The sequence below is a fragment of the Pseudoduganella sp. genome (assembly GCF_041914865.1).
In the GTDB taxonomy this organism is placed as follows: domain Bacteria; phylum Pseudomonadota; class Gammaproteobacteria; order Burkholderiales; family Burkholderiaceae_D; genus Rugamonas.
This window is the reverse complement of sequence record NZ_JAYSCO010000019.1, coordinates 1-85,881: the sequence shown is the minus strand read 5'-3', so window position 1 is coordinate 85,881 and position 85,881 is coordinate 1. Positions and strand designations below refer to the sequence as shown.

Sequence of the window (85,881 nt, the reverse complement as noted above, 5' to 3'; positions counted from 1 at the left end):
AAGCCTCACCAAACCTCAGGGAGGCAGCCATGGCACAGGGACCGATGGACCACGACCGCATCAGCAGCGTGCAAAAAGCGCTGGACGAGCACAAGGAGCTCACCCGCGAGCAATTTCGCGAAATCCTGCGCCGCATGGATGCCGAGCGGGCACGGCAGGATGAAATAGCGGCCGAACAACGGGCGCAAATCGCCGCCATCCTCGAGCGGTGGGATAAAAACGCCGCAGAGCAACGCGCCGCAATTGCTGCTGAGCAAGTGCGGTCCGACCTGCTGCACGCCGAGGCCCGCACCCGCCACGATGCCCTGGTTGCCCGCAACGAGCGCAAATTCGACCGCCTCACCATCCTGATCCTGACCTCCTGGCTATCCACCCTGGCAACCGAGCTCTACCTCCATTTGCGCTGAGAACACGCCCCATGCTGCACCGCAACAACCAGCGGTCACATTCTTGTTGCCAAATATTCTTCAGTTTTGCACCACATTTTTAGAGTTGACGGCAGCCGCCGGCATGCCGATACTCTAGGTCGCCTGCCGGCCCAGCCCGGCGGGCCACCACTTCAACCCATACAAGACACATGAAAAAATCACTCCTCGCGCTCGCCGTCCTGAGCACCACCTCCGCCGCCTTCGCAGACGAAGGCATGTGGATGCCGCAACAGCTGCCACAAGTAGCCAAGCAACTGAAAGCCGCCGGCCTGAAGCTGGATCCAGCTTCCCTGACCCAGCTGACCTCCTTCCCGATGAACGCTATCGTCAGCCTGGGCGGCTGCTCCGCGTCCTTCGTGTCGCCGCAAGGCCTGGTCGTGACCAACCACCACTGCGTCTACAACAGCATCGCCGTCAACTCCACCAAGGAGCGCGACCTGCTGGCCAACGGCTTCGTGGCGCACACCCTGGCCGAGGAACTGCCAGCCGCACCGGGCAGCCGCGTGTTCGTGACCAAGGAAGTGCTGAACGTCACCGACAAGATCATCACCGCTGACGTGGCCAAGCTGCAGGGCAAAGCGCGCGTGGACGCGATCGAGAAAAACCAGAAGGCCCTGGTCGCCGAGTGCGAAAAAGATGAAGGCCACCGCTGCACCGTGTCGTCGTTCTACGGCGGCCTGGAGTTCTACCAGATCAAACAGCTGGAAATCCGCGACGTGCGCCTGGTGCACGCCCCGGCTGACGGCGTCGGCAAATTCGGCGGCGACACCGACAACTGGATGTGGCCACGCCACACCGGCGACTACGGTTTCTACCGCGCCTACGTGAGCAAGGACGGCAAAGCCGCCGACTACCACAAGGACAACGTTCCGTACGAATCCAAGTCCTACCTGAAGCTGGCCAAGGAAGGCGTGAAGGAAGGCGACTTCGTGATGGTGCTGGGCTACCCTGGCCGCACCAACCGCCACCGCCTGCCGTCCGAAGTATCGAACACCTTCGGCTTCGAATACCCAGCCTTCATCCAGAACTCGAACGAGACCCTGGCCATCATCGACCGCGAAACCAAGGGCGACCGCGACGCGGCCCTGAAGGTAGCCGGCCAGGTCGCCAGCATCAACAACTACTACAAGAACCGCAAGGGCATGCTGAACAGCTACGAAGGCAGCGACATGCTGGACCGCAAGTCCAAAGAGCATGCCGCCCTGAAAGCATGGGTCAACAGCGATGCCAAGCGCAAGGCCGCCTTCGGCGCCGACCTGGAAGCCGTGGAAAAGCTGATCGCCCAGCGCGACGCCGAGAACAAGCGCGACTTCCACCTGGACCGCTCCTCGCCGACCCTGCTGAACGTGGCGCGCATCATGTACCGCCTGGCCAATGAAAACCAGAAGCCGAACGCCGAACGCAAAGCCGGCTACCAGGAACGCGACGCCAAGCGCATCAAGCAGTCGATCGACGGCGTGAACAAGACCTACGTGGCCAAGGTCAACAAAGCCATCGTGCTGAACAACCTGAAGCACTACGCCGCGCAGCCGGCCGCCGAGCACAACGCCGTGTTCGACAGCGTGCTGGGCATCAAGCCAGGTTCCAGCGAAGCCGAACTGTCCGCCGCACTGGACAAGCTGTACGCCGGCTCCCAGCTGGAAGACGCCAAGTTCCGCGCCGAGTGGCTGGGCAAATCGGTGGCCGAGTTCAAGGCCAGCGAAGACAGCTTCATCAAGGCCGCCGTCGCCCTGTACGACGACGCCATGAAGCGTGAAGCTGAAAACGAAGAACTGGCCGGCAAGATCCAGCAAGCCTACTCGAGCTACATGAAAGCCAAGATCGCCTTCATGAACTCGAAAGGCCAGGCCGTGTACCCTGACGCCAACGGCACCCTGCGCGTCACCTTCGGCAAGGTCGCCGGCCGCGCCGAAGGCGCCGACGGCACCACCGGCTGGACCGCCTTCACCACCCTGGCCGGCGTGAAAGCCAAAGCCACCGGCGAAGGTGAATTCAAGGCCCCGCAAGCGCAGCTGGACGCGATCAACGGCAAACAATATGGCAAGTATTACGATGCCAAGCTGAAGTCGGTACCGGTGAACTTCCTGGCGACCCTGGACATCACCGGCGGCAACTCCGGTTCCGCCGCGCTGAACTCGAAAGCCGAGCTGGTAGGCCTGGCCTTCGACGGCACGCTGGACTCCATCATTTCCGACTGGGACTTCAACAAAGCCAAGACCCGCGACATCCAGGTCGACCTGCGCTACATGCTGTGGAACATGAAGTACATCGACAAGGCGCATAACCTGATGAAGGAAATGGGCGCCGAGTAATCTCTACAGCCCAGCTCGTGCCCCAGCGGGCACGAGCGTCCGCATCACACGGCAGAGCCCGTGTCCCAGCGTGGGACACGGGCTCTGTTGTTTTCAGCTGTGCGTGAGCTTGAGGCCGGCGATGCCGGCGATGATGAGGGCGATCAGCAGCAGGCGCAGCGGGGTGGCGCTTTCGCCATAAACCACGATGCCGACCAGGGCGGCGCCAGCGGCGCCGATGCCGGTGAAGATGGCGAAGGCGGTGCCGACCGGCAGCTGGCGCAACGCCAGGGTCAACAGGACGATGGCGCCGTTGGCAAAGACCAGGCCGGCCAGGCTGGGCCAGAAGCGGGTCCACCCTTCCGCGTGCTTGAGGGCGACCGCCATGGCGATGTCGACCAGCGCCGCCGCCAGCAGCAAGAGCCAGGCGGCGATCATGGCTTGGCGGCGGCCAGGCCGCGCTGCACGGCGGGCCGCGCTGCGATGCGGGCCAGCCAGTCGGCGACGGCCGGGTAGTCGTTCAGCGTGACACCCAGTTCATGGTGCGAGCGGATCCAGGGGAAGCTGGCGATGTCGGCGATCGTGTATTCGTCGCCGGCCAGGTAGGGCTTGTCGCGCAGGCGTGCTTCGAATACGCCCAGCAGGCGCAGCGTTTCGCGGTGGTAGCGCTCGAGGGCGACCACGCTTTGCGTGTCGCAGGCGTGGCGGAAGTACCAGAGCTGGCCGAGCATCGGGCCGATGCTGCCGACCTGCAGGAACAGCCACTGCAGCGCGACACTGCGCGCTTCGCCGCTGGCCGGCAGCAGCTTGCCGGCTTTGTCGGCCAGGTGGATCAGGATGGCGCCGGATTCGAAAATCGGCGTGGCGTCGTCCACCAGCAGGGGGATCTTGTGGTTGGGGCTCATTTCGCTGAACGGGGCCTGGTGCTGCTCGCCGGCGGACAGGTTCACATGGTGCAGCGTATGCGGCAGGCCCAGTTCTTCCAGGGCGATGGTGATCTTTTGGCCGTTGGGGGTGTCGGCGGTGTAGAGGGTCAGCATGTCGTTCTCCTTTGGTGGGTGGATGCCGGCCAGTGTATGCCGTGCAAAAACGCATTAAAATTCCCAAAAACAGCGGAACGGTTACGCAAATATGCAGAAGCTCGACTGGGAAGACTTGCGCTATTTCGCCGCCGTGGCGCGCGGCGGCTCCATCTCGGCGGCGGCGCGCGAGCTGGGGGTGAACCACTCGACGGTGCTGCGCCGGCTCGATAGCCTGGAGCAGTCGCTCGGGGTGCGCCTGTTCGAGCGCCTGCAGTCCGGCTATGTGATGACCGGCGCCGGCGAAACCCTGCGCGGCCGCCTGGGCCCGATCGAGGCGGATATCGGCAGCGCCCAGCGCGAAGTCGGCGGCCTGGATGAGGAGCTGCGCGGCCCGATCCGCCTGACCACCACCGACACGCTGGCGCACGGCCTGCTCATGCCCTACCTGGAACGCTTCCAGGAGCAGCATCCTGCGGTGCAGCTGCAGCTGGTGGTCAACAACAGCTTCCTCAACCTGACCCAGCGCGAGGCCGACATGGCGCTGCGCCCGTCCAACACGCCGCCGGCCAACCTGGTCGGGCGCAAGGTGGGCGCGGTGGCGACGGCGCTCTACGCCTCGCGCGCCTACCTGCGCCGCGCCGACCGTGCCGGCATCGCGCGCGATGACTGGGCGGCGCACCGCTGGGTGGCGCCGGATGAAAGCCTGGCCCACCTGGCGGCGGCGCAGTGGCTGGCCGAGCGCGTGCCGCCGGCGCAGGTGGCGGTGCGCGCCGACAGCCTGTTGACCATGGTCGATGCGGCGCGCCATGGCATGGGCGTGGCGCCGCTGCTTTGCCTGCTGGCCGAGCGCGAACGCACGCTGGAGCAGCTGGCGCCGCCCGACCCGCGCTTCCACACCCAGCTCTGGGTGTTGAGCCACCGCGACTTGCGCAACGTGGCGCGCATCAAGGCGCTCAGCCAGTTCCTGTTCGATGCGCTGCGCCAGGACGCGCATATTTTCCCCGCTTGATGTACATTGTCCGTTTTACAAGGAGCCTCACATGACCAAGAAAATCGCCCTCATCGTCGGCAGCCTGCGCAAGGATTCGCTGAACCGTAAATTCGCCAACGCGCTGGTGGAAGTGGCGCCGGCCGAACTGCAGTTCGAGTTCGTCGACATTGGCGACCTGCCGCTCTACAACCAGGATCTGGACGACGCCGGCACCCCGCCTGCCGCCTGGACCGCCTTCCGCGACAAGCTGCGCAATGTGGACGGCATCGCCATTGCCACGCCGGAGTACAACCGCTCCATGCCGGGCGCGCTGAAGAACGCGATCGACGTCGGCTCGCGCCCTTGGGGCAAGAGCATCTGGGCCGCCAAGCCGGTCGGCGTGATTTCGGCCTCGGTCGGCGCGGTGGGCGGCTTTGCCGGCAACCACAATGTGCGCCAGACCATGGTGACCCTGAACGCGCCCGTCATGCCTGGCCCGGAGGTCTACATCGGCAACGGCAGCGCCCTGATCGGCGAAGACGGCAAGGTCAATAACGAGAAGACCAGGGAAGTGCTGGCCGGCTGGGCGCAGGCATTCGCCAAGTGGGTGGAGGCTAATGGCCACAAGGGCTAAGTGGTAAAATCGCTGACCTCCCCCCACATGCAGAAACCTGAGATCCAGACCATGCAAGAAATGCTCACGCCTTACGAAAAAGGCAACAAAAACCAGACTACCCTCTGGACCGAGTGCATCGCCTTCTACGAAGAACTGGCACGCCGCTTCCCGAATATCCTGAAATTTGAACAGGCAGCCGTATCGGACGGCGGCATCCCCCTGCATGTGGGCGTGGTCAGCGCCGACGGCGTTTTCGACCGTGAACAGATCAAGCGCGAAGGCCGCACGGTCTTCTTCAACAACAACGGCATCCACCCCGGCGAGCCGGAAGGCATCGACGCCTGCATGGCCATGGTGCGCGACTTCTGCTTCCAGCCGGAGCTGCTGGCCAGCCTGGGCAAGACCGTGCTGCTGTTCGTCCCGGTGTACAACGTGGACGGCTGCCTGAACCGCCAGAACACTTCGCGCGCCAACCAGGACGGCCCGGAGATGTTCGGCTTCCGCGGCAACAGCCGCCACCTGGACCTGAACCGCGACTTCGTCAAATGCGACACGCTGAACGCGCAGTTCTTCAACCAGCTGATCACCGCCTGGGACCCGGACGTGATGGTGGATACCCACACCTCCAACGGCGCCGACTACAGCTACACCATGACCCTGATCCACACCCAGTGCGACAAGCTGGGTGGCGAGCTGGGCGCCTTCCTGCGCGACACCATGCTGCCGCAGATTTACACCGACATGGAAGCCGCCGGCTGGCCGACCTGCCCGTACGTGAACCCGGTGGTGGAAACCCCGGACGACGGCATCGCCGACTTCCTGGAAACCGCGCGCTTCTCGACCGGTTTCACCGCCCTGCACAACATCATCGGCTTCATGCCGGAGACGCACATGCTCAAGCCGTACGCCGACCGCTACGACTCCATGCGCGCGCTGGTGGACACCGTGCGTAACTTCACCGTCAAGCACGGCGAGCAAATCAAGGCCCTGCGCGCCGCCGCCAAGGCGACCCAGCGCAAGCAGAAGGAATGGGCCGTCACCTGGCGCATGGATGAAGAGAATCCAGGCACCTTCCATTTCAAAGGCTACGAGGCGCAGCGCAGCCCGTCCAGGCTGGGCGACTACATCCGCCTGTCCTACGACCGCAGCAAGCCGTGGGCGCGCGACATCAAGTGGTATAACAGCTTCCCGGCCGACACCGTGATCAAGGCGCCGAAAGCCTACGTCATCCCTCAAGCCTGGCGCGAAGTGATTGAGCGCCTGCAATGGAACGGCGTGCAGATGACCCGCATCGAGGCGCCGACCACGGTGCAGGCGCAGTACTACCACATCGCCAACGTGGTCTCGCGCCCGACCGCCTACGAAGGCCACATGTTCCACGACGAAGTGGAAGTCGAGCAGCGCGCAGGCTCGTTCGAGCTGGCCGCCGGCGACTGGTACGTCTCGCTGGACCAGGACAACGCGCGCTACGCCGTTGAAACCCTGGAGCCGCAGGCCCACGACTCCTTCTTCCGCTGGGGCTTCTTCAACTCCGTGCTGGAGCGCAAGGAGAACATCTCCGACTACGTGTTCGAGGACCTGGCGGCCGACATCCTGGCCACCGAGCCGGAAACCAAAGCCCTGTTCGAAAAATGGAAAGCCGCCAACCCGGCGCTGGTGAAGGACAAGGACGCAGTGCTGCACTTCATCTTCCACAACTGCCAGCGACAGCGCGAGCCTGAATGGCGCCGCTACCCTGTCCTGTCGATTGTGTAAGACGGGGATCATGCACTACGCACTAGACCCCCGCACCTTCTTCTACAGCCATTACTTCCACCTGGGCCTGCGCTTCGGCGCCGGCCTGGTTGGCATTGTTGCGCTGTTCATGTGGCTGGCCAATACGCATGTGGCCATGTCCATCGGCATCGGCGCGCTGTGCACCGCGCTGATGGACATGCCAAGCCCGCTGCGCCACAAGTTCAACGAGATGATGGCGTCGGTGCTGCTGTGCAGCGCCGTGACGCTGCTGATCAGCCTGTGCGGGCCGTATTACTGGCTGCTGATGGTGATGCTGGTCGCGGTCAGCTTCTTCGCCAGCATGATGGTCGTGTATGGCAAGAAGTCGATGCCGCTGCAGCTGGCGACGCTGTTCATCATGACCATGTCGACCGAGCACGTGCTGACGCCGGCCGAATCGTTCCGCCACGCCGGCCTGTTCATGCTGGGCGCCCTGGCCTACCTGGCCTACGCCATGGGCGTGGCCTGGCTGCTGCGCCACCGTATCAAGCAGCAGGTGTTGGCGGAGGCGCTGTTCGAGCTGGCGGCTTACATCGACATCAAGGCCGACTTCTACGACACGCGCTACAACCTCACCGAACAGTTCAACAAGCTGGTGCGGCACCAGGCTTTGCTGGCCGACCGCCAGCAGGCGTCGCGCGACCTGATCCTGCGCGCGCACAACAACCGCAAGGACGCGGTGGTGGTGCAGGTCCACGTCTGCATGCTGGACCTGTATGAACAGATCCTGGCCACGCACACCGACTACGCGGCGCTGCGCACCCACCTGCTCGACTCGCCCGCCCTGCGCACCCTGCACGACCTGGCCTACAAGGCCGCGCGCGACATCGAATCGGTGGCCTACGCCGTCACACGCAACCGCCCGTCGTTCCCGGAAGTCGACTACACGCCGGAGCTGATGGCGCTCGAGCAGCAGATCGCCGGCCTGCAGGACGACCTGGATGCCGGCAAGCCGCGCCGTGAAGCCGTCACCGTGCTGCGCGCCCAGCGCAACAAGATCATGGCCATCATCCGCATGATCGGCGAGCTGCACGTGTCGAGCCAGAAGGTGTACGAAGACACCCACTTCTGGCGCGATATGGACATGCAGCCTTTCCTGTCGCAGCAGAAGTACGAGCTGCAGCTGATGCTGTCGCACTTCCGCATGGATTCGCCGATCTTCCGCTTTGCGCTGCGCGTGTCGATGGCGATCGCCGCCGGCCTGGCGATCGGCGCCATGCTGCCGTACAAGGCGCACAGCTACTGGATCGTGCTGACCATCGTCATCATCCTGAAGCCCTCGTTCAGCATGACCAAGCAGCGCCGTTCGGACCGCATCGTCGGCACCGTGATCGGCTGCGTCATCACGGCGCTGGTGCTGAAGTTCATGAACCATCCGGCCGCCATCGTCGGCGTGCTGGTGCTGGCATCCATCGCCACGCCGACCTTCATCTACCTGCGCTACCGCTACGCGGCGATCGCCGTGTCGGTGATGATCCTGCTGTGGATGTACCTGGTGGCGCCGAGCAGCACGCTGATCTCCGAGCGCCTGATCGACACCTTCGTCGGCGCCGCCATCGCGACCGCCTTCAGCTTCGTGCTGGCGAACTGGGAGTACCAGTCCTTGCCGCGCCTGATCAAGCAGGTGCTGGACGTGAACCTGAGCTATATGGAGGCCAGCTTCGACCTCCTGCAGGGCAAGTACCGCAACGACTTCATCTACCGCATCCAGCGCAAGCGCCTGATGGATGCGCTGGCGGCGCTGAGCGCGGCGCTGGTGCGCATGCTGGACGAGCCGGAGAGCAAGCAGCGCGCAGCCGAGGACATCAACCTGTTCATCGTGCAGAACTACCTGCTGGTGGCGCACGTGGCGGCCCTGCGCGCCATCCTGCGCCGCCATGCGCGCGATATCCCGAGCGAGGCGGTGAACGCCATGCTGGCCACCAGCCACGCGTCGGTCTGCCGCACGCTGTCGGTGGCCCTGTCGCGCCACACCGGCGCCACACCGCCCGCCGCCCCGCTGCGGCGCGAGGCGGGTGCCGAACCCGTCGTCAACTGGTCCGGCTGGCCGCTGGTGCAGCGCCGTATCCGCCTGCTGCAGGCCGACGCGGACAAGATCATCGGCCACAGCGAAGCCATTGTCCGTAACGTGGCGCAGGGGACTTGAAGGTGTCGCACTGCCAGAGCTGCGGCGCCTGCTGCGCCAGTTTCCGGGTCTCGTTCTACTGGGGCGAGGAGGTGCCGGCGCACCTCACCGTCCCCATCACGCCGCACCGCGCCGCCATGCGCGGCACGGAGGCAAAACCGGTGCGCTGCATCGCATTGTCCGGCGAGGTAGGCAAGGAGGTCGGCTGCACGATCTACGCGCAGCGCTCCTCCACCTGCCGCGAGTTCACCGAATACACCCCCGAATGCAACAAAGCCCGCGCCATGCACGGGCTGCCGCCGATCTAGTCAGCGGTAAGCAGCAAGGAACGCAAAGCGTCCGCCTGGTACTGCGCCAGATACTGGCCGCCGTAGACGCTAAGGTGGTTGATGTCAGCGTACAGGATCTTGTCGCCATCTATCGCCTGGCACTTCGTGCCATCGCACAGCGCCCTGAACGGATCGAAAGCGGGCACGCCTTTCGATTCCAGAAACGGCAGCATGCGCTCGCGATAGGCCCCGTCGTTCTCCATTGCCAGCGTTTGCGGGAGATCGCACATGCGCTTCTTGCTCAGCGAAATAGGACGCCCCAGGCAAGCGCGAGGCTTGCTGCCGGTCGGCGGCGACAGCAACACTACGACGCGCTTGCCCATGGCCTGGTAGCGGGCCACCGTCGCTTCAAAGGCCTGGAAGAATTCATCGGCGGTCGCGCTCATGCCCATTTCGCGGCGGTCGACATATGCCGGCCAGTGCCCGGCCAGGACGACTGTGGCAAGCTCCGGGGTGTTTTCCGCCAGCGCCAGCACCTTGTTGGTAAAAGCCCTGCATTCGGCATTGCCGTAGCCCGCCAACGCGGGACAACCACCACGCCCCGCCTGCACGAAGCGTGGCGCCCCCGGCACGGCTTTGAGCATCTCGGTGTAAGCGTTCGAGAAGCTGTCGCCGGCCAGCAGCATTTGCGGCGCAGCGCCGTTGGCGTTACCGGCATTGCACCAGTCGTTGTCGCCGGAACTGCCCAGCACCGCAGCGCAATCCTGTTTGTATGGATGGTCAAAGCGATTGATGCCGTGGCGATGGTCCGCACGCAGCAAGGCTTCGCGGCCGACCTCCAGCGGCCGCAGGCCAAGGCCGACCAGCACCAGGAGCATGCCGCACAGGGCAGGCACCATGTAGCGGCGGGAAGGACCGAAGCGCACTGGCCGCTCCACCAGGCACCAGGTCAGCCAGGCCAGAACGAAGCTGAGCACGACGGCGGCGTTGCGCTGTGTGACAGGCTGTTCGTCGATGATCAGGGAGAACGCCAGCAATGGCCAGTGCCACAGGTACAAAGGATAGCTGATCGCGCCGATAAACCGCATCGGCCTGTTCCCCAGCAGCCAGCGGTTCAAGTACGTTTGCGGGCCGGCGGCAATCAGCATAACGGTTGCAGCGACCGGCACAAGGGCGCGCCAGCCAGGATAAGCGGACGCCGGGTCCAGCAGCGCGAAACACGCCACCAGCAAGAGCAGGCCGGCGCTGGTCATCGCATTGCCGGCCACCTGGCCGAGGCTGCGCTGCGGGTCGGCGCGATACAGGTAGGCCAGCAGCGCGCCGGCGAGGAGTTCCCAGAAGCGCGTCAGCGGCAGATAGAAGGTGGCGACGGGCTTATCCTGGATCATTGCCATATTCAGGCCGAACGACGCCAGGGCTACCGCCAGCAGCAGCGCCAGCATGTTCAGACGCAATCGCCAGGCGGCCCAGAACAGTAGCGGGAAAACGAGGTAAAACTGTTCCTCGACGCCAAGCGACCAAAGGTGCATCAGCGGTTTGAGGTTATTGGCGGTGTCAAAGTAGCCGGCCTCGCCCCATAAGGCAAAGTTCTGCAGGTACGCCGCGCTGAAAGCGGTGTGCTTCGCAAGTTGCTGGAACTCGTCGCTCAGAAGGGCGTAGCTGCCGAACAAATAGCAGCTCGCCAGCACAAGGATCAGCGCCGGCGACAGGCGCTTGATGCGGCGCGCGAAGAACTCCCTGAAACTGAAACGGCCCTGCTCCAGGCTCCTGAAGATTACCGTCGAAATCAGGTAGCCGGAGATCACGAAGAACACATCGACGCCAGCAAAGCCACCTGTCAGTTTGCCTGGGAACGCGTGGTAGAAGACAACCGCGAGGATGGCAAGTGCGCGCATGCCATCGATATCGGGTCGGTAACCCGGGTGGAAATTGACCGTACGGTTCATTGCAGCGACAGGATCGTATAAAAAGCCGGCAATTCTACTATGCTCGACTGGAGCAAATGCCATGGCGCGCTGCGCCTGTCCGCGGCCCTAGTTTGGGGCGATGTGCAGCCGCCCGCCTTTCAGGTCGAACACGACGCGGTAGCTGCGGAAGAACGGCGCGCCAAGGATGCCGTCGAAGGGCGCCTCGGCCAGGTCAACGCGCTCGGCGTCCTGGGACTGCAGCGCCCTCCCGCCGGCATCCGCCAGCTTGGGCAGGCGCGGACGCGGACAGTCCTTTGCGCATTCGAACTTGGCGCTATCGACCAGGTTTACCTGCGCGCCGGTATCGAGCACGAACTTCTTCGGCTTGCCGGCCACCTGCAGCGTCACAAAGGGCCCTTCGTTGCCATAGCCCAGGGGCAGCGCGCGCCATTTCTTCCAGTCCGCGCTGGCGTTCTGGCCGGCAGCGTAGATCGACATCGTGCGGCGCTTGTAGTCGAACAGCAGCGGACGTCCCGCGAACATATCAAGCCCGACCACGCCGCCTTGCAGCGCTTCCGCAAGCTTTGCATCATTGCTTTCGCCGCCCCAGTGGGTGTCGACCCGGCCGTCAACGGCGGCAAAGCGCGTCTTGCCGATGACGACGTCTTGCGCAACCAGCTTCGACACTTCATGCACCTGGCCTTGCAAGTCCGAAAAGCGCTCCTTCTCATCGAGCACTTTGACAGACGCGGAACGCTCGATCGTGGACTGCGGCACAGAGATGCCGATCATGCCGCCGGAATCGAACATCATGCGTTCTGGCGGCGCGGCGCCTACCGTGACCTGGATGAATGGAATGCCGCTGACGAATTCAAGGGGGATCGTATCCATCTGCATTCACTCGACAGAAAGCTGGTAAATCACGTTGCGGGACGGGTTGTGCTCGGGCCGCCATGGCGGGTTGATCACCTCGATATTGGCGACACCAAATTTGGCAAAGTCCGGGATTGAGTAAGTCCAGCCCTCTGCCCCCTTGGGCGCAGCTTTGCGGTGCTCATCGGATTGGCCAAGCGTCGTAATCCTTTGCTGGACGCCGATCATTGCGAAGTACTTCTCTTCCAACTCAAGCTGCGGTGCAATCATTTTTTTGATGGCAGCCAATGCATTCTCCCGCGTGATTTTTTCGCCATCCTTCCGGGCATCGGAAAGCGCGGCCAGCGTGGCGTCATCAAACTTGAAGCTCATGCTGCTCATGCCGCCGTGGTATCCGATGTGGGCGAAGTTGCTGACAATTTTACGGCGCCCGGCGGTGAAGACGTAGTTGGCGCAGGACGAATAGCAGCCTTCCAGCACTTTCACATCGAGCTTGTTTTCGTGGACCCACGTGCCGAGCTCCATGCCGACCACCGTGTTGCCGCCGGGGCTGCGTATCGCCAGCGTGGTGGGCTTTGTCTGCTGGCTGCTGTACAAGGCGAACAGCCTGGCATTGGCTTCGGCCGATAGCGAGCCGACGTAATTGAGTTCGCCGTCTGCGAGGTAGACATGGGTTTCCTCGTCGCTGGCGCGGGCTTGCAGCGGGTACAGTACGGCGGCCAGCATGGCCGGCAGGAGGTATCGACAAATCATCCTGTTACCCGCCGATCCGGGTAACCGCTGCTGGCGGCGGGATCTCTGGCAGCGCGCGCTGCTTGCCATTGACATAAAGCGTACGGTGGGTGCCGTCAACGATGTACCTGATTTCGCATACTTTGGGCACGGTGGCGACAGGTGTGCCATTGATGCGCACAGCGCCATGCGCGAACTCCAGCATGTCGCCATGAACACCTAAGGTAGCGGCAGCGCCGCGTATCGTACCAATGACCTTTCCATCAACGTGCTGGACGGCAGCGTAGTTCTGCGGTGCCTCGCCGGCAACGGCGGGGGCGGCGAAAAGTGCAGCTATGAGTGCAAAGGAGTGGGGAATTTTCATGGCCGGGAGCATAGCACTCCCGGCCCGGTCCAAATTGCGCTAAATGTCACGCGAAGCAGACGCGGTTACGGCCGGACTCCTTGGCGCGGTACAGCAGCGCGTCGGCCTTCTGCAGCATGGTTTCGGCGCTGCCGGCGGCGATGTCGGCATACACGCCCATGCTCATGGTGACCTTCAGGTCCGGGTGGACTTCGTGCCACGGGTAGTTCTGGATCAGGGCGCGCAGCTTGTCGCACAGGGCGGCGGCCTGCGGGCCTGGCGTTTCCGGGAAGGCCATCACGAACTCTTCGCCGCCGTAGCGCGCCACCAGGTCGGACAGGCGCATGTGCTTGCGCAGGATGGTGCCGACGTGGCGCAGCACGACGTCGCCGGTGGCGTGCGAGTAGGTGTCGTTGATTTTCTTGAAGTGGTCGATATCGCAGATCACCAGCGCCAGCGGTCGTTTATGGCGCACGGCCTGGTTGAACAGGGTGTTGGCCTGTTCGTCGAAGTGGCGCCGGTTGTACAGCTGCGTGAGCGCGTCGCGGATGCTGAGTTCACGCAGTTGCTCCGCCTGCTGCAGGATGGTGGCGTGCGAGGCGTTCAGCTCTTCGTGGCTTTGCGCCAGCTGTTCGCTCATCTCGTTGAAGGCGCTGGCCAGGGCGGCGACTTCGTCCTTGCCTTTCACCGGCACTTGCTGGCGTAACTCGCCCTGGTGCATGCCTTTCACGGCGGCCGTCAGGCTGCTCAGGCTGCGCGACAGGCCGCGGCTTAGCAGCACGCCGAGAATGGTCGCCAGGCTTGCGGCGGCGCCGATGCCCCACCACAGGGAGTTGTAGAGGGCGTCGATGTATTTCTGCTCCTGCGGCGATGGAGTGGGGGCGCCGTCGCTATAGACGTAGGCGACCGTCTTGTCCTTGACGAGGATCGGGCGGGAGGTGGCGCGGGCGGATTCCGGCAGCGTCTCACCGACGCGGAATTGGCCTCCGCCCAGCAGCACCTTGTACTCGGCGTCGGCCAGCACGAAGCGGAATGGCGGCGGGCCGTCGCGGCGTGGCGGACGCTCGCCGCGTGGGAGGCGCTCAGGATCGCGCTCAGGGCCGCGTTCCAGGCTGCCGTCCGGGCGCGCTATCGCTTCGCCGGCAAGCGGGCCGCCTCCGGCTTGCGGACGGTCGGCGCGCTCGGCCAGCGGCTGGCCATCGCGTTCACGCGGCGGACGCTGTTCGCGGTCTTCCGGACGCGGGCCGCCATAGCCGTAGCCATCGCGCTGGGCGCCTTGCGCACGGTCGTGGCCTTCGCCGCGTGGACCGCGCTGCTCGTGGGCATGCGGTGGCGGACCGTAGCCGTCGCGTGGCCCGCCATAGCCGTCGCGCGGGCCGCCTTGTGGGCGCTCACGGCCTTCCGGCGGCGGGCCGCCATAGCCATCGCCGCGCGGACCGCGCTGTTCGCGCCCCTCAGGAGGCGGGCCATAGCCGTCGCGCGGGCCGCGCTGCTCGCGTCCCTCCGGAGGCGGGCCATAGCCGTCGTGCGGGCCGCCCTGGGGGCGCTCACGGCTTTCCGGCGGCGGACCGCCGTAACGATCGCCGCGCGGGCCGCGCTGGTCGCGGCCTGCCGGTGGTGGGCCGCCGTAGCCATCGCCGCGCGGCCCTTGCTGGTCGCGGCCTTCCGGTGGCGGGCCGCCGTAGCCATCGCCGCGCGGGCCTTGCTGGCCGCGGCCTTCCGCCGGGCCGCCATAGGCGTCGCGCGGCGGCCGGTAGCCGTCCGGTGAGAGTGCGCCCGTGGGCGTCCCCGGCGCCGGCCGGGAGGTTGAAGGATCGGCTGGGCCAGCGCTCCCAGGCGCCGGCGCGGCAGGGCCCGGGCGGCGCACCGCCGGCAGGGTTGGATCGGGCGGCGCATCGCGGTAGTCCGGTTTGGGCAGGCCGCCATCGGGCGCCACGGTTCCGCTGCTGCGGCGCACGGCGGGGATGGTCGGGTCGGCCGGCGGGCCATCGCCTGCCGCCGGCGGCGCAGCCGGGCTCACCTCCTGCGCACGAGTGGCATTGCGCGCCTGGTCATTGATGGGCGGCGGCATGCGCTCCAGCATCTCGCTGGGCAGTTCAGCCCCCTGCGTACGCGCGCCTTCCTGGCGCCGTACAAAGCGGTCGAACGACTCCGTCTTGATCGCCGTCGCCCAGTCGCCGTATTCGGCCAGGTAGGCCGTCATGTAGGTATGGAAGTGCTCCGCCGCCTGCTGCTTGCGCAGCGAGTCAACCTTGTACCTGACGCTGACGTACGCCACCCCGCCCACCAGGGCAACGGCCCCCAGCCCTGTCGCCAGCAGGGCCGCCATCAACTTAAGCCTCAAACGCATGCTGCTTACTCGCCCAGGTAACGTCCAAACCATTCAATCGTGCGCTTGCGCAGGTCGCGCTGGTGATCCGGCTTGCGGATGCTGTGCCCCTCGCCTTCATAAATCACGAGCGAAGTGGGCACGCCCATGGCCTTCAGGCCGTGCCAGAACTCCATCGACTGCGCAGGCGGGCACTCCACATCGCGCTCGCCGACGTAGATCAGCGTCGGCGTGCGCGCCACCTTGATCGATTCAATGGGCGACAGCTGGCGGTAGATCGCCGGGTCGTCATATGCCGAAGCGCCGAAGAACGGGATCATCCACTGGTCGATGCCGTTCTGGCCGTAATAGGAAATCCAGTTCGCAATGCCGGCGCCGGCGACGGCAGCCTTGAAGCGCTGCGAATGCGTCACGCCCCACATGGTCATGAAGCCGCCGTAGGAGTGGCCCATCAGCCCCATGCGGCTGGTGTCGACCTTCGCCGCTGCGGCCACGGCATCGATGCCGGCCAGGATGTCGCGCAAGTCGCCGCCACCGAAATCGCGCCGGTTGGCGCGCGCGAAGGCCTGCCCCTGGCCGAAGCTGCCGCGCGGATTCGGCATGAACACGTAGTAGCCCTTCTCCACCAGCTCGCGCACCAGGGGGTTGCCCTGTTCGCCCGGCGCGATATAGCGCGGCGATGCGGCAGCGGCGGGGCCTCCGTGTACCTGCACGATCATCGGGTACTTCCTGCCGGCCGCCTTGTCGCGCGGGCCGAGCAGCCAGCCCTGCACATTGAAGCCCTCGTTCTGCCAGCTGATATTCTGCACCGCGACCTGCGGCTGCAGGTGGGCGTTGTCGTCGGTGATGGCGCGCATGGCAGCGATCGGTCCCGCCACGATGGCGGCAGCGTGCTCGAAGTCTTCCTGCGCCGCCGCGGCTTTGCTGCCATCCGCGCTGAAGCTCATGCGGCCGTCGGCGGCGCTGGTCGATGCGGCGACTGCGCGCAGCGTCACGTGGCGGCCATTGGCCGGATCGACCGACAGCACACTCGACTTGTCGCCCACCAGCGCATTGGCCAGCAAATTCCTGCCGCGCCAGGCGAGGGTGTTGAACGTGCCCTTGAAGCCGGGCGTCATATTGGCCGGCTCGCCGCCCGCCAGCGGCACCGTGTAGATGTCGCCGCCGACCGAGCCGAAATCGCTCATCAGGCCGCCGATGAATGCCACCGTGCGGCCGTCGGGCGAAACACGCGGCGTATTCAGCTGCGTGCCAGGATGCGCCACGATGCGCAGCGCGCCGCTGCCGGCGTCGATGTACGACAGCTTGGCCACCCACCAGTTGTTGTCGCCGTTGCCCTTGGCGCTGGTGGCGATAAAGCCTTTGCCGTCCGGCGTCCAGTCGTACTCGTAGATGAAGGTGTCGTCCGGCGACAGCAGGCGCAGCGCGCCGCCGTCCGCCGGCACGGTGGCGATACGCTGCGCATCTTCCTCCACGCCGATCTCGCCCACCTGGCGCGCGCCGGCGGCCGTGGCGCCGGTTTCCTTGCGCGCGTTGGGGGTGGCCAGCAGCGCCAGCGTGCGCCCGTCCGGCGACCAGCGCGCGCTGCTGGCGACGCCCTGCACCGTGGCCAGCACGCGGGTCTTGCCGCCCACCGCCGCCTGCGCCACCTGCAGCGCGGCGGAACCGGCGCGGCTGTCGCTGGCGACAAAGGCCAGCGCCTTGCCATCCGGCGACCAGGCCGGCTTGTCATAACTGCATGTGCCGCACGGGTCGAATTCGGCGACGATGGCGCCGCTGGCCGCGTCGCGCACCACGACGGTGGGGTGCGGACGCTTGCCATTGCCAGGATCGATGGATTCCAGCGACACGACGCGGTCGCCGGCGGGGGAGATGGCTACCGCGCGGTAGTCACGGATGGCCGTGCCCGAGGACCCGGCCTGGGCAACCGCCCCAGAGAAAATGGCCGAAGCCAGGAAAACTGATTGGGCGATTGCTTTGGCCTGCATTATTTACACCTTGTTAAGCCGGGAATTTCGGATACCGTAGATGAAGTAGGTTATCACTGCAACGCCCATCCAGATAGTGAAAATCATCTTGGTGGCATGCGAAAGGCTGAACATCAGGTAGGCGCAGGCCAGGATGCTCAGGCCCGGCACGACATAGGGACCAAACGGCACGCGGAAGCCGCCCTTGGTGACCGTGCCCGCCGCGCGCTCTTTGGCGCGCAGCACCGGCACCGCGACCGAGACCACGATGAAGGCGGTCAGGGTGCCCATCGACACCATATCCCACAGGAAGGTGGAATCCACCAGGCCCGCCACCACGCCCACCACCAGGCTGACGATGATGGTGTTGGCCACCGGCGCGTGCGATTTCGGGTTCACGCTCTGGAAGGCTTTCGGCACCAGGCCGTCCTTGGCGATGGCATACAGGATGCGGGTCTGGCCGTAGATCGTCACCAGGGTCACCGAGAACACGGAAATCACCGCACCCGCCGACAGCACCAGCGCAGGCCAGGCCTTGCCGGTCACGTTCTGCAGGATCACCGACAGGCCGGCCGCCTGGTGCTCAAACATATGCGCCGGCTGCGCGCCCATCGCCGCAATCGCCACCAGCATGTAGAACAGGGTGACGATGATCAGGGCGGCGATGATGCCGATCGGGACGTTGCGCTTCGGGTTGCGCACTTCCTCGCCGGCGGTGGCAATCGTATCCAGGCCGATAAAGGAGAAGAACACCGTGCCCGCCGCCGCGGCAATGCCGGCCGCGCCGGGCACCCACTCGCCGGCGGTCGGCTTGGTGAACGGGGTGAAGTTGTTGGCGTCGAAACCGGTGAAGGCAATGACGGCGAAGAAGATCAGGATCGCCAGCTTGATCAGCACCATGATGGCGTTGGCGGTGGCCGATTCCTTGGCGCCGCGGATCAGCAGGAAGCAGCACAGCACCACCAGGATCACCGGCGGCAGGTTGAAGTGGCCGAGATTCCACACCGTGCCGTTGGCGGTGGACACGATCATCGGCGAGCGCAGATGCTCGGGAATCTGCCAGCCGAAGGCGTTGACCAGGAAATTGTTCAAATAATCAGACCAGCCGATCGCCGTGGCGCTGGCCGCCAGCCCGTATTCAAGCAGCAGGCAGAAGGCGACGATGAAGGCCATGAACTCGCCCAGCGTGCGGTAGGCGAAGGAATAGGCGGAACCGGCGGCCGGCACCTTGAACGACAGTTCGGCGTAGCACAGCGCGGTCAGGCCGGCGGTCAGCGCCGCCAGCAGGAAGGACAGCACCACGGAGGGGCCGGCCTTGGGCACCGCTTCCACCATGGTGAAGAAAATGCCGGTGCCGATCGTGGCGCCAACGCCGATCATGGTCAGCGAAAACAGGCCGATGGAGCGGCTCAAGCCCTCCCCGTGCAGGCTCGTGCCGCCATCGGTTTCGACAGGGGCCGGCTTGGTACGGGTCAGCTTCTGGACCAGCGATTGATTCACAGGCATATCCTTCAGGACAAAAAAACCCCACGATTATAAGACCTCGCAGTTTTTGAACCTAAAGGATTTTGATGCAGGAAAGGCAACCGTGGCGGGCGCCCCACGGCGCCGCGCCCACGGCCCGCGTTCAGCGCTGTCCCAGGCGGGTGGCGCCGAAAAGGTTTTTCAGTTCGCGCGGCTGCGAACGCCAGTATTGCGGCGGTGCAGCAACCTGCGCCCCCAGCGCCGCCGCCGCATGCCACGGCCAGCGCGGGTTGTACAGCATGGCGCGCGCCAGTCCCACCATATCGGCCTGGCCGTTGGCCACAATGGCCTCGGCGTGCAGCGGCTCGGTGATCAGGCCCACGCCGATGGTCGGCAGGCCCGTGTCGGCTTTGATGCGCTGGGCGAAGTGGACCTGGTAGCCGGGGCCAAGGGGAATCTGCTGCAGGGGCGAGAGGCCGCCGCTGGAGACGTGGATGAAATCGGCGCCGCGCTGCTTGAGCGCCTGCGCCAGGACCAGGGTCTGTTCGATGTCCCAGCCGCCTTCCACCCAGTCGCTGGCGGAGACGCGCATGCCGAGCGCCATCCCGCTCGGCACGGCGGCGCGCACCGCGTCATACACCTCGAGCGGGAAGCGCATGCGGTTCTCCAGCGAGCCGCCGTAATGGTCGCTGCGCTGGTTGGCCAGCGGCGACAGGAACTGGTGCAGCAGGTAGCCGTGCGCGCCGTGCAGTTCGATCGCCTCCATGCCCAGCGCGTGCGCGCGCAGGGCGGCGTTGGCGAAATCGGCCTTGATGCGCTCCATGCCAGCCTGGTCCAGCGCCAGCGGCGCCGGGTCGCCCGCCGCATGCGGCAGTGCCGACGGGGCGACGGTCTGCCAGCCGCCCTGCGCGGGCGCCAGCGCCTGGCCGCCTTCGAACGGCGGCGCGCTGGATGCCTTGCGGCCGGCATGTGCCAGCTGCACCGCCAGTTTGATCGGCGCGTAGCGGCGGATGGCCTGCACGATGGGCGCCAGCGCCTGCTGGTGTTCGGCCGACCACAGGCCCAGGTCGGCCGGCGATATGCGCCCTTCCGGCGAGACCGCGGTCGCTTCCAGGATCAGCAGGCCGGCGCCGGACAGCGCCAGGTGGCCGTAGTGGATCATGTGCCAGTCGGTGGCCAGGCCGCCGGTGGCGGAGTACTGGCACATGGGGGCGATGGCGATGCGGTTAGCCAGCTGCAGCGGCCCCAGTGCGAAAGGAGAGAATAAGTGGCTCATGTTACATGTGCTTACTATTGATACAGCCTGTGTCTAGCTTGGCGCCGCCGCCATTGATACTCTGCCATCCATGCAAAACCGCCACTGAGAAGGAGCCAAGCCATGTACAAAAAGATCCCTACCGTTTCGTCCCGTTTCCATCCCATGGCGGCGACTGCAGCGATCTCACTGGGCTTGGCCCTGCTGGTCGTGGCGGCTACCTATGCGGTGCGCGCCGGCCTGGCTGGCTGATTAACCCTCGTGAGGACCCAGGTAGTCGATCTTGCCGATCTTGACTCCCTGGTTCCGCAGGATGTCGTGCAAGGTCACGACATGGAAGTAGAAGTTGGGCAGCGCGAAAGTCAGCAGATAGCTCTCGCCGGTGAACGTCGGCTTGAAGCTGCCGAAACTTAGTGCCACCTCGCGCGTTTCGCTGCCGGCGAAATACTCCTCCCCTACCCCTTCGATATAGCCGATCGTATCGGCGATGCGCTGCTGCAGCTGCTCGAAGCTGGCTTCGTTGTCGGGAAACTTCGGCGCGGCGATGCCGGTCAGCCGTTCAATCGAGAGTTTGCTGGTGTCGCTGGCGCGCTGCACCTGGGCGGTCAGCGGCAGCATGTCGTCGGCCAGGCGGGCCGAGAGCAGCACGTCCATGGGCTTGCCGCCCGCCTCCGCATGGGCTTGCGCCTTGCGCAGCGCTTCGGACATGACCTTCAGGCCGCGCACGAAGACCGGCGCGGAAACTTTATACATGGACAGGGACATGCGCTACTCCTTTCCGGTGGCGATCCGGCCAGTGTAGCGCAAGTCCTTACTTCACGCGCGTGACCATCATGCCGGCGCGCAGGCCGATGCGGACGTCGGGGTTGGGGAAAACCACCAGCTCTTCCTCGTGCTGGACGGTGTAGACGGTGTCGCCGTCGCGCGCGATCTCATCGCCCTTCTTCAGGGCGGTGAAATTCTGCGTCTCCTTGCCGAAGGCCATCTTGAAGTTGTCGCTCAGCTTGATGATGTTCTGCGCCACCTTGTAGACGTGCGAGGCCTGGGCGGCGGGCGCCGGTGCGGCGCCACGCAGCAGGCGGTCCAGCGCCACGCGCGCTGCTGCGAACTGCGACAGGTCGTTCTGGCCCAGGGTGCCGATGCGGCCCAGCTCCACCGTGGTGCCGGCGGCGGCGTGGTGCTCGGCGCTGTAGTAGCTATAGGTGCCGGCCGAGGAGGGGTTCATGATGATGGCGCCGATCCCGGCTTCACCCAGCCAGGCGACCAGCTGTTCCTTCGCAGCGTCGGCGATCAGGTCGGGGACGATGGCGAAGGTCGGGTACACGCTCGGGCGGATGGCGGTGTGCAGGTCGAGGTGCCAGCGCTCCTTGCCGGCGCTGGCGAAGAAGGCGCTGGTGGCGGCGATCATCTCGTCGGCGCGCGCGGCTTCGGCGGTGCCGGCCAGGGTGCCGCGCTCGGCGCGGAACATGCGGTTCAGGTCGGCGTCGATGAAGCGCTTGGCCTGGCGGATGGCGCCGATATTGCCGACGCAGAGCATCAGGTCGACTTGCAGTGCTTGCGGCGTTTGGGCCAGCTCGTCGAGCAGGTAGGCGACCAGCTCGATCGGGCCGGTCTCGTCGCCGTGCACGCCGACCGATACCAGGACGGCGGGGCGTTGTTCGTTTTCACGGCGGATGGTGAGGATGCCGTCGGCCGGCTGGCCGACCGCGAAGCCGGCCGCGCCGAAACTGCGCGCGACGGCGCTGAAGTCGGCTTCGGCCAGGGCTTTTACTGCGGGGGGGATTGCTGTCATTCGTTCTCTTTGCTTCGTTGAACCCGGTAAATCTGGGTCAGACCCAAGGGTCAGACCCTTGGGTCTGACCCTGCCTTACCGGGGTTAGGCGGCGAGGCCGACGGCATTGACCGCCTCCGACAACGCCCACACATCCAGCATCGCCTGCTCCAGGTCGGCCGACGCCGCATAGCCCGACAGGCCGAGGGTGCAGGTCACCACCTCCACCGCCTCCACCGCATCATGGCCGTTGGTCGCACGCGCCAGCACCTGCGCCAGCAGCTTCTGCTGCGTACGGCGCAAAGCCGACTGCGCATAGCTGCGCAGCTGTTCCTGCGACTTGGAAGTAGCCGGCAGCTTCAGCCCGCGTTCCAGCGTATCGATACCAGCCTGCGAACGCAGCGCCATGCCGACCGCCAGGAAGCCCGGCAGGTCCATGCCCGCGGGACGCTTGACCGACAGCGCCGCGAACACGAACGCCGCCACGCCTTCCAGCGCATCGACCGCATTCCACGCCTGCGCAAACGACTCGCGCAGGCCGCTGTGGGTCGCCGCCTCCGACTGCACATCGGCCGCCATCTTGCGCACGGTAGCCGGATCGGCGAACAGCTTGGTCAGCTCGGCGATGCCGGCGCCACGCAGCTGCTCCTTCGGCACGCCCAGCACGCCTTCGATCACCGCCTTCAGCATGGAACGGGTGCGCGCATCCACGCGCATCGCCACATTGCGCGGCACCACCAGGGCGTCCGCATCGAGCGTGTCGAAGATCGGCGCCAGGTCCAGCGCCGACCAGGCCTGGCCCCAGGCCAGGATCACATCCTGCTCGCTGCAGTTGTGCGCCGCGGCCAGCTCGCGGATCATCAGCGGGCCGCAGCGGTTCACCACCTCGTTCGCCAGCACGGTCGCCAGGATGGCGTTGGCCAGCGGATGGTTCAGCGGCGGACGGGTCGCCACCAGCTGCTCAGGGAAGTAAGGACGCAGCACCTTCTCCGCCCAGCTTTCGTCCGTCAGCGGCAGGGCCGACAGCAGGCGCTTGTAGCGGTTCTTCACGTTGGCGATGACCACCGCCAGTTCCGGCGTGGTCAGGCCGCGGCCGTCGGCCTTGCGGCGCGCCAGTTCGGCCACGCTTGGCAGGTGCTCCAGCTCGCGCGACAGCGCGCCCTCTTCTTCCAGGTCGGCGATCAGGTCGGCGTAGCCGTCCAGCACCACCGCCTCGGACTGGGCCTGCTGCTCGCGCACCAGCAAACGGGTTTGCTGGATATTGTCGCGCAGGACCAGGCGTTCCACCTCCATGGTCATGTCGTTCAGCAGCTGGTTGCGGTCTGCCTCGGAGGTCTGGCCGGCGTTGACTTCCACGTCCAGCCACATCTTGCAGTTCACTTCGTGGTCGGAGCAATCCACGCCGGCCGAATTGTCGATCGCATCGGTGAAGATGCGGCCGCCGGCCAGGGCGAATTCGATACGGCCGGCCTGGGTCGCGCCCAGGTTGCCGCCTTCCGCCACCACCTTGCAGCGCAGTTCACTGCCGTTGACGCGGATATTGTCGTTGGCGCGGTCCTTCACCTGGGCGTGGGTCTCAGCCGAAGACTTGATGTAGGTGCCGATGCCGCCGTTGTAGAACAGGTCCACCGGCGCCAGCAGGATGCGGTGCATCAGCTCTTCCGGCGCCAGCGCGGTTTCCTCGATGTCCAGCGCAGCACGGATCTCAGGCGACAGCTCGATGCTGCGCGCGGTGCGCGGGAACACGCCGCCGCCCTGCGAGATCAGGTCCTTGTTGTAGTCGTCCCACGAGGAGCGCGGCAGCGCGAACATGCGCTGGCGTTCGGCGAAGGATTTTGCGGTGTCCGGATTCGGGTCCAGGAAGATGTGGCGGTGGTCGAACGCCGCCAGCAGCTTGATCTGGTTCGACAGCAGCACGCCGTTGCCGAACACGTCGCCCGACATGTCGCCCACGCCCACCACGGTGAACGGGGTGGTGTTCATGTCGTGGCCCATCTCGTAGAAGTGGCGCTTGACCGCTTCGAACGCGCCCTTGGCGGTGATGCCCATCTTCTTGTGGTCATAGCCGTTCGAGCCGCCCGAGGCGAACGCGTCGCCCAGCCAGAAACCGCGCTTGACCGCGATGCTGTTGGCGATGTCGGAGAAGGTCGCGGTGCCCTTGTCGGCAGCCACCACCAGGTACGGGTCGTCGTTGTCGTAGCGCACGGTGTCTTCCGGCGCCACGATCTTGCCCAGCACGCGGTTGTCGGTCACTTCCAGCAGGCTGGAGATGAACAGGCGGTAGCATGCTTCGCCTTCCGCCGCCACCACTTCACGCGCGGCGCCTTTCGGCATCTGCTTGCAGATAAAGCCGCCCTTCGCGCCCGCTGGCACGATCACGGCGTTCTTCACCATCTGCGCCTTCACCAGGCCCAGCACCTCGGTGCGGTAGTCTTCCATACGGTCGGACCAGCGCAGGCCACCACGGGCCACCGGGCCGCCGCGCAGGTGCACGCCCTCGAAGCGGCGCGAGAACACGTAGATCTCGCGGAACGGACGCGGCTCCGGCACCAGGTGCAGGTGGCTGGTGTCGAACTTGAAGATGATCTTGTCGCCCTGGCCCGCATTCTGGAAGTAGTTGGTGCGCAGGGTCACCAGCATCAGGTCGATCATCGCAGCGAAGATCACTTCGGTGTCGGCGTGGTTGATCGAGGTCAGGCGGCCTTTGATGGCCAGCAGTTTTTCCTTGGCGGCGTTGCGCGTCGCTTCCGGCAGTTTCGGGTCGAAGCGCTCTTTCCAGGCATCGACCAGTTCCTTCACCAGCGCCGGATGGCGGCGCAGGGTTTCCGCCATGTAGCGCACGGTGAACTGGCTGCCGCCCTGGCGCCAGTAGCTCATGTAGGCGCGCACCAGCTGCACTTCGCGCAGGCTCAGGCCGCCTTCCACCACCAGGCCGTTCAGGCGGCCGTCTTCCGCCTCGTTGTTGAACAGGGCGTTGAACAGTTCTTCGGCCACCGCCACCACGCCCGGACGCGCCAGTTCGGTCGCGCTCTGCGCATCGACCGCCAGGCTGGTCACGTAGTGCTTCTTGCCGTCGCTGGTGCGGATGGTATGCGCCGATTCGCGCTCGATCGCCACACCGGCGTTGTGCAGCGCCGGCAGGATGGACGACAGCGCCGGCACGCGGTCCACCGAGTACAGGCGGATGGTGGTGGCGGCGTTGCCGTCGGACGGCAGCTCGACGCGCACGGCCACGCGCTCACTGTCGCCATTGCGCAGGATCTTGTCCAGGTCGTGGAAGGCCACGCTTGGCGGGGTGGCCGCCACGTAGTCGACCGGCAGCGTGGAGCACAGCTTGCGCAGGCTGTTGCGCAGCGGCTCTTCGCTGACCTGGTCGGCCAGTTCGGAGAAGCTGTCATGCCAGCCATCCAGCACCGTCAGCAGCGGGCGCTGGATATCGCTTTCCAGGTCGAGCGGATAGCGCGCGGCGTGGGCGATCAGGTACAGGCGCGCCAGCGGGCCGTCCGACACCAGGGTCTGCGAGCTGACGTGGGTGGCGCCCGAGCTGTCCTGCAGGGCGCGCGCCAGGGCGTGCGCCACGGAGGCGGAATAGCGTTCGCGCGGCAGGTAGACCAGCACGTTCAGGTGGCGCGCATACACGTCGCGGCGCGCGAACACCTTGGCGCGCGGCTGCTTGTACAGCGACACCACGGCGCCGCACACTTCGGCCAGCCATTCCGGCTCCGCTTCCAGCGCCTCGGTGCGCGGCAGCGACTCCAGGATCTCGATGAATTTCTCGGCGCGGAAGCCGGTTTCGCGCACGCCGGCAATCTTCAGCACTTGCGCGATGCGGCCGCGCGCGAACGGCAGGCGGGCCAGCGGGGTCAGGGTGGCGGCGCGGGTGAACAGGCCGACGAAGCAATGCTCGCCCAGGATGGCGCCCTTGCTGTCGGTGTGGCGCACGCCGATGAAGTCCAGCGACTGGTCGCGGTGCAGCGTGCCGGCCACGTCGGCCTTGACGATGGACAGGGTGTGGGCGCGCTTGGACAGGGTATCGAAGTCGCCCGGGATATTGGCCAGGCAGGTGCCGTAGACCGGGTGCGCGGTGTCCTGCAGCACGCCGATGCGGCTTGGGATGTCGCGCTCCAGCTCGCGCGCGCCCGGCTTCACCTGGTAGTAGGCGTAGCCGTGCACCTCGAAGCCCTCGTCGCGCGCCCACTGCAGGAAGGCGGCCACTTCCTGGCCTTCTTCGCCCAGGGCGGCGGCTTCGCTGGCCACGGCGCCCAGGCGCTCTTTCATGGCTGGCAGGTCGCGCTTCACCACGGCGGCGTCGCGCGCCACCATCTCGATGCGTTCGGTCAGCTCTTTCAGGTCGGCCTCGTCCAGCTGTTCGGACAGCAGGCACAGGACCATGGATTCGAGCTTGTCGCCTTTCTGGCCGACCGCTTCCACGCTGCCGTCGGCGGCGCGGCGCACCGGCAGCACGGCGTTCAGCACGCCGTTCGAGCCGACGCGCAGCTTGCGCAGGGCGATTACGATGGAGTCGACCAGGTATGGCATGTCGTCGTTGACGATCAGCAGCGCGGTGGCGTGGCCGCCGCGCGCTTCCTGGTATTGCAGCCTGGCGATCTGGCAGCCGTGCGCGGTGCGCTTGGACAGCTGGGTGAAACCTTCCACAAGGACTGGCGCGAGGCTGCCGGGAGAGAGGTCGGCCAGGTCTTCATCGTCCAGGGAGCCGAGCCAGGCTTCGATCAGTTGCGCGATCGGGCCGTTGGCCTTCACCAGTTCCAGCGTCTGCTTGCGCAGCTCTTGTGGCATTTGTTTCATCTGCTTCTCCAATACGTTGTGGGTATTCGCTTTTCTTACCCCGGTAAACCTCGGTCTGACCCAAGGGTCAGACCCCTGGCCTGCGACAGCCGCGTGCCAGGGTCCGACCCTTGGGTCGTACCCTGGTTTATCGGGTCTTACAGATCGTACAGGCCGGGTAGGCCCAGGATCTGTTCCAGCTCTTTCAAAGCCGCATGCACTTCGACCGCCAGTTGCGGATCTGCCAAGTCTTTCGGCTCCAGATGGTCGCGGTAGTGCTTTTCCACCCACGCGACCAGGGTATGGTACAGCGTTTCGGTCATCACAACACCCTGGTGCATGGCCGCCGCCTCTTCATCGGTCAGCGCCACGCGCAGGCGCAGGCAGGCCGGGCCGCCGCCGTTGCGCATCGACTGGCGCAGGTCGAAGTGGATCAGTTCATTGACCGGGCCGCCGGACGCCACCAGCTTCTCCAGGAAGGCCGCCACGGAAGCAATCTCCTGGCACTCGTGCGGGGTCACCAGCGCCATCTTGCCATCCGGCTTGGACAGCAGCTGGGTATTGAACAGGTAGGACGACACCGCATCGGCCACCGACACTTCGGCGGTCGGCACGCGGATCGCCACCAGCTCGGCGCCCACGCCGTGCATCGCCGCACGGATCGAGGCCAGCGCGGCCTGCTCGTCGGCGAACGCCTGCTCATGGTAGAACAGCACATTGCCGTTGCCCACCGCGATCACGTCGTTGTGGAACACGCCCTGGTCGATCACGTCCGGGTTCTGCTGCACGAACACGCAGCGCGCCGGGTCCAGGCCGTGCAGGCGGGCCACCGCCTGCGATGCTTCCAGCGTATGGCGCGCCGGGAATTTCTTCGGCGCCGGCGCGCTCGGGTCGAATTCCACGCGGCCGTAGACGAACAGCTCCACCGCCGGATTGCCGTGCTGGTCGCACAGGCGGGTATGGTTGGCCGCGCCCTCGTCGCCGAAGGCCGGGGTGCCCGGCAGCGCATCATGCACGGCGAAGAAGCGCGGGTCCTTGAAGATGGCGCGCAACGCGCGCGCCGACTGCACGTGCTCGAAGGCGCGGTGCAGCTTGTTGTTCAGGTTGGCGGCGGTGAAGTGCACGCGGCCATCGGCGGTATCGGCCGACGGGCTGACGGTGGCCGCGTTGGCGGTCCACATCGGCGAGGCCGAATAGGCGCAGGCCAGGACCACCGGCGAATCGGCGTACGCCTTCGCGATCACGTCCGCATCCGAGCCGCTGTAGCCCAGGCTGCGCAGCAGGCGGAAATTCGGGCGGTCCTGCGGCGGCAGCAGCGCCTGCGCGAAGCCGCGCCTGGCCAGCTCGCGCATCTTGGCCAGGCCCTGCAGGGCGGCCTGCTTCGGGTTGGAAGCGCTCTTGACGTTGTTGAAGGAAGCGACATTGCCGAACGACAGGCCGGCGTAGTTGTGCGACGGGCCTACCAGGCCGTCGAAGTTGTATTCGCGTGCTGGGCGCATGGTCATCCTCAGAAGTTCATGCCAGGCGACAGCTTGGCCGGCATTTCAAGGGCGCTGTTCTCGATCGAAGCGACCGGGTAGGCGCAGTAGTCCGCCGCATAGTATGCGCTAGGACGGTGGTTGCCGGACTTGCCGACGCCGCCGAACGGGGCCGAGCTGGCCGCGCCGGTGGTCGGGCGGTTCCAGTTGACGATGCCGGCGCGGGCGCGCAGCTGGAACTTCTGCCACAGCGACTCGTCGGTCGAAATCAGGCCGGCGGCCAGGCCGTAGCCGGTGTTGTTGGCGGCCTTGATGGCGGCGTCGAAATCGTCCACGCGGATGACCTGGGCCAGTGGGCCGAACCACTCTTCGTCCGGGATGCCCTTGGCGTCGGTGGTATCCACAATGCCGGCCGAAACGAAGCCGGTGCCCGGCTCCAGCTGGCGCATTTCCAGCAGCAGTTTGCCGCCCTTGGCCACCATATCGGCCTGCGCCTGCACCAGGCGCTCGGCCACGGCGGCGGAAACCACAGGGCCCATGAACGGCGCCGGTTCGGCCGCCGGGGCGCCGATGCCCAGCCTGGAAGCGACTTCCACGAGGCGCTTGACGAAGGCGTCACCCTGCTCGCCCTTCTGCACGATCACGCGGCGCGCGCAGGTGCAGCGCTGGCCGGCCGAGATGAAGGAGGAGGAGATCGCCATGAACACGGCGGCGTCGATGTCGGTCGGGTTCCACACGATCAGCGGATTGTTGCCGCCCATTTCCAGCGCCAGCAGCTTGCCCGGCTGGCCGCCGAACTGCTTGTGCAGCGCCGCGCCGGTCTGGCTCGAGCCGGTGAACAGCACGCCGTCGATTTCCTCGTTCTGGCCCAGAGCGATGCCGGTTTCGCGGCCGCCGTTGACCAGGTTGATCACGCCGGCCGGCACGCCCGCCTTCTCCCACAGCGCCACGGTCTTGATGGCGGTGCGCGGCGCGTACTCGCTCGGCTTGAACACCACGGTATTACCGGCGATCAGCGCCGGCACGATATGGCCGTTCGGCAGATGGCCGGGGAAGTTGTAAGGGCCGAACACGCCGAACACGCCGTGCGGACGGTGGCGCAGCACCGCTTCGCCGTCGGCCACTTTGGACGACACCACGCCGGTACGCGCGCCGTAGGCGGTGATCGAGATATCCACCTTGTTGGCCATGGTGGTCACTTCGGTGCGCGCTTCCCACAGCGGCTTGCCCACTTCCTCGGAGATGGTCTGCGCCAGGTCTTCCGCGTTTTCCTTCAGCAGGTCGCGGAATCTGGTGACGATGGCGATGCGCTCTTCCAGCGGACGGAAGGCCCAGGCTTCAAAAGCGGCGCGCGCGGCTTGCGCGGCTTGCGCCACGTCGCTCGCGGTCGATTCCTGCGACGCGTAGGTCTGCTTGCCGGTGGCCGGGTTGGTGGTCACGATGGTCTCGCCGTGGCCAGCCTTCCATTGGCCGTTGATGAAATTGCTCAGTGCTTGTTCAGACATTCTGGTTCTTCCTCACGTTGAGAGACAGGGTGCGCACGGTTTCGCCGGAGTGGCAATGCAGCAGCGCTTGTTCTTCGGACGACAGGTCGATGCTGCCGTCCGCTGGATTGGCGTCGGTCAGGATCATGCGGAAATCCTTCATGACCGTGTTCGACACCAGGTAAGGTTCGCTGGTATGCAGCGCGCAGGCATGGGCGGTGTCGGTATCGCGCTCCACCACGGCCAGCTCGCTGTCGCGCATGGCGCGCAGCTCGGACACGCGTGCCTGCAGCACCGGGCCGGCGTCGAAGATGTCGACGTAGCCTTCGTAATGCATGCCTTCCTGCTCCAGCAGGCGGCGCGCCGGCACAGTGGCCTGGTGCACCTTGCCGATCGCATCGCGCGCATCCTGCGGCAGATAGTCGACGTACAGCGGCTGGCGCGGCATCAGCTCGGCGATGAAGGACTTCTTGCCCAGTGCGGTCAGGTCGTCCACGTGGTGGAAGTCCATCTTGAAGAAGTAGCGGCCCAGGCCCTCGTAGAACGGCGAGCTGCCGTCCTCCGCCTGGTAGCCGCGCATCTCGGCGATGATCTTCTGCTCGAACAGGTGCGGGAACTGGGCGATGAACAGGAAGCGCGACTTCGACAGCAGCTTGCCGTTGTTGCCCTGGCGGTAGTCCGGGTGCAGGAACAGCGAGCATAGCTCGGAGCAGCCGGTCAGGTCGTTCGACAGGTACAGCGTGTCCATGCGGGTGAACACGTTCAGCTCGCGGCTCGAATGCACCAGCGTGCCGATGCGGTAGTTGTAGAAAGGCTCGGTCAGGCCGACGGCGCTCTTGATGGCGCACACGCCGGCCAGGCGGCCGGTGGCGGTGTCCTCCATCACGAACATATAGTCGCGTTGTTCCGGCGGGATGGTTTCGTTGAAGGACGCGACGGCGACGGCGACGCGGTCGCCCATCATCTTCATGTCCGGTTTCAGCGTGGTCATGCCGGTGCCCACCTGGCTCGCCAGGTTGAACAATCCGTCCAGGTCACTCGCTTTGATGGCGCGTACAACTAGCATAGGTATTCTCGTTCTTAAATGCGGACGCAGGTCACGGTGTCGCCTTCGGACACGCGCAGGACTTCCTGCACTTCCTTCGGCAGGCAGACGGTTTCGCTGTTCTCCAGCGGCGCGCAGTGGATGGTCACGGCGCGGAAGCGCTGGTCGGGGCCGGTGGACACGGCGTAGGTCGCCACCGCATCGCTGGCCGGCGTGCCGCTGGCAGGCGCCACGCGGCGCGGCATGGACGACGTGAAGGTGCGCAGCGAATGCTTGTGCGCCTGCAGGATCGGGCCGCCGTCGAAGATGTCGATGTATTCGTCGGCTTCAAAGCCTTCGGCGGTCAGCAGGTTGAAGGCCAGTTCGCCGCTCGGGTGGATCTGGCCCATCACGGCCTGCGCATCGCCCGGCAGCAGCGGCACGTACACCGGATAGTGCGGCATCAGCTCGACGATCAGGGTGCGGTTGCGGGCGCCGCCGATCACGCGCTCGGCGTCCAGGAAGTCCATCTTGAAGAACTTGCGGCCCAGCGCATCCCAGAACGGCGAACCGCCCTGTTCATCGGTCAGGCCGGCCAGCGGCACGAAGAAGCGGTCGCCGAAACGGTGCGGCGCCTGCACCGCGTACAGCAGGCGCGAACGCGACAGCAAGGCCGCTTCCGGACGCTGCGCCACGCTGGCGTCGACGTAGAAGCCGGACAGTTGCGAATAGGCGGTCAGTTCGGAGCACAGCGTCAGCGCATGCACGCTGTGGCTGATGTTCAGGTCGCGCGAGACCTGCTGGATCACGTCGTTGCGGAAGGAGAAGTAGGTGCCGTTCGAGCCGGCCGAGGCGTGGATGGCGGCGGTGCCGACGATCTTTTTATCGGCCAGCGACTCCATCACGAACATATACGACTCTTCGCTCGGGATGTCGACGTGGGCGGAGAAGGATGCGATCGATCCTTCGACCGCCTGCTCGATCTTCTCGCGCGTTTTCGGCAGGGTATGGACACCCGGCATGCTGACGGCAGCCAGTGACTCGAGGGCGGCGATGTCGGCGGTTTCTACCGGACGGACTACATACATGGGGGGCTCCTCTTTTATTCTTCTCTTGAAACGAAGCGCCCGGCGATGGCACCGGGCGTCTTTCCTAAACCCGGAAAGGCGGGGTCAGACCCAAGGGTCAGACCCCAGTCTGCGGCCGCCGCGGGCAAGGGTCCGGCCCTTGGGCCGTACCCTGGTTTATCGGGTTTAAGCCTTGGTCAGGTCAGCAACAGCCAGACGGATGATGCGGTCCGCCTCATCGATCTGCGCATCGGACACGATCAGCGCAGGCGCCAGGCGCACCACATCCATGCCGGCGATCAGGATCATCAGGCCATGCGCCTCAGCCGCGCGCTGGATATCCTTGGAACGGCCCTTGAACGGCTCCGCCACCACCAGGCCCAGCAGCAGGCCGGCGCCGCGCACGGCGGAGAACACCTGCGGGAAATCGCGCACCAGGCCTTCCAGCTTGCCGATCAGCTTCTCGGACGCCTCTTTCACGCGCGCCAGGAAAGCCGGCTGGTTGATGGTTTCCAGCACGGTCAGCGCCACGGTGGCGGCCAGCGGGTTGCCGCCGTAGGTGGTGCCGTGGGTGCCCACTGCCAGGTGCTTGGCCAGTTCGTCGGTGGTCAGCATGGCGCCGATCGGATAGCCGTTGCCCAGCGCCTTGGCCGAGGTCAGGATGTCCGGGGTCACGCCGTAGCCCTGGTAAGCGAACAGGGAACCGGTACGGCCCATGCCGCACTGCACTTCGTCGAAGATCAGCAGCGCGCCGACCTTGTCGCACAGCTCGCGCAGGGTCTTCAGGTATTCAGGGTTACCCGGCATCACGCCGCCCTCGCCCTGCACCGGCTCCACGATCACCGCGCACACGTCATCGCCGATGGCCGCCTTGGCCGCCTCGATATCGTTGTATGGGATGTGGTCGATCGACGGTGGCAGCGGCTCGAAGCCCTCGGTGTACTTGGCCTGGCCGCCGACGGACACGGTGAACAGGGTACGGCCGTGGAAGGAGTTCAGGCAGGACACGATGCGCGGCTTCTTGTCGCCGTACTTGGCGTGCGCCACTTTACGCGCCAGCTTCAGGGCCGCTTCATTGGCTTCCGCGCCGGAGTTGCAGAAGAAGGCGCGGTCGGCGAAGGTCGCTTCGGTCAGCGCGGTGGCCAGGCGCAGCACTGGCTCGTTGGTGTAGCCATTGCCCAGGTGCCACAGGGTGTTGGCCTGCTTGGTCAGCGCCTCCACCAGCACCGGGTTGCAATGGCCCAGGGAAGCCACGGCGATACCGGAAGTGAAATCCAGGTAATGCTTGCCGTTCTGGTCCCACAGGTCCAGGCCCGAAGCGCGCACCGGCACCATTTGCGCAGGTGCGTAAGTTGGGACGATGACTTCGTCAAAGGTAGCGCGGGTTACAGGGCGGGTGGTAACAGAAGAGTCAAGCTTGGCGTTCATGGCGAATCCCCATCAATAGTAAGGTGTACTGCATTGTAAAAGCGGGGATGCTAAAACTCTTTTGAATCTGCGACAAGGATTTTCAAAATTGCTTAAAAAATGGGGACGTACCCTATTTTTCGCTTTGCGAAAAAATGGGGTACGTCCCCATTTTTTAAGCAACTTAGCCCTGCAGTTTGCGCTGGCGCTCTTCGCGCGGGGTGTTGCCGAACAGGGTGCCGAAGGCGGTGGAGAAGTGCGAGCCGGAGGAAAAGCCGCACATCAGGCCAACTTGCACAATGGAATGGTTTGTTTCTAAAAGCAATTGGCGGGCGCGCTGCAGGCGCAGCTCGAGGTAGTAGCGCGAGGGCAGCGAGCCCAGGTACTGCTTGAACAGGCGCTCCAACTGGCGGCGCGACAGGCCGACCAGGCCGGCGATGTCGTCGGTCGAGAGCGGCTCTTCGATGTTGGCTTCCATCAGCGTCACCGCTTCCGACAGCTTGGGCTGCAGCACGCCGAAACGGGCCTGCAGGGCCACGCGCTGCCGCTCGTCCTGCGAACGCACGCGGTCGATGCACAGGGCTTCCTTGATTTCGGCCTGGACATTGGCGCCGAACAGGGCGTCCACCAGGGTCAGCGCGAAGTCGAGCGAGGCGGCGCCGCCGCAGCAGCTGAGCAGGCGGCCGTCCAGCTCGAACAGGTGCGGGGTCAGGATGGCGCGCTCGGTAATGTCCTCGGTTTCGGCGTACAGGGCCCAGGGCAGCGCAATGCGGGTATTGCCAGCCGCGCCGGCCTGCGCCAGCCACAGCACGCCAGCGCCCACCCCGCCCCAGTAATCGGCTTCGCGGCAGCGCTCCAGCACGGCGCGCAGCTCGGCATCGGGCAGACGGGGCGTGCCTTCGTCCGCCACCAGCAGCGCCAGCTGCCAGCCGCCGGCGGCGCTGGCGACCTGGGCCGGGGCCAGCACGTCGAGCTGGAAGGCGCCGTCCAGGATGCGCTGGGCCAGCCGCAAGGGCTGCACCAGGCCGGACCAGGCCAGGTTGTCCGGTTCGCCCGCATGCACCAGCAGCATGCGCAGCGGCTGCTCCTGGGCCAGGCGACTAAGTTGAGCAAATGACATCTTTTATTCGGGGACCAGCGCCGACGCCGGGCGCTCTGGGGTGTTCCATTGACTGACTATCATACCGGAGATCAACAATGCCGCGCCCAGCAACTGCAGCGGCCCCATCGTCTCGCCCAGCCAGAAGTAGCCAAATATGGCGGCAGCGGCCGGCTCGAAGGCGTAAATCACGGCCGCTTCATTGGCCGTGGCATGGCTCTGGCCCCAGGTTTGCAGGGAAATGATGGCGGCGGTGGCGATCAGGCCCAGGTAGAGCAGGTTCCATTTGAAGGCCACCAGCTCCATCCAGATATAGCTGTAGTAATCGGCCGCGTCGTGCGGCACGTCGATCACGCCGCGCGGCACTTCGCGCAGCAGGATCCACAGGCCGGCAAAGATCGCCACGGTCCAGATCTGCGCCACGGTCAGCGTCATCAGGCGCTCCACCTTGCGCGAAAACTGCTCCATCACCTTGATATAGAGGCCGAACAGGAAGGCCGCCGCCAGCGCCAGCGAATCGCCGCGGCTCCAGGCGAAGCTGCCCTCCCAGCACAGGGCGAACAGGCCAGCCACCGCCAGCAGCAGGGCCAGCACGATACGCTTGTCCGGCCACTTGCCCATGGCAATGCCCAGCAGCGGCACCACCAGCACATTCAGCCCGCAGATGAAGGCGTTGCGGTTGGACGACGTCAGGCTCAGGCCCTCCACCTGGGCCAGGTAGCAGAAGAATAGCAGCACGCCGGCCAGGAAGCCGTAATGCAGGTCGCGCAAGCGCGCCCGCAACAGGAAGGGCGACAGCAGCACGCCGGCGATCGCAAAGCGTGACACCACGATCCAGTTGGCCGACAGGCTGTCGGTCATGTCCTTCATGGCCGGGAAGGTGGTGCCCCACACCAGGGTCACCACCAGCAGGGCCAGGATACCGCGCGCGTGTTGGGGCATGGCGAAAACTGCATATTGTTATAAGTTTGCATATGGTAACCGATGCAATGCAGCGCAGGCGGGCGCTATAATCCTGTGTCATGGGCGAACGGTATTTGAAAAGCATCCGGCTGCTGGCCGAATGCATGCAGGGTTTTGAACGATGGTCAGGCGAACATGTACGCCAGCTTGGCCTCACCCACGCGCAATTCGATATCATCGCCACATTGGGCAACACCGCCGGCATGAGCTACAAGGAGCTGGGCGAGCGCACCCTGATCACCAAAGGCACCCTGACCGGCGTTATCGAACGCCTGGAGCAGAAGGGCCTGGTGGAGAAGGAACGCAACGCCGGCGACAAGCGCTCCTATTTCGTCCGCCTGACCCCGGCGGGCGAAGAGCTGTTTGCCAAGGTGTTCCCGGTCATCGTCGCCAAAGGAGTACACCTGTTCTCCGGGTACAGCGACGCCGATTTTGACGCCCTGGAACGCACCCTGGCCGGGCTGAAGGCCACGATCAGTGCTGGTTCACCACTATAAAGAACGACAAGAATGTTAAAGACTACCCTGCTGGAAGGCGTAACGCCGGCCAAGTTCGACAAGCAAATCACCGGCAACCTGCTGCTGGAAAACACCACGGCCGACGCTGTGCGCAAGGAAAAACTGCTGATTGGCATCCGCAATGAAGACGGTGAAATCTACCGCCTGATCGGCGCCACCAAGCACAACAGCTTCACCAATGCGGTGGAGGAACTCGAAGACCTGGAACTGGTCGACGAACTGGGAGATGTCGAGGGCACCGTGGAAGGGTGCGACGCCATCTTCAGCGAAGGCTGAACCCGGCGCATAGCGTAATTCAATCGCGTCCGGCGCGGCCTGCGGAAAAATTCATCAAATTTATTGCCCCGGGATAGTTCCCTGGGGCAATTTTCTGCTTATAATTTTTCGCATGGACAGACTGGACGCCTTTAAAGCAATTGCCGCCCAAGCGGGCCGCGGTGAGCTTGCCTTCCCCACCAATCTCGATGCGTCGATGAAGCTGCAGCGCGCGCTCAACGACGACAATTGCCACATCGACCTGGCCGCCAAGCTGGTGCAGGCCGACCCGCTGCTGGCGGCGCGCACGGTGGCCATTGCCAACTCGGTGGCCTACAACCGCTCCGGCATGGAGATTTCCAGCGTGAAGACGGCGGTGCAGCGCCTTGGCGTGCGCACCTTGCAGTCGCTGGTGGCCTCCGTCATCGTGCGCCAGCTGAGCAGCAAGATCCGCAATCCCCTGCTCAAGGCCAAATCCAACCAGTTGTGGGAACACACGGCCCATGTGGCGGCGCTGGCGCAGGTGATTGCGCGGCGCGTCTCCCATGTCGACCCCGACACGGCCATGTTCGCCGGCATCGTGCACGAAGTAGGCGGCTTCTACATGCTGTCGCAGGCCGAAGCCTATCCCGAAGTGATGGAAGGCGACCCGGAAGACTGGGCCACCTACGGCGAGGTGCAGATCGGCCGCGGCGTGCTGCAAAAGCTGATGATTCCCGAGAATGTGATGAAGTCGGTGGAAGCCATGTGGGAAGGCCTGCGCGCCCTGCCGCCGGAGAACCTGGGCGATACCCTGCTGCTGGCCAACGACCTGTCGCCGATCGCCTCCCCGCTGCACGCCCGGCCCGGCGCCACCTCCCTGTCCGCCGCCAGCACGATCGACTTCGCGATTGGCGACGGCACCCTGGCCTCCATCATGGAAGAGTCCGCCGAAGAAGTGAAATCCCTCACCGCCGCCCTGCTGCATTAGGAAAAAATGGGGAAGGAAAAAATGGGGACGTACCCTATTTTTCGCTGCGCGAAAAATGGGGTACGTCCCCATTTTTTCCGTCCCCATTTTTTCTAGAGCCAGGATGCAATGGCGCGGCCGATGGCGTGGGGGTGGTCTTCCTGCAGGTTGTGGGTGCCTTCGCCCAGTTCCACCAGCCGGCAGTTGGCAAAGCGGGCGGCGTAGCGTTCGGCTACCGGGCGCGGGGTCAGCACGCCGTCCGGGCTGAACAGGATCAGCTTGGGGTATTGCGCGGTGGCCATGATCTCTTCGTTGCGTTCCAGCAGCCCGTACACCTCGGCCGGTTCGCCCGCGATCGGCATCATGCGCGGGAAGGCCAGCATCGGCTTGCGTGACTCCGGTGTCGGGAATGGCGCGCGGTAGGCGTCCATCTCCTCCTGGCGCAGCGCGCGCAGCGAGCCTTTCGGCAGCATCTGTTCAATGAAGAAATTCTGCTGCAGCACATACTCCTCACCGCTGCCCGGCGCGCGCATCAGCTTGAAGCGCTCGCGCGCCTGCTCCAGCGGGTGGAAATCCTCCCAGGTCGGGCTGGGGCGCACGAACTCCATCAGCGCCACGCCGCGTACTTTGGATGGGTAGCGCGCGGCCAGGTGGATGGCCAGCGCGCCGCCCCAGTCCTGGCCCACCAGGATGAATTCTTCCACTTCCATCTTTTGCAGGAAGGCTTCGAGGTAGGCGGCGTGTTCGAGGAAGCTGTAGGCAATGTCGGGCTTGCCCGAGGCGCCAAAGCCGATCAGGTCGGGCGCCAGGCAATACGCCTTGCCGGCCACGTGCGGCATGATGTCGCGCCAGATGAAGGAATGCGTCGGATTGCCGTGCAAGAAGATCACGGCACGCGCACTGCGTTCGCCAAGTTCGCGGTAAGCAATGCTTGAATCCAGTACCGATACGGATTGCATCGTGTCCCTTTCAAAAAAAATGCCCACTCCGGGGAGTGGGCCAAGTCCAAAACTAGGGATGTCCTGAAAGAGACGGTTCCATCTTAAGTTCCGGCCCGGCCACACTCTGTGCGTCATCTCACATAAATTTAAAAAGGCCAGGGCGTCTCGGTTTGCTGCCAGGCCGGCAGCTGGCGCATGCGCTCGAACCAGGCCATCAGGTGCGGATACTGCGTGACCGGCACCTTGGCGCGCTCGATATACATCATCGGCGCCACCACGGCGTAGTCGGCCAGCGTCAGCGCATCGCCGCTCAGCCACTGGTGCTGGGCCAGGTGCTTGTCGAGTACCGAAGCGTGCTCATGCACGAAGGCTTCGCCTTTGGCGATCTCGACCGGGTCGGGACCCTGGCCGGTGACGAATTTCTTCCACAGGTATTCCCAGGTCAGGATGCCGACTGCCGGCGAGAAATGCTGGGCGGCAAAGAACATCCAGCGGTTGACGTCGGCGCGCGCTTGCAGCGCTTTCGGGTACAGGTCCTCGGCGCCGTGCAGGTCGGCCAGGTATTGCATGATGGCGCAGGATTCCCACAGCACGAAACCGCCATCGTCCAGCACCGGCACCTTGCCGCAAATGCTTACCTCGCGCAGGCGCGCGCGTTCGGCTTCGTTGCCCAGGTCGACGAAGACTTCATCGAGCTTCAAGTCCAGGTGCCTTGCAAGCAGCAAGACACGGCGGGCATTGGAAGACAGGGGATTCTGATACAGGCGCATCGTTAAACTCCATTGTGGGTTGATCGAATGCGCCCATGGTAACCAAAGGCTCCTGACAGTTTCTGTCAGTAGTCGTCGTCCTTGATGGCATTCTCTTCGCGCCAGAGTTTGAGCAGGGCGTGGCGCGGCGTCGGGTAGCGCTCCGGCAGCGCTTCGGCCTGGGCAATGCGGTCGATGCGGAAGTGGCGGTTCGCGTTGCGCATCTCGCACCAGGCCGCCAGCAGGCGGCGGCCCTCGAAGAAGGCCAGCGCGAACGGCCACACCGTGCGCTCGGAGGTCGCGCCGTTCTCGTCGCGGTAATGGATGCGCATTTTGTGCTGGCGCCGGATCGCCTCGCGCGCCGGCTGCACGAATGCATCGTGCTCGGGCGCGTCGCGCCCCAGCGGCACCCACAGGCTGGTGTCGGCCATATCGTCGCGCAAGTCCTTCGGCGTGGCGGTGGCGATCTTGGCCAGCGCATTGGCGGCGGCCTGCGCCAGCGCCGTGTCGCCCTGGCGCCGCACCCAGCGCGCCCCGAGCACCAAGGCTTCCAGCTCGTCGACATCGAACATCAAGGGCGGCAGGAAGAAGCCGCTGCGCAGCAGGTAGCCCAGGCCGGCCGAGCCCTCGACCGGCGCGCCCAGCTCGGCCAGGGTTTGCATGTCGCGGTAGATCGTGCGCTCGGACACGCCCAGCTGCTCGGCCAGCGCAGCCGCGGTAACGGGACGGCGGCTGCCGCGCATGGCATCCATCAATTGGAACAGGCGGCCGGCACGGCTCATCGGGGCTCCTTTTTTGAGAGGCGAGCAGCTTAACATAGTTATAATCCCCGCATGAGCAAGAGCCCCACTACCAAGAGCCGCGCACTCGGCAAGGTCACCCTCTCAGATGTGGCAGCGCATGCCGGCGTAGCGCCGATGACCGCTTCGCGCGCCATCAACCAGCCGGAACTGGTGTCCGCCACCTTGCGCGAACGCGTCGACAAGGCCGTGCTGGAACTGGGCTATGTGCCGAACCGCGCCGCGCGCGCCTTGGCCTCGGCGCAATCGAAGGTGATTGCGGTGCTGGTACCCTCGCTCTCCAATGCCGTGTTCACGGCGGTGCTGGCCGGCATCCAGGACGCCCTCGATCCCTGCAACTACCAGATCCTGATCGGCAATACGCGCTACTCGGATGCGGAAGAAGAGAAGCTGCTGTTCGCCTACATGCAATCGAACCCGGACGGCATCCTGCTGTCCGGCCTGACGCACAGCCCGCGCGTGCAGCAGATGCTGGCCACCTCGCGCGTGCCGGTGGTATCGATGATGGACCTGTCGCCCGATCCCGGCGTGATGTCGGTCGGCTTCTCGCAAGTCGATGCCGGCTACGCCATGACGCGCTACCTGATCGATAAAGGCCGCCGGCGCATCGGCTACATGGCGGCCCAGCTCGACGAACGCACCCTGCGGCGCGCCGAAGGCTACCGCAAGGCGATGCAGGAAGCCGGCCTGGCCGATCCCGCGCTGGAGCTGATGGTGCCCGAGCCCTCCACCATCGCCCTCGGCGCCGAGCTGCTGGGACGCATGCTGGCCAACGTGCCCGGCCTCGACGCCATCTTCTGCTGCAACGACGACCTGGCGCACGGCGCCATCTTCCAGTGCCAGCGGCGCGGCATCAGCGTGCCCGGACAGCTGGCCATCTGCGGCTTCAACGACCTGCCCGCCTCGGCCTGGATGAAGCCCTCCGTCACCACCGTCGGCACGCCGCTGTACCAGACCGGCTTTGACGCCGCCAGCCTGCTGCTGGCCAGCATCCGCGGCACCGAAATAGCGGCGCAGCGCATCGACCTCGGCTTCACCCTGATGGCGCGGGAAAGCGCATGACAGCACGCTGGGTCGTGATGGGCGTCAGCGGCAGCGGCAAAAGCTGCATCGGCGCCGCCCTGGCCGATGCGCTGGGCGTGCGCTTCGTCGAAGGCGACGACTACCACTCCCCCGCCAACATTGCCAAGATGCGCGCCGGGGTCCCACTGACCGATGCCGACCGCGCCGCCTGGCTGGCCAGCCTGGCCGCCGAGATCGCGCGCGCCGCCACGGCCGGCCAGGGCCTGGTGCTGTCCTGCTCCGCGCTGCGGCGCCGCTACCGCGACCGCCTGCGCGCCGCCGACCCCGGCCTGCGCTTCGCCCACATCCACGGCGAGCGCGCCCTGTTCGCCCAGCGCATGCAGGCGCGCAGCAACCACTTCATGCCGCCCTCCCTGCTGGACAGCCAGCTCGCCGCACTGGAACCGCTGCAAGCCGACGAAGCCGGCCTCACCCTCGACGCCCGCCTGTCTCCCGCCGAGCTCGTAAACGAAATTCGGGGTCAGGTCTGACAATCGGACAAAAGGTGCCCAAGGGCACCTTTTGTCCGATTGTCAGACCTGACCCCGAATCTTGGGGTGCGGCTGCGCTCGCTTAAACGTCGGCGCCGTCGGTCTCGTCCTTCTCCTTGATCGGCTTGTTCAGGTCTTCGCGCTTCACGCCCAGCCACATGGCCACGGCGGCTGCCACGAATACGGAGGAGTAAATACCGAAGCAGATACCAATCGTCAGCGCGATGGCGAAGTAGTGCAGCGTCGGGCCGCCCAGGAACAGCATCGACAGCACCATCAGCTGGGTGCAGCCGTGGGTGATGATGGTGCGCGAGATGGTGGAGGTGATCGCGTTGTCGATCACTTCATGCACGGTCATCTTGCGCTGCTTGCGGAAGTTCTCGCGGATACGGTCGAAGATAACCACCGATTCGTTGACCGAGTAGCCCAGCACCGCCAGCACGGCGGCCAGCACGGTCAGCGAGAATTCCCATTCGAAGAAGGCGAAGAAGCCGAGGATGATCACCACGTCGTGCAGGTTCGCGACGATGGCGGCCACTGCGAATTTCCATTCGAAGCGGATGGCCAGGTAGATCATCACGCCCACCACCACCATGATCAGCGCGTTCAGGCCGTTCTGCGCCAGCTCTTCGCCGACCTGCGGGCCGACGAATTCGACCTTCTGCAGCGCCACGCCTTCGGAACCGTCGGCGTGGATACAGGCGCTCTTCAGCTCGTGCGCGCCCTTGTCGGTGACCTTGTCGATCTGCTTGACGGTGCCTTGCTCGGCCTTGCACAGCTCGCCGAACACGCGGGCGGCGGTGTCGGCGGCCGAGGTGCCGGCGGCATTCGGCAGGCGGATCATGGCGTCGCGCGCGGTGTCGATGGCCGACACCTCAGGGTGGTAGCCCAGCGCGGTCAGGGTGCCGCGCACCTTTTCCAGGTTGGCGGCTTGCGGGTATTTCACTTCCATCACGGTGCCACCGGTGAACTCCACCGAGAAGTGCAGCTGCTTGGTGACCAGGAAGTACACCGCTGCCACGAAGGTCAGCGCCGACACGACGTTGAAAATCAACGCGTGCCGCATGAACTGGATGTCTTTACGGATGCGGAAAAATTCCATCTCTATTTCCTTAGTTGGCTGGTTTCCATACGGTGCCGATAGAGAGCGACTGCAGCTTCTTCTTACGGCCGTACCACAGGTTCACCACGCCGCGCGAAACGAAGACTGCGGAGAACATCGAAGTCAAAATACCCAGGCTGTGCACCACGGCGAAGCCGCGCACCGCGCCGGAACCGAACACCAGCAGCGCCAGGCCCACGATCAGGGTGGTCACGTTGGAGTCCAGGATGGTGTGCCATGCGTGCTCGAAGCCGGCGGAAATCGCCGCCTGCGGGTTGGCCCCGTTGCGCAATTCCTCGCGTATGCGTTCGTTAATCAGCACGTTGGCGTCAATCGCCATACCCAGCGCCAGCGCAATTGCGGCGATACCCGGCAGCGTCAGGGTGGCCTGCAGCAGCGACAGGATGGCGATCAGCAGCAGCAGGTTGACGGCCAGCGCCAGCACCGAGAAGAAGCCGAACATCATGTAGTAGATGATCATGAACACCGCGATGGCGGCAAAGCCGTACATCGTGGAGTAGAAGCCCTTCTTGATGTTCTCGGCGCCCAGTGCAGGACCGACGGTGCGCTGCTCGATCACTTCCATCGGGGCGTACAGCGCGCCGGCGCGCAGCAGCAGCGCCAGTTCAGCCGAGTTTTCCATGCTGCCCATGCCGGTGATGTTGAAGCGGCTGCCCAGTTCTTCCTGGATGGTCGCCACCGACAGCACTTCGGCTTTCTTCTTCTCCCACAACACGATGGCCATCTTCTTGCCGACGCGGTCGCGGGTTGCTTCGCGCATCTTGCGGCCGCCGTCGCCGTTCAGGTCGATGCTCACGGCAGGCTGCTGGTTCTGGTCGAAGGAGGCGGTAGCGCTGGAGATGTAGTCGCCGGTCAGCACCACGTCCTTGTACAGCACGACAGGGGTGCCCTTGCCGGCGGTGAACAGCTCGGAGTTGTACGGGATGGAGGCGGTCAGCTCGGTGCCCGGAGTCACGCTCTCGTCCACCATGCGGATTTCCAGGGTGGCGGTGCGGCCGATGATGTCCTTGGCGCGCGCGGCATCCTGCACGCCCGGCAGCTGAACCACGATACGGTCAGGGCCTTGCTGCTGGATGATCGGCTCGGTCACGCCCAGTTCGTTGACGCGCTTGCCCAGGGTGGCGATGTTCTGCTGCACGCCGTTGTCCAGGGTGGCTTTCAGCGCGGCCGGCTTCAGGCTGGCGACCAGGCGCAGTTCCTCGCCGTCGGCGGCGTCCACCACGTTCAGGTCGGGCTGCTGGTCCTGGATGATCTTCTTGCCCTTCTGGCGGATGGCGTCTTCGCGGAACTTGATCACGATGGTGTCGCCGACGCGGTCGATGCCTGCGTGGCGCACTTCCTTCTCGCGCAGTTGGGACTTGATCGCGGCCTGCATGCCTTGCATGCGCTTGTTCAGCGCCGCCTTGGTGTCCACCTGCATCAGGAAGTGCACGCCGCCGCGCAGGTCCAGGCCCAGGTACATCGGCAGGGCATGCAGCGATTGCATCCATTGCGGGGTGTTCGACACCAGGTTCACCGTCACGATATAGGTCTGGTCGTTCGGGTCAGGGTTCAGGCCCTTCTCCAGCGCCAGGCGCGCCTTGAACTGGGTGTCGGTATCGGCGAAGCGGGCGCGCACGGAGGCGTGCATGCCGGTGCCGTCGACGGCCACGCCGTCGGTCTTGATGTTCTCTTTCTTCAGCAGCTCTTCCACCTGGGTGGCGAGGGCGCTGGTCACTTTGACAGTAGACTTGCCGCTGGTGACCTGCAGCGCAGGCGTCTGGCCGAAGTAGTTAGGTGCCGTGTACAGGGCGCCAAGCAGCACCACCACGGCAATAAGGATGTATTTCCAGACAGGATAGCGATTCATAGTCTTGAATGTTCAGGCAATACAAAAACGGGCGGCACAAGCCGCCCGCGCCAGTCATTACAGGCCCTTCAGGGTGCCTTTCGGCAGCAGGGAGGACACTGCGTGCTTTTGCACTACGATCTCGGTGCCGCTGGCAACTTCGATGGTCACGTGCTGCTCGGTCACCTTGGACACTTTGCCCAGGATGCCGCCGATGGTCACGACTTCATCGCCCTTGGCCAGGGCTTCCATCATGGCTTTCTGCTCTTTCGCGCGCTTTTGCTGGGGGCGGATCATCAGGAAGTACATGACCACGAACATCAGGATCAGCGGCAGGAAAGTACCCAGGTTGCCCATCATGCCGGCATCAGCGGCTGCGGATTGGGCGTATGCGTTGGAAATGAACACGGTGACTCCAAATTCTTAGGTTAAGTAAAACGCGTTGGATAAAAATTAAGCGGTGTATTCTAGCACCCGCTTAGCCGCCCTCCTATATTGGGTGGCTTAACATAGATTTAAATACCACGCGCGCGGTCGGCGTGGAATTGCTGCACCCAGTCCGGGAAGCGGTCCGCGTCCAGCGCATCGCGCATCTGCTGCATGATGTCCAGGTAATAATGCAGGTTGTGGATGGTGTTCAGGCGCGCGCCCAGGATCTCCTGCGCCCGGTGCAGGTGGTGCAGGTAGGCGCGGCTGAAGTTGCGGCAGGTGTAGCAGGAGCAGGTCGGGTCGAGCGGCTCCTTGTCATCCTTATAACGCGCATTCTTGATCTTGATGTCGCCGAAGCGGGTGAAGATCCAGCCGTTGCGCGCATTGCGGGTCGGCATCACGCAGTCGAACATGTCGACCCCGTTGGCCACGCCATTGACCAGGTCTTCCGGGGTGCCGACGCCCATCAGGTAGTGCGGCTTGTTCTCCGGCAGGCGCGGGCCGACGTGCTGCAGGATGCGCATCATGTCCTCTTTCGGCTCGCCGACCGACAGGCCGCCGATGGCCAGGCCCGGGAAGTTGATCTTCTCCAGCCCTTCCAGCGACTCGTCGCGCAGGTTCTCGTACATGCCGCCCTGCACGATGCCGAACAGCGCGTTCGGGTTTTCGCCGGCCTTGAACTCGTTCATCGAGCGTTGCGCCCAGCGCAGGGACATGCGCATCGACTTGGCGGCTTCCTCCAGCGTCGCCGGGCGGCCGTCGATTTCGTACGGGGTGCACTCGTCGAACTGCATCACGATGTCCGAGTTCAGCACGCGCTGGATCTGCATCGAGATTTCCGGGGACAGGAACAGCTTGTCGCCGTTGATCGGCGAATTGAAGGTCACGCCTTCCTCGGTAATCTTGCGCATTTCGCCCAGCGAGAACACCTGGAAGCCGCCCGAGTCGGTCAGGATCGGCTTGTCCCAGCCCATGAAGCCGTGCAGGCCGCCGAACTTGGACATCACGTCGTTGCCCGGGCGCAGCCACAGGTGGAAGGTGTTGCCGAGGATGATCTGGGCGCCGATTTCCTTCAGCTCCAGCGGCGACATGGCCTTGACCGAGCCGTAGGTGCCGACCGGCATGAAGATCGGGGTCTGCACTTCGCCGTGGTTCAGCTTAACGGTGCCGCGCCGCGCGTGCGTCTTGCCGGTGGCGTCTTTTTTGATCAGTTTAAATTCAAGCATGGGTGTTCCTTAAGCACGGTTGTGCGTGGTCAGCAGCATGGCGTCGCCATAGCTGAAGAAGCGGTATTCGTTCGCGATCGCGTGCTGGTAGGCGTGGCGGATCTCGGTAAAGCCTGCAAAGGCGCTCACCAGCATCAGCAGGGTGGACTTCGGCAGGTGGAAGTTGGTGATCAGGCGGGTCACGGTCTTGAACTTGTAGCCCGGCGTGATGAACAGGTTGGTGTCGCCACTGCCCGCTTCCAGCGTGCCGCCTTGCGAGGCAGATTCCAGCGCGCGCAGCGAGGTCGTGCCCACGGCCACCACGTCACGACCGGCGGCGCGCGCTTCGCGCACGGCATCCACGGTTTCCTGCGGCATGGTGTACCACTCGGTGTGCATCTTGTGCTCGGCCAGGCTCTCGGTGCGCACCGGCTGGAAGGTGCCGGCGCCCACGTGCAGGGTCACATAGGCGAACTTCACGCCCTTGGCGCGCAGCTTCTCCAGCAGCGGCTCGTCGAAGTGCAGGCCGGCGGTCGGCGCGGCGACCGCGCCAGGCACCTTGTTGAAGACGGTCTGGTAGCGGTTCTCGTCCACCTCGCCCGGCGCGTGCTCGATGTAAGGCGGCAGCGGCAGGCGGCCGTACTGCTCGATCAGCTCGAACACGTCGGCATCGAAATGCAGGGTGAAGAACTCGCCGGCGCGCTCGCCCACGGTGACGTCGAAGGCATCGGCCAGGCGGATCTTCACGCCCGGCCCGGGCGACTTCGACGCTCGCAGCTGGGCCAGCACAGTGCGGGTGTCCAGCACGCGCTCAACCAGTGCCTCGACCTTGCCGCCGCTGTCCTTCACGCCGAAGAAACGCGCTTTCAGCACGCGGGTGTTGTTCATCACCAGCAGGTCGCCAGCCTGCAGCTGGTCGATAATGTCGGTGAACTGGCGGTCGTGCAGGGTCTTGCCGTCCACGTGCAGGAGGCGCGACGCGCTGCGGTCCGGCAGAGGGAATTGGGCAATACGCTCTGGCGGCAGATGGAAATCGAAATCGGATAGCGAGTACATTGACGGACTACTAAAACTGTTGGGCAACCCTCTATTTTACGTCATTTGCCCAAATTTCACGCAAAAGGCGCCTATTTGCCCGTCGCCCCCGCCAAACCCGCCTGGAAGCGCGCCGCCCGTTGCCGCGCAGCCGGCTCCGGCGGCACCGGCAATTGCCATTGCAAGCCACGGGCACCAGCAACCGGGGTAGAATCCAAGCCTGGTGTTTTTACCATGCCCAACATGCCGGAAACGAAGTCGCCCGCCAAAACCAAGAAGCCCGCCGCCACCGCCGAGAGCAAGCTCGCCAAGCTTGGCCTGCGCTCGGACATGGACCTGGTGCTGCACCTGCCCATGCGTTATGAGGACGAGACGGAAGTGCTGACCGTGCGCGAAGCCTGCATGCGCGGCGGCGAGGTGTCGCAGGTGGAAGGCGTGGTCACCTCCAACGAGATCGCCTACAAGCCGAGGCGCCAGCTGCTGGTGCATATCGCCGACGAGACGGGCGATATGCAGCTGCGCTTCATGAACTTCTACGGCAGCCAGGTCAAGCAGCTGGCCGAAGGTACCCGCGTGCGGGCGCGCGGCGAGGTGCGGCACGGTTTCTTCGGCGCCGAGATGGTGCACCCAGCCTACAAGATCGTCAACGAAGGGGCGCCGCTGCCAACCTCGCTGACGCCGGTCTACCCATCCGGCGAAGGCCTGTCGCAGCTGGTGCTGCGCCGCGCGATCGCCGACGCAATGAAGCGCGTCGACTGGACCGATACCCTGCCGCCGGAAATCCTGAAAACCCTGCGCCTGCACCCGCTGGAAAGCGCCGTGCGCACCCTGCACTACCCGCCGGCGCAGATCGACGAGAACGCCCTGATCGACCGCACCCATCCGGCCTGGACCCGCGTCAAGTTCGACGAACTGCTGGCGCAGCAGCTGTCGCTGAAACGGGCGCAGCGCGCGCGCCGCGCCAAGGGCGCCGCCGTGCTGGGCAAGGCCGGCGCGCTGTCGGCCGCCTTCGAGGCCTCGCTGCCGTTCAAGCTGACCAAGGCCCAGCAACGCGTGCTGAAGGAAATCCGCGCCGATATCAAGCAGCCCTACCCGATGCAGCGCCTGCTGCAGGGCGATGTCGGCAGCGGCAAGACCATCGTCGCCGCCCTGTCCGCCGCGCAGGCGATCGACAGCGGCTACCAGGCCGCCCTGATGGCGCCCACCGAAATCCTGGCCGACCAGCACTTCCGCAAGATCGCCGCCTGGCTGGAACCGCTGGGCGTAAAGGTCGCCTGGCTGACCGGCAGCCTGAAAAAGAAGGAAAAGGAAGCCGCCTACGCCATGGTGGAATCGGGCGAAGCGCAGCTGGTGATCGGCACCCACGCCATCATCCAGGACGCCGTGCAGTTCGCGAAACTGGGCCTGATCATCGTTGACGAGCAGCACCGCTTCGGCGTCGGCCAGCGCCTGACCTTGCGCAACAAGGGCAACGGCGACAACGTACCGCACCAGCTGATGATGTCCGCCACCCCGATCCCGCGCACGCTGGCGATGACCTATTACGCCGACCTGGAAGTGTCGGTGATCGACGAACTGCCGCCCGGCCGCACGCCCATCGTCACCGCCGTGGTGGACCAGAACCGCCGCGACGAAGTGATTTCGCGCGTGCACGCCGCCGCGCTGGAAGGGCGCCAGGCCTACTGGGTCTGCCCCCTGATCGAAGAGTCGGAAGCCCTGCAGCTGCAGACCGCCACCGAAACCTACGAAACCCTGGCCGCCGCCCTGCCCGACCTGCGCGTGGGCCTGGTGCACGGCCGCCTCAAGCCCGCCGAAAAAGCGGAAGTGATGGACGCCTTCGCCGCCGGCGAAATCCACGTGCTGGTCGCCACCACCGTGATCGAAGTGGGCGTCGACGTGCCGAATTCCTCGCTGATGGTGATCGAACACGCCGAACGTTTCGGCCTGTCGCAGCTGCACCAGCTGCGCGGCCGCGTCGGCCGCGGCTCGGCGGCCTCGGTCTGCCTGCTGCTCTACCAAAGCCCGCTCGGCCCGATCGCCAAGCAGCGCCTGATGACGATGCGCGAAACCACCGACGGCTTCGAGATCGCCCGCCGCGACCTGGAAATCCGCGGCCCCGGCGAATTCCTCGGCTCGCGCCAGTCCGGCCAGGCCATGCTGCGCTTCGCCGACCTGGAAACCGACGGCTGGCTGGTCGACCAGGCGCGTGACGTCGCCCACGCCCTGCTGCACGACGCCACGCCCGCCAACAAAGCCACGGTGGAAGCCCACCTCGAACGCTGGCTCGGCGGCCGCGAAGAGTTCCTTAAGGTTTAATGGAGCGACTTGCCGGGAAGACGGTAACGCTCACTTGCCTTGCCTCGACAGGATCGATGATCTCATAGCCTCATTCAAGGCGACAAATTCACGCACCAGGTCATCGCACGCGCTCTTCCCAGCACCACACTTCACCCCCATTTCAACGAATACAGTACCGTCGCGCTCCACGATTTTTCGCTTCACTACAGACGGGTATGATGCGTGTTTCTGAGGCGGGAATGACCAGACCACATGCGACTCCGGGTCGAAGGCGATAGTCCAGCCATCCCGCACATCGATCTCGACGCCTGGCTTTGAGCGAAGCGCTGTCAACGCTTCAGCTGGGGATTTGTACTCGATACTCGACCGCTCAACCTCTGGCAACGGAGCCTCTTGGGCTATCGCAGCTACGCAAATCAGGTTCAGCAACACAGCAGATATCTTCATCATTTGTCCAATCCTCGAACCATCGCCTGTTGACGGTGCCCTATGCGTCCCTGCGGCGCACATAGGCACACTTCGGACAAAAAGATGTCTTATCCGTTTTCTCGTCCGCCCATCATTGAATGCATCACTCCTCGCGTTTGCGCACCAGGGCCTTATACAAAGCGTCCTTGCTGAAGCCAGCTTGCACATCTTTGCCATAAATCAGGAACGCAGGCACGCCTTTGGTCTTCAACGCCTGCCACTGGCGGTAGCATTGCGCATCCTTCTGCACATCGCATTCGGTATACGCAATGTCGTAGTTCTGGAAGTGCTCGCGCGCGGCCGATGCCGGCTCGCAGCCATCGTAGGCATACATCACGATGTCGCCCGGTGCGATGTGTTTGGCCAGCGTGGTCCAGCGTGAGGACTTGTTCCATTCGGACGTCCCGAACAACACAATCAGGCACACAACGGCGATCAGTCCCCACACGAAAGTGGAACCTCCGCCCGGCCGCGGTGGCGGCGCGGGCGCGCGCGGCGCGGCCGTCGGCTCGGCTTTGCGCGCCGCAACCTTGGCATAGCACACGCCGCAGGCCGGGCATTGCCACTCAGGATTGGTGGCGTCCGGCGGCCGGACGTGCTCGCATTTTGGGCAAACGACCAAGTCAGTTCTTCGCCGTGGTCGGCGTGGCGGTCAGCGACTCCACTTCCGCCGTCAGCGAAATAATGCGCGGCACGCCGTCGACCAGCGCGATTTCCGCTTTCTGTTTGCTGAGCGACTCCATGCGCTCGCCCGGCAGCAGCACGATCTCCTTCGCGATATCGCGCGCCGTGGCCGTGCGGCCGTTGGCGGCAAGCGCGACTTCGCGGTTGCTCACCTCGTAGCTGGACTGCAGCTGCACCTTCCACAGCCCCTCCAGCATGGTTTTGTATTCGCCCACGCTCATGCGCGACAGGCCGCCACCGCTGGTACCGGGCATGGAGACCATGATCATGGCGTTGGGGGCGAAATGGGCGACCAGGCCGTTGGCATCATGCCGCTTGACCGAGGCTTCCACCCCTCCCATGACGGCCCGTACGTCCGCCTCCGTCAGCCGCTTGCCGCTGCATGCGGTAAGGGCGGCAAATGCAGTGATGATGATTGCAAGTTTCTTCATATAGTCCAATGATAACGCATGTGACACGTGTCGCATAAACTCCTTGCAATAGTGCGACACCTGTCGCATACTGCCGTCATACGTCACAAGGAGCCCCCATGGCCATTCCATCGATTACAGAACTGACCCTGCTCAAAGCCCTGTGGAAGCAGCATCCGCTCAGCGCCCGTGAAATCCACGACCGGGTGGAAGAGGAACTGGCCTGGTCCTATTCCTCCACCCGCAAAACCCTGGAGCGCATGCTGGAGAAAGGCATGATCAGCCTGCATTCCGCCCACGGTATGAACGTATACGCGCCAGTACTGGAAAAGGTTGAAACGCTGGCTGCATTTGCCCACGATTTCAGCCACCGCGTAATGGAAATGAACGCGCCGCTGCCGGTCAATATGTTCACCGGCTCCAAGCTGGTGAACCAGCACGAGCTGAAAGAACTGGAGCAGTTGCTGAGCGAGTGGCCGGAAGACCAGGAGTAAGCCATGTTCCCACTGGTTTTCCTGCAAGCCTGCCTGGCCAGCGTGCTGGCGGGCGCCGGCGCCTGGCTCCTGCTGCGCCTCGCCGCCCGCACCTGGCCCGCCCTGCAGGCGCGCCGTGCACCATGGCTGCTGGCCGTTGCCGCCGTCGCCGCCAGCCTTGCCCTCGGTTTGCTGCCCGCCAGCTGGCGCCCCGCCATCGTACCGGTGCTGGAGTTGCCAGCGGCGACAGTGAGCGGCGCCGACCCGCGCGCCCCGTCGCTGGCAGCGCACGGCGGCAATCACACTGCGTCCGGTGGTGACGACGCCACCGACGATGGCGCCACCCCGCTCGCGCCCGCACCGGCCCTGCTCTGGCTGGGCTACGCATGGCTCGCCATCTATGCCGCCGGCCTGGCCGCCGCCGGCGCCCGCTGGCTGCAAGCACGGCGCCACCTGGACGCCTTGCTGGCGGCGGCCCGGCGCCTGGACCGTTACGAACTGGCGGCGCATCCCGGCTTCGCCAACCTGCACCGCGCGCTGCCGGAAGTGCGCGAGATCGACGCGCCCATCGCGCCCATGCTGGCCGGGCTGCTGCGCCCTGTCCTGCTGCTGCCGCGCCACCTGCGCGCGTTCGACCCCGCCCAGCAACGCCTGGTGGTGGAGCATGAGCTGACCCATCTCGCGCGGCGCGACCACCTGTGGATGCACCTCAGCTTCCTGCTGCAGGCGGTGCAATGGTTCAACCCCATGGTGGCGCGCCTGGGCAAGCAGATGGCCTGGGCGCAGGAACTTGGCTGCGACCGCACCGTGCTCGAAGGACGTCCCGCCGCGCAGCGCCGCGCCTATGCCGCCGCACTGGTGACGCAGATGCGCATGCAAGCCGTTCCCGACCAGGCCACGGCGCTGGCCTTTGGCGGCCGCGTGGTGGATGCAGTCGCCGCCCGCATCGGCATGATCCGCGATGGCGTGCCAGCCATGCCACGCGCCGCCGCCCTGGGCTGGGCCGCGCTGCCTGCCATGCTGCTCGCCAGCGTGCTGCTGCAACCGGCGCTGGCATGGCGCCTGGACGGCGCGCCTGGCGCCGTGGCTGCCGCCGCCAACGCCGCCGGCTCCGCCTCCGCTGATGGCGCCACGCCGGCCGGTGCTGCAGGCGCACAGCCCTGGCAAGCGCCAATGCAGCGCCTGCGCGTCAGCGCCTTCTTCGGCATCCGCCATGCTCCGACTGGCCGCCCGCATGGCGGCATGGATTTCGCGGCGCCGCGCGGTACGCCGATCGTGGCCCCGGCCGACGGCGTGGTGCTCACGTCCACCAACAGCTACATGGGCGAGGCAAAGTGGGGCGAGGTGATCGTCATCGAACATGCCAATGGACTGCGCTCCTTGTATGCTCACCTGGAGCAGCGCCAGCTGCGGGAAGGCGCGCGCGTCGCCGCCGGCCAGCAGATCGGCACCTCCGGCGCCAGCGGCAAGGTCACCGGCCCGCACCTGCACCTGGAAATCAGCCGCCACGGCGAGAACATCGATCCGCAGCAACTGCTCGGCAACCTGGAAGCCAACGCCACCAAGACTGCGCTGCAACGCCTTAAAGCCAGCCGCAGCAGCTAGATAACCCGCATCGTCTTCCGCCTGCCGCGCCTGCGCCCGGCAGCGGCGGCGCGCATCCCGAGGAAACGCATGAAGAAGACCGTATTGATGCTGGCCGCCGCGCTGGCAGGCCAGGCTGCATCCGCGCAGCCGGTGGTGGAAATCAAGTCCGCCCGCATCGACCAGCGCAAGGAAGATACCGCCAGCACCCTGGTGCTGACCCGCGACGACCTGGCCGCCCACGGCGACCGCACGCTGGCCGACGCGCTGCGCCGCCTGCCCGGCATCACCATCAGCGACACGGCCGGCATCAGGATGCGCGGCCTGGGCAACGGCTACACGCAGGTGCTGCTGAACGGCCAGCCGGCGCCGCAAGGCTTCGCGCTCGACAGCCTGCCGCCGGAGGTGATCGAACGGGTGGAAGTGCTGCGCACCGCTTCCGCCGTGCTGGGCACGCAAGGCATTGCCGGCACCATCAACATCGTGCTGCGCAAGAGCATCCGGCGCAGCACGCAGGAAGCGCAGGTTGGCGTGGACGGCCTGCACGGCGCCTGGTCGCCCCGCCTCAGCGCGCAAAGCAGCGGCAAGGCCGACGGCTGGTCGCACAGCGTAAGCGTGGTGCTGGCCCGCCCCAGCACGCCGGCCGACCGCAACATCGCCGACAGCGAGCCGGGGCTGCAGCGCCTGACCCGCAGCCATGAAGACAATACCGCCCGCACGCTCAATCTCGCGCCGCGCCTGAACTGGAGCACCAGCGGCGGCGACCAGTTCTCGCTGCAAAGCCTGGCCACCATCACCCGCCGCAGCATCAGCTATCGTTCGCGGGAAGAAGTGCTGCAGGGGGAAACTGGCGACTTCGCCAGCGTCGGCAGCCGTTTCGATGTGCAAAGCTACTTCCTGCGCAGCGAGCTGGCATGGCAGCGCAAGCTCGCAAACGGGGCGCAGTGGGAACTCAAACTGGGCGCCAGCACGGCGCCGCGCGACACCGGCTTCGACTTCGCCGGCATGCCGCTGCACGGCCCCGGCCCCACGACCCGCCGCGTCGATGGCGACATCCGCGAGCACGGCTTCAATTACGGCGGCAAATATTCCCACCCGCTCGGCAACGGCCACGCCGTGGTGGCAGGCTGGGACGGCTCCGCCTTGCAGCGCATGCAAACCCGCGTCGAACACGAGTACAGCCCCGCCGGCGCGCTGAACTTCCTGCGCGACGACCGCTACGACGGCCGCATCGAACGCCTGGCCGCCTTCGCGCAGGATGAATGGAAGAGCGGCGGCGACGCCTGGTCGGCCGGCCTGCGCTGGGAAACCATGCGCACCGCGGCGCACGACCGCCACACGGCATCGGTGCGCCAGCGCAGCACCGTCATCAGCCCGGTGCTGGAGTGGATGCGCCAGCTGCCCGGCAACAGCCAGCTGCGCCTGGGCGCCAGCCGCAGCTACAAGGCGCCGAACATGCTGGACCTGATCCCGCGCCGCTTCACCTCCGACAACAACAACAGCGCCACCAACCCCGACACGCAAGGCAACCCCACCCTGCGCCCGGAACTGGCGTGGGGGCTGGACGCCGGCATCGATTATTACTGGGCCAAGGACAGCCTGCTCAGCGCCAGCATCTACGCGCGCGATATCGACAACGTGATCCTGACCACGCTCTACCGCGAAGGCAAGCGCTGGATCGCCATGCCCGCCAATCATGGCGGCGCCCGCGCCTACGGCCTGGCGCTGGAAGCGCGCCTGCCGCTCACGGCGGCCATGTCGCTGCGCGCCAACGCCAGCATCAACCGCTCGCGCCTGGAGCGCGTCCCGGGTCCGGACAACCGCCTCGACCGCCAGGCCCCGTTGAGCGGCATGGCGGCCTTCAGCTACAAGCCGGGCGCCTTCAGTTTCGATGCCGAATACAGCTACGAAGCCGGCGGCCCAAGCCGCGACTCCGACATCACCAGCACCCTGGCGCCCTACCAGCGCAAGCTGGACTTGCGCGCCGCCTGGAAGCCGTCGCCGCGCCAGGAATGGCGCATCGCCATCAGCGACGTGCTGCATCCGGATCGCAGCACCGCCTACCGCTACCACGACAGCGACAGCGGCGCCTGGCGCCAGTCGGCCATCACCGCGCGCGGCGGCGCCACTTTGCGCCTCAACTACACGCACGCCTTCGACTAAGGAAAGAAAAATTGTCAGTTACTTACGCATTTGCCAGAACGCAACTAGTATGCGAAACTCGCCCGCTTATGGCAAAGATCACCAACTTCCTGTTACTGGCGCTGCTGGCCGCTGCCCACTGTGTGCAGCAGGCGGCCGCAATGCCTGAACCATTGGACGCGCCACCGCCGGAGCAGCCGAAGGAACAGCAATGGCGCCTGCCGCTCGACTCGGGCCGCGTCAGCAGCTTCTTCGGCGCCGCGCGCGGTCGCCGGGCGCATGGCGGCATCGATTTTTCGGTACCGCACAACACGCCAGTCATGGCCACCAATGACGGCACGGTGGTGGCCTCCAGCATGGGTTACAAGGGCGACCGCAAATACGGCAATGTGGTGGTGATCGAACACGAAGGCGGCCTGCGTTCGCTGTACGCGCACCTGAACAAACGCCACGTGAATGTGGGCGATACCGTGGCGGCGGGCGAGTTGATCGGCCTGTCGGGCGCCACGGGCCGCAGCACCGGCCCGCACCTGCACCTGGAGGCCTACCAGGACGGCATGCGCATCGATCCGAACCGCTTCCTGCTGGCCAACCTGGAGGACGGCGCGCTGCCGTCGGCCATGCGCGCCAAGCGCACCGGCGTGGAAGAAGTCCCACCGACCCCGCGCAGCAAGGCCGGCGCCGGCAAAAAATCCAAAGGCAAGGCGACCCGCGTCGCCAGCGCCAAACCTGCGAAGAAGAAAACCCAGCTGGCGCAGAAGTCCGGCAAGTCACGCAAGCGCGCCTGAGCGGCGCGCCTGTCGCGGTCAGGCTTTACGCTGGCGGCGTGCGAACGCGGTGCCGGCCAGGCCAAGGCCCAGCAGGGCCAGCGAACCTGGCTCCGGCACGTCCTGCGGCGGCTGGCGCTCGCCGACCTGGATGGTGATGAACTCATTGCTGCGCGCATCCGTCACGGTATAGGTGCCGGCCGTCAGGCCCAGGCTGGCGAAGGAGCCTGCCACAAGCCACGACACGTCCGGCGTCCACTGGCTGCCCACCAGGTCGGCGGCTTCGATGGCGATGCCTGGGACGCGCGTGCCGTTGTCCTGGGTGTAGGTCGCAAACTGGGTGCTGCCGTTGCTCGTCCAGAGGAAATTATCGCTGGTGAACAGCTTGCCGATCCAGGCGCTGTGGTTGCTGCCGGCACTGAAGCGGAATGCCAGGTCGACGCCGCCCGCCGAGGTGTCGCCCATGATGTCCGACCCCGGAGCGTCATTCGTCTCGATCCCCACGCCGCCCCAGCCAAAGACACTGGCGGCAACCAGCTTCGACGTGTCCAGCACGCCCGACGACTGCATCAGGACATTGCCGCCCGACTGGGTGAACGTAAAAGTGACACCGGCGTGCGCCTGGCCCATCAAAGCGCCCAACAGCGCTACCCCGAACATTTTGGTACGAATCGACATTGTTAGCTTCCTTTGGTGAAGTGATGAACGATAAAACGGCAATCGTCTAAGCACACACCATGCCACCTGCTAAGCAACTGATTTGATTACAGGTGGATTTCAGACGCTAAGCGGCTGTAAGAATTATCGACAGGCAATTCCTAGAAGCAGAGGTAAATGCGGTTCGCCAGGTCCAGCATGAAGGCGGGCTGCAGGTAGGCCGCGAACGCCAGCGCCAGCACCAGCGCCACCAGTGTCCACAGGCCCAGCTGCAACAGGCGGCGCTTCATCTCAGGCCGCTTTCAGCCCGCCGGCATCGCGCAGCAGCGGACGCTCGTCGATCGGCAGGTTGGCCAGGCCGGCAAAGATGCCCAGGCCGAGCGTGATGCCCCACACCACATCGTAGCTGCCGCGCAGGTCGAACAGGTAGCCGCCCAGCCACACGCCAAGGAAGCTGCCCACCTGGTGCGACAGGAACACCACGCCGGCCAGCATCGACATATGCTTGAGGCCGAACACGCCGGCAATGATGCCGTTGGTGAGCGGCACCGTGGCCAGCCACAGGAAACCGATGGCCGCCGCGAACAGGTAGACCGACCACTGCGTCAACGGTGCCAGCAGGAACAGGCCGATCACCAGCGAACGGGCGAAATAAATGGTGGACAGCAGGTAGCGCTTGGGCAGCTTGCCACCCAGCTGGCCGGCGGCGAACGAGCCGAAGATGTTGAACAGGCCGATCAGGGCCAGCGCCATCACCGCCACACCGGGCGAGACGATGCCTTTGTCCTTCAGGTAGGCAGGCAGGTGGGCGCCCACGAACACCAGCTGGAAGCCGCACACGAAATAGCCCGCCACCAGCAGCAGGAAGGAGCGGTTGCCGACCGCCTCGCGCAGCGCTTCGCCCACGCTCTGCTGGCTGTCGCCAGCCGCCACCGCGTGCCTGGGCTCGCGCAGGAAGGAGGACATCGGGATCATCAGCAGGAACACCACCCCGGCCAGGGCGTAGAAGGCGTTCTGCCAGCCGATGTGCGAAATCAGTTGCTGCTCGACCGGCATCATCAGGAACTGGCCGAAGGAGCTGGCGGCGCCGGACACGCCGAAGGCCCACGAGCGTTTCTCCACCGGCGCTGCGCGGCCGATGATGCCGCTCACCGCGCCGAAGGCGGTACAGGCTAGGCCCAGGCCGATGAACACGCCGGAGCCGATGATGAACAGCGCCGGCTGGGTCACCATGGCCATCCACAGCAAGCCCGCCACATAGGCCAGGGCGCCGGCGATCACCACGCGCTGGGTGCCATAGCGGTCCGCCACCATGCCGGCCAGAGGGCCGAAGGCGCCCCACAGCAGGTTTTGCAGCGCCAGCGCCAGCGAATAGGTTTCCCGGCTCCAGCCGTTGGCCTGCGAGATGGGCTGCATCCAGAAGCCGAAGCCGTGGCGCACGCCCATCGACAGCGTCAGCACGACGCCAGTGGTGACCAGGATGGTCTTGAGATTCAGGTGGCGGTCGTTGTTGAGCATGGCGTGCATCCTGGCTGGCAAAGGGCCAGTTTAAAGGATGCCGCCATTTCCTGCTGGCGACCGGCCAGGCGACCGCTTAACGCGCCCAGTAGCTGATGCGGCCGGACAGCTTGATGTTGCCGACGCCGGTCACCATGTCCTCGCTGCCGGTCAGCTGGCCGCCGCCGGTGGCAAACATGAACTGGCCGGTGCCGCCGACGATGCGGAAGGAGGCGCCGCTGAACACATAGTTGGCGCCCTGGCCGGTCGGCACGAACTGGCCGCTGTAGTCGGCGTAGATCTGGTCGCCGGACAGGGTCATGATGATGAAGCGGCCGCGGTCGAAGTTGTAGATCACCCCGTTCGGCGTGATGCAGTCGCTGGCGACAAAGGCCACGCGCCCCAGCACCTGGCTGGAGCCATGGCCGGTCACGGTACCGCCGAACTGCGATGGGCAGCGCGCCATCGGGCCAGGGACTTCCTGGATCGGGCCGGCAATTTCAAAATTGGTGGTCGTCCAATGCGCCGATGCCGCGCCGGATGCCAATGCCAGCGCTACGCCGCCTGCCAGCTTCACGATTGCTTGATGCATGAAACCCCCTCCAATTTTAGTTAAAAAGGTGATAATAGCTTTTTAGCAATTGAAGGGCTACGAATATTTTGTAATGAACTGTCGCCTAGTCGACATCGTAGCGGACGCCGATTTGCGCCCGCAGCTGGTCCAGCACGCCCATCAGCGCCACCGACTCGCCCAGCGGCATTTCCGGGCTCTCCAGCAGGCCTTCACGCAGGCAGCGCCCCACTTCCATCGCTTCGTGCGCATAGCCGTTGCCAATGCGCGGGAAGTGGAATTCGCGCTCGCTGCCATCGTTCAGGCCGATGGTGAAGCGCTCGGTGTGGTGGAAGCGGCCATGCAGGCGCAGGAAGCCCTTGTCGCCGCAGATGGTCAGCGTGGTCGGGGTGCGCGTATTCAGGCTGCAGGTGCATACCGAGAGCGCGCCGCCTTCGTGCTGCAGGGCGAAGCTGGCCTGCATGTCGACACCGGTCGACGCCAGCTCGCCATAGCCCTTCACGCCCGCGACCGGGCCCAGGAAGAAAGCCGCCATCGAGAGCGGGTAAATGCCCAGGTCCAGCAGCGCGCCGCCGCCCAGGGCGGGATTGAACAGGCGGTGCTCCGGGCCGGCATCGGCCGGGAAGCCGAAATCGGCCTGCAGGTTGCGCACCTGGCCGATCTCGCCCATATCGATCAGGCGCTTGGCCTCCAGCATGGCCGGCTGGAAGCGCGTCCACATCGCCTCCATCACGAACAGCTTGCGCGCGCGGGCCAGGTCGGCAATTTCCTGCGCCTGGCGGCGGTTCAGGGTGAACGCCTTCTCGATCAGCAGCGCCTTGCCGGCCTGCAGGCACATGATGGCGTTCTCGTGGTGCATGGCGTGCGGCGTGGCGATGTAGATCACGTCCACGCCCGGGTCGTCGGCCAGCGCCTGGTAGCTGCCGTGGGCGCGCTGCGCGCCGTATTCGGCTGCAAACTTGGTAGCGCTATCGAGACTGCGCGACGCGACCGCCGCCAATTCCACATCCGGCACCTCGCGCAGCGCGGTGGCGAAAGCCTTGGCAATCTTGCCGGTGCCGAGGATGCCCCAGCGGATAATCTTTTCCATTCTCATGCTCCTGGTCAGGCGGCATGCCGCTTGGGGCGGAATACCGTCACATCGTCGTAAAAAGCCTCGTCCTGCTGCGGCCACCAGCCCGGAATGCCGAGCACCGGCAGCGGCGTGAAACCGCCCTTGGCCAGGCCCTCGTCGGCCAGGCGCCGCGCCTCGGCCCGGTCGAGCCAGGCGCGCCGGCCCGCATCGTCCAGCGCCCAATAGTCGTCGCCCGCCAGCACCACCCGCGTATGGGCGGTGATGGCCTTGTACGGCGCCACCAGCTTTTCCATCAGTGCGTGGCCGAACAGCCAGACTTGCGCCGCCGGCCCGAACTGCGCCGCGCGTTCGACGAAGGCTTCGCGCCAGCGGTGGTTGCGCAGGGCATCCACCAGGGCGGCGCCGGCGGCATCGTCGCGCACCACCAGCAGGGCCGAATTCTCGTCATAGATGGTAGCAGCATCGCGCGCGGGACCGCGCGATTTGCCCACGCCGTCCTGCGCGATCTGCGCCGCTTGCAAGGCGTTCAGTTCGCGCTTGATAATGGGGAAGGTCAGCCAGACCAGGCCGTTGAAGAAATCGTGCAGGTTGTCGCGCGTGGGCACCTGGCCGGTGGCGCCGATGAACTCCTCATAGGCGGTGCCCTCCGGCAGGTCGGCCTGTGGCACGAAACGCAGCGGCTGGCCGGCATGGTTGACCAGCCCCAGCGCCGCCGCCTGTTCGCAGAACGGGGCAACGACGCTGGGCAGGGCGAGGTCGATGCGGCTGGCCGCGTCCCGCACCGATGCGAACCAGTGGCGGGACCAGTCGATCTCTGAAAACACTTAGGCCATTTTCCAGTTGATCGTTTCGCCGGCGTTCAGCGGGATCAGCTTCGAGTCGCCAAACGGCAGGTCGAGCGGCAGGGTCCACTGCTCGCGCTTCAGGGTGATCTTGCCCTTGTTCGGCTCCAGGCCGTAGAAGGCCGGGCCGTTCAGGGAAGCGAAGGCTTCCAGCTTGTCCAGCGCACCGGCGCGGGCGAAGGCCTCGGTGTACAGCTCCATCGCGTGCAGCGCGGTGTAGCAGCCGGCGCAGCCGCAGGCCGCTTCCTTGGCGCCTTGCGCGTGCGGCGCCGAGTCGGTGCCGAGGAAGAAGCGCTCGTCGCCGCTGGTCGCCGCCGTCACCAGCGCCAGGCGGTGCTCTTCACGCTTCAGCACCGGCAGGCAGTAGTAATGCGGGCGGATACCGCCCTTGAAGATTTCGTTGCGGTTGTACAGCAGGTGGTGCGCCGTGATGGTGGCCGCGATCGGGCCTTCCGCCTCAGCCACGTATTGCGCCGCGTCCTTGGTGGTGATGTGCTCGAACACGATGTTCAGCGCCGGCAGGTCTTTGCGCAGCGGGCGCATCACGCGCTCGATGAACACCGCCTCGCGGTCGAACAGGTCGATGTCCTGGTCGGTCACTTCGCCGTGCACCAGGAAGGGCATGCCCACTTCCTGCATGGTTTCCAGCACCTTGTAGCACTTGGCCAGGTCGGTCACGCCCGCGTCCGAATTGGTGGTGGCGCCGGCCGGGTACAGCTTGACCGCGTGCACGAAACCGCTGTCCGCCGCGCGGATGATTTCATCCGGCGAGGTGTTGTCGGTCAGGTAAAGCGTCATCAGCGGCTCGAAATCCATGCCTTCCGGCAGGGCTGCCAGGATACGGTCGCGGTAAGCAGCCGCCTGCGCCACGGTGGTGACCGGAGGTTTCAAATTTGGCATCACGATCGCGCGGCCGAACTGGCGCGCAGTGTCCGGCAGCACGCTGGCCATGGTGGCACCGTCGCGCAGGTGCAGGTGCCAGTCGTCTGGACGGGTAATGGTGATGCTTTGTGGGATCTCGAAGTCACTCATGGCGGCAGGCTTTCCTATAAAACGAATCCCGCCATTTTACCTTCTGGACCGCCCGCGCCGCGAGAATGTGCGATATTGGCGTCTCCCGCCGCCATCCGTGAGGAGACCTATCATGCCCAACAAGAACACGATCTGCCTGTGGTACGACAATGACGCGCTTGGCGCCGCCAAGTTTTATGCCGAAACCTTTCCCGACAGCTCGGTCGGCGCCATCCTGCGCGCGCCGGGGGACTACCCGGACGGCAAGCAGGGCGATGTGCTCACGGTCGAGTTCACCGTGGCCGGCATTCCCTGCGTCGGCCTGAACGGCGGCCCGCAGTTCAAGCAGAGCGAGGCCTTTTCCTTCCAGATCGCCACCGAGGACCAGGCCGAGACCGACCGCCTGTGGAACGCCATCGTCAGCAACGGCGGCCAGGAAAGCGCCTGCGGCTGGTGCAAGGACCGCTGGGGCCTGTCGTGGCAGATTACGCCGCGTATCCTGCTCGAAGCGATCACCGACCCGGACCGCGCGGCCGCCAAGCGCGCCTTCGAGGCCATGATGACGATGGGGAAAATCGACATCGCGGCCATCGAAAAGGCCTGGCGCGGCTAGCTTACTCGGTCGCCGGCGCCGGGTGCTCCTCGGCGTGCCGGCGCGCTGACTCCAGCATGGCATCCAGCTTGGAGCGCTCGTACACCTTGCCCTGGGCGACCACCAGGCGCACCTTGCGCGTGTTGGCGATATCCTGCAGCGGATCGGCGTCCAGCACCAGCAGGTCGGCCGCCTTGCCCTGCGCCACTGCGCCATAGCGCTCCAGCTTGCCCATGAAACGCGGGCCGTTGATCACCGACGCCTGCAGCGCCTGCTGCGGCGTCAGGCCGTATTTCACGAAGATGCCCAGCTCATCGTGCAAACCCTGGCCCGGATAATCAAATGAGTTCAGGAAGCCGGCATCGGTGCCGGCGATGATGTTGACGCCTTCCTGCTGCATCAGCGGCAGCAGCGAGGCCGCCTTCTCATAAGAGGCGTGGCGATAGGCGATGGCCGCCGCATCGTCCTTGGCCGCGCGCTGCACGCGCCATTCATAAGTCTTGCGCAGGCCCTTGCCGATGTATTTCAGGTAGTCATCGTGCGCGTGGTCGTCCTGGTCCAGGTAGGCCGTCACCTGCGAGCCCACCAGGGTCGGCGTGATCGACATGCCGGCAGCGGCCATGCGGCGGAAGGTGGCACGCGCGGTCGCCTCGTCAAAGCTCTCGATGCTGGCGCGCATGGCTTCGCGCGAAGTCAGCTTGCCGGCCGCGACCTGCGCCGTCAGCTCGGCTTCGCGCGGGGTCGAACCGCGCAGGGCGTAGGACTGGTGCTCGATGCTGCCCAGCCCCGCCTGCATCACCTGGTCCAGCGTCAGCTGCACCGGCAGGTGGCCGGACGTCTGCATGCCGCGTGCTTTCGCCTGGCGCACCGCTTCCAGGAAAATCTCCGGCTGCATGGTGTTCTCGGTGATCTTCACGAAGTCCACGCTGCGCGATTGCAGGTAGTCGAGCGCCTTGCTGATTTCCTCCGGCGTGCCGACTTCAATGGTGCCTTTCCACAGCGGCTTGTAGCCCTCCAGCTTGGGGCCGGAGGCAAGGATCTTCGGGCCCACCAGCTTGCCCTGGCGGATCAGGTCGCGCCAATCGAGCACGGTGTCGGACAGGTCGCCGGCGCAATCGCGCACGGTGGTGATGCCGTGCGCCAGGTAGAGGCCGAGCAGCTGCTTGTTTTCCTCGATCAGGGCGGGGCCGCCGCCGAAATGCACGTGGGTATCCCACAGGCCAGGCATCAGGTACTTACCCGGCAGCTTGACGGTGCGCCTGGGCGCGTAGTTTTTCACTTTGGCGCTGTCGACCACGGCCAGGATATCGCCGCCCTTCAGCAGCACGGCCTTGCCCTGCACCAGTTTGCCGCCCGCCACATCGACAATCGTCGCCTGCGTCAGCGCCACATCCGCCACCACGCGTCCCGCAGCATGCGCGCTGCCGAACGCTCCCAGCACCATCAAGGCGCCAACCGAAAGTTTAGTCATCTTCATGACCCGACATGGTACGCCCGCTGCAGCCTGCGCACCAGCCACGATAACAAACTACACATTACGAAATATACGAGCGCCACAAACAGGTACATTTCGACCAGGCGTCCGTCGCGCTGCGCGATTTTGCTGGCGGCGCCGACGAAATCGGGCACCGACAGCACGTAGACCAGTGATACATCCTGAAACAATACGATGGTCTGTGTTAGCAGGACTGGCAACATATTGCGAAAGGCCTGGGGCAGCACTACTTTCGACATGGTCTGCCAGTAGCTCATGCCCAGTGCCTGCGCGGCGTGGACCTGCCCTTTCGGGATCGACTGTATGCCGCCGCGCATGATCTCGCAGTAGTAAGCGGCCTGGAACAAGGTAAAGGTGATCAGCGCGGAAAGGAAGGTGCCGACCTTGACCGGTTCGGCTTTGCCGAGCATCCACGCGGCGATGTAGGGCACCAGGAAGTAGAACCAGAAAATCACCAGCACCAGCGGCACGGCGCGGATCAGGTTGACGTAGGCGGCCGCCAGCAGCGCCAGCGGGCGCCATGCGGACAGGCGCGCCATCGCCAGCAGGGTGCCCAGCGCCACGCCGCCCAGCATGGCGAGCACGGTCAGCTTGAGCGTGAACAGCATGCCTACCTCGAACAGGTAGACCCAGGAGCCGGCGATCACGCTGAAGTCGAAGCTGGCCAGCATCAGGCGGCCCTCCTCGCGCCCTGCGCCTCGCCCAGCGTGCCGGGCAGCGCCAGGCGCCGCTCCAGCAGCGTCATGCCGGCCACCACGATCAGGTTGGCGATGACGTAGATCACCGTGGCGGCGGCGAAAGCCTCGAAGAACTGGAAGGAGAATTCCTGCATCGAGCGCGCGCTGGCGGTCAGCTCCATCAAGCCGATGGTGAGCGCGACCGAACTGTTCTTGATGATGTTGAGGAACTCGCTGGCCAGGGGCGGCAGCACGATGCGCAGTCCCAGCGGCAGCAGCACATAGCGGTAGGCCTGCGCGCGCGACAGGCCAAGCGCCAGCGCCGCCAGCCCTTGCCCGCCGGCCAGCGCGTTGATGCCGGCCGCCACCTGCACCGCCACCCGCGCGGAAGTGAAAAAGCCCAGGCACAGCACCGCCGTCACGAAGGGCGCGTTGGGCAGCGCCTTGAGCCAGTCGCCGGCGGCGCGCGGCAGCAGCTCGGGCAGCACGAAGAACCACAGGAACATCTGCACCAGCAGCGGGATGTTGCGGAACACTTCCACCCAGCAGATCGCCAGGCGGCGCAGCCAACGGTTGGGCGCCGTGCGCAGGGTGCCGACCGCGATGCCCAGCGCCAGCGCCATCGCCCAGCCGGCCAGCGAGGTCGCCAGCGTCCAGGCCAGCCCGGACAACAGCGTGTCCCAATAGGTATGCACGCCGTCCGGCGACAGCTCCCAGAAGATGCGCCAGTTCCAGTTGTAGTGCATGCCTATTGGCCCGTGGCGGCGTAGGCGGCGGGATCGGGCGAGTCGGTCGGTTTCGCCAGCACCGCTTTGAGCGCGGCCGGCATGGGGAATTTCAGGTTCACGCCGCGCGGCGGGATCGGCTGCATGAACCACTTGTCATAAATGCGCGCCATCTCGGGCGACTGGTACACCTTGGCCAGCGCCGCGTCGACCGCCTGTTTGAACGGTGCGTCGCCCTTGCGCAGCATGATGCCGTAGGGTTCCACCGACAGCGCCTCGCTGCCGATCACGTAGTCGCCCGGCGCCTTGGCGCTGGCCACCTGGGCCGCCAGCAGGATGTCGTCGTTCGCCTCCGCCACGGCGCGCCCGGTTTCCAGCATGAGGAAGGATTCCGGGTGGTCGCGCCCGGTGAGGATTTTCATGCCCAGCCCGCGCTGCGCGTTCAGCGCCGTCAGCTGCTTGAGCGAAGTGGTGCCGGCGGTGGCCACCAGGGTCTTGCCCTTCATGTCCGCCAGCGAGCGGATGCCTGACGACTTCCTGGTCAGCAGGCGGCTGGAAATGACGAACATGGTGGGCGCGAACGCCACCTGCTGCTGGCGCTCCGCATTATTGGTGGTGGAGCCGCATTCCAGGTCGATGGTGCCGTTGGCCATCAGCGGGATGCGGTTGGCCGAGGTGACCGGGTTGTAGGCCACCTTCAGCCCCGGCATGGCCAGCTGCGCCTTCAGGTGCTCGACGATTTTCAGGCACAGGTCGACCGAGTAGCCCTGGTACTGCTGTTTGTCGTCCAGGTAGGAGAAAGGCACCGAGCCGTCGCGCACACCCAGTACGATCTGGCCGCTGCGTTTGATCTTGGCGAGGGTGCCGGTGGCGTCCTGCGCGGTGGCGCTCGCCGCCACGCACAGGCACAGGAGGGGAAACAGGCGCAGACAGGTCATGGTGTCCTCCGCTGGCGGGGACGACGACCCGCCCTGTTAGTGGATGATACGCGCTAAAAAGTCCCGTGCGCGCTCGGAACGCGGCGCGCCGAAAAATTCTTCCTTGCTGCAGTCTTCCAGAATGCGGCCCTTGTCCATGAAAACAACACGGTTGGCCACTTTGCGGGCAAAGCCCATTTCATGGGTCACTACCATCATGGTCATGCCCTCCTGCGCCAGGCCGACCATCACGTCCAGCACTTCATTGATCATTTCCGGGTCCAGCGCGGACGTCGGTTCGTCGAACAGCATGGCGATCGGGTCCATCGCCAGGGCGCGGGCGATGGCCACGCGCTGCTGCTGGCCTCCGGACAGCTGGCTCGGATATTTATCCTGGTGTGCCAGCAGGCCGACCCGGTCCAGGTATTTCAGTCCCTTCTCATTGGCCTCGTCCTGCGAGCGGCCCAGCACTTTGACCTGGGCCAGGGTCAGGTTTTCGCGCACCGACAGGTGGGGAAACAGCTCGAAATTCTGGAACACCATGCCGATGCGGGCGCGCAGGGCCGACAAATTGGTGCCTTTGGCGCCCACTGATGTCCCATCGACAATAATTTCGCCCTTCTGGAACGGTTCCAGCCCGTTGACCGTCTTGATCAGGGTCGATTTGCCAGACCCGGACGGCCCGCAAATCACCATGACGTCGCCCTTGGCCACCTCGGTACTGCACTCCGCCAGCACCTGGAAATTGCCGTACCACTTACTTAAGTCTTTAATTGCGATCATCTTTTTGGCGTTTCAGCAGGTTTATTCTCGCTTGACAGTGGCCTAGCACCACAAGGATACTTCGGGACTTGCTTAATAACCCATCATTAAGCGCCTCATTCTAACGGCAAATCCGCCCCTCATCAGGAATCTTGCTCATGGCCAATAAAAACCGCCTGACTACATACATTATGGTCGGCCTCGTGCTCGGCATCATCGCCGGCTACATCATCAATGTATCTTTTGACAAGGCTGGCGCCACCAGCTTTGCCGACTACATGTCCCTGATCACCACCATGTTCCTGCGCCTGATCAAGATGATCATTGCGCCGCTGGTGTTCTCGACCCTGATGGTCGGCATTGCGCGCATGGGTGACACCAAGGAAGTGGGCCGCGTCGGCATCAAGACGCTGGGCTGGTTCTTCGTCGCTTCCGTCATGTCGCTGGCCCTGGGCCTGGTCATGGTCAACCTGTTCCGCCCAGGCGACGCCCTGGTCGGCCATATCCCGGCCGATGGCGCCGCCGCCGCTGCCACCCTTCAGACGGCCAGCCTGTCGCTGAAAGAGTTCATCACCCACCTGGTGCCGGCCTCCATCGTCGACGGCATGGCCAAGAATGAGATCCTGCAGATCGTGGTGTTCTCGCTGTTCTTCGGCACCGCTGCTGCCGCCGTGGGCGCCAAGGCCGAACCGCTGATCGAAGCGGTCGACGGCGTTGCGCACATCATGCTGAAGGTTACCGGCTACGTGATGCAGTTCGCGCCGCTGGCGGTGTTCGCCGCCGTTGCCGGCACCATCGCCAAGAGCGGCGTGGGCGTGCTGCAAACCTACGGCGTGTTCATGGCGGAGTTCTACCTGTCCATCGCCGTGCTGTGGGCCCTGCTGATCTTCGCCGGCTTCCTGTTCCTGGGCAAGCGCGTGCTGAAGCTGATCTCGGAAGTGAAGGAGCCGACCCTGCTGGCCTTCTCCACCGCGTCCTCCGAAGCCGCTTTCCCGAAAACCCTGGAAGGCCTGGAGCGTTTCGGCGTGCGTAACCGTATTGCGGCCTTCGTGCTGCCGATCGGCTACTCCTTCAACCTGGACGGCTCGATGATGTACTGCACCTTTGCCGCCATCTTCATCGCCCAGGCGTACGGCATCGACCTGTCGCTGGGCACCCAGATGACCATGATGGCGGTGCTGATGCTGACCTCCAAGGGCATGGCTGGCGTGCCGCGCGCCTCGCTGGTGGTGATCGCCGCCACCCTGCACCAGTTCAATATTCCGGAAGCGGGCCTGGTGCTGCTGTTCGCCATCGACCACTTCCTGGACATGGCCCGCTCGGCCACCAACGTGGTGGGCAACTCGATCGCTACCGCTGTCGTGGCCAAGTGGGAGGGCGAACTGGTCGCCACCGACGACCGCGAACTGGCGGACCGCCCGCTGCCATAAGCGCAGCGCGCCCCAAGAAAGACCGCCCACTCCGGGCGGTTTTTTTTCGCCCGGCGGGAACTCCGGCAGGCTGCCCTGGTCCAATCATCCAGCGCTTGCCATAGGAGCCTGAAATGAACTCACCGGCAGATCGTTCGCCCCAGCCGCCCAATGACGAGCACGAGCATCGAATCGGATTCGCAACGAAATCCTTGTGGCGGTGCTTGCCGCCGAACAACGGCTAAGCGAGCAAATGGCTGCACGCTTCGAAGCATGGCAAAAACGGCAGGACGAGCAGTTGCGCTGGATTGTCGGCCTGCTCGTCATTGTTCTGCTTAGCAATTCCGCTGCAATTCTGACGGCGGTGAATCTTCTGCTCAACCGCTAAGGCAGTTAACCGCTGTTTTTCAGCAGCCGGTGGTAGAAGCGGATCATGTCCGCATAACCTTTGACCGACATGCGCTCGTTGGTGCCGTGGAAGCGCGGCAGGTCTTCCGGCCTGGCGCGCACCGGCGCGAATTTCAGCACGCTGTCGCTCATGCCGTCGAAGTAGCGCGAGTCGGTGGCGCCGATCATCAGGCTGGGCGCCACCACTACATCCGGGAACACTTCGCGCACGGTGCGGTTCACGGCGGCATAGGCGGGACCATCCGTGCGCGCCACGCGCGAGGCTTCCGTATTCGAATTGCCGTCCGGCGCGATGCGGATCTTGTCGTTGCCGATCACCTTATGCATATGCTGCTCCACCCCGGCCAGCGTATCGCCCGGCAGCAGGCGGAAATTGACAGTGGCGCTGGCGGTACCCGGCAGCACATTGTCCTTCACGCCGGCGTTGACGATGGTGAGCGCGGTGGTGGTGCGCATCAGCGCATTGGTGCTGGGCGACTTGGCCAGCATGCGTTCCAGCATGGGCCCGAACAGCCAGAAGTTCGACAGCGCCACGCGGTTGAAGCCGCCCATCTCCGGCGCCAGCGTTTCAAAGCTGTGCTGCGGCAGGCCCGCCATGCGCACCGGCATCGGGTTCGCCTCCAGCGCGCTCAGGGCGCGGCTCATCATGCCGATGGCGGTTTGCTGCGGCGGCATGGAGGAGTGGCCGGGTGGCACCTCCAGCTCCAGCTTGTAGCTGGCATAGCCCTTCTCGGCCACGCCGATCATGGCCGCCGCCGGCTCCAGGCCCGGCACCATTCCCTGCACGATCATCAGCCCTTCGTCCAGCACGTAATCGAGTTTCACCTTGCGCGCCTTGAGCAGCTCGGCGATGGCGGCGGCGCCGCGCTTGCCGCCCACTTCCTCGTCGGCGCCATAGGCCAGGTACAGCGTGCGGCGCGGCTGGAAGCCGGCCGCCAGCAGCATTTCTATCGCCTCCATCTGGGCGTACAGGTTGCCCTTGTCGTCCCAGGCGCCGCGGCCCCAGATGTAGCCCTCGTGCACCGCGCCGCTCCAGGGCTGCTGCTGCCAGTCCTTCTCCGTGCCGGGCGCAATCGGCACCACGTCCTGGTGCGCCATCCACATGACCGGCGCGGCGTTGGCGTCGCTGCCCTGCCAGGTGTACAGCAAGGCCTTGCCGTTCACGTTCTCGCGCTTGAGCGCGGCGTGCAGGCGCGGGAAGCTGGCTTGCAGGTGGGCGTGCAGCTTGTCGAATTCGGCTGCATTGGCGTCGGCATTCGTGGCGTCGGAAATGGTCATGAAGCGCAGCGACTCGCCCAGGCGCTGCGCCGCCGCGCCCTCGTCGAGCTGCAGCGGCGCCACCGGCGCCACCGCCAGCTGCTTGCTGCCGCTGCGCGCCGTGTTGACGCCCACCGCCAGCGCCAGCACACCAATGCCCGCCAGGGCTACCGCCAACACCTTCTTCACCGCCATCCTTAACCTCCTTGAGTGACAAGCTCGCCGTCCGCCGGCGAGGACTGTTCCACGTCGCCGCGCGCCTGCTGGCGCTCCCACATCTGCGCATACAAGCCTTCGCGCGCCAGCAGCGCGGCATGCGTGCCGCGCTCCACAATCTTACCGTGATCGAGCACGATGATCTGCTGCGCGTCGGCGATGGTCGACAGGCGGTGGGCGATCACCATGGTGGTGCGGTTTTTTGCGATCTCTTTGAGCTGCGCCTGGATCGCCTGCTCCGACTTGGAGTCGAGCGCGGAGGTGGCTTCGTCGAAGATCAGGATGGCCGGGTTCTTCAACAGCGTGCGCGCAATCGCCACGCGCTGCTTCTCGCCGCCGGACAGTTTGAGGCCGCGCTCGCCCACCATGGTCTCGTAGCCATCCGGCAGGCTGGCCACGAAGTCATGGATCGAGGCGGCGCGCGCGGCGGCGACGATTTCTTCCTTGCTGGCGCCGGGGCGGCCGTAGGCGATGTTGTATTCGATGGTGTCGTTGAACAGCACCGTATCCTGCGGCACGATGCCGATGGAATGGCGCAGCGAATCCTGCGTCACGTCGCGCAGGTCGTGGCCGTCGATCGTGATGCTGCCGCTGTCCACCTCATAGAAGCGGTACAGCAGGCGCGACAAGGTCGATTTGCCGGAGCCGCTGTGGCCGACGATGGCGGTGGTGGTGCCGGCCGCGATGGTGAAGTCGACATCGAACAGGATCTGCCGCTTCGGGTCGTAGCTGAAGTCGACGTGGTTGAAGCGCACTTCCGCGCCCTGCGGCTGCAGCGGCCTGGCATGCTCGGCATCGGCCACTTCGCGGTTCTCGTTCAGCAGCGAGAACAGGCGCTCCATGTCGGCCAGGCTTTGCTTGATCTCGCGGTAGATCACGCCCAGGAAGTTGAGCGGGATGTAGAGCTGGATCATGAAGGCATTCACCAGCACCAGGTCGCCCAGCGTCATCGTGCCGTCGATCACGCCCTGCGTCGCGCGCCACAGGATCAGCGTGACCGCAATCGCGATAATCGCCGACTGTCCCGTGTTCAGCAGCGACAGCGAAGTTTGCGACTTGACCGCCGCCTTCTCGTAGCGCTGCAGGCCTTCGTCGTAGCGCTTGGCCTCGTAGTCCTCGTTGCCGAAGTACTTCACGGTTTCATAGTTCAACAGCGAGTCGATGGCCTTGGTATTGGCCTTCGAATCGAGGTCGTTCATGGTGCGGCGGAAGTGCGTGCGCCAGTTGGTCACGACAATGGTGAAGGTAATGTAGGTCACCAGCGCCGAGAAGGTGATCACGGAGAACCACACGTCGTAATGCAGCACCAGGTAGGCCAGCACCAGCGTGATCTCGACCAGCGTCGGCAGGATATTGAACAGCGTGTACGAAATCAGCGAACTGACGCCGCGCGCGCCGCGTTCGATGTCGCGCGTCATGCCGCCGGTCTGCCGGTTCAGGTGGAAGCGCAGCGACAGCGAATGCAAGTGGCGGAACACCTTCAGCGCAATGGTGCGCACCGCGCGCTGGGTGACGCGCGCGAACAGGAATTCGCGCAGCTCGGTGAACACGGTGGTGGACAGGCGCAGCACGCCGTACGCCACCAGCGTGGCGACCGGCAGCACCAGCAGCGCGCGCGGATCGCCCGGCTTGATCGTCATATCGTCGACCAGCTGCTTGAGCACCACCGGCACCCCGACGTTGGCCGCCTTGGCGCCGACCAGCGCCAGCAGCGCCGCCAGCACGCGCCACTTGTAGACCCAGAGATAAGGCAGCAATGTTTTCAGAGTAGCAAGGTCGCCTTGCGATTGGCCGGGCGGCGGCGGCGGGGTGTTCGGGTAGCGGCGCATACGTGCGTGGGCTGGCTGGTTTAAAATTCCGTCAATTGTAGTCCTTCATGAGAATTCGCGATGAGCACCCAACAACAAGAAACCCCACGTAACAGCCTCCCGCCGGGCAAGATGCCTGAACTGCGCGTGATGCCCGCCCCGTCCGACGCCAATGTGTATGGCGACGTGTTCGGCGGCTGGATCATGGCCCAGGTCGACATTGCGGGCTCGCTGCCCGCCACCCGCCGCGCCAATGGCCGTGTCGCCACCATCGCCGTGAATTCCTTCGTGTTCAAGAACCCCGTGTTTGTGGGCGACCTGCTGTCCTTCTACGCCGACATCGTCAAGGTCGGCAATACCTCGATCACCGTCAACGTGGAGGTCTATGCGGAACGCAACCGCCTGCAGGCCAACATCGTCAAAGTGACCGAAGCCACCCTGACCTACGTCGCCACCGGCCCGGACCGCAAACCGCGCCCGGTACCGCCGCTGGAATCGCTGCTGTAAGCGATGCAAGACGGGCGCCGCCTCCTGCTCCAGACTGCGGCCCGCGTGGCCGCACTGGCAGCGCTGGCGCCCCACCTGCCCGCGCAAGCGCGCAGCGGCGCCAACGGCGCCTACCCCTTCTCGCTCGGCGTCGCCTCCGGCGCGCCGCTGCCCGACTCCGTCATCCTCTGGACCCGGCTGCTGCCCGACCCGCTCAACGCGGCGTCGATGCCGCCCATTGCGCAGCAAGTGCGCTGGGAAGTCGCGCATGACGAGGGCTTCACCCGCCTCGCCGCGCGCGGCCCCGCCGTCGCCGCGCCGGAGCTGGCGCACTGCGTGCACGTCGACGTGCGCGGCCTGGAGCCGGACCGCTGGTATTTCTACCGTTTCATGCTGGGCGACGCTGTCAGCCCGGTGGGCCGCACCCGCACCGCACCGGCGCCGGACGCCATGCCGGGCATGCTGAAGCTGGCCGCCGCCTCCTGCCAGCACTGGGAGTTCGGCCACTACGCGGCGCACCGCCATATCGCGCGCGCCGCGCCCGACCTGGTGGCCTTCCTCGGCGACTACATCTACGAATGGGGCCCATACAGCCTGCAGCACCCCGCCAGCGCCATACGCCGCGACGAGAGCTATACCCTGGCCGACTACCGCGCGCGCTACGCCCAGTACAAGAGCGACGCCGACCTGCAGGCGGCGCACCACGCCGCGCCCTGGCTGGTGACATGGGACGACCACGAAGTGGCTAACGACTACAGCCCGCACCGCGACGAACTGCTGTCGCCCGATTTCGTGCAGCGCCGCGCCGCCGCCTACCAGGCCTTCTTCGAGCACCAGCCGCTGCGCGCGCAGCGCATCTACCAGCGCTACGACTGGGGTCGGCTGGCGCGCTTCCATGTGCTCGACACGCGCCAGTACCGTTCGCCGCACGCCTGCCAGCCGGCCGGCCGCGGCGGCTCCACCTCGGTCTACCGGCGCGCCTGCGCCGCCCTGGCCGACCCGCGCCGCACCATGCTGGGCGCGGAGCAGGAGCGCTGGCTGGCGCAGGGCCTGAAGGAATCGAAGGCCAGCTGGAACATCATCGCCCAGCAAACCCTGGTGGCCCAGCTGTCGCAAGTGCCGCTGGCCAGCGACAGCGACGGCCGCTTCTGGACCGATGGCTGGGACGGCTACGCCGCCGCCCGCAAGCGCCTGCTGGACGCGCTGCAGGCCGCGCGCAACCCGCTCGTGCTGTCGGGCGACGTGCACACCTTCTTCGCCGCCGACCTGCGGCGCGATCCGGCCCGGCCGGCCAGCGCCGGCAACCCGGTCATCGCCACCGAATTCTGCGGCACCTCCATCACGTCCAGCTCGCGCCCGCAGGCGCGCACGCAGCAATACGTCGACATGAACCGCCACCTGCATTTCGGGCAAAGCGACAAGCGCGGCTTCATGCTGCTGGAGTTGCGCCCCGAGCGCGCCACGGTGGCCTTCGAGGGACTGCAGAATGTGCGCGATGCGCGCAGTGCCTGCGCCACGCTGGCGCGCTTCAGTGTCGCCGGCGGCGTGGCCGGTCCCCGGCGCGAAGCCTAGACACTGCCCCGGAACGGCGCGCTTTCGTCCAGGCGGCGCCTGGCCGGGCCGGCCGGCGTAGCAGGCTGGCGCAGCATGGCATCGGCCGCGCCTTCCAGGTCGCCCACATCGATCCGGCGCAACACCATCATGGCGCCGCCGGTGCCCAGGTTGTAGGTGTAGCTGACCAGCGCATCGAACTGGGCTTGCGTGAGGGGATGATGGCTGACCTGGCGCTGCACGGCGCGCTCGGAGCTGCGCACGGCAATATCGAATGCCGCCTCGACCTGGTCGGGCGTCATGTCGGGCAGGCTTGTTTCGTAGTAGCCGCTTAAACCTTCGCGCTGGCGCAGCGCGCGGCGGCCTTCGGTGGAGAGGGAAAGTGCGAAGTTATATAGATGGCCCATAAGTGGCTTCCGGTGGCTGCGCAGGTGGTTCTTTCCACTTTACAGCCGGCCCGGAGCCCCTTTTTGAGCCAGGTCAAGCGTGCCGGCTTATGCTGCCTTCTTTTCGTCTCGCAGCTGACGGCGCAGAATCTTGCCGACGTTCGTCTTCGGCAGTTCGTCACGGAATTCAATATACTTCGGCTTTTTGTACGCGGTCAATTCGTGCTTGCAGAATTCCTGCAACGCTTCCACCGTCAGGTTCGGATCTTTGCGTACAACAAACAGTTTCACCGCTTCGCCGGAGTTGGCGTCCGGTACACCTACGCAAGCCACTTCCAGCACGCCCGGGTGGGCCGCCACCACGCCTTCCACTTCGTTCGGGTAGACGTTGAAGCCGGACACCAGGATCATGTCCTTCTTGCGGTCGACGATGCGCACGAAGCCCTTGTCGTCCATGATGCCGACGTCGCCGGTCTTGAAGAAGCCTTCGGGCGTGATCGACTTGGCGGTATCGTCCGGACGGTTCCAGTAGCCGGCCATCACCTGCGGGCCGCGGATGGCGATTTCGCCGGCCGAGCCGATCGGCACTTCCTTGCCGTCGTCGTCCAGGATCGCCACTTCGGTCGACGGGATCGGCACGCCGATGGTGCCGGTGAATTCCTTGATGTCGACGCGGTTGGCGGTGGCCACCGGCGAGGTTTCGGACAGGCCGTAGCCTTCGATGATCGGGGTGCCGGTCACCTTCAGCCAGCGGTCGGCCACCGACTGCTGCACGGCCATGCCGCCGCCGTTGCAGATCTTGTAGCTGGAGAAGTCCAGCTTGGCGAAGTCCGGGTTGTTCAGCAGCGCGTTGTACAGGGTGTTCACGGCCGGGAAAACGGTCACGCGGTACTTGGCCAGCTCTTTCACGAAGCCCGGGATATCGCGCGGGTTCGGGATCAGGATGTTCATGCCGCCCGTCTTCCAGCCCATGAAGCAGGAAATGGTCAGCGAGTAGATGTGGTACAGCGGCAGCGCGGCCACGAACACCATCTGCTCATTGCTCGGCTTCATCTGCAGCCAGGCTTCGTTCTGCAGCATGTTGGCCACCACGTTGGAGTGCAGCAGCACGGCGCCCTTGGAGACGCCGGTGGTGCCGCCGGTGTACTGCAGGAAGGCGATGTCGCTCGGCTTCTGGTCGGCCGACTTGAGCGGCAGGCGCGAGCCTTCCGCCAGCACCTGCTTGAAGCTGGTGTGGCCGGGGATATTCCAGGCCGGCACCATCTTCTTCACGTGGCGCACCACGAAGTTGACGATGGCGCCTTTCAGGCCGCCCAGCAGGTCGCCCATGCTCGCCACCACCACATGTTTGACGCCGGTCGAGGCCACCACCTGTTCCACGGTGGTGGCAAAGTTTTCCAGCACGATGATGGCTTCTGCGCCGGAGTCGTTCAGCTGGTGCTGCAGTTCGCGCGGCGTGTACAGCGGGTTGACGTTGACCACCACGTAGCCGGCGCGGATGATGCCCGCCAGCGCCACCGGATATTGCAGCACGTTGGGCAGCATGATGGCAACGCGCGCGCCCGGCTGCAGGCCTTTGGATTGCAGCCATGCGCCGAACTGCTTCGACAGCTGGTCCACTTGCGCGTAGGTCAGGAACTTGTCCATGCAAACGTAGGCGTTGCGGGACGCGAACTTCTGGAAGGTCTCTTCCATCAGGTGGGTCACGGAACGGTACTGCGAAACATCGATCTCCGCAGGAACGCCTTCAGGATAGGACTTGAGCCAGATTTTTTCCATCATATTGCCTTTCGTATGCAGTGGCAGCCTTATGCCGCCTTCTTGTCGTCGGCAGGCTTTTCGTCGCGCAGCATACGGCGCAGGATCTTGCCAACGTTAGTTTTCGGTAGCTCCGTGCGGAACTCGATGTATTTCGGCTTCTTGTAGCCGGTCAGGTTTTGCTTGCAGTGTTCCATCAGCGCTTCGGCCGTCAGGTTCGGGTCTTTCTTCACCACGAACACTTTCACCGCCTCGCCGGAATGCTCGTCCGGCACGCCGATGCAGGCGCATTCCAGCACGCCCGGGTGGGCTGCCACCACGTCTTCGATTTCATTCGGGTAGACGTTGAAGCCGGAGACCAGGATCATGTCCTTCTTGCGGTCCACGATCTTCACGTAGCCGCGTTCATCCATCACGCCCACGTCGCCCGATTTGAAGTAGCCGTCGGCCGTCATGACCTTGGCGGTTTCCTCCGGACGGTTCCAGTAGCCGGCCATGACCTGCGGGCCGCGGATGGCGATCTCGCCTGCCGTGCCAAGCGGCACTTCGTTGCCGGCATCGTCCAGGATGGCGACGTCGGTGGACGGGATCGGCATGCCGATCATGCCGGAGAACTCGGTGCTGTCGAAGCGGTTGGCGGTCGCCACCGGCGCCGTTTCGGACAGGCCGTAGCCTTCCACGATGGTGACGCCGGTCAGCGCCAGCCACTTGTCGGCCACCGCCTTCTGCACCGCCATGCCGCCGCCGTTGGCGACCTTCAGGCCGGAGAAGTCGACGTTCTTGATGTCCGGGTGGTTCAGCAGCGCGTTGTACAGCGTGTTCACCGCCGGCAGCATATTGAAGCGGTACTTCTGCAGCTCCTTGATAAAGCCGCCGATGTCGCGCGGGTTCGGGATCAGCACGTTCAGGCCGCCCTCGCGCATGCCCCACATGGCGCACACGGTCAGCGCGAAGATGTGGTACAGCGGCAGTGCGCAAATGATGGTGCGCTCGTCCGGCGGCAGGTCGGCCAGCTTGGGCGCCGACCAGGCCTGCATCTGCAGCAGGTTGGCGATGATGTTCTTGTGGGTCAGGGTGGCGCCCTTGGAAACGCCGGTGGTGCCGCCGGTGTACTGCAGGAAGGCCACGTCCTCGTGGCGCAGCTCCACGGCGGTCAGCTTCATGCTCTTGGCATGGCCCAGCGCATCCTTGAAGCGCACCGCGTTCGGCAGCGAAAACGGCGGCACCAGCTTCTTCACATTGCGCACCACGAAGTTGACGATGTGGCCCTTCAGGCCGCCCAGCATCTCGCCCATATTGGCGACGATGATGTGCTTGACCTGGGTGCGCGGCAGCACCTGTTCCAGCGTGGTGGCGAAATTCTCGAGGATGATGATGGCTTCCGCGCCGGAGTCGTTCAGCTGGTGTTCCAGCTCGCGCGGGGTGTACAGCGGGTTGACGTTGACCACGGTGTAGCCGGCGCGCAGGATGCCGGCAATGGCGATCGGGTATTGCAGCACGTTCGGCATCATGACGGCGACGCGTGCGCCCTTTTTCATGCCGCGGCTTTGCAGCCAGGCGCCAAGACGTTTGGAGTGGGCATCCAGGTCGGCATAGGTGATGAATTTATCCATGCACACGAAGGCGTTGCGCGACGCGTACTTCTGGAACGATTCTTCGAGCAGGTGAACCAGTGAGCGGTATTGCGTGGCGTCGATTTCACTCGGAACGCCGGGGGGATACGACTTCAACCAGATTTTTTCCATCCTGTGCCTCTTTGTCTCGGTTTTATATATATTATTTGCGAAAATAGAACGGCCGTGCTTTCCCGCACTCTAGATGCTATCGTGCGGGCAAGCACAGTGGCAAGCTATTTTCTGGAATTGGAACGCGTCCTCTAGCAGGCCTTTCTGCTGCAAAGCAACATCAATTCACCACGCCTGCGTCCTTTGCTGCGGCGGCAGTTGCCGCATCGCTGGCCTGGGCCATAGTGCGCGCCAGTTCGTGCAAGCGCTCATGCCGTTCCACGGATGGCAGGTTGCTCATATTCCGCACCGCAGCATAAAAGTTGGGGAATGCCTTCTCTTTTGCTAGCAAAGCGCGGAAGCCTGGCAGCAGGTCATTATAGGTTGCAACAGATGCCAAATGGGCATTATTAAGCGGTTCCGCGAAGAATCGGTCGTAGCCGTTGTAGCCGCCCCAGTTGGCCTTGAGCACCTTGTACTCGTCCTGCAGCGAGGCAAAGATGCGCAGCTTCTCTTCGCGCTTTTTCTTCTTGCTGGCTTTGCTGGCGTAATTGTCCGCCAACATCTGGCGGTGCTTGACCAGCAAGGCCATGAAGTCCTGGCGCCGCACGTTGTAGCGCGCATAGGCTTCGCGCATGGCGTCGTTGCCGTACAGCTCAAGCCAGCGCTGCACGCCAGCTTCTTCCACCGCCGAGGCAAACGCTTCGTTGAATTTGGAATCGCCCTGCAGGTACACCACCTGGTGCGCCAGCTCGTGGAAAATCAGGCGCGCCAGTTCGGCGTCGGAGTGGTTGATGAAGGTCGACAGCAGCGGGTCGCTGAACCAGCCCAGAGTGGAGTAAGCCGGCACGCCGCCGATCTGCACGTCGTTGCCCTCCTCGCGCAGTTCTTCGGCATAGGCTTCGGCGTCGGCCTTGTCGTAGTAGCCGCGGTAGCTGACGCAGCCGGCAATCGGGAAGCACCATTGCACCGGGCGCAGCGACAGCTCCGGCGTGGCGACCACGTTCCACAGCACGTACTGGCGTTTGAGCGGCGCGTAATTCTTGTAGCTGGCATTGTCCGGCAAGCCGAGTTCCTTGACCGCGAAGCGGCGGATCAGCTTGGCCTTTTCCAGGCGCGCCTTGAGTTTGGGATCGGTGCTGGGGTCGCCGATCCAGTCATCGACCGGACGGGCGTCGGACCAGAGCGCGTACTGGCCCTGGGCCGCCTGGAAGTAATACTTGAACTGGGCACAACCGGCCAGCAAGGCGGCGCACACACCCGCTGTCGCCAGGTGCCTGGCGCGCAGTTTCAGGTGTGTTAACGTGCCCATAAGTCATTCTCAAGCGGCTTTCTCGACTTGGACCAGTGTATCGTAAAACGTCGGCGCGCGACCCATGTCCGTCAAACGCTGGCTGGTGACTTCGTTGGCGTTCTTGCCATCGCCGGCCAGCTTCTTCCACCAGATCGACAGCCCCACCACCAGCCCCGGCCGGGCCTTGGCGGTGACGCGCGCCTTGCACACGAAGGAGCCGCGATCGTTGAAGATGCGCACCATATCGCCGTGGTTGATGCCACGTGTTGCCGCATCGTCAGGATGGATGTCGAGGTGCGGTTCGCCCTCGGTGGCGCGCAGGCTTTGCACGTTGACAAAGGTCGAGTTCAGGAAGTTGCGCGCCGGCGGAGATATCATCGCCAGCGGGTATTTTGCCGCCAGTTCGGGGGTAGATGCCGCCGATTCATAGTTCGGGATATAGGCCGGCAAGGGGTCCAGGCCATCGCGCCGCATGCTTTCCGAATAGAACTCACATTTTCCGGAAGGTGTGGGGAAATTGCCGCATGCAAAGGGTGCGTCCGGTACTTCCAGTTTCTGCCAGCCCTTGCGCTTGAGTGACTCCCAGTCGAACTGCACGAAGGCGACCGAAGCCAGCTGGTCGTCGCTGTCGCGGAAGCAGGGATCATCCAGCCCCATGCGGGCCGCCAGCAGGCGGAAGAACTCGGTGTTCGACTTGGCTTCGCCCATGGGCGCAATGGCGGCGTTATTCGCCATCATGTACAAATGGCCATAGGCGCTGTGAGCGTCCACGTGCTCCAGCTGGGTGGTCGCCGGCAGCACGATATCGGCATAGTCGGCGGTGTCGGTCTGGAAATGCTCGAGCACCACCGTGAACAGGTCTTCCCGAGCAAAGCCGGCCTGCACCTTGGACGAATCGGGCGCAATCGCCACCGGGTTCGAGTTGTAGACAATGACGGCCTTGATCTGCGGGCCGAACTCAGGCGAGGCCGGGCGCAGCAGGTCGTCGCCGATGGTGGTCATATTGATGGTGCGCGGCTGTTTGGCCAGCAAGTCCGGGCGCTGCAGCGCAGCCAGGTTCTTCTTGAAGGTGCCGGAGGAGGACAGCTGCACGCCGCCCGCCGCGTGGCGCCAGGCGCCGACCAGCGCCGGCAGGCAGGCGATATTGCGCACCGCCATGCCGCCGCCGTGCACGCGCTGCACGCCGTAATTCATGCGGATCGCCACCGGTTCGCCGCGCTTGGCCGTTTCGCCATAGTCGCGCGCCAGGCCTTCCACTTCCGCGACGGTGATGCCGCAGGTGGCGGCGGTGCGTTCCGGCGTCCACTCGGCGGCGCGTTCGCGCAGTTGCTCGAAACCCAGCGTGTACTGGGCGATGTAATCGTGGTCGAGCAGGTCGTCGCGGATCAGGATGTGCATCAGCCCCAGCGCCAGCGCCGCGTCGGTGCCCGGCAGCAGCGCGATGTGCTGGTGGCATTTATCGGCCGTCAGCGAGCGGTAGGGGTCGATGGCGATCAGTTTGGCGCCATTGCGCTTGGCTTCCTGGGCGCGGGTCCAGAAATGCAGGTTGGAGGCGATCGGGTTGCCGCCCCAGATGATGAGCAGTTTGGCATGCTGGAATTGCTCGAGATCGGTGCCGATCGAGGCGCCGATGCTGTACTTGTAGCCGGTGGCGCCGGCGGTGGCGCAGATGGTGCGGTCCAGCAGCGAGGCGCCAATCTTGTGGAAAAAGCGCGAGGACATCGAATCGCCCTGCACCAGGCCCATGGTGCCGGCATAGCTGTACGGCAGGATGGCTTCCGGCTCGCTCGCGGCCAGCGGCTTCAGGCGCGCCGCGATCTCGTCCAGCGCCTCGTCCCAGCTGATGCGCTGGAACTTGCCCTCGCCTTTCCGGCCGACGCGGCGCAGCGGGTACAGCAGCCGGTCGGGCGAATAGGTGCGTTCGGTATAGCGCGACACCTTGGTGCACAGCACCCCGGCCGTGGTCGGGTGCTCGGGATCGCCTTTCACCTCGGTCGCCACGCCGTCTTCGACGGTCACCAGGAGGGCGCAGGTATCGGGGCAATCGTGCGGGCAGGTGGCGCGGACTTGTAAGGTAGACATCTTGATATGGATTAGCGGCGGCGGAATCCAATATCGTAAACGATTCCAGAAAATCCTACCGGGAGGCTAGAATGGCAGGACCGATGGAGAACAACAATGAAACTGATCGACCCGATTATTGCGTTTCAATCCGAGCTGCAGCAGATCCGACGCGACCTGCATGCGCATCCGGAACTCTGCTATGAAGAAGTCCGCACCTCCGACGTGGTGGCCGCCAAGCTGACCGAATGGGGCATTCCCGTGATCCGTGGCCTGGGCAAGACCGGCGTGGTGGGGGTGATCAAGAACGGCACGTCCGCGCGCGCCATTGGCCTGCGTGCCGATATGGACGCCCTGCCCATGCAGGAGATCAACACCTTCCCGCACGCCTCGCGCCACCCCGGCAAGATGCACGCCTGCGGCCATGACGGCCACACCGCCATGCTGCTGGGCGCCGCCCACTACCTGGCGCAGCACCGCAATTTCGACGGCACCGTCTACCTGGTGTTCCAGCCGGCCGAAGAAGGCGGCGCCGGCGCGCGCCAGATGATCCGCGACGGCCTGTTCGAAAAATGCCCGATGGACGCCATCTACGGCATGCACAACTGGCCCGGCATGGCGCAGGGCACGCTGGGCGTGTGCGAAGGGCCGATGATGGCCTCCTCCAACGAATTCCACGTCACCGTGCGCGGCAAAGGCGCCCACGCCGCCCAGCCGCACAAGGGCAATGATCCGATCATGACTGCGGTGCAGATTGCGCAAGCCTGGCAAACCATCGTCACGCGCAATAAGAGCCCGCTCGATACCGCCGTGCTGTCGATCACCCAGATCCACGCCGGCAGCGCCACCAATGTGATCCCCGACGAAGCGAAACTGGTCGGCACCGTGCGCACCTTCACCACCGAAGTGCTGGACATGGTGGAGCAGCGCATGCAATCGCTGGCGCAAGGCATCGCCGCCGCCTTCGACGCGGAGGTCGAATTCACCTTCCGCCGCAACTACCCGCCGCTGGTAAACCACGCGCGCGAAACCCGCTTCGCCGTGGAGGTGATGAAGTCGGTGGTGGGCGCGGCCATGGTGGACGACAATATCGAACCCACCATGGGCGCCGAGGATTTCGCCTTCTTCCTGCAAGAGAAGCCAGGCTGCTACATCTTCATTGGCAACGGCGACGGCGAGCACCGCGACGGCGGCCACGGCCTCGGCCCCTGCGTACTGCACAACGGCAGCTACGACTTCAACGACCAGCTGCTGCCGATCGGCGCCAGCTTCTGGGTCCAGCTGGCCGAAGCCGCCCTCCCCAAGTAAGGGAAGCTAAGGCAGCCGGTCTTCCCCATCCCCCACGCGCGCGCCCGGATTGAGCTGCTCCAGTCCGAGCAGCGCAGCCGAGTGGTCCGCGCGCGGATACGCATCGCGGATCGCCTCATAGCGCTGCGTCACCAGGCTGGTGACGGGCAGCGCCACCCCGGCCGCCGCAGCCGCCGCCAGCACATTGTGCTGGTCCTTCAACTGCGTCAGCACCTGCCCGCCCGGCAGGAAATTCCGCTCCAGCATGCGCTGCCCGTGCACCTCCAGCACCCGGCTCTCCGCAAACCCGCCCCGGATCGCCTCGCGCACGGCAGCCGGGTCGGCCCCCGCCGCCTGCGCCAGCAGCAGCGCCTCCGCCACGATATTGATGGTGCCGCCCACGATCAGCTGGTTGCACAGTTTCGCCACCTGCCCGCTGCCGGCCGGCCCCACCAGCCTGGGACGCCCCATGGCTTCCAGCACCGGCCGCGCCGCCTCGAAATCGGCCGCGCTGCCGCCCGCCATGATGGCCAGCGTACCCGCCGCCGCGCCGCCTACCCCACCCGACACCGGCGCATCGATAAAACGATGCCCGCGCCCCGCCAGCAAGGCATGGAAAGCCTGCGCCTCATCCTGCCGCGTCGAACTCATATCGATCCACAGCGTGCCGGGCCGCAGCGCATCGAGCGCGGCCTCGATCACCGCCCCCACCGCCTCGCCGGCCGACAGCATGGACACCACCACGGCGGCATCGGCCACCGCGTGCGGCAGCACGTCATCGGGATCGGCGCCGGCTTCGGCCAGCACGCCGGCCTTGCCCGGAGTACGGTTCCAGGCGGTGACCGGAAAACCGGCCGCCAGCAGGCGCCGCACCATCGGCTCCCCCATCAGGCCGATGCCAAGGAATGCAATTCGCAGGGGATGGCTCACAATTGGCTCCAGATATGACAATATTGCGATGATTCTAACAATTTAGGGGTCGTCTGAAATAATTTCAGAACAAAAGTAAAATGGCCGTCACTGCCGCAGCAAATCAAGAGACTGTGGCAAGGACTAGAGAGAAAAAAACATGCACTTCAAAAAACTGTTCGCAACTGCTGCGGCTCTGCTCGTGGCCCAATCCGCCTTCGCTTTCGACGTCAACTCCGCTTACGTGGAATACGGCTCGGCCTCCAAAGTCCGCATGGTGCGCCTGGGCGCCACCCAGGACTTCAAACCCGAGTGGAGCTGGTTCAATTCCAACGGCACCCACCTGACCGGCTACTGGGACGCCAGCGTCGGCTTCTGGGAAGGCCGCCAGTGGAACAATGTACCAGGCGCCAAGAAGAATATTATCGACCTCGGCTTCACCCCGGTATTCCGCTTCGAGAATACCAACAAGAAGGGCTTCTATGTCGAGGGCGGCATCGGCGCGCACGTGCTGTCCCGCACCTACAACAACAATGACGACGGCTTGTCGACCGCCTTCCAGTTCGGCGACCACATCGGCGTTGGCTATGTGTTCGACAAGTGGGAAGTCGCCGCCAAGCTGCAGCACTTCTCCAACGGCGGCATCAAGAAGCCGAACAGCGGCGTCGACTACGTGGTCCTGAAAGCGTCCTACCGCTACTAAAAAGAAGGGCCACCGGCTCGCACCGGTGGCCCTTCCAGTACAGGACAGCGCGGCTTATTCCGCCACGTCAGCCCCGACGTTGATCGCAGCATATGCGCGCTGGACTGCCTTTGCTTCGGCGCTGTTCGCGCCATACAGTTCCTGCGCTGCTGCCAGCACTTTCAAACGAGCGTCGGCGTAATTGGTCGAAGACGTGAACTTGGTGCTGTTCGCGCGGAACCAGATACGGTAAGCCTTGTCGATGCCGATGCCGGTCATGGCTTTCGGCTGTTGGGTCAGGTACTGCGAGTAGTAATCACTGCCCACCGTGGCGCTCGATCCCATCGCCAGGAAGTAGAACATGCGGTTGTTCGGGCCGCTGCTGTAATGCACATCCAGGCGCTTGATGGTCGACTTCCAGGCATCGGGCGACTTGCCATCCTTGCTTGGCTTGTACATCCAGCGCAGCGGCTGGCCGTTCTTCGAGATCTCCTTCCCCATCATCCAGTCATTACCGGAAGGTACTGGCAGCGCCGTACCCGTGCCGCCGGCACGGGCGTACGCCTCCACCGCCTCGCCCGCAATATCGGACGACGACTCATTCAGCCCGCCCGATTCACCGCGATAGGTCAGGTTCGAGGTGGCAGCGGTGATGCCGTGCCCCATCTCGTGGCCGATCACATCGATCGACCCCAGGTTGTTGAAGTAGGAGCCGCCGTCGCCGATGAACATGCATTTGCATGCGTCGGAGTAGTAGGCATTGTCGTAGGCGGTGTTGACGTGCACCGCGATATGGGTCGCCGTATTGTTCCCGTCCAGCGACTGCCACCCCAGCACATTCTTGTGCATGTCGTAGGTGTTCATCAGGCCCCACAGCGCGTTCACCGCCGCCGTCTGGCCATTGGCATTGGTCGTGCTGCCGCCGGCAATGTACTGCTTGCCATCGCCCCAGGTATTGGTCGCATTCGAGTAGACCTGGCCGGCGCTGGTGCCATGGTCGGCATTGGTGATCGCCATCGCACCGAAAGCACCGCCGGTGCCACGGCTGCCGTCGATCATCTTGTATACGCCGCCGCTCAGGGTGGTGTTGATCGGCACCGTACCGTTGTACTGGCTATAGCCAGTGCCGACCACGTTCTGCACCATATTCCACTGGTCCAGGATGCGGCCATCGCGTGCGCTGACGATGGTGTCGTAGAACACCGGGTTGGCGCCGTCCATGACGCGCGTCTTCACGTGGTAGGCCAGCTCGTAGCTGTCGACCACGTCCAGCACGTCCACCGCATTCAGCTCGTCTTCCGCCTTGTTCTCCGCGCCCGGCGCGCGTACCGACTTCATGACCGGGAAGATCACCAGCTCCGCCAAAGGCGGGCTGATACCGCCTTTGGTTGGCGGGATACTCTTGCTCGCTTTGGCGATCGCTTCCTTATCGCTCAGCTTCGGCTTGACGTCAAAGCGCTTGCCAACCAGGCCTTTGCGGCGCTCGCCGATCGATTCGCTCAGCACATTGCCGCCCTGGTCGGTGACCACCACCGACTCCGACTCAAAAATACGCACGCCCTTATAGGTATGGTTGATGCGGCTGATCGCCTTGCCTTGCTCACCCGGGTGCTGGCTGGCGATGGCGAAGCCGTGGTCGGCATCCAGGCCATGTTTGCTGCGCTCACTGTTCAAAGTGGAGACCAGGCGGGTTTTCTCCTGGGCAGAGAAGGCGACGGGGCTGGCCATCATGCTGGCGGCACTGGCTTGTCCTGCGACGACGGTGACCGCCAGGGCGATCAGGGTCTTGCGAAATTCCATGTCTGCTCCTTTGGGTAGGGTGGACGCAAACACTATCCGGCCAGAGAGGCCGGAGTCAAAAAAATACGCAATTGAGACAGATGGGGGTGTTTGTCCCAAATGGGACATTCGAAAGGGGCGCAGTACCTGTAAAAGCAAAAAGCCCGCTAACACACGTTAGCGGGCTTTTCTAAAAGAAACTGCGAGCAACCGGAAAACCATGGTCTGACCCAAGGGGGGTTGGGTTTGACGCCTTTGACGTTCGGCGAAGATCAACAGCGCACAACCAACACCAGCGCCCGTGGCGCAGACGGGGTCTGACCCTTGGGTCAGACCCGGTTTTCCGGGTTTAAAAAGCAAAAAGCCCGCTAACACACGTTAGCGGGCTT

General features: G+C 65.0%; 77 protein-coding genes. 26 read left to right on the top strand and 51 right to left on the bottom strand.

Going from position 1 to position 85,881, the window contains the following annotated elements; genetic code table 11:
* The coding region (locus ACE3TQ_RS11565; RefSeq protein WP_374582322.1) for a hypothetical protein at positions 1–407 on the top strand (407 nt) is incomplete at its 5' end.
* Positions 408–577: 170 nt separating this feature from the next.
* Positions 578–2,740 carry a S46 family peptidase gene (locus tag ACE3TQ_RS11560; RefSeq protein ID WP_374582321.1) on the top strand — a complete coding sequence of 721 codons (2,163 nt, stop codon included), beginning with the start codon at positions 578–580 and terminating at the stop codon, positions 2,738–2,740.
* Positions 2,741–2,833: 93 nt separating this feature from the next.
* Here ACE3TQ_RS11560 and ACE3TQ_RS11555 read toward each other — a convergent pair whose 3' ends face one another.
* Complete coding sequence (locus tag ACE3TQ_RS11555) at positions 2,834–3,157, bottom strand: multidrug efflux SMR transporter (protein ID WP_374582320.1); 324 nt, start codon at positions 3,155–3,157, stop codon at positions 2,834–2,836.
* Positions 3,154–3,759, bottom strand: coding sequence for a glutathione S-transferase family protein (locus tag ACE3TQ_RS11550; RefSeq protein WP_374582319.1), 606 nt, complete (start codon positions 3,757–3,759; stop codon positions 3,154–3,156). Before ACE3TQ_RS11550 ends, ACE3TQ_RS11555 begins: the two co-directional genes overlap by 4 nt.
* Positions 3,760–3,850: 91 nt before the next feature.
* On the opposite strand from ACE3TQ_RS11550, the gene ACE3TQ_RS11545 reads away from it, so the two are divergent.
* The 5 genes from ACE3TQ_RS11545 to ACE3TQ_RS11525 are packed head-to-tail and all read left to right on the top strand — an operon-like array spanning position 3,851 to position 9,536.
* Entirely contained in the window at positions 3,851–4,750 is a 900-nt protein-coding gene (locus tag ACE3TQ_RS11545; RefSeq protein WP_374582317.1) for a LysR family transcriptional regulator, read from the top strand.
* A gap of 31 nt (positions 4,751–4,781) precedes the next feature.
* On the top strand, positions 4,782–5,345 hold the full coding sequence (locus ACE3TQ_RS11540; RefSeq protein WP_374582315.1) for an NADPH-dependent FMN reductase: 564 nt from the start codon (positions 4,782–4,784) through the stop codon (positions 5,343–5,345).
* Positions 5,346–5,405: 60 nt separating this feature from the next.
* Positions 5,406–7,082: a M14 family zinc carboxypeptidase gene (locus ACE3TQ_RS11535; RefSeq protein ID WP_374582326.1), complete on the top strand. Its 1,677-nt coding sequence runs from the start codon at positions 5,406–5,408 to the stop codon at positions 7,080–7,082.
* Positions 7,083–7,092: 10 nt separating this feature from the next.
* Positions 7,093–9,249 carry an FUSC family membrane protein gene (locus ACE3TQ_RS11530; RefSeq protein WP_374582314.1) on the top strand — a complete coding sequence of 719 codons (2,157 nt, stop codon included), beginning with the start codon at positions 7,093–7,095 and terminating at the stop codon, positions 9,247–9,249.
* A 2-nt stretch (positions 9,250–9,251) separates the two neighbouring features.
* On the top strand, positions 9,252–9,536 hold the full coding sequence (locus ACE3TQ_RS11525; RefSeq protein ID WP_374582325.1) for a YkgJ family cysteine cluster protein: 285 nt from the start codon (positions 9,252–9,254) through the stop codon (positions 9,534–9,536).
* Here the strand turns inward: ACE3TQ_RS11525 and ACE3TQ_RS11520 are convergent.
* Positions 9,533–11,506, bottom strand: a complete 1,974-nt coding sequence (locus ACE3TQ_RS11520; RefSeq protein WP_374582313.1) for an acyltransferase family protein — start codon at positions 11,504–11,506, stop codon at positions 9,533–9,535. The two genes, ACE3TQ_RS11525 and ACE3TQ_RS11520, sit on opposite strands and share 4 nt — an antisense overlap.
* Between ACE3TQ_RS11520 and ACE3TQ_RS11515 the strand changes: the two genes are divergently transcribed.
* Positions 11,500–12,063: a CxxxxCH/CxxCH domain-containing protein gene (locus ACE3TQ_RS11515; RefSeq protein ID WP_374582324.1), complete on the top strand. Its 564-nt coding sequence runs from the start codon at positions 11,500–11,502 to the stop codon at positions 12,061–12,063. The genes ACE3TQ_RS11520 and ACE3TQ_RS11515 overlap by 7 nt on opposite strands.
* Positions 12,064–12,301: 238 nt before the next feature.
* Here ACE3TQ_RS11515 and ACE3TQ_RS11510 read toward each other — a convergent pair whose 3' ends face one another.
* The 6 genes from ACE3TQ_RS11510 to ACE3TQ_RS11485 all read right to left on the bottom strand — a co-directional run bounded on the left by ACE3TQ_RS11510 (position 12,302) and on the right by ACE3TQ_RS11485 (position 20,388).
* Entirely contained in the window at positions 12,302–13,003 is a 702-nt protein-coding gene (locus tag ACE3TQ_RS11510; protein WP_374582312.1) for a hypothetical protein, read from the bottom strand.
* A 31-nt stretch (positions 13,004–13,034) separates the two neighbouring features.
* Positions 13,035–13,373, bottom strand: a complete 339-nt coding sequence (locus tag ACE3TQ_RS11505; RefSeq protein ID WP_374582311.1) for a hypothetical protein — start codon at positions 13,371–13,373, stop codon at positions 13,035–13,037.
* Between the two features lie 46 nt (positions 13,374–13,419).
* Complete coding sequence (locus tag ACE3TQ_RS11500; protein ID WP_374582310.1) at positions 13,420–15,696, bottom strand: diguanylate cyclase; 2,277 nt, start codon at positions 15,694–15,696, stop codon at positions 13,420–13,422.
* Positions 15,697–15,707: 11 nt separating this feature from the next.
* Complete coding sequence (locus ACE3TQ_RS11495; protein WP_374582309.1) at positions 15,708–17,669, bottom strand: prolyl oligopeptidase family serine peptidase; 1,962 nt, start codon at positions 17,667–17,669, stop codon at positions 15,708–15,710.
* A gap of 3 nt (positions 17,670–17,672) precedes the next feature.
* Positions 17,673–19,148 carry an APC family permease gene (locus tag ACE3TQ_RS11490; RefSeq protein ID WP_374582308.1) on the bottom strand — a complete coding sequence of 492 codons (1,476 nt, stop codon included), beginning with the start codon at positions 19,146–19,148 and terminating at the stop codon, positions 17,673–17,675.
* A 127-nt stretch (positions 19,149–19,275) separates the two neighbouring features.
* Positions 19,276–20,388: an NADH:flavin oxidoreductase/NADH oxidase gene (locus tag ACE3TQ_RS11485; RefSeq protein WP_374582307.1), complete on the bottom strand. Its 1,113-nt coding sequence runs from the start codon at positions 20,386–20,388 to the stop codon at positions 19,276–19,278.
* A 102-nt stretch (positions 20,389–20,490) separates the two neighbouring features.
* Between ACE3TQ_RS11485 and ACE3TQ_RS11480 the strand changes: the two genes are divergently transcribed.
* Positions 20,491–20,619 (top strand): hypothetical protein, encoded by a 129-nt coding sequence (locus ACE3TQ_RS11480; protein ID WP_374582306.1) that lies wholly within the window; start codon positions 20,491–20,493, stop codon positions 20,617–20,619.
* Here ACE3TQ_RS11480 and ACE3TQ_RS11475 read toward each other — a convergent pair whose 3' ends face one another.
* The 10 genes from ACE3TQ_RS11475 to ACE3TQ_RS11430 form a co-directional block, all read right to left on the bottom strand.
* Positions 20,620–21,132, bottom strand: a complete 513-nt coding sequence (locus tag ACE3TQ_RS11475; protein ID WP_374582305.1) for a DUF1993 family protein — start codon at positions 21,130–21,132, stop codon at positions 20,620–20,622. It lies immediately after the preceding gene.
* Positions 21,133–21,178: 46 nt separating this feature from the next.
* Positions 21,179–22,159 (bottom strand): succinylglutamate desuccinylase, encoded by a 981-nt coding sequence (locus tag ACE3TQ_RS11470; protein WP_374582304.1) that lies wholly within the window; start codon positions 22,157–22,159, stop codon positions 21,179–21,181.
* Positions 22,160–22,243: 84 nt separating this feature from the next.
* Positions 22,244–26,944: an NAD-glutamate dehydrogenase domain-containing protein gene (locus ACE3TQ_RS11465; protein WP_374582303.1), complete on the bottom strand. Its 4,701-nt coding sequence runs from the start codon at positions 26,942–26,944 to the stop codon at positions 22,244–22,246.
* 137 nt (positions 26,945–27,081) lie between these two features.
* The gene (gene astB / locus ACE3TQ_RS11460) at positions 27,082–28,422 is read right to left on the bottom strand and encodes an N-succinylarginine dihydrolase (RefSeq protein ID WP_374582302.1); all 1,341 of its coding nucleotides are present in this window, start codon (positions 28,420–28,422) and stop codon (positions 27,082–27,084) included.
* An 8-nt stretch (positions 28,423–28,430) separates the two neighbouring features.
* Positions 28,431–29,906 carry a succinylglutamate-semialdehyde dehydrogenase gene (astD, locus tag ACE3TQ_RS11455; protein ID WP_374582301.1) on the bottom strand — a complete coding sequence of 492 codons (1,476 nt, stop codon included), beginning with the start codon at positions 29,904–29,906 and terminating at the stop codon, positions 28,431–28,433.
* Positions 29,899–30,951, bottom strand: a complete 1,053-nt coding sequence (astA, locus tag ACE3TQ_RS11450) for an arginine N-succinyltransferase (protein WP_374582300.1) — start codon at positions 30,949–30,951, stop codon at positions 29,899–29,901. The genes astD and astA overlap by 8 nt, the downstream gene beginning before the upstream one ends.
* Positions 30,952–30,965: 14 nt before the next feature.
* Positions 30,966–31,997, bottom strand: coding sequence for an arginine N-succinyltransferase (locus tag ACE3TQ_RS11445; RefSeq protein WP_374582299.1), 1,032 nt, complete (start codon positions 31,995–31,997; stop codon positions 30,966–30,968).
* A 165-nt stretch (positions 31,998–32,162) separates the two neighbouring features.
* Positions 32,163–33,404: an acetylornithine/succinyldiaminopimelate transaminase gene (locus ACE3TQ_RS11440; protein ID WP_374582298.1), complete on the bottom strand. Its 1,242-nt coding sequence runs from the start codon at positions 33,402–33,404 to the stop codon at positions 32,163–32,165.
* A 163-nt stretch (positions 33,405–33,567) separates the two neighbouring features.
* Positions 33,568–34,503 carry a GlxA family transcriptional regulator gene (locus ACE3TQ_RS11435; RefSeq protein WP_374582297.1) on the bottom strand — a complete coding sequence of 312 codons (936 nt, stop codon included), beginning with the start codon at positions 34,501–34,503 and terminating at the stop codon, positions 33,568–33,570.
* A gap of 3 nt (positions 34,504–34,506) precedes the next feature.
* Entirely contained in the window at positions 34,507–35,424 is a 918-nt protein-coding gene (locus ACE3TQ_RS11430) for a DMT family transporter (protein ID WP_374582296.1), read from the bottom strand.
* 80 nt (positions 35,425–35,504) lie between these two features.
* On the opposite strand from ACE3TQ_RS11430, the gene ACE3TQ_RS11425 reads away from it, so the two are divergent.
* The 3 genes from ACE3TQ_RS11425 to ACE3TQ_RS11415 all read left to right on the top strand — a co-directional run bounded on the left by ACE3TQ_RS11425 (position 35,505) and on the right by ACE3TQ_RS11415 (position 37,188).
* On the top strand, positions 35,505–35,942 hold the full coding sequence (locus ACE3TQ_RS11425; RefSeq protein ID WP_374582295.1) for a MarR family winged helix-turn-helix transcriptional regulator: 438 nt from the start codon (positions 35,505–35,507) through the stop codon (positions 35,940–35,942).
* Between the two features lie 12 nt (positions 35,943–35,954).
* A complete protein-coding gene (locus ACE3TQ_RS11420) occupies positions 35,955–36,239 on the top strand; it encodes a hypothetical protein (protein ID WP_374582294.1) in 285 nt (94 codons plus the stop codon).
* Between the two features lie 112 nt (positions 36,240–36,351).
* Positions 36,352–37,188 carry an HDOD domain-containing protein gene (locus tag ACE3TQ_RS11415; RefSeq protein WP_374582293.1) on the top strand — a complete coding sequence of 279 codons (837 nt, stop codon included), beginning with the start codon at positions 36,352–36,354 and terminating at the stop codon, positions 37,186–37,188.
* Between the two features lie 92 nt (positions 37,189–37,280).
* On the opposite strand, the gene ACE3TQ_RS11410 is transcribed toward ACE3TQ_RS11415, so the two are convergent.
* The 3 genes from ACE3TQ_RS11410 to ACE3TQ_RS11400 form a co-directional block, all read right to left on the bottom strand.
* The gene (locus ACE3TQ_RS11410; protein ID WP_374582292.1) at positions 37,281–38,126 is read right to left on the bottom strand and encodes a haloalkane dehalogenase; all 846 of its coding nucleotides are present in this window, start codon (positions 38,124–38,126) and stop codon (positions 37,281–37,283) included.
* A gap of 128 nt (positions 38,127–38,254) precedes the next feature.
* Positions 38,255–38,878: a glutathione S-transferase family protein gene (locus tag ACE3TQ_RS11405; protein ID WP_374582291.1), complete on the bottom strand. Its 624-nt coding sequence runs from the start codon at positions 38,876–38,878 to the stop codon at positions 38,255–38,257.
* 65 nt (positions 38,879–38,943) lie between these two features.
* Positions 38,944–39,639, bottom strand: coding sequence for a helix-turn-helix transcriptional regulator (locus ACE3TQ_RS11400; RefSeq protein WP_374582290.1), 696 nt, complete (start codon positions 39,637–39,639; stop codon positions 38,944–38,946).
* Between the two features lie 51 nt (positions 39,640–39,690).
* On the opposite strand from ACE3TQ_RS11400, the gene ACE3TQ_RS11395 reads away from it, so the two are divergent.
* Entirely contained in the window at positions 39,691–40,719 is a 1,029-nt protein-coding gene (locus ACE3TQ_RS11395) for a LacI family DNA-binding transcriptional regulator (RefSeq protein WP_374582289.1), read from the top strand.
* Positions 40,716–41,210, top strand: coding sequence for a gluconokinase (locus tag ACE3TQ_RS11390; protein ID WP_374582288.1), 495 nt, complete (start codon positions 40,716–40,718; stop codon positions 41,208–41,210). The genes ACE3TQ_RS11395 and ACE3TQ_RS11390 overlap by 4 nt, the downstream gene beginning before the upstream one ends.
* Before the next feature lie 82 nt (positions 41,211–41,292).
* On the opposite strand, the gene secF is transcribed toward ACE3TQ_RS11390, so the two are convergent.
* The 5 genes from secF to queA all read right to left on the bottom strand — a co-directional run bounded on the left by secF (position 41,293) and on the right by queA (position 46,851).
* Positions 41,293–42,312, bottom strand: coding sequence for a protein translocase subunit SecF (gene secF, locus ACE3TQ_RS11385; RefSeq protein WP_374582287.1), 1,020 nt, complete (start codon positions 42,310–42,312; stop codon positions 41,293–41,295).
* 10 nt (positions 42,313–42,322) lie between these two features.
* A complete protein-coding gene (gene secD, locus ACE3TQ_RS11380; RefSeq protein ID WP_374582286.1) occupies positions 42,323–44,182 on the bottom strand; it encodes a protein translocase subunit SecD in 1,860 nt (619 codons plus the stop codon).
* A gap of 57 nt (positions 44,183–44,239) precedes the next feature.
* Positions 44,240–44,569, bottom strand: coding sequence for a preprotein translocase subunit YajC (yajC, locus tag ACE3TQ_RS11375; RefSeq protein WP_374582285.1), 330 nt, complete (start codon positions 44,567–44,569; stop codon positions 44,240–44,242).
* Positions 44,570–44,676: 107 nt separating this feature from the next.
* On the bottom strand, positions 44,677–45,816 hold the full coding sequence (gene tgt / locus ACE3TQ_RS11370) for a tRNA guanosine(34) transglycosylase Tgt (RefSeq protein ID WP_374582284.1): 1,140 nt from the start codon (positions 45,814–45,816) through the stop codon (positions 44,677–44,679).
* A 9-nt stretch (positions 45,817–45,825) separates the two neighbouring features.
* A complete protein-coding gene (queA, locus tag ACE3TQ_RS11365; RefSeq protein ID WP_374582283.1) occupies positions 45,826–46,851 on the bottom strand; it encodes a tRNA preQ1(34) S-adenosylmethionine ribosyltransferase-isomerase QueA in 1,026 nt (341 codons plus the stop codon).
* Between the two features lie 213 nt (positions 46,852–47,064).
* On the opposite strand from queA, the gene recG reads away from it, so the two are divergent.
* Complete coding sequence (recG, locus tag ACE3TQ_RS11360) at positions 47,065–49,146, top strand: ATP-dependent DNA helicase RecG (protein WP_374582282.1); 2,082 nt, start codon at positions 47,065–47,067, stop codon at positions 49,144–49,146.
* Between the two features lie 30 nt (positions 49,147–49,176).
* On the opposite strand, the gene ACE3TQ_RS11355 is transcribed toward recG, so the two are convergent.
* The 3 genes from ACE3TQ_RS11355 to ACE3TQ_RS11345 form a co-directional block, all read right to left on the bottom strand.
* Positions 49,177–49,578, bottom strand: coding sequence for a hypothetical protein (locus ACE3TQ_RS11355; RefSeq protein ID WP_374582281.1), 402 nt, complete (start codon positions 49,576–49,578; stop codon positions 49,177–49,179).
* A gap of 121 nt (positions 49,579–49,699) precedes the next feature.
* Positions 49,700–50,218 carry a glutaredoxin family protein gene (locus ACE3TQ_RS11350; RefSeq protein WP_374582280.1) on the bottom strand — a complete coding sequence of 173 codons (519 nt, stop codon included), beginning with the start codon at positions 50,216–50,218 and terminating at the stop codon, positions 49,700–49,702.
* Between the two features lies 1 nt (position 50,219).
* A complete protein-coding gene (locus ACE3TQ_RS11345) occupies positions 50,220–50,711 on the bottom strand; it encodes a hypothetical protein (protein ID WP_374582278.1) in 492 nt (163 codons plus the stop codon).
* Positions 50,712–50,809: 98 nt separating this feature from the next.
* Here ACE3TQ_RS11345 and ACE3TQ_RS11340 point away from each other — a divergent pair, with 98 nt between their 5' ends.
* The 4 genes from ACE3TQ_RS11340 (at position 50,810) to ACE3TQ_RS11325 (ending at position 55,677) form a co-directional block, all read left to right on the top strand.
* Positions 50,810–51,184: a BlaI/MecI/CopY family transcriptional regulator gene (locus ACE3TQ_RS11340; RefSeq protein ID WP_374582276.1), complete on the top strand. Its 375-nt coding sequence runs from the start codon at positions 50,810–50,812 to the stop codon at positions 51,182–51,184.
* A 3-nt stretch (positions 51,185–51,187) separates the two neighbouring features.
* Positions 51,188–52,768: a peptidoglycan DD-metalloendopeptidase family protein gene (locus tag ACE3TQ_RS11335; RefSeq protein ID WP_374582275.1), complete on the top strand. Its 1,581-nt coding sequence runs from the start codon at positions 51,188–51,190 to the stop codon at positions 52,766–52,768.
* Between the two features lie 69 nt (positions 52,769–52,837).
* Complete coding sequence (locus ACE3TQ_RS11330) at positions 52,838–54,910, top strand: TonB-dependent receptor plug domain-containing protein (protein WP_374582274.1); 2,073 nt, start codon at positions 52,838–52,840, stop codon at positions 54,908–54,910.
* 68 nt (positions 54,911–54,978) lie between these two features.
* Complete coding sequence (locus ACE3TQ_RS11325; RefSeq protein ID WP_374582273.1) at positions 54,979–55,677, top strand: M23 family metallopeptidase; 699 nt, start codon at positions 54,979–54,981, stop codon at positions 55,675–55,677.
* 18 nt (positions 55,678–55,695) lie between these two features.
* Here ACE3TQ_RS11325 and ACE3TQ_RS11320 read toward each other — a convergent pair whose 3' ends face one another.
* The 7 genes from ACE3TQ_RS11320 to pyrC form a co-directional block, all read right to left on the bottom strand.
* Positions 55,696–56,334, bottom strand: a complete 639-nt coding sequence (locus tag ACE3TQ_RS11320; protein WP_374582272.1) for a PEP-CTERM sorting domain-containing protein — start codon at positions 56,332–56,334, stop codon at positions 55,696–55,698.
* 140 nt (positions 56,335–56,474) lie between these two features.
* The gene (locus tag ACE3TQ_RS11315) at positions 56,475–56,603 is read right to left on the bottom strand and encodes a hypothetical protein (protein ID WP_374582271.1); all 129 of its coding nucleotides are present in this window, start codon (positions 56,601–56,603) and stop codon (positions 56,475–56,477) included.
* Position 56,604: 1 nt separating this feature from the next.
* The gene (locus tag ACE3TQ_RS11310) at positions 56,605–57,831 is read right to left on the bottom strand and encodes an MFS transporter (protein ID WP_374582270.1); all 1,227 of its coding nucleotides are present in this window, start codon (positions 57,829–57,831) and stop codon (positions 56,605–56,607) included.
* A gap of 76 nt (positions 57,832–57,907) precedes the next feature.
* Complete coding sequence (locus ACE3TQ_RS11305; protein WP_374582269.1) at positions 57,908–58,402, bottom strand: hypothetical protein; 495 nt, start codon at positions 58,400–58,402, stop codon at positions 57,908–57,910.
* Positions 58,403–58,487: 85 nt separating this feature from the next.
* Positions 58,488–59,471: a Gfo/Idh/MocA family protein gene (locus ACE3TQ_RS11300; protein ID WP_374582268.1), complete on the bottom strand. Its 984-nt coding sequence runs from the start codon at positions 59,469–59,471 to the stop codon at positions 58,488–58,490.
* 14 nt (positions 59,472–59,485) lie between these two features.
* On the bottom strand, positions 59,486–60,280 hold the full coding sequence (locus ACE3TQ_RS11295; RefSeq protein ID WP_374582267.1) for a DUF3025 domain-containing protein: 795 nt from the start codon (positions 60,278–60,280) through the stop codon (positions 59,486–59,488).
* Positions 60,281–61,330, bottom strand: coding sequence for a dihydroorotase (gene pyrC, locus ACE3TQ_RS11290; protein WP_374582266.1), 1,050 nt, complete (start codon positions 61,328–61,330; stop codon positions 60,281–60,283).
* A 112-nt stretch (positions 61,331–61,442) separates the two neighbouring features.
* Here pyrC and ACE3TQ_RS11285 point away from each other — a divergent pair, with 112 nt between their 5' ends.
* The gene (locus ACE3TQ_RS11285) at positions 61,443–61,922 is read left to right on the top strand and encodes a VOC family protein (RefSeq protein ID WP_374582265.1); all 480 of its coding nucleotides are present in this window, start codon (positions 61,443–61,445) and stop codon (positions 61,920–61,922) included.
* A gap of 1 nt (position 61,923) precedes the next feature.
* Here the strand turns inward: ACE3TQ_RS11285 and ACE3TQ_RS11280 are convergent, their stop codons facing one another.
* The 5 genes from ACE3TQ_RS11280 to ACE3TQ_RS11260 are packed head-to-tail and all read right to left on the bottom strand — an operon-like array spanning position 61,924 to position 66,498.
* Entirely contained in the window at positions 61,924–63,372 is a 1,449-nt protein-coding gene (locus ACE3TQ_RS11280) for an amidohydrolase family protein (RefSeq protein WP_374582264.1), read from the bottom strand.
* A gap of 2 nt (positions 63,373–63,374) precedes the next feature.
* Positions 63,375–64,067 (bottom strand): amino acid ABC transporter permease, encoded by a 693-nt coding sequence (locus ACE3TQ_RS11275; RefSeq protein ID WP_374582263.1) that lies wholly within the window; start codon positions 64,065–64,067, stop codon positions 63,375–63,377.
* The gene (locus ACE3TQ_RS11270) at positions 64,067–64,819 is read right to left on the bottom strand and encodes an amino acid ABC transporter permease (RefSeq protein WP_374582261.1); all 753 of its coding nucleotides are present in this window, start codon (positions 64,817–64,819) and stop codon (positions 64,067–64,069) included. The genes ACE3TQ_RS11275 and ACE3TQ_RS11270 overlap by 1 nt, the downstream gene beginning before the upstream one ends.
* 2 nt (positions 64,820–64,821) lie before the next feature.
* Positions 64,822–65,736, bottom strand: coding sequence for an amino acid ABC transporter substrate-binding protein (locus ACE3TQ_RS11265; RefSeq protein WP_374582260.1), 915 nt, complete (start codon positions 65,734–65,736; stop codon positions 64,822–64,824).
* Between the two features lie 36 nt (positions 65,737–65,772).
* Positions 65,773–66,498 carry an amino acid ABC transporter ATP-binding protein gene (locus tag ACE3TQ_RS11260; protein ID WP_374582259.1) on the bottom strand — a complete coding sequence of 242 codons (726 nt, stop codon included), beginning with the start codon at positions 66,496–66,498 and terminating at the stop codon, positions 65,773–65,775.
* A gap of 137 nt (positions 66,499–66,635) precedes the next feature.
* Here ACE3TQ_RS11260 and ACE3TQ_RS11255 point away from each other — a divergent pair, with 137 nt between their 5' ends.
* A complete protein-coding gene (locus tag ACE3TQ_RS11255) occupies positions 66,636–67,907 on the top strand; it encodes a dicarboxylate/amino acid:cation symporter (RefSeq protein ID WP_374582258.1) in 1,272 nt (423 codons plus the stop codon).
* 193 nt (positions 67,908–68,100) lie between these two features.
* Positions 68,101–68,274 (top strand): hypothetical protein, encoded by a 174-nt coding sequence (locus ACE3TQ_RS11250; RefSeq protein WP_374582257.1) that lies wholly within the window; start codon positions 68,101–68,103, stop codon positions 68,272–68,274.
* A gap of 5 nt (positions 68,275–68,279) precedes the next feature.
* Here the strand turns inward: ACE3TQ_RS11250 and ACE3TQ_RS11245 are convergent, their stop codons facing one another.
* Both ACE3TQ_RS11245 and ACE3TQ_RS11240 read right to left on the bottom strand, forming a co-directional pair.
* Positions 68,280–69,746 (bottom strand): M20 family peptidase, encoded by a 1,467-nt coding sequence (locus tag ACE3TQ_RS11245; RefSeq protein WP_374582256.1) that lies wholly within the window; start codon positions 69,744–69,746, stop codon positions 68,280–68,282.
* A 2-nt stretch (positions 69,747–69,748) separates the two neighbouring features.
* Complete coding sequence (locus tag ACE3TQ_RS11240; RefSeq protein WP_374582254.1) at positions 69,749–71,596, bottom strand: ABC transporter ATP-binding protein/permease; 1,848 nt, start codon at positions 71,594–71,596, stop codon at positions 69,749–69,751.
* A 60-nt stretch (positions 71,597–71,656) separates the two neighbouring features.
* Here ACE3TQ_RS11240 and ACE3TQ_RS11235 point away from each other — a divergent pair, with 60 nt between their 5' ends.
* On the top strand, positions 71,657–72,082 hold the full coding sequence (locus ACE3TQ_RS11235) for an acyl-CoA thioesterase (protein WP_374582252.1): 426 nt from the start codon (positions 71,657–71,659) through the stop codon (positions 72,080–72,082).
* Between the two features lie 3 nt (positions 72,083–72,085).
* Positions 72,086–73,633 carry an alkaline phosphatase gene (locus ACE3TQ_RS11230; RefSeq protein ID WP_374582250.1) on the top strand — a complete coding sequence of 516 codons (1,548 nt, stop codon included), beginning with the start codon at positions 72,086–72,088 and terminating at the stop codon, positions 73,631–73,633.
* On the opposite strand, the gene ACE3TQ_RS11225 is transcribed toward ACE3TQ_RS11230, so the two are convergent.
* The 5 genes from ACE3TQ_RS11225 to ACE3TQ_RS11205 all read right to left on the bottom strand — a co-directional run bounded on the left by ACE3TQ_RS11225 (position 73,630) and on the right by ACE3TQ_RS11205 (position 80,856).
* Positions 73,630–74,019, bottom strand: coding sequence for a glycoside hydrolase family protein (locus tag ACE3TQ_RS11225; RefSeq protein ID WP_374582248.1), 390 nt, complete (start codon positions 74,017–74,019; stop codon positions 73,630–73,632). The genes ACE3TQ_RS11230 and ACE3TQ_RS11225 overlap by 4 nt on opposite strands.
* 87 nt (positions 74,020–74,106) lie before the next feature.
* Positions 74,107–75,777, bottom strand: coding sequence for a long-chain-fatty-acid--CoA ligase (locus ACE3TQ_RS11220; protein WP_374582323.1), 1,671 nt, complete (start codon positions 75,775–75,777; stop codon positions 74,107–74,109).
* Positions 75,778–75,806: 29 nt separating this feature from the next.
* The gene (locus ACE3TQ_RS11215) at positions 75,807–77,501 is read right to left on the bottom strand and encodes a long-chain fatty acid--CoA ligase (protein WP_374582247.1); all 1,695 of its coding nucleotides are present in this window, start codon (positions 77,499–77,501) and stop codon (positions 75,807–75,809) included.
* 160 nt (positions 77,502–77,661) lie between these two features.
* Positions 77,662–78,792 (bottom strand): aminopeptidase, encoded by a 1,131-nt coding sequence (locus ACE3TQ_RS11210; RefSeq protein ID WP_374582246.1) that lies wholly within the window; start codon positions 78,790–78,792, stop codon positions 77,662–77,664.
* A 9-nt stretch (positions 78,793–78,801) separates the two neighbouring features.
* Positions 78,802–80,856, bottom strand: coding sequence for a molybdopterin-dependent oxidoreductase (locus ACE3TQ_RS11205; RefSeq protein WP_374582245.1), 2,055 nt, complete (start codon positions 80,854–80,856; stop codon positions 78,802–78,804).
* 96 nt (positions 80,857–80,952) lie between these two features.
* On the opposite strand from ACE3TQ_RS11205, the gene ACE3TQ_RS11200 reads away from it, so the two are divergent.
* Positions 80,953–82,143, top strand: a complete 1,191-nt coding sequence (locus tag ACE3TQ_RS11200) for a M20 aminoacylase family protein (protein WP_374582244.1) — start codon at positions 80,953–80,955, stop codon at positions 82,141–82,143.
* A 6-nt stretch (positions 82,144–82,149) separates the two neighbouring features.
* Here ACE3TQ_RS11200 and ACE3TQ_RS11195 read toward each other — a convergent pair whose 3' ends face one another.
* Positions 82,150–83,052: an NAD(P)-dependent oxidoreductase gene (locus ACE3TQ_RS11195; protein WP_374582243.1), complete on the bottom strand. Its 903-nt coding sequence runs from the start codon at positions 83,050–83,052 to the stop codon at positions 82,150–82,152.
* Positions 83,053–83,191: 139 nt separating this feature from the next.
* Between ACE3TQ_RS11195 and ACE3TQ_RS11190 the strand changes: the two genes are divergently transcribed.
* Positions 83,192–83,734, top strand: coding sequence for an acyloxyacyl hydrolase (locus ACE3TQ_RS11190; protein WP_374582242.1), 543 nt, complete (start codon positions 83,192–83,194; stop codon positions 83,732–83,734).
* A 54-nt stretch (positions 83,735–83,788) separates the two neighbouring features.
* Here ACE3TQ_RS11190 and ACE3TQ_RS11185 read toward each other — a convergent pair whose 3' ends face one another.
* Entirely contained in the window at positions 83,789–85,513 is a 1,725-nt protein-coding gene (locus ACE3TQ_RS11185; protein ID WP_374582241.1) for a M4 family metallopeptidase, read from the bottom strand.
* Between the last annotated feature and the right edge of the window lie 368 nt (positions 85,514–85,881).

Excerpts from the sequence above, each read along its gene's own strand:
- ACE3TQ_RS11470 (WP_374582304.1), bottom strand. The coding sequence starts at position 22,159 with ATGACAGCAATCCCCCCCGCAGTAAAAGCCCTGGCCGAAGCCGACTTC.
- ACE3TQ_RS11235 (WP_374582252.1), top strand. The coding sequence starts at position 71,657 with ATGAGCACCCAACAACAAGAAACCCCACGTAACAGCCTCCCGCCGGGC.
- ACE3TQ_RS11535 (WP_374582326.1), top strand. The coding sequence starts at position 5,406 with ATGCTCACGCCTTACGAAAAAGGCAACAAAAACCAGACTACCCTCTGG.
- ACE3TQ_RS11435 (WP_374582297.1), bottom strand. The coding sequence starts at position 34,503 with ATGTCATTTGCTCAACTTAGTCGCCTGGCCCAGGAGCAGCCGCTGCGC.
- ACE3TQ_RS11405 (WP_374582291.1), bottom strand. The coding sequence starts at position 38,878 with ATGCGCCTGTATCAGAATCCCCTGTCTTCCAATGCCCGCCGTGTCTTG.
- ACE3TQ_RS11255 (WP_374582258.1), top strand. The coding sequence starts at position 66,636 with ATGGCCAATAAAAACCGCCTGACTACATACATTATGGTCGGCCTCGTG.
- ACE3TQ_RS11240 (WP_374582254.1), bottom strand. The coding sequence starts at position 71,596 with ATGCGCCGCTACCCGAACACCCCGCCGCCGCCGCCCGGCCAATCGCAA.
- ACE3TQ_RS11325 (WP_374582273.1), top strand. The coding sequence starts at position 54,979 with ATGGCAAAGATCACCAACTTCCTGTTACTGGCGCTGCTGGCCGCTGCC.
- pyrC (WP_374582266.1), bottom strand. The coding sequence starts at position 61,330 with ATGAGTGACTTCGAGATCCCACAAAGCATCACCATTACCCGTCCAGAC.
- queA (WP_374582283.1), bottom strand. The coding sequence starts at position 46,851 with ATGTACTCGCTATCCGATTTCGATTTCCATCTGCCGCCAGAGCGTATT.
- ACE3TQ_RS11440 (WP_374582298.1), bottom strand. The coding sequence starts at position 33,404 with ATGAACGCCAAGCTTGACTCTTCTGTTACCACCCGCCCTGTAACCCGC.
- ACE3TQ_RS11320 (WP_374582272.1), bottom strand. The coding sequence starts at position 56,334 with ATGTCGATTCGTACCAAAATGTTCGGGGTAGCGCTGTTGGGCGCTTTG.
- ACE3TQ_RS11270 (WP_374582261.1), bottom strand. The coding sequence starts at position 64,819 with ATGCACTACAACTGGAACTGGCGCATCTTCTGGGAGCTGTCGCCGGAC.
- ACE3TQ_RS11245 (WP_374582256.1), bottom strand. The coding sequence starts at position 69,746 with ATGGCGGTGAAGAAGGTGTTGGCGGTAGCCCTGGCGGGCATTGGTGTG.
- ACE3TQ_RS11510 (WP_374582312.1), bottom strand. The coding sequence starts at position 13,003 with ATGCTGGCCGCCGTACTGTACCCGCTGCAAGCCCGCGCCAGCGACGAG.
- ACE3TQ_RS11265 (WP_374582260.1), bottom strand. The coding sequence starts at position 65,736 with ATGACCTGTCTGCGCCTGTTTCCCCTCCTGTGCCTGTGCGTGGCGGCG.
- ACE3TQ_RS11415 (WP_374582293.1), top strand. The coding sequence starts at position 36,352 with ATGGACAGACTGGACGCCTTTAAAGCAATTGCCGCCCAAGCGGGCCGC.
- astD (WP_374582301.1), bottom strand. The coding sequence starts at position 29,906 with ATGTCTGAACAAGCACTGAGCAATTTCATCAACGGCCAATGGAAGGCT.
- ACE3TQ_RS11530 (WP_374582314.1), top strand. The coding sequence starts at position 7,093 with ATGCACTACGCACTAGACCCCCGCACCTTCTTCTACAGCCATTACTTC.
- ACE3TQ_RS11300 (WP_374582268.1), bottom strand. The coding sequence starts at position 59,471 with ATGGAAAAGATTATCCGCTGGGGCATCCTCGGCACCGGCAAGATTGCC.
- ACE3TQ_RS11330 (WP_374582274.1), top strand. The coding sequence starts at position 52,838 with ATGAAGAAGACCGTATTGATGCTGGCCGCCGCGCTGGCAGGCCAGGCT.
- ACE3TQ_RS11285 (WP_374582265.1), top strand. The coding sequence starts at position 61,443 with ATGCCCAACAAGAACACGATCTGCCTGTGGTACGACAATGACGCGCTT.
- ACE3TQ_RS11505 (WP_374582311.1), bottom strand. The coding sequence starts at position 13,373 with ATGAAAATTCCCCACTCCTTTGCACTCATAGCTGCACTTTTCGCCGCC.
- ACE3TQ_RS11485 (WP_374582307.1), bottom strand. The coding sequence starts at position 20,388 with ATGAGCCACTTATTCTCTCCTTTCGCACTGGGGCCGCTGCAGCTGGCT.
- tgt (WP_374582284.1), bottom strand. The coding sequence starts at position 45,816 with ATGCTTGAATTTAAACTGATCAAAAAAGACGCCACCGGCAAGACGCAC.
- ACE3TQ_RS11190 (WP_374582242.1), top strand. The coding sequence starts at position 83,192 with ATGCACTTCAAAAAACTGTTCGCAACTGCTGCGGCTCTGCTCGTGGCC.
- secD (WP_374582286.1), bottom strand. The coding sequence starts at position 44,182 with ATGAATCGCTATCCTGTCTGGAAATACATCCTTATTGCCGTGGTGGTG.
- ACE3TQ_RS11540 (WP_374582315.1), top strand. The coding sequence starts at position 4,782 with ATGACCAAGAAAATCGCCCTCATCGTCGGCAGCCTGCGCAAGGATTCG.
- ACE3TQ_RS11200 (WP_374582244.1), top strand. The coding sequence starts at position 80,953 with ATGAAACTGATCGACCCGATTATTGCGTTTCAATCCGAGCTGCAGCAG.
- astA (WP_374582300.1), bottom strand. The coding sequence starts at position 30,951 with ATGCTAGTTGTACGCGCCATCAAAGCGAGTGACCTGGACGGATTGTTC.
- ACE3TQ_RS11280 (WP_374582264.1), bottom strand. The coding sequence starts at position 63,372 with ATGACTAAACTTTCGGTTGGCGCCTTGATGGTGCTGGGAGCGTTCGGC.
- ACE3TQ_RS11275 (WP_374582263.1), bottom strand. The coding sequence starts at position 64,067 with ATGCTGGCCAGCTTCGACTTCAGCGTGATCGCCGGCTCCTGGGTCTAC.
- ACE3TQ_RS11220 (WP_374582323.1), bottom strand. The coding sequence starts at position 75,777 with ATGGAAAAAATCTGGCTCAAGTCCTATCCTGAAGGCGTTCCTGCGGAG.
- ACE3TQ_RS11445 (WP_374582299.1), bottom strand. The coding sequence starts at position 31,997 with ATGTATGTAGTCCGTCCGGTAGAAACCGCCGACATCGCCGCCCTCGAG.
- ACE3TQ_RS11340 (WP_374582276.1), top strand. The coding sequence starts at position 50,810 with ATGGCCATTCCATCGATTACAGAACTGACCCTGCTCAAAGCCCTGTGG.
- ACE3TQ_RS11545 (WP_374582317.1), top strand. The coding sequence starts at position 3,851 with ATGCAGAAGCTCGACTGGGAAGACTTGCGCTATTTCGCCGCCGTGGCG.
- ACE3TQ_RS11205 (WP_374582245.1), bottom strand. The coding sequence starts at position 80,856 with ATGTCTACCTTACAAGTCCGCGCCACCTGCCCGCACGATTGCCCCGAT.
- ACE3TQ_RS11465 (WP_374582303.1), bottom strand. The coding sequence starts at position 26,944 with ATGAAACAAATGCCACAAGAGCTGCGCAAGCAGACGCTGGAACTGGTG.
- astB (WP_374582302.1), bottom strand. The coding sequence starts at position 28,422 with ATGCGCCCAGCACGCGAATACAACTTCGACGGCCTGGTAGGCCCGTCG.
- ACE3TQ_RS11400 (WP_374582290.1), bottom strand. The coding sequence starts at position 39,639 with ATGAGCCGTGCCGGCCGCCTGTTCCAATTGATGGATGCCATGCGCGGC.
- ACE3TQ_RS11395 (WP_374582289.1), top strand. The coding sequence starts at position 39,691 with ATGAGCAAGAGCCCCACTACCAAGAGCCGCGCACTCGGCAAGGTCACC.
- ACE3TQ_RS11480 (WP_374582306.1), top strand. The coding sequence starts at position 20,491 with ATGTACAAAAAGATCCCTACCGTTTCGTCCCGTTTCCATCCCATGGCG.
- ACE3TQ_RS11225 (WP_374582248.1), bottom strand. The coding sequence starts at position 74,019 with ATGGGCCATCTATATAACTTCGCACTTTCCCTCTCCACCGAAGGCCGC.
- ACE3TQ_RS11260 (WP_374582259.1), bottom strand. The coding sequence starts at position 66,498 with ATGATCGCAATTAAAGACTTAAGTAAGTGGTACGGCAATTTCCAGGTG.
- ACE3TQ_RS11420 (WP_374582294.1), top strand. The coding sequence starts at position 35,955 with ATGTTAAAGACTACCCTGCTGGAAGGCGTAACGCCGGCCAAGTTCGAC.
- ACE3TQ_RS11495 (WP_374582309.1), bottom strand. The coding sequence starts at position 17,669 with ATGCAGGCCAAAGCAATCGCCCAATCAGTTTTCCTGGCTTCGGCCATT.
- ACE3TQ_RS11475 (WP_374582305.1), bottom strand. The coding sequence starts at position 21,132 with ATGTCCCTGTCCATGTATAAAGTTTCCGCGCCGGTCTTCGTGCGCGGC.
- ACE3TQ_RS11185 (WP_374582241.1), bottom strand. The coding sequence starts at position 85,513 with ATGGAATTTCGCAAGACCCTGATCGCCCTGGCGGTCACCGTCGTCGCA.
- ACE3TQ_RS11425 (WP_374582295.1), top strand. The coding sequence starts at position 35,505 with ATGGGCGAACGGTATTTGAAAAGCATCCGGCTGCTGGCCGAATGCATG.
- ACE3TQ_RS11230 (WP_374582250.1), top strand. The coding sequence starts at position 72,086 with ATGCAAGACGGGCGCCGCCTCCTGCTCCAGACTGCGGCCCGCGTGGCC.
- ACE3TQ_RS11410 (WP_374582292.1), bottom strand. The coding sequence starts at position 38,126 with ATGCAATCCGTATCGGTACTGGATTCAAGCATTGCTTACCGCGAACTT.
- secF (WP_374582287.1), bottom strand. The coding sequence starts at position 42,312 with ATGGAATTTTTCCGCATCCGTAAAGACATCCAGTTCATGCGGCACGCG.
- ACE3TQ_RS11310 (WP_374582270.1), bottom strand. The coding sequence starts at position 57,831 with ATGCTCAACAACGACCGCCACCTGAATCTCAAGACCATCCTGGTCACC.
- ACE3TQ_RS11210 (WP_374582246.1), bottom strand. The coding sequence starts at position 78,792 with ATGGGCACGTTAACACACCTGAAACTGCGCGCCAGGCACCTGGCGACA.
- recG (WP_374582282.1), top strand. The coding sequence starts at position 47,065 with ATGCCCAACATGCCGGAAACGAAGTCGCCCGCCAAAACCAAGAAGCCC.
- ACE3TQ_RS11355 (WP_374582281.1), bottom strand. The coding sequence starts at position 49,578 with ATGATGAAGATATCTGCTGTGTTGCTGAACCTGATTTGCGTAGCTGCG.
- ACE3TQ_RS11215 (WP_374582247.1), bottom strand. The coding sequence starts at position 77,501 with ATGGAAAAAATCTGGTTGAAGTCGTATCCCCCCGGCGTTCCGAGTGAA.
- ACE3TQ_RS11430 (WP_374582296.1), bottom strand. The coding sequence starts at position 35,424 with ATGCCCCAACACGCGCGCGGTATCCTGGCCCTGCTGGTGGTGACCCTG.
- ACE3TQ_RS11345 (WP_374582278.1), bottom strand. The coding sequence starts at position 50,711 with ATGAAGAAACTTGCAATCATCATCACTGCATTTGCCGCCCTTACCGCA.
- ACE3TQ_RS11515 (WP_374582324.1), top strand. The coding sequence starts at position 11,500 with ATGCCATGGCGCGCTGCGCCTGTCCGCGGCCCTAGTTTGGGGCGATGT.
- ACE3TQ_RS11560 (WP_374582321.1), top strand. The coding sequence starts at position 578 with ATGAAAAAATCACTCCTCGCGCTCGCCGTCCTGAGCACCACCTCCGCC.
- ACE3TQ_RS11520 (WP_374582313.1), bottom strand. The coding sequence starts at position 11,506 with ATGGCATTTGCTCCAGTCGAGCATAGTAGAATTGCCGGCTTTTTATAC.
- ACE3TQ_RS11550 (WP_374582319.1), bottom strand. The coding sequence starts at position 3,759 with ATGCTGACCCTCTACACCGCCGACACCCCCAACGGCCAAAAGATCACC.
- ACE3TQ_RS11305 (WP_374582269.1), bottom strand. The coding sequence starts at position 58,402 with ATGCATCAAGCAATCGTGAAGCTGGCAGGCGGCGTAGCGCTGGCATTG.
- ACE3TQ_RS11390 (WP_374582288.1), top strand. The coding sequence starts at position 40,716 with ATGACAGCACGCTGGGTCGTGATGGGCGTCAGCGGCAGCGGCAAAAGC.
- ACE3TQ_RS11315 (WP_374582271.1), bottom strand. The coding sequence starts at position 56,603 with ATGAAGCGCCGCCTGTTGCAGCTGGGCCTGTGGACACTGGTGGCGCTG.
- ACE3TQ_RS11335 (WP_374582275.1), top strand. The coding sequence starts at position 51,188 with ATGTTCCCACTGGTTTTCCTGCAAGCCTGCCTGGCCAGCGTGCTGGCG.
- ACE3TQ_RS11555 (WP_374582320.1), bottom strand. The coding sequence starts at position 3,157 with ATGATCGCCGCCTGGCTCTTGCTGCTGGCGGCGGCGCTGGTCGACATC.